General features: G+C 38.1%; 105 protein-coding genes (2 of these 105 running past the window's edge). 17 read left to right on the top strand and 88 right to left on the bottom strand.

Annotation, left to right across the window (positions count from 1 at the left end; translation table 11 throughout):
* The 7 genes from H3T55_RS06855 to zapA all read right to left on the bottom strand — a co-directional run.
* Positions 1-419: the 5' portion of a DUF2812 domain-containing protein gene (locus H3T55_RS06855; RefSeq protein ID WP_225533891.1), read on the bottom strand. The gene continues 268 nt to the left of window position 1, outside the view; only the first 419 of its 687 coding nucleotides appear in the window; its start codon is at positions 417-419; its stop codon lies off the left edge, out of view.
* Positions 420-425: 6 nt separating this feature from the next.
* Positions 426-734: a PadR family transcriptional regulator gene (locus H3T55_RS06850; RefSeq protein WP_225533890.1), complete on the bottom strand. Its 309-nt coding sequence runs from the start codon at positions 732-734 to the stop codon at positions 426-428.
* A 210-nt stretch (positions 735-944) separates the two neighbouring features.
* On the bottom strand, positions 945-2,729 hold the full coding sequence (gene uvrC, locus H3T55_RS06845; protein WP_225533889.1) for an excinuclease ABC subunit UvrC: 1,785 nt from the start codon (positions 2,727-2,729) through the stop codon (positions 945-947).
* Positions 2,730-2,894: 165 nt separating this feature from the next.
* On the bottom strand, positions 2,895-3,209 hold the full coding sequence (trxA, locus tag H3T55_RS06840) for a thioredoxin (protein ID WP_087640185.1): 315 nt from the start codon (positions 3,207-3,209) through the stop codon (positions 2,895-2,897).
* Between the two features lie 88 nt (positions 3,210-3,297).
* Positions 3,298-5,664 (bottom strand): endonuclease MutS2, encoded by a 2,367-nt coding sequence (locus tag H3T55_RS06835; protein WP_225533888.1) that lies wholly within the window; start codon positions 5,662-5,664, stop codon positions 3,298-3,300.
* 123 nt (positions 5,665-5,787) lie between these two features.
* Positions 5,788-6,336, bottom strand: a complete 549-nt coding sequence (locus tag H3T55_RS06830; RefSeq protein WP_225533887.1) for a CvpA family protein — start codon at positions 6,334-6,336, stop codon at positions 5,788-5,790.
* A gap of 17 nt (positions 6,337-6,353) precedes the next feature.
* Entirely contained in the window at positions 6,354-6,794 is a 441-nt protein-coding gene (zapA, locus tag H3T55_RS06825; RefSeq protein WP_162288321.1) for a cell division protein ZapA, read from the bottom strand.
* Positions 6,795-7,060: 266 nt separating this feature from the next.
* On the opposite strand from zapA, the gene H3T55_RS06820 reads away from it, so the two are divergent.
* Positions 7,061-8,056: a D-2-hydroxyacid dehydrogenase gene (locus H3T55_RS06820; RefSeq protein WP_225533886.1), complete on the top strand. Its 996-nt coding sequence runs from the start codon at positions 7,061-7,063 to the stop codon at positions 8,054-8,056.
* Between the two features lie 74 nt (positions 8,057-8,130).
* Here the strand turns inward: H3T55_RS06820 and H3T55_RS06815 are convergent, their stop codons facing one another.
* The 15 genes from H3T55_RS06815 to H3T55_RS06745 form a co-directional block, all read right to left on the bottom strand.
* Positions 8,131-12,483, bottom strand: a complete 4,353-nt coding sequence (locus tag H3T55_RS06815) for a PolC-type DNA polymerase III (protein ID WP_225533885.1) — start codon at positions 12,481-12,483, stop codon at positions 8,131-8,133.
* 265 nt (positions 12,484-12,748) lie between these two features.
* Complete coding sequence (locus H3T55_RS06810; RefSeq protein ID WP_087640191.1) at positions 12,749-14,461, bottom strand: proline--tRNA ligase; 1,713 nt, start codon at positions 14,459-14,461, stop codon at positions 12,749-12,751.
* 73 nt (positions 14,462-14,534) lie between these two features.
* Positions 14,535-15,803: an RIP metalloprotease RseP gene (gene rseP / locus H3T55_RS06805; protein ID WP_225533884.1), complete on the bottom strand. Its 1,269-nt coding sequence runs from the start codon at positions 15,801-15,803 to the stop codon at positions 14,535-14,537.
* Positions 15,800-16,960, bottom strand: a complete 1,161-nt coding sequence (locus H3T55_RS06800) for a 1-deoxy-D-xylulose-5-phosphate reductoisomerase (protein ID WP_225533883.1) — start codon at positions 16,958-16,960, stop codon at positions 15,800-15,802. Before H3T55_RS06800 ends, rseP begins: the two co-directional genes overlap by 4 nt.
* A gap of 58 nt (positions 16,961-17,018) precedes the next feature.
* The gene (locus H3T55_RS06795) at positions 17,019-17,819 is read right to left on the bottom strand and encodes a phosphatidate cytidylyltransferase (RefSeq protein WP_225533882.1); all 801 of its coding nucleotides are present in this window, start codon (positions 17,817-17,819) and stop codon (positions 17,019-17,021) included.
* The gene (locus H3T55_RS06790; RefSeq protein ID WP_087640194.1) at positions 17,816-18,619 is read right to left on the bottom strand and encodes an isoprenyl transferase; all 804 of its coding nucleotides are present in this window, start codon (positions 18,617-18,619) and stop codon (positions 17,816-17,818) included. The genes H3T55_RS06795 and H3T55_RS06790 overlap by 4 nt, the downstream gene beginning before the upstream one ends.
* A gap of 202 nt (positions 18,620-18,821) precedes the next feature.
* Positions 18,822-20,369 (bottom strand): PASTA domain-containing protein, encoded by a 1,548-nt coding sequence (locus H3T55_RS06785; RefSeq protein ID WP_225533881.1) that lies wholly within the window; start codon positions 20,367-20,369, stop codon positions 18,822-18,824.
* A complete protein-coding gene (locus H3T55_RS06780; RefSeq protein ID WP_225533880.1) occupies positions 20,362-21,036 on the bottom strand; it encodes an ABC transporter ATP-binding protein in 675 nt (224 codons plus the stop codon). Before H3T55_RS06780 ends, H3T55_RS06785 begins: the two co-directional genes overlap by 8 nt.
* 12 nt (positions 21,037-21,048) lie before the next feature.
* Positions 21,049-22,512: an ABC transporter permease gene (locus tag H3T55_RS06775; RefSeq protein WP_225533879.1), complete on the bottom strand. Its 1,464-nt coding sequence runs from the start codon at positions 22,510-22,512 to the stop codon at positions 21,049-21,051.
* 240 nt (positions 22,513-22,752) lie between these two features.
* Complete coding sequence (gene frr, locus H3T55_RS06770) at positions 22,753-23,310, bottom strand: ribosome recycling factor (RefSeq protein ID WP_087640198.1); 558 nt, start codon at positions 23,308-23,310, stop codon at positions 22,753-22,755.
* Positions 23,311-23,313: 3 nt separating this feature from the next.
* The gene (gene pyrH / locus H3T55_RS06765; RefSeq protein WP_069665001.1) at positions 23,314-24,036 is read right to left on the bottom strand and encodes a UMP kinase; all 723 of its coding nucleotides are present in this window, start codon (positions 24,034-24,036) and stop codon (positions 23,314-23,316) included.
* A gap of 125 nt (positions 24,037-24,161) precedes the next feature.
* Positions 24,162-25,043, bottom strand: a complete 882-nt coding sequence (gene tsf, locus H3T55_RS06760) for a translation elongation factor Ts (protein WP_087640199.1) — start codon at positions 25,041-25,043, stop codon at positions 24,162-24,164.
* Positions 25,044-25,373: 330 nt separating this feature from the next.
* On the bottom strand, positions 25,374-26,162 hold the full coding sequence (rpsB, locus tag H3T55_RS06755) for a 30S ribosomal protein S2 (RefSeq protein WP_087640200.1): 789 nt from the start codon (positions 26,160-26,162) through the stop codon (positions 25,374-25,376).
* A gap of 346 nt (positions 26,163-26,508) precedes the next feature.
* Positions 26,509-27,270, bottom strand: coding sequence for a carbonic anhydrase (locus H3T55_RS06750; protein WP_225533878.1), 762 nt, complete (start codon positions 27,268-27,270; stop codon positions 26,509-26,511).
* Between the two features lie 178 nt (positions 27,271-27,448).
* Complete coding sequence (locus tag H3T55_RS06745) at positions 27,449-28,213, bottom strand: TrmH family RNA methyltransferase (RefSeq protein WP_225533877.1); 765 nt, start codon at positions 28,211-28,213, stop codon at positions 27,449-27,451.
* 123 nt (positions 28,214-28,336) lie between these two features.
* Here H3T55_RS06745 and H3T55_RS06740 point away from each other — a divergent pair, with 123 nt between their 5' ends.
* Positions 28,337-28,612 carry an acylphosphatase gene (locus H3T55_RS06740; protein WP_087640203.1) on the top strand — a complete coding sequence of 92 codons (276 nt, stop codon included), beginning with the start codon at positions 28,337-28,339 and terminating at the stop codon, positions 28,610-28,612.
* A 124-nt stretch (positions 28,613-28,736) separates the two neighbouring features.
* Positions 28,737-29,666, top strand: a complete 930-nt coding sequence (gene yidC / locus H3T55_RS06735; RefSeq protein WP_087640204.1) for a membrane protein insertase YidC — start codon at positions 28,737-28,739, stop codon at positions 29,664-29,666.
* A gap of 106 nt (positions 29,667-29,772) precedes the next feature.
* Here yidC and H3T55_RS06730 read toward each other — a convergent pair whose 3' ends face one another.
* The 16 genes from H3T55_RS06730 to H3T55_RS06655 all read right to left on the bottom strand — a co-directional run bounded on the left by H3T55_RS06730 (position 29,773) and on the right by H3T55_RS06655 (position 45,642).
* Entirely contained in the window at positions 29,773-30,342 is a 570-nt protein-coding gene (locus H3T55_RS06730) for a TetR/AcrR family transcriptional regulator (RefSeq protein WP_225533876.1), read from the bottom strand.
* A 63-nt stretch (positions 30,343-30,405) separates the two neighbouring features.
* Positions 30,406-31,206, bottom strand: a complete 801-nt coding sequence (locus tag H3T55_RS06725; RefSeq protein ID WP_225533875.1) for a tryptophan-rich sensory protein — start codon at positions 31,204-31,206, stop codon at positions 30,406-30,408.
* 16 nt (positions 31,207-31,222) lie between these two features.
* A complete protein-coding gene (locus H3T55_RS06720; RefSeq protein ID WP_225533874.1) occupies positions 31,223-31,996 on the bottom strand; it encodes a DUF1295 domain-containing protein in 774 nt (257 codons plus the stop codon).
* Between the two features lies 1 nt (position 31,997).
* A complete protein-coding gene (locus H3T55_RS06715) occupies positions 31,998-33,818 on the bottom strand; it encodes a DAK2 domain-containing protein (RefSeq protein ID WP_225533873.1) in 1,821 nt (606 codons plus the stop codon).
* A gap of 7 nt (positions 33,819-33,825) precedes the next feature.
* Entirely contained in the window at positions 33,826-34,230 is a 405-nt protein-coding gene (locus H3T55_RS06710; protein ID WP_225533872.1) for a DUF2177 family protein, read from the bottom strand.
* A gap of 144 nt (positions 34,231-34,374) precedes the next feature.
* Positions 34,375-36,447 carry a glycine--tRNA ligase subunit beta gene (gene glyS / locus H3T55_RS06705; RefSeq protein WP_225533871.1) on the bottom strand — a complete coding sequence of 691 codons (2,073 nt, stop codon included), beginning with the start codon at positions 36,445-36,447 and terminating at the stop codon, positions 34,375-34,377.
* Between the two features lies 1 nt (position 36,448).
* On the bottom strand, positions 36,449-37,357 hold the full coding sequence (gene glyQ, locus H3T55_RS06700; RefSeq protein ID WP_087640210.1) for a glycine--tRNA ligase subunit alpha: 909 nt from the start codon (positions 37,355-37,357) through the stop codon (positions 36,449-36,451).
* 932 nt (positions 37,358-38,289) lie between these two features.
* Complete coding sequence (gene recO, locus H3T55_RS06695; RefSeq protein ID WP_225533870.1) at positions 38,290-39,099, bottom strand: DNA repair protein RecO; 810 nt, start codon at positions 39,097-39,099, stop codon at positions 38,290-38,292.
* Positions 39,100-39,248: 149 nt separating this feature from the next.
* Positions 39,249-40,151, bottom strand: a complete 903-nt coding sequence (gene era / locus H3T55_RS06690) for a GTPase Era (protein WP_087640212.1) — start codon at positions 40,149-40,151, stop codon at positions 39,249-39,251.
* Between the two features lie 12 nt (positions 40,152-40,163).
* Positions 40,164-40,565: a diacylglycerol kinase family protein gene (locus H3T55_RS06685; RefSeq protein WP_176372801.1), complete on the bottom strand. Its 402-nt coding sequence runs from the start codon at positions 40,563-40,565 to the stop codon at positions 40,164-40,166.
* A complete protein-coding gene (gene ybeY / locus H3T55_RS06680; RefSeq protein ID WP_225533869.1) occupies positions 40,549-41,025 on the bottom strand; it encodes an rRNA maturation RNase YbeY in 477 nt (158 codons plus the stop codon). The genes H3T55_RS06685 and ybeY overlap by 17 nt, the downstream gene beginning before the upstream one ends.
* The gene (locus H3T55_RS06675) at positions 41,025-43,223 is read right to left on the bottom strand and encodes an HD family phosphohydrolase (RefSeq protein WP_225533868.1); all 2,199 of its coding nucleotides are present in this window, start codon (positions 43,221-43,223) and stop codon (positions 41,025-41,027) included. Before H3T55_RS06675 ends, ybeY begins: the two co-directional genes overlap by 1 nt.
* Before the next feature lie 31 nt (positions 43,224-43,254).
* The gene (locus tag H3T55_RS06670; protein ID WP_087640216.1) at positions 43,255-44,223 is read right to left on the bottom strand and encodes a PhoH family protein; all 969 of its coding nucleotides are present in this window, start codon (positions 44,221-44,223) and stop codon (positions 43,255-43,257) included.
* A gap of 135 nt (positions 44,224-44,358) precedes the next feature.
* Positions 44,359-44,808 (bottom strand): GatB/YqeY domain-containing protein, encoded by a 450-nt coding sequence (locus H3T55_RS06665; protein ID WP_087640217.1) that lies wholly within the window; start codon positions 44,806-44,808, stop codon positions 44,359-44,361.
* Positions 44,809-44,832: 24 nt separating this feature from the next.
* A complete protein-coding gene (gene rpsU, locus H3T55_RS06660; RefSeq protein ID WP_002356740.1) occupies positions 44,833-45,009 on the bottom strand; it encodes a 30S ribosomal protein S21 in 177 nt (58 codons plus the stop codon).
* Positions 45,010-45,213: 204 nt separating this feature from the next.
* On the bottom strand, positions 45,214-45,642 hold the full coding sequence (locus tag H3T55_RS06655; RefSeq protein ID WP_087640218.1) for a Fur family transcriptional regulator: 429 nt from the start codon (positions 45,640-45,642) through the stop codon (positions 45,214-45,216).
* Positions 45,643-45,740: 98 nt separating this feature from the next.
* On the opposite strand from H3T55_RS06655, the gene H3T55_RS06650 reads away from it, so the two are divergent.
* A complete protein-coding gene (locus H3T55_RS06650) occupies positions 45,741-46,595 on the top strand; it encodes a pyruvate, water dikinase regulatory protein (RefSeq protein ID WP_087640219.1) in 855 nt (284 codons plus the stop codon).
* Positions 46,596-46,641: 46 nt separating this feature from the next.
* Here the strand turns inward: H3T55_RS06650 and thrB are convergent, their stop codons facing one another.
* The 8 genes from thrB to H3T55_RS06610 form a co-directional block, all read right to left on the bottom strand.
* A complete protein-coding gene (thrB, locus tag H3T55_RS06645; RefSeq protein WP_225533867.1) occupies positions 46,642-47,505 on the bottom strand; it encodes a homoserine kinase in 864 nt (287 codons plus the stop codon).
* Positions 47,502-48,560: a threonine synthase gene (gene thrC / locus H3T55_RS06640; RefSeq protein ID WP_087640221.1), complete on the bottom strand. Its 1,059-nt coding sequence runs from the start codon at positions 48,558-48,560 to the stop codon at positions 47,502-47,504. Before thrC ends, thrB begins: the two co-directional genes overlap by 4 nt.
* A gap of 4 nt (positions 48,561-48,564) precedes the next feature.
* On the bottom strand, positions 48,565-49,854 hold the full coding sequence (locus H3T55_RS06635; protein ID WP_225533866.1) for a homoserine dehydrogenase: 1,290 nt from the start codon (positions 49,852-49,854) through the stop codon (positions 48,565-48,567).
* Between the two features lie 133 nt (positions 49,855-49,987).
* Positions 49,988-50,272 (bottom strand): ArsR/SmtB family transcription factor, encoded by a 285-nt coding sequence (locus H3T55_RS06630; protein WP_225533865.1) that lies wholly within the window; start codon positions 50,270-50,272, stop codon positions 49,988-49,990.
* Between the two features lie 126 nt (positions 50,273-50,398).
* On the bottom strand, positions 50,399-51,175 hold the full coding sequence (gene proC, locus H3T55_RS06625; protein WP_225533864.1) for a pyrroline-5-carboxylate reductase: 777 nt from the start codon (positions 51,173-51,175) through the stop codon (positions 50,399-50,401).
* A gap of 74 nt (positions 51,176-51,249) precedes the next feature.
* Positions 51,250-52,974 carry a phospho-sugar mutase gene (locus H3T55_RS06620; protein ID WP_225533863.1) on the bottom strand — a complete coding sequence of 575 codons (1,725 nt, stop codon included), beginning with the start codon at positions 52,972-52,974 and terminating at the stop codon, positions 51,250-51,252.
* A gap of 100 nt (positions 52,975-53,074) precedes the next feature.
* Positions 53,075-53,800 (bottom strand): nitroreductase family protein, encoded by a 726-nt coding sequence (locus H3T55_RS06615; RefSeq protein ID WP_225533862.1) that lies wholly within the window; start codon positions 53,798-53,800, stop codon positions 53,075-53,077.
* A gap of 28 nt (positions 53,801-53,828) precedes the next feature.
* Entirely contained in the window at positions 53,829-55,271 is a 1,443-nt protein-coding gene (locus tag H3T55_RS06610; protein WP_225533861.1) for a PLP-dependent aminotransferase family protein, read from the bottom strand.
* A 556-nt stretch (positions 55,272-55,827) separates the two neighbouring features.
* On the opposite strand from H3T55_RS06610, the gene thiD reads away from it, so the two are divergent.
* The gene (gene thiD / locus H3T55_RS06605; protein ID WP_225533860.1) at positions 55,828-56,652 is read left to right on the top strand and encodes a bifunctional hydroxymethylpyrimidine kinase/phosphomethylpyrimidine kinase; all 825 of its coding nucleotides are present in this window, start codon (positions 55,828-55,830) and stop codon (positions 56,650-56,652) included.
* 16 nt (positions 56,653-56,668) lie between these two features.
* The gene (locus tag H3T55_RS06600) at positions 56,669-57,217 is read left to right on the top strand and encodes an ECF transporter S component (RefSeq protein WP_225533859.1); all 549 of its coding nucleotides are present in this window, start codon (positions 56,669-56,671) and stop codon (positions 57,215-57,217) included.
* 93 nt (positions 57,218-57,310) lie between these two features.
* On the opposite strand, the gene H3T55_RS06595 is transcribed toward H3T55_RS06600, so the two are convergent.
* The 5 genes from H3T55_RS06595 to guaD all read right to left on the bottom strand — a co-directional run bounded on the left by H3T55_RS06595 (position 57,311) and on the right by guaD (position 62,760).
* On the bottom strand, positions 57,311-58,291 hold the full coding sequence (locus H3T55_RS06595; protein ID WP_225533858.1) for a permease prefix domain 1-containing protein: 981 nt from the start codon (positions 58,289-58,291) through the stop codon (positions 57,311-57,313).
* Positions 58,292-58,317: 26 nt separating this feature from the next.
* Positions 58,318-58,638, bottom strand: a complete 321-nt coding sequence (locus H3T55_RS06590; protein ID WP_087640230.1) for a PadR family transcriptional regulator — start codon at positions 58,636-58,638, stop codon at positions 58,318-58,320.
* Between the two features lie 198 nt (positions 58,639-58,836).
* Entirely contained in the window at positions 58,837-59,814 is a 978-nt protein-coding gene (gene guaC, locus H3T55_RS06585; protein ID WP_225533857.1) for a GMP reductase, read from the bottom strand.
* Positions 59,815-59,996: 182 nt separating this feature from the next.
* On the bottom strand, positions 59,997-61,382 hold the full coding sequence (locus H3T55_RS06580; protein WP_225533856.1) for a uracil-xanthine permease family protein: 1,386 nt from the start codon (positions 61,380-61,382) through the stop codon (positions 59,997-59,999).
* A 1-nt stretch (position 61,383) separates the two neighbouring features.
* Positions 61,384-62,760: a guanine deaminase gene (guaD, locus tag H3T55_RS06575; RefSeq protein WP_225533855.1), complete on the bottom strand. Its 1,377-nt coding sequence runs from the start codon at positions 62,758-62,760 to the stop codon at positions 61,384-61,386.
* Between the two features lie 325 nt (positions 62,761-63,085).
* Here guaD and H3T55_RS06570 point away from each other — a divergent pair, with 325 nt between their 5' ends.
* Together H3T55_RS06570 and H3T55_RS06565 are read left to right on the top strand one after the other, a co-directional pair.
* Positions 63,086-63,712, top strand: coding sequence for an MBL fold metallo-hydrolase (locus tag H3T55_RS06570; protein ID WP_225533854.1), 627 nt, complete (start codon positions 63,086-63,088; stop codon positions 63,710-63,712).
* A gap of 24 nt (positions 63,713-63,736) precedes the next feature.
* Positions 63,737-64,438, top strand: a complete 702-nt coding sequence (locus H3T55_RS06565; RefSeq protein ID WP_225533853.1) for a histidine phosphatase family protein — start codon at positions 63,737-63,739, stop codon at positions 64,436-64,438.
* A 44-nt stretch (positions 64,439-64,482) separates the two neighbouring features.
* Here the strand turns inward: H3T55_RS06565 and H3T55_RS06560 are convergent, their stop codons facing one another.
* The 5 genes from H3T55_RS06560 to H3T55_RS06540 form a co-directional block, all read right to left on the bottom strand.
* Complete coding sequence (locus H3T55_RS06560; protein WP_225534141.1) at positions 64,483-65,340, bottom strand: MurR/RpiR family transcriptional regulator; 858 nt, start codon at positions 65,338-65,340, stop codon at positions 64,483-64,485.
* 234 nt (positions 65,341-65,574) lie between these two features.
* Entirely contained in the window at positions 65,575-67,005 is a 1,431-nt protein-coding gene (locus tag H3T55_RS06555; protein ID WP_225533852.1) for a PTS transporter subunit EIIC, read from the bottom strand.
* Between the two features lie 24 nt (positions 67,006-67,029).
* A complete protein-coding gene (gene murQ, locus H3T55_RS06550; RefSeq protein WP_225533851.1) occupies positions 67,030-67,917 on the bottom strand; it encodes an N-acetylmuramic acid 6-phosphate etherase in 888 nt (295 codons plus the stop codon).
* 1 nt (position 67,918) lies between these two features.
* Positions 67,919-68,983: a DUF871 domain-containing protein gene (locus tag H3T55_RS06545; protein WP_225533850.1), complete on the bottom strand. Its 1,065-nt coding sequence runs from the start codon at positions 68,981-68,983 to the stop codon at positions 67,919-67,921.
* 171 nt (positions 68,984-69,154) lie between these two features.
* A complete protein-coding gene (locus H3T55_RS06540; protein ID WP_087640238.1) occupies positions 69,155-69,646 on the bottom strand; it encodes a PTS glucose transporter subunit IIA in 492 nt (163 codons plus the stop codon).
* Between the two features lie 180 nt (positions 69,647-69,826).
* Between H3T55_RS06540 and H3T55_RS06535 the strand changes: the two genes are divergently transcribed.
* Positions 69,827-70,657 (top strand): undecaprenyl-diphosphate phosphatase, encoded by an 831-nt coding sequence (locus H3T55_RS06535; RefSeq protein ID WP_225533849.1) that lies wholly within the window; start codon positions 69,827-69,829, stop codon positions 70,655-70,657.
* Between the two features lie 307 nt (positions 70,658-70,964).
* Positions 70,965-72,899, top strand: a complete 1,935-nt coding sequence (locus H3T55_RS06530) for a heavy metal translocating P-type ATPase (protein WP_225533848.1) — start codon at positions 70,965-70,967, stop codon at positions 72,897-72,899.
* 68 nt (positions 72,900-72,967) lie between these two features.
* Here the strand turns inward: H3T55_RS06530 and H3T55_RS06525 are convergent, their stop codons facing one another.
* The 3 genes from H3T55_RS06525 to H3T55_RS06515 form a co-directional block, all read right to left on the bottom strand.
* Positions 72,968-73,606 carry an HD domain-containing protein gene (locus H3T55_RS06525; RefSeq protein WP_225533847.1) on the bottom strand — a complete coding sequence of 213 codons (639 nt, stop codon included), beginning with the start codon at positions 73,604-73,606 and terminating at the stop codon, positions 72,968-72,970.
* A 73-nt stretch (positions 73,607-73,679) separates the two neighbouring features.
* The gene (locus tag H3T55_RS06520; RefSeq protein ID WP_225533846.1) at positions 73,680-74,303 is read right to left on the bottom strand and encodes a DUF47 domain-containing protein; all 624 of its coding nucleotides are present in this window, start codon (positions 74,301-74,303) and stop codon (positions 73,680-73,682) included.
* Between the two features lie 61 nt (positions 74,304-74,364).
* On the bottom strand, positions 74,365-75,399 hold the full coding sequence (locus tag H3T55_RS06515) for an inorganic phosphate transporter (RefSeq protein WP_225533845.1): 1,035 nt from the start codon (positions 75,397-75,399) through the stop codon (positions 74,365-74,367).
* Between the two features lie 213 nt (positions 75,400-75,612).
* Here H3T55_RS06515 and rpsT point away from each other — a divergent pair, with 213 nt between their 5' ends.
* Entirely contained in the window at positions 75,613-75,867 is a 255-nt protein-coding gene (rpsT, locus tag H3T55_RS06510; RefSeq protein ID WP_069662814.1) for a 30S ribosomal protein S20, read from the top strand.
* A gap of 302 nt (positions 75,868-76,169) precedes the next feature.
* Here the strand turns inward: rpsT and H3T55_RS06505 are convergent, their stop codons facing one another.
* The 5 genes from H3T55_RS06505 to H3T55_RS06485 form a co-directional block, all read right to left on the bottom strand.
* Entirely contained in the window at positions 76,170-76,556 is a 387-nt protein-coding gene (locus H3T55_RS06505) for an ester cyclase (protein ID WP_225533844.1), read from the bottom strand.
* A 24-nt stretch (positions 76,557-76,580) separates the two neighbouring features.
* Positions 76,581-77,612 carry a DNA polymerase III subunit delta gene (holA, locus tag H3T55_RS06500; protein WP_225533843.1) on the bottom strand — a complete coding sequence of 344 codons (1,032 nt, stop codon included), beginning with the start codon at positions 77,610-77,612 and terminating at the stop codon, positions 76,581-76,583.
* A 49-nt stretch (positions 77,613-77,661) separates the two neighbouring features.
* A complete protein-coding gene (locus H3T55_RS06495) occupies positions 77,662-79,887 on the bottom strand; it encodes a DNA internalization-related competence protein ComEC/Rec2 (protein ID WP_225550131.1) in 2,226 nt (741 codons plus the stop codon).
* Between the two features lie 76 nt (positions 79,888-79,963).
* Positions 79,964-80,470, bottom strand: a complete 507-nt coding sequence (locus H3T55_RS06490) for a ComE operon protein 2 (RefSeq protein ID WP_207114543.1) — start codon at positions 80,468-80,470, stop codon at positions 79,964-79,966.
* A gap of 170 nt (positions 80,471-80,640) precedes the next feature.
* A complete protein-coding gene (locus tag H3T55_RS06485) occupies positions 80,641-81,258 on the bottom strand; it encodes a helix-hairpin-helix domain-containing protein (protein ID WP_225533841.1) in 618 nt (205 codons plus the stop codon).
* A gap of 98 nt (positions 81,259-81,356) precedes the next feature.
* On the opposite strand from H3T55_RS06485, the gene H3T55_RS06480 reads away from it, so the two are divergent.
* Positions 81,357-81,875 (top strand): sigma-70 family RNA polymerase sigma factor, encoded by a 519-nt coding sequence (locus tag H3T55_RS06480; protein ID WP_225533840.1) that lies wholly within the window; start codon positions 81,357-81,359, stop codon positions 81,873-81,875.
* Between the two features lie 29 nt (positions 81,876-81,904).
* The gene (locus H3T55_RS06475; RefSeq protein WP_225533839.1) at positions 81,905-82,693 is read left to right on the top strand and encodes a hypothetical protein; all 789 of its coding nucleotides are present in this window, start codon (positions 81,905-81,907) and stop codon (positions 82,691-82,693) included.
* A gap of 48 nt (positions 82,694-82,741) precedes the next feature.
* Here the strand turns inward: H3T55_RS06475 and H3T55_RS06470 are convergent, their stop codons facing one another.
* The 15 genes from H3T55_RS06470 to dnaE all read right to left on the bottom strand — a co-directional run bounded on the left by H3T55_RS06470 (position 82,742) and on the right by dnaE (position 100,621).
* A complete protein-coding gene (locus tag H3T55_RS06470) occupies positions 82,742-83,803 on the bottom strand; it encodes a SepM family pheromone-processing serine protease (RefSeq protein WP_225533838.1) in 1,062 nt (353 codons plus the stop codon).
* On the bottom strand, positions 83,796-84,296 hold the full coding sequence (gene coaD / locus H3T55_RS06465) for a pantetheine-phosphate adenylyltransferase (protein ID WP_225533837.1): 501 nt from the start codon (positions 84,294-84,296) through the stop codon (positions 83,796-83,798). The genes H3T55_RS06470 and coaD overlap by 8 nt, the downstream gene beginning before the upstream one ends.
* A 10-nt stretch (positions 84,297-84,306) precedes the next feature.
* A complete protein-coding gene (gene rsmD, locus H3T55_RS06460) occupies positions 84,307-84,852 on the bottom strand; it encodes a 16S rRNA (guanine(966)-N(2))-methyltransferase RsmD (RefSeq protein ID WP_225533836.1) in 546 nt (181 codons plus the stop codon).
* Between the two features lie 109 nt (positions 84,853-84,961).
* On the bottom strand, positions 84,962-85,312 hold the full coding sequence (locus H3T55_RS06455; protein ID WP_225533835.1) for a YlbG family protein: 351 nt from the start codon (positions 85,310-85,312) through the stop codon (positions 84,962-84,964).
* Complete coding sequence (locus H3T55_RS06450) at positions 85,302-85,733, bottom strand: YlbF family regulator (RefSeq protein ID WP_225533834.1); 432 nt, start codon at positions 85,731-85,733, stop codon at positions 85,302-85,304. Before H3T55_RS06450 ends, H3T55_RS06455 begins: the two co-directional genes overlap by 11 nt.
* Before the next feature lie 2 nt (positions 85,734-85,735).
* Positions 85,736-86,860 (bottom strand): CAP-associated domain-containing protein, encoded by a 1,125-nt coding sequence (locus H3T55_RS06445; protein WP_225533833.1) that lies wholly within the window; start codon positions 86,858-86,860, stop codon positions 85,736-85,738.
* Between the two features lie 19 nt (positions 86,861-86,879).
* Positions 86,880-90,308, bottom strand: coding sequence for a pyruvate carboxylase (locus tag H3T55_RS06440; RefSeq protein ID WP_225533832.1), 3,429 nt, complete (start codon positions 90,306-90,308; stop codon positions 86,880-86,882).
* Positions 90,309-90,381: 73 nt separating this feature from the next.
* Positions 90,382-91,575 (bottom strand): FtsW/RodA/SpoVE family cell cycle protein, encoded by a 1,194-nt coding sequence (locus H3T55_RS06435; RefSeq protein WP_087640256.1) that lies wholly within the window; start codon positions 91,573-91,575, stop codon positions 90,382-90,384.
* Positions 91,576-91,578: 3 nt separating this feature from the next.
* A complete protein-coding gene (locus H3T55_RS06430) occupies positions 91,579-91,881 on the bottom strand; it encodes a YlaN family protein (RefSeq protein ID WP_087640257.1) in 303 nt (100 codons plus the stop codon).
* Between the two features lie 205 nt (positions 91,882-92,086).
* The gene (locus tag H3T55_RS06425) at positions 92,087-92,242 is read right to left on the bottom strand and encodes a hypothetical protein (protein WP_225533831.1); all 156 of its coding nucleotides are present in this window, start codon (positions 92,240-92,242) and stop codon (positions 92,087-92,089) included.
* A gap of 27 nt (positions 92,243-92,269) precedes the next feature.
* Positions 92,270-92,782, bottom strand: a complete 513-nt coding sequence (locus H3T55_RS06420; RefSeq protein WP_225533830.1) for a GNAT family N-acetyltransferase — start codon at positions 92,780-92,782, stop codon at positions 92,270-92,272.
* A gap of 329 nt (positions 92,783-93,111) precedes the next feature.
* Positions 93,112-94,131 carry an alcohol dehydrogenase AdhP gene (gene adhP / locus H3T55_RS06415; protein ID WP_225533829.1) on the bottom strand — a complete coding sequence of 340 codons (1,020 nt, stop codon included), beginning with the start codon at positions 94,129-94,131 and terminating at the stop codon, positions 93,112-93,114.
* 185 nt (positions 94,132-94,316) lie between these two features.
* Complete coding sequence (pyk, locus tag H3T55_RS06410; RefSeq protein WP_225533828.1) at positions 94,317-96,074, bottom strand: pyruvate kinase; 1,758 nt, start codon at positions 96,072-96,074, stop codon at positions 94,317-94,319.
* Between the two features lie 80 nt (positions 96,075-96,154).
* Positions 96,155-97,117 (bottom strand): 6-phosphofructokinase, encoded by a 963-nt coding sequence (gene pfkA, locus H3T55_RS06405; RefSeq protein WP_087640261.1) that lies wholly within the window; start codon positions 97,115-97,117, stop codon positions 96,155-96,157.
* Between the two features lie 171 nt (positions 97,118-97,288).
* Positions 97,289-100,621, bottom strand: coding sequence for a DNA polymerase III subunit alpha (dnaE, locus tag H3T55_RS06400; protein WP_225533827.1), 3,333 nt, complete (start codon positions 100,619-100,621; stop codon positions 97,289-97,291).
* A 108-nt stretch (positions 100,622-100,729) separates the two neighbouring features.
* On the opposite strand from dnaE, the gene H3T55_RS06395 reads away from it, so the two are divergent.
* Positions 100,730-100,921 carry a YjzD family protein gene (locus tag H3T55_RS06395; protein WP_087640263.1) on the top strand — a complete coding sequence of 64 codons (192 nt, stop codon included), beginning with the start codon at positions 100,730-100,732 and terminating at the stop codon, positions 100,919-100,921.
* 282 nt (positions 100,922-101,203) lie between these two features.
* Here H3T55_RS06395 and H3T55_RS06390 read toward each other — a convergent pair whose 3' ends face one another.
* The 4 genes from H3T55_RS06390 to H3T55_RS06375 form a co-directional block, all read right to left on the bottom strand.
* Complete coding sequence (locus H3T55_RS06390; RefSeq protein WP_087640264.1) at positions 101,204-102,400, bottom strand: multidrug efflux MFS transporter; 1,197 nt, start codon at positions 102,398-102,400, stop codon at positions 101,204-101,206.
* Between the two features lie 213 nt (positions 102,401-102,613).
* The gene (locus H3T55_RS06385; RefSeq protein WP_225533826.1) at positions 102,614-104,020 is read right to left on the bottom strand and encodes an NCS2 family permease; all 1,407 of its coding nucleotides are present in this window, start codon (positions 104,018-104,020) and stop codon (positions 102,614-102,616) included.
* A gap of 300 nt (positions 104,021-104,320) precedes the next feature.
* Positions 104,321-106,597 carry a 5'-nucleotidase C-terminal domain-containing protein gene (locus H3T55_RS06380; RefSeq protein WP_225533825.1) on the bottom strand — a complete coding sequence of 759 codons (2,277 nt, stop codon included), beginning with the start codon at positions 106,595-106,597 and terminating at the stop codon, positions 104,321-104,323.
* A gap of 90 nt (positions 106,598-106,687) precedes the next feature.
* Entirely contained in the window at positions 106,688-107,266 is a 579-nt protein-coding gene (locus H3T55_RS06375; RefSeq protein WP_412523571.1) for a DUF1361 domain-containing protein, read from the bottom strand.
* Between the two features lie 184 nt (positions 107,267-107,450).
* Here H3T55_RS06375 and H3T55_RS06370 point away from each other — a divergent pair, with 184 nt between their 5' ends.
* The 3 genes from H3T55_RS06370 to H3T55_RS06360 all read left to right on the top strand — a co-directional run bounded on the left by H3T55_RS06370 (position 107,451) and on the right by H3T55_RS06360 (position 110,475).
* On the top strand, positions 107,451-108,263 hold the full coding sequence (locus tag H3T55_RS06370) for a Cof-type HAD-IIB family hydrolase (protein ID WP_225533823.1): 813 nt from the start codon (positions 107,451-107,453) through the stop codon (positions 108,261-108,263).
* Between the two features lie 156 nt (positions 108,264-108,419).
* Positions 108,420-109,733: a putative DNA modification/repair radical SAM protein gene (locus H3T55_RS06365; protein ID WP_225533822.1), complete on the top strand. Its 1,314-nt coding sequence runs from the start codon at positions 108,420-108,422 to the stop codon at positions 109,731-109,733.
* Positions 109,723-110,475: a TIGR03915 family putative DNA repair protein gene (locus H3T55_RS06360; protein WP_225533821.1), complete on the top strand. Its 753-nt coding sequence runs from the start codon at positions 109,723-109,725 to the stop codon at positions 110,473-110,475. Before H3T55_RS06365 ends, H3T55_RS06360 begins: the two co-directional genes overlap by 11 nt.
* 95 nt (positions 110,476-110,570) lie before the next feature.
* On the opposite strand, the gene H3T55_RS06355 is transcribed toward H3T55_RS06360, so the two are convergent.
* The 5 genes from H3T55_RS06355 to purM form a co-directional block, all read right to left on the bottom strand.
* The gene (locus H3T55_RS06355; RefSeq protein ID WP_225533820.1) at positions 110,571-111,059 is read right to left on the bottom strand and encodes a type II toxin-antitoxin system Phd/YefM family antitoxin; all 489 of its coding nucleotides are present in this window, start codon (positions 111,057-111,059) and stop codon (positions 110,571-110,573) included.
* A 102-nt stretch (positions 111,060-111,161) separates the two neighbouring features.
* On the bottom strand, positions 111,162-112,433 hold the full coding sequence (gene purD, locus H3T55_RS06350; RefSeq protein ID WP_225533819.1) for a phosphoribosylamine--glycine ligase: 1,272 nt from the start codon (positions 112,431-112,433) through the stop codon (positions 111,162-111,164).
* Between the two features lie 12 nt (positions 112,434-112,445).
* A complete protein-coding gene (purH, locus tag H3T55_RS06345) occupies positions 112,446-113,987 on the bottom strand; it encodes a bifunctional phosphoribosylaminoimidazolecarboxamide formyltransferase/IMP cyclohydrolase (protein ID WP_225533818.1) in 1,542 nt (513 codons plus the stop codon).
* Positions 113,987-114,568, bottom strand: a complete 582-nt coding sequence (gene purN / locus H3T55_RS06340) for a phosphoribosylglycinamide formyltransferase (RefSeq protein ID WP_225533817.1) — start codon at positions 114,566-114,568, stop codon at positions 113,987-113,989. The genes purH and purN overlap by 1 nt, the downstream gene beginning before the upstream one ends.
* A 2-nt stretch (positions 114,569-114,570) precedes the next feature.
* Positions 114,571-115,343: the 3' portion of a phosphoribosylformylglycinamidine cyclo-ligase gene (gene purM / locus H3T55_RS06335; protein ID WP_225533816.1), read on the bottom strand. Its footprint extends 268 nt past the window's final position; 773 of the gene's 1,041 nt are visible here — the last part of the coding sequence; its start codon lies off the right edge, out of view — the gene reads right to left on this strand; it ends in the stop codon at positions 114,571-114,573.

Here is a 115,343-nt window from a genome sequence, read left to right as displayed (position 1 = left end):
GTATGTAGAAGTATTCCTAAAAGAATGAGTCCTATAGGAAAATAGATCCAATAACTCCGCAGCATCCAAAGCCATTCTTTCTTCATTCGCTGCCAATAACTCTCTGGATCCGAGTATATAGTCGGTGTATCAAGATCAGCTTTAAAATAGAAATATTTATTTTTGTAATTCGTTATATTCTCCCAGCCTGCCTGCTCATAAATCACCAAATATTCAGACAATTCTTCTTTTGACCCTTCAAAAAAATCAACAGAAAAATTCTTCTGTTCTGGTTCTCCCTTTTCAAAAACCAAAAATCCCAACCGATTCATTTTTCTAAAAAGCCAGCCATCCTCAGCCATCATTTTTAAGATCTGCATTTCTTTCTCAGGATAAAATGCTACGCCTCTAGAAAAAATGTATTTTTTTCCCCTAACCATCTTCACTCAATCTCCTTTTTTTGCTAACAGACGACTTCCAGCTTGATACAGGAGTTTCCGTCGTTCTACATCTTGCTCTAAGATGCTTCGTCCCTTATCAGTGATCAAATAAATCTTTTTCCGATCACTACTTTCCTCTAATGAAATATATTTGCTTGTTTGCAATTTTTTTAAGATAGTGTACATGCTTGCTGGACCAATCGTAACTTGACCATTCGTTAAAAGATTTACTTCTTTCATGATAGCATAGCCATGCTGTGGTTTTAATAATGCTAACAGAATCAAATAGGTAGAGTCTGTCAATGTTTCTTCCATGATGCTCCGCCCCTTTATATCGTCAAGCGATATATCATATACTGATATAGTATCGTTTGTTGTTTCTGCTGTCAATTGTTTTTTTATCCATAATTTCCTCTTTGATCATAAAAAGAGAGAGCGGAACAAAACTAAAAATCAGTTTTGTTCCGCTCTCTGAATCCGAAAATTAGTGTTTAAGAAGTAATCTTGTTCCCTTTCACTAATTAATCACGTCTCTTCTTTTTCATGTAAATGGTCATAGACATTTTTAGCCACATTTTTTGGCAGTCCAGAAGCATTTAATTCTTCGATACTTGCTGCAGTAATATTTTTTAAAGATTTGAATTGCTTTAAAAGTTCTTTTTTTCGTTTGGGACCTAGACCTTCAACTCCGTCTAAACGTGAAGCAAAACTATTCTTACTTCGCAATTGACGATGGAACGTGATCGCAAATCGATGGACCTCATCTTGAATTCGCTGTAGTAAAAAGAATTCTTGAGAATTTCTTTCTAAAGGAACGATCTCTAGTTCAGGACCGAAAAGTAACTCACTTGTCTTATGCTTATCATTTTTAGCCAATCCAGCGATCGGGATATCCAAACCAAGCTGATTATCTAGGACTTCTCTTGCCGCATCTACCTGACCTTTCCCGCCATCGATGACGATCAGGTCAGGGAATGGCAATCCTTCTTTTAGAACACGGGAATATCTGCGATAGATAACTTCTCGCATGGATGCATAGTCATCTGGTCCCTTTACCGTTTTGATCTTGTATTTTCGATATTCTTTTTTATCAGGACGGCCGTCGACAAAAACGACCATCGCAGAAACCGGATCAGTTCCCATAATATTCGAGTTATCAAACGCTTCGATTCGTACAGGAGCTGGAATATTCATTGCATTGCCTAACTTTTCAACTGCTCCGATCGTCCGCTCTTGTTTGCGGACGATCAAATCAAATTTTTCCTGTAATGCGACTGTAGCATTTTTCCCAGCAAGTTTTACCAGTTTTTTCTTCTCTCCTCGTTGGGGCTGCAGCACTTTTGTTGAAAGCATCGCTTCAACACTTTCAATATCGATATTGTCCGGGATCAACACTTCTTTTGGAATAAAATGTTCATTTTCTTGATAAAACTGTCCGATAAACGTCAAAAAGTCTTCCTCTTCTTCGTTATAGAATGGAAAAATCGAAACATCTCGTTCAATCAACTTTCCTTGACGAACAAAAAAGACTTGCACGCACATCCAGCCTTTGTCCACTGAATAGCCAAAAACATCACGATCGACTAGATCTGCATTGGTCATTTTCTGACGGGTCATTACAGTCTCGATCGCTTTGATCTGGTCGCGGTATTCTGCTGCTTTTTCAAATTCCATATTTTCAGCAGCAGTAGCCATTTTCTGTTGAAGCTCCTCTTGAATTGCAGGATGTCCGCCATTCAAGAAGCTCTTGATCTCTCCCACCATTTCTTTATATGTTGATTTAGGGATGTCAAATACACAAGGAGCCAAGCATTGCCCCATATGATAATATAAACAAACTTCCTTTGGAAGTACACGGCATTTTCTTAAAGGAAATAAGCGATCAAGCAATCGTTTCGTTTCATTTGCTGCGCCAACATCCGGATAGGGACCAAAATAAAGAGCTTTATCTTTTACAACTTTACGTGTGATCAATAGACGCGGATAATCTTCATTCGTGATTTTGATAAAAGGGTAACTTTTATCATCTTTCAACATAATATTATACTTAGGATCATTCTTATGAATCAAATTGATTTCCAATAAGAGTGCTTCGATATTTGACTCGGTGACAATATATTCAAAGTCTTCGATTTCACTGACAAGTCGTTCTGTTTTTGTATCATGACTGCCAGTAAAATAAGAGCGAACACGATTTTTTAATACTTTTGCTTTCCCGACATAAATAATGGTACCATTTTTGTCTTTCATCAAATAACAGCCTGGCTGATCAGGAAGCAATGCTAATTTATTCTTGATTCTTTCGTTCATAGTACTTCCTTTCTCTTTCTTTGATAAAGTTTATTATACCATTTTCTCGACTGTTAGACAGAAAAAAGGTGAGTCAGACAAAACTTTCCGTCTTATCTCATTCACCAAAAACGCTCATTCAAAAAAGCTGAGACGAAAAAATCATTCGTCTCAACCTTTTGCTTTTTATAAATATTTTTCGATCAATGTACGTAATTGTTCTTTTGAATGGACACCAACTGCTTTTTCTACAACTTCGCCATCTTTTTTCAAAAGAAGCGTTGGAATACTCATGATACCAAATGAAGCTGGTGTTTCCGGATTTTCATCCACATCCATTTTTGCGATTTTCAGTTCGCTTTCATCATATTCTTCACTTAGTTGTTCTAAAATTGGTGCCTGCATCCGACAAGGTCCACACCATGTTGCCCAAAAGTCGATCAATACAAGACCGCTATCTGTTTCTGCTGCAAATTCTTTATCTGTAATTACTTGTGTCATTTGATTTACCTCCTACTTTTACTTCTATTGTGATTATAGCACTTGTTCCTTTATCCGACTAGTTTTCTGCTTACTAAAGGTAAGTACACTATTTGAATTTAACAATTGTTGCCCCATTACCGCCCTGATTCCCCGGTGCAAATTCGAATCCGCTCACACTGCGGTGATTTTTAAGATATTCGGTGATTCCTGTCCGTAATGCCCCAGTCCCTTTTCCATGAACGATCGTGACTTGCGGATAGCCGGCTAAAATTGCTGCATCCAAATATTGATCTACTTCTGCCAAAGCTTCTTCATAGCGTTTTCCTCGTAGATCCAACTGATTCGGTACATGACTACTTTGGCTTGAGCGCACAGCAGTTACCCGCTGTTTTGGTTCTTTCTCAGGTGCTACCGGTGTCATGTCGTTTTCATTCACAGCCATTTTCAAAATACCAAGCTGTACTTGCCATTCTTGCGAGCCAGTTTTGCGAATCAGGGTTCCTCGTTGGCCATACGTATTAACAATGACCTCATCACCTGTTTTTAGCTGTTTCTGTTCTTTCGCTTTTTTTAATACTTTATTTTTTTCTAAGCGTGTTTCTTCTTGATGGAGTTGAGAAAGCTTCGATTTTGCATCAATCAGCTGATGTTCTTTGATACCGCCTTGGTTGCCGCTGGTCAACTGCATTTTACGAATATCTGAAATAATAGCTTCTGCTTGTTCTTGTGCCTCAGAAACTAGCTCATTGGCTTTCTTACGTGCTTTAGCCATCTCTTTCTCACGTTCATCAAAGAAGTAACCGTAAGCATCTTTCAATTCTTTATATAAACGCTCTGATTCATCCACATAGTGACGAACTTCCAAGTATTCTGTTTCAGCCATCTTGCGACGATTTTCTAAGTCAGCGATCATTTCATTTAAATCCTGACTTTCTCCATCCATGATATGTTTGGCTTCATCGATGATTGCTTGATCTAGACCTAAACGTTTAGAAATTTCGAACGCATTACTTCTTCCTGGAACCCCAATCAGCAAACGATACGTTGGACTCAAAGTATCTACATCAAATTCCATGCTGGCATTGATCGTACCTGCACGATTATAGCCGTAAACTTTCAATTCAGGATAATGAGTTGTCGCCATGACATACGCACTCTTACTGCCTAATGCGTCTAAAATCGAAATAGCCAATGCAGCACCTTCCTGCGGATCGGTACCAGCACCCAGCTCGTCAAAGAGAACTAAACTATGACTGTCCACTTTCTCTAAAACACTGACGATATTCGTCATGTGCGAAGAAAACGTACTTAAACTTTGCTCGATCGATTGTTCATCACCGATATCTGCAAAGACTTCGTCAAAAATTCCCATACGACTTTCTTCGCCTACTGGGATCGGCAAGCCTGATTGTCCCATCAACTGCAGCAGTCCTAAGGTTTTCAGTGTGATCGTCTTTCCTCCGGTATTTGGTCCAGTGATGACAATTGCCTGATAATCCTCACCAATCATAATATCATTCGGTACAGCTTTTTCCTGATTTAATAAAGGATGTCTTGCCTGCTTGAAATAAATATGGTTTTCTTCGCTGATTTCGGGAACAACTGCCTTGAGTTCCTTACCAAAACGAGCCTTTGCATTGGCAAAATCAAATTTGCCGATCACATAAGCATTGTGCAGAATATCATTACGATGAGGAACTAACTCAGCTGATAGTTCTGATAAGATCCGCTCGATTTCATTTCGCTCCGCAATTTGATGCTGACGTAAGCGGTTATTGAGTTCCACGATTTGTTTTGGTTCGATAAATAAGGTTTGTCCAGAAGAACTTTGATCGTGGACAACACCGCCAAATACACTTTTATATTCTTGTTTCACTGGAATAACGTAGCGTTCGTTTCTCATTGTAACGATCGCGTCACTTAAATATTTCGCATTTTTTCCTCTTACAATACCATCTAATTGCTCACGGATCGTTTGCTCACTTTTACGAATATTATTACGGATGCCCTTCAATTCTGGGGAGGCGTCATCCGTCACGCGTCCATCTTCATCGATGGACTCTTTTAAACGGCGACTTAGTTCAGATAATACAACTAATTGCTCTGTCCATGAATAAAGACGTAACAAGTCGATTTCACTATCCTGTAGATCTTTGAAAAAACGAATGATCTCAGATGTCGTAGATAGTACTCGACCGATTTGTGCTAATTCCAAGCCATTCAAATCGGCACCGATCTCGATTCGTTTCATATGCGGACGAATATTTTCCAGCTTGGGAATAGGTATTCCACCGCGTAATCGTTGTATTTTTAGGCTATCTTCGGTTTCTTCCAACCATGATTGGATCGTCAGCTCATCATTGACAGGAACTAAATGCTCAACTTCTTCCATCCCTTGTGCTGTAACAATATATTGAGCAAGCATTTGTTTGACTTTATCAAAACCTAAAGTTGTTAAAATACGGGTATTCATTGATTCTCACCTTCTATTCTTTTTTACTGTGTAACGTGAATTAGGCAAACAGTAACTGATTCAGCATTGAAACAAGTTATGTTTACCTTCATTCTCTAGCTATCCAGATGTTCTCTTTATTTTCTATTTAATCATTTGCTCGACCCATAAATCATAGATCTGCTTGGAAAATATTGGTGTATCTTTAACGATAAATTGTGCAAGTCCACTATTTTTGAATTGATTTTGAACGGCATCGACAGGAAGCATCGAAACGGTGTACAGTACTAAAAAGACCCCGACATACACTACAATAAAATTCAATAGTCCTCCCGCTAATCCATTTGCTTGTTTTAATACAGGTAAAAAAGTCAGCCCATGAGCAAAAATCGCTAAAAAGCGAACCACTAACCAGCCTGCTGCCATAATCAGCAAAAATGCAACAGCACCGTAAAATGCCTGATCTAAATCCAACGTCAGTTTTTGGTTGAAAAAAAGCAATTTCGTTTCTTCCGTTGGCGAAGGATAAGGAACATACAATTCTAAATGAGAAGCTAAGCTTTTATAATTTGATTTTGCGATAAGATACGTACAAAGATAACCGAATGTATACAAAATCTGCAAAACCAATCCACGTCTGGAACCAGTATAATATCCAATCGCTAGTATTACTAAAATGAGTAATGTTAACATCCTGTCATCCTTTCAGACTATTGCTCTGTACTTTTGTTTTGAATTTGTTGTTTTCGGTTTTCATTGAGTATTTGTTGGGCTTCCATGTGATTATGGATCTCAACACCTTCTTGACCGTTCTTTTTCAAAACATCTCGTGCCTCTTCTTCGATTGCTTCGATCCGTTTGATTCGATTTTCCAATTCAGCTAAACGGATTGTTTGTTTTTTGTATTCTGCCACTTCTTTTTCTAAATTGATCGTTTTCTCTTGTTTTTTTAGTTGATCAGAAATTGCATTGATCGCAAGTAACACGGATGCTTGCTCATTATCTGTCTGTGGTGAGATGTGCTTGATTTCAGCTAACTGCTCATTCACTAGTTTTGTGACTAGATCCATATGTTGTTTGCTTTCTTGCCCGATTATTGTATACGTATGATCAGCAATCACTGCTTTATATCTTGTTTTTTCTTTGACCATGATCGTGTTCCCTCCTGTAATGATCCATCAACTGCTATTGTACCATGAAAATCATTCGATTGTATTCTTAAATAAACCCTTTTTTATTATATGCTACTAAACAGAAAAATTAAAGGTCTAGGTGCATTATTACGTTTTTCATTAGATTTTTTTCGTTAAACGACTTCTTACTAGGAAATTTTGTCTAATTTTCATACAATAGCAAGAGAAAAGTTATTTATATTAGTTTAATAACTGATCTGTTTATACGAAAGGAAGAAATAATCATGAAAATTTTTATTTACGGGATTGGAAAAAAGGAACAGCCTGTTGCAGAAAAATGGGCCAAAGAGCATAACGTTGAGATTGCATTTACGGATCAAGAATTGAACACCCAAACAGTTATTTTAGCAAAGGGATACGATGCAATCTCATTTCAACAAATGGCCGCTGTCCATGATGAAAAAATCTATCAAATCATGGCAGAAAATAATATTCGTTTACTTTCTACACGTTCTGCAGGAATTGACGGGTTAAATAAAGATTTTCTAAAAAAATATCAGATCGCTGCCTGCAACGTGCCGGTATATAGTCCGCGAGCAATTGCAGAGCATGCCTTAACTTTGACAATGATGCTGCTGCGTCAAATTCCAAGACTTCTACAAAGAGAGCAACAACAAGATTTTACATTGGAAGGTTTGATTGGGAGAGAAATCCACGATCTGACAGTCGGTGTAGTCGGAACCGGTCATATCGGTTTAGTTACCGCAGAATTATTCACTGCCTTAGGTGCAACTGTCATTGCTTATGATAAATACCCTAAAGATGATGTGGATTCTATTTTGACTTACCGCAGCTCTTTAGAAGCAGTTGCTCAAGAAGCAGACATTCTGACACTCCATACTCCCTATTTTCCAGAGAATCATCATTTTATCAATGCGGCTTTATTGAAGCAAATGAAACCTGATGCTCTTTTGATCAATACAGCTAGAGGACCTCTAGTTGATACTTATGCATTGATCCAAGCACTTAAAAATGGACAAATTGCTGGTGCTGGTTTAGATACTTTAGAAGACGAAATGATGTTCGTCAACAAAACAAAAGCTGAACAAGAAAAGCAAAATCCTTATATTGAAGAACTACTGGCATTAGACAATGTTGTTGTTAGCCCGCACATTGCTTTTTATACATTACAAGCCTCAAAAATTTTGATGGAAAGTTCTTTAAACAGCTTATTTACTCTATATACAACTGGTTCTAGCGATGCTTTGATCCAATTATAAGACGTTTAAAAAGGATCTGGGAAATATCCCAGATCCTTTTTAAGTAGAATTTCCTAGAAACCTAGTCCCATTGTTTAAAGCATATCAAACAAGGATAACTGATTTTCATCAGGCAAATCTTTCAATACGCCATTTTCGTTCATATATTCTATCAATGTTTTAGAAACTTTTCCTCGTGTTGCTAAGTCCTCTTTTGATAAAAACGGTTCAGACCTTGCTTCTACGATAGAGCGAGCCACGTTTAGACCTAAACTTGGAACTGCCCTAAACGGGGCAATCAAAGTATCTCCATCGATGACAAAATTTTCAGCATCTGACTTATACAGATCGATCATTCCAAATTTGAATCCGCGCTCTAACATTTCATTCGCTAATTCTAAAACAGTCAATAAATTCTTTTCTTTCGTAGAGGCTTCCAGTCCTTTATCCTGAATCTCTTTCATTCGAGCTTTGACTGCTTCTTTACCTTGAGACATTGCCACCAAATCAAAGTCATCTGCACGAACAGAAAAATAAGCACAGTAATAAAGAATAGGAAAATACACTTTAAAATACGCTACCCGCAAAGCCATCAATACGTATGCTGCCGCATGGGCTTTCGGAAACATGTACTTGATTTTTGAACAAGAATCAATATACCAGTCGGGTACATTATTTTCCTTCATTGCTTTCAAGTATTCTTCACGCAGCTCATCAGGAATCTTATTCCATAAACCTTTACGTACCGTTTCCATAATTTTGAAGGCCATCCCACTGTCCAGTCCTGCATGGATCAAATAAACCATGATATCGTCACGACAACCAATTACTTCTGCCAGGTTCGCTTCTCCACGTTTGATCAATTCTTCCGCATTCCCCAGCCAAACATCTGTACCATGAGATAGACCAGAAATTTGTAATAGCTCTGCAAAAGTCGACGGGTGTGTTTCTTCCAACATTCCTCGTACAAATCTTGTCCCAAATTCCGGAATCCCTAACGTACCCGTTTTAGAATAGATCTGTTCCGGAGTAACACCTAAAACTTCTGGTCCTGCAAAAATCCGCATCATTTCCGAATCGTCTGTTGGTATCGTTTTCGGATCGATTCCGGATAAATCCTGTAGCATCCGAATAACTGTTGGATCATCGTGTCCTAGTATATCAAGTTTCAAAATATTATCGTGGATCGAGTGAAAGTCGAAGTGAGTCGTTTTCCATTCCGCATTTTGATCATCCGCAGGAAATTGAATCGGTGTAAAGTCATAGACATCCATATAATCCGGAATAACAATGATCCCGCCCGGATGCTGTCCTGTCGTCCGTTTCACCCCAGTTGAACCTTTTGCTAAACGATCCACTTCGGCTCCTCTGAAATGAAGATTGTGATCACGCTCATAGCCCTTAACGAAACCGTAGGCCGTTTTGTCTGCAACGGTACCAATCGTTCCGGCACGATACACATATTCCTCACCAAACAGCACCTTCGTATAGTTATGAGCTTCAGCCTGATAATCACCTGAAAAGTTCAAATCGATATCGGGTACTTTATCTCCGTGGAAACCTAAGAATGTTTCAAAAGGAATATCATGACCATCTTTAAACAAACGCTGCCCACAGTTCGGACAATTTTTCTCCGGCATATCGAACCCAGAACCATAAGAACCATCTTCAAAGAATTCAGAATATTGACAGTTCGTGCAGTGATAATGAGGTGCTAATGGGTTAACTTCTGTGATCCCAGTCATCGTCGCGACAAAACTCGACCCCACTGACCCACGGGAACCAACCAAATAGCCATCTTCCATACTCTTGTGCACTAACTTTTGCGAAATCAGATAAATAACTGAGAAGCCATTTCCGATGATACTATCCAATTCCTTTTTCAATCGTTTTTCAACGATATCCGGTAGTGGATCGCCATATAATTCTTTGGCACGTGTATAGCTCAAGTTTCTGATCTCATCTTCAGAACCTGGAATCTTAGGTGTATACAAATCATCCTTAACGGGAGTGATTTCATCACACATGTCTGCAATCATATTAGGATTTTCTACAACCAGCTTATGAGCTGTTTCTTCTCCTAAAAATTGGAAAGCCGTCAGCATTTCATCCGTTGTTCTAAAATGAACATCCGGCAAACTATGGCGATTCAGAGGATTTGCTCCCCCCATCGAACCGATCAAAATTTTACGATAAATGCTATCTTCTTCATTCAAATAATGGACATTCCCCGTTGCAACAACCGGTTTATCCAATTCGTCGCCGATCTTGACTAAATTCGCAATGATTTCTTCCAAGTCAGCTTCACTTTTGACTAATTCCTGTTCAAGTAAAGGCGCATAGACAGCTTTGGGCATCACTTCGATATAATCATAGAATTTTGCCCGATTTTTAGCCTCTTCTACTCCTTTTTGCATCATCGCTTCGAAAATTTCACCGCTCGAACAAGCCGAACCAATGATCAAGCCTTCACGTAATTTATTCAGCTGAGAACGAGGAATCCGCGGAATTCTGAAAAAGTAATTCACATTAGACATTGAGATCAGCTTAAAGAGATTTTTTAAACCAGCCTGTGTTGTTGCTAAAATCGTTGCATGGAAAGGACGTGCTCGTTTATACGAATCGCCTTCTCCAATATGCATATTCAGTTCATCATGATAATTCATGCCATGATTTTCTTTCGCATCTTTTAAGAAGATCCAGCATAAGTGACCCGTTGATTCAGAATCATAGATCGCCCGATGATGCTGCTCTAGATTGACACCGAATTTTTTAGACAAGGTATTTAAACGGTGACTTTTGAAGGTTGGGTGCAAATAACGAGATAATTCCAATGTATCGATGACTGGATTTTCAGCCTCTGGTATGTCATATTTACCATAACTCGTATTTAAGAAGCCCATATCAAACGAAGCATTGTGGGCAACTAAAATCGTGCCTTCTGAAAATTCTCTAAAAAGACGTAATACTTCTTCTTCTGATTTTGACCCGCGAACCATTTCATCCGTAATACCCGTTAAATTGATGGTCGTCTGAGACAAAGGATGTCCCGGATCGATAAATTGTTCGAATGTATCAATGATATTTCCTTTGTGCATTTTGACCGCAGCCAATTCAATGATCGTGTCATAAACTGCTGATAGTCCAGTCGTTTCCACGTCAAAGACAACGTAAGTAGCTTCACTTAATTCAATGTGCGCTTCATTATAAGCGATCGGCACCCCATCATCCACAACATTTGCTTCGACACCGTACAAAATTTTTACGCCCGCTTTTTTACCAGCACTGTGAGCATCCGGGAAAGCTTGAGCACCACCATGATCGGTGATCGCGATGGCCTTATGTCCCCATTTACCTGCTTGAGCGACTAAATCACCTACATTATTCGTTGCGTCCATCGTACTCATGTTGCTGTGTAAATGAAGTTCTACCCGCTTATCTCCTTCTGGTGCATAGTCTTTACGCGGTGCATGTTTGACTTCCATCAAATCCTGACAGTTCATGACTAGATCCCGCATAAAGGTATCTTCTTGAATACTTCCTCGAACTCGAACCCAACTATTTTTCTGGATCGCATCAAAGATTTGTTCATCCTTTTCACCATTCGAGAACTTTTTAACAATGAAAGAAGAAGTATAGTCTGTGATTTTTAAAATCAAGATTTTTCGTTTTGAACGCAATTCACGTACTTCTTTATCAAAAATAAAGCCCTCGATCGTAATACGGCGTTCTTCTTCTAAAATGTTGCCCATCGGCATAATTGGTTCATCATTGGGAATATTTCTACCCAAACGAATAGGACCTTCCAACGCTGGACCTTGTTGTTGCTGTTGTTTTTTCTTTTGTTCATGCTTGATCAACGACTCTGCTGCCTGCTGTTGAAAAGCTGCGTCTTGTTCTTGTTTTCGTTCCTCAAATAAGGCTAAAACACGCTTCGCCTGTTGTTCATCCATTTTAGGTTCAATATGGAATTTAGGAAAGCCGTAGTCAAGAAATAGATCTTCGATAATCGGTAAATATTGTTGTTTTAGATAGGGAATGACTGCATCATTATCAACAGGTAAAATAATTTTTTTATTTTCAATGATCGGTGTTTGACTCTTGATCACACGCTGTACTAAAGGAGTATCACACTGGCTGTTCAGTAACGCTACTTGCCAGTAGTCTGTTAACTGATCTGCGGTAAACTCGGTCTTTTCAGTCGTGATTTTCACTGAAACACCTGCAATTTGTTGAAATGCTAATTGTAATTGCTGCATAAATGATTGATACAGCATTACTGGTAAAATTTCTGAAAAGCCCAAATGAAATTCCCAATGACGGCTTTGCTGGTGAACAATTACCTTATTGATTTTTCCTTGTTGGATCAACGGATGTTGCCGTTCTTGTTCGCTTAATTGAATCTGATCGATCAACTTTTCAAATAAGTCTTGTGCTTTTTCTGCCACCAAACGAACCTCCTTTAATTTAAAAACGAAACAAACTCGGCTCTTTTCTCTTGTAAGAGTCTTGCCAAGTTAAACATATCTTCTCGAATTTTATTGATCTGAGCAAAAATCCGCCAGAAACATTTGATAAGAAAGAGGCCCTTAGACATTTCTGCCAAGTGCCTCGCCACAGTTTAGTATACTATTTTTCAAAGTGAAATACAATTGCTAGAAAAGACATAACGTCTATGAAACCATATAAAAACTGATTTCATAGACGTTTAAATTATTCTTTTTCTGGATTAAGCAAGATAGTCAAAGTACTTTCAAGTTCTTCCTTACGTACTTCTACCATTTCACCTGTTCGTTTGATCTTCACTTCAACAACACCATCGACCGCTTTTTTCCCAACAGTGATTCGGATCGGACAGCCAATCAAATCAGCATCAGCAAATTTCACTCCTGCACGTTCATTGCGGTCATCCACAAGAACTTCATAGCCAGAAGCAGACATCATTTCTTCCACTTCTTGAGCCAGTTTCGATTGGTATTCATCTTTGACATTCATTTGAACGACATGCAAGTCAAATGGTGAAATTCCGGTTGGCCAATTGATACCATTTTCATCGATATTTTGTTCAACGATCGCTGATAACAGTCGGCTGACGCCAATACCATAACAACCCATGATCACAGGTTTTTCACGACCATTTTCATCTAAGACCGTTGCACCCATCGACTCACTGTAACGTGTACCTAATTTGAATATATGACCTATTTCAATCCCCTTTGTAAATTCTAATAGTCCATTTCCATCAGGTGAAGGGTCCCCTTCTTGAACAAAGCGTAAATCTTCATAACTGATCGGTGTGAAATCACGCCCTGGATTCACATTAGTTAGATGGTAGCCAGTTTCATTTGCTCCAGCAATTGCATTGGCCAAATCCTGAACATGTCGATCAGCGTATAACTTAACTTCTTCAGATAACTCAACTGGTCCAACTGAACCAAAATCAGCACCTAAATATTTACGCGCATCTTCCTCTGTTGCTTCATCTAAGAAATCAACGCCTAAAAAGTTTTTCAATTTGACGTCATTGACTTCATGGTCACCACGAACTAAAACTAACACAGGTTCTTCATCAGCCATGAATAGAACTGACTTGATTATTTTTTGCGCTTCAACATTGAAAAATGCTGCAACTTCTTCGATCGAAGAGACGTTTGGTGTTGCTGTTTTCTCAATTTCTAATTGTGTCTCATGCGATTTTTTTGGTGTATAAAGGCTAGTTGCCATTTCTAAGTTTGCCGCGTAATCACCTTCAGTTGAAAAACAAATCGTATCTTCACCGATGTCAGATATGGCCATAAACTCTTTTGAATCTTTTCCGCCCATTGCACCACCGTCACCGATGATCGCCCGGAAATTCAGACCACAGCGCTCAAAAATAGCTGAGTAAGCTTTCTCATAATCGCGGTAAGATTGATCCAAACTTTCTTCGCTCGAATGGAATGAATAGCCGTCCTTCATAATAAATTCACGGCCTCTCAATAGACCGAAACGTGGACGTTTTTCATCACGATATTTTGTTTGGATTTGATACAGATTTAATGGTAAACGCTTATATGAATTGATTTCGTTACGGATCAGCTCAGTAAATGTTTCTTCATGTGTAGGACCAAGAATCAAGTCACGATCATTACGATCCTTTAATCGATACAAGTTGGGACCGTAAGTTTCATAACGACCAGATTCTTTCCATAATTCAGCTGGTAGTAATGCCGGCATCAACATTTCGACTGCATCGATCTTATCAAATTCTTCACGCATGATTTTCTTCAATTTTTCGAGGACACGATTAGCTAAAGGCAGATAAGAATAAATTCCTGCTGATACTTGGCGGATATAGCCCGCTCTAAGCAGCATTTGATGACTTAACACTTCAGCATCATTTGGTACCTCTCGTAATGTTGGGATTAGCATTTTTGACTGTTTCATCAGAACTCTCCTTTGTTTAAACGAATACCACAAAACTCCTCAAGTAGTCCGTTATAAATTGCAGTTTATTTAATTAAAAGAAAAAACGTTGAATATCATTCCAGGTCACTAACACCATCAATACCATGATAAAACCAAACCCAATAAGTGTTAGTATCCCTTCTTTTTCTTGACTCAAAGGTTTCCCTCTAAGTCCTTCGATAATGTTCAAGACAATTTTACCGCCGTCCAAAGCTGGGATCGGCAATAAATTGATGATTCCTAGATTGACCGACAACATTGCCATCAGCCAGATAACTGTATTCAATCCAGCTTTAGAAGCTTCTGAAGACATTTGGAACATCATGACCGGGCCGCCCAATTTATCCAAACTAAAACCGGTAAACAGTGATTTTAGCGCTTTAAAAATCTGCATAGAACTCTCTAAAGTCGTCTGGAAGCCTCCAGCCAGTTTGTCTGTGAAACTAGTTTTCTTCGGCGGTGTAATGCCGATCATACCAATTTCCTGTTCTCCTGACTTTTGACTTTTAGGTGTGATTGCTACTTCTTTTGTCTTTCCATCAGATTCTACGTCTAGTGTTAATTTTTTTTCAGGACTAGCTTGGATGATTTTTGTAAAATCCTCCCACGTCGAAACTTCTTTGCCATCGATTGCTAAAATTTTGTCATTTGCTTTCAAATCTGCTTTTTGTGCTGGGCTATCTGCCTGAACATCGCCAATCTGATTTGTATTTGTATATGTTACACCGCCCTGCATGAAGACGTATAACGTAAACAAAACAAAAGCTAAAATGAAATTATTCATCGGTCCGGCAAAATTCGTCAACATTCGCTGCCATAATTTAGCTGATTGAAACTGGACATCGACAGGTGCGATCCGTACTTCAGTACCATCTTGCTCAATGATCGTTGCATCATGATTTACTTTATAAGTGATTTCATTTGTTTCGTCACCGTTCACGTAACCTTTGATGAATAATTCTTCCTCTAGATCTGCTTCTAACATTTCCATCGGGATACTGTTTGTCAGCTGAACTTTTTTACTTGTATTGATCTTTACGACTTCTTCCTGTTCATTCAGTTCAACAGAAAGAGTCATCCCGGGGGCTAGCTCAGTTTCATCTTCCCCCATTCCAGCCATTCGAACATACCCGCCGATCGGCAGAATACGAATCGTATAAGCTGTGCCGTCTTTGCCTTGATGAGCAAAAATCTTTGGTCCCATACCTATCGCAAATTCCCGCACTAAAATTCCTGAGCGTTTTGCAAAGAAAAAGTGGCCAAATTCGTGCACAAGGACGAGAATACCAAAGACAATTATAAATGTAATGATCGTTTTCATAAATGACCTTCTTCCTTGATCCATCTTTCTATGATAGTTCTTGTTTTTTTATCGATCGCAATCACTTCTTCTAAAGTGACTTCGGTTGTTTCATTGTACTCGTTCACTGCTCGCTGAACAAAGTGTTCAATCTGCAAGTATGAAATTTTGCCTTCAATGAAAGCCGTCGCAGCGATTTCATTTGCTGCATTATAAACAGTTGGATAAGCGCCGCCTTTTCTCCCTACTTCAAATGCTAATCTCAACATAGGAAAACGCTCAAAATCCATTACTTCAAAATTCAACTGACTGATCTGAGTCAAATCAAATGCTTTTTCATTTTTTATCGGTAAGCGTTTGGGATACGTCAATGCATATTGGATCGGTTCACGCATGTCACTTGGTCCTAATTGAGCTAAGTAAGCACCATCAGTTAGAACGATCATTGAGTGGACAATACTTTCTTTATGTAAAACAACTTTTATTTTATCATAATCTACACCAAATAACCAATGGGCTTCAATAACTTCTAACCCTTTATTCATCATCGTGGAAGAGTCGATCGTGATTTTTTTCCCCATCGACCAGTTTGGGTGCTTTAACGCTTGTTCTAAAGTAACATTTTTTAGACCTTCTCGTGATAGATCCCTAAAACTGCCGCCAGAAGCTGTGATCATCAATTCCTTCAAATTTTCTTTTGGTTGTCCTTCTAAACACTGATAAATGGCTGAATGTTCACTATCTACAGGTAATATTTGCACCTTGTGTTTAGCTGCTGCCTCCATGACCCATTGGCCTGCCATGACCAGAGTTTCTTTATTTGCCAGTGCAATATCTTTTCCTGCTTCTATTGCGGCCATCGTCGGCGCAAGCCCGACGCTTCCTGTGACAGCAGTCAAGACAACATCTACAGAATCTAACGTAGCAGCTTGAACCAAGCCTATTTCTCCTACACCAAATTCAACTGCCGGAAAACGAGAAGCAAGAATTTCTTTGATATCTTCTGAGCCAACCCCGACATATCGAGGATTCAGCTGCTCAATCAAATCTGCGCCCGCCTCCACATTTGAATGAAATGTAAGGGAATCGATTTGAAATAATTCAGGATAAGCTTTGACTACATCAACTGTATTTGAACCGATCGAACCTGTTGCTCCTAGTAATGCTATTTTCTTCATAGTAAAAAGAAAAACTCTGACCAATCAGAGTTTTTCACCTTCCCTTCTTGCTTAGAAATTAAAATAATCCGAATAAATGCATGATTGGAAAAACAAAAAGCAAACTATCAAAACGATCCAAAATCCCGCCATGCCCAGGTAGAATCGTTCCAGAATCTTTTACATCATAATGCCGCTTGATCGATGACTCGACTAAATCACCAAATTGACCAACGATCGAAAAGACCACAGTCATTGCTAACATGATGGGTAAATTATACGTAAATAATTCTTTGTTTGGTGTTAACGTCAAGAATAATAACGCGACAACTGCGGCACTAAGAATGCCGCCCAAAGAACCCTCGATCGTCTTATTAGGTGAAACTTCCGGCCATAATTTTCTTTGACCGAAGCGTTTCCCAATGAAATAAGCGCCGATATCTGTTGCCCAAACCACAAATAATGCATAAAGCAGTACAACAAAGCCCGTAGCTCTTGCATTGACGAAGTTTTGAAAACCAACACCAACATACAAGCTAGTGATCACTGGAAAACCAGCCTGAGAAATAGTATACATATTTTTTGACGCCACAAGGCCGCCTAGTAAAATCATCACTGTAACATAAAACAAAATAAAATTGTCAGCTTTTTCAGATAAAAAGAAAAACCAACGCTCTTTCGGCAACACTAGCAATACTGCACCCAAAGCAGAAAGGATCCCTTCGAAACTAACGATTTCTAACCCCTTCATTCTAAATAACTCGTAAACACCAACCACTGCAAGCACAGCAGCAGCCAATTCGATCACAAAACCTCCGTACCAAATAATTGGAATAAACACAACTAAAGCTACGGCAGCCGTAATAACACGCTGTCTCATTTATTTTCCTCCTCTGTTTCTTTCAGACCGCCAAAACGACGGTTTCTATTCTGGAATGAAGCTAAAGCCATTTCCAATAGTTCTTCATTAAAATCAGGCCATAAAGCATCCGTAAAAAACAATTCACTATAAGCGATCTGCCAAAGTAAAAAGTTACTGATCCTTTCTTCGCCGCTTGTACGAATCAACAATTCAGGATCTCTTAACTCCTCAGTCAAAAAACCTGTCATCAAATGTTGCGCTATAGATTCTTCTGTAATAGCATCTACCTGAAGCTCTCCACTAGCTGCTTGTCCAGCTATTTCTTTTACCGCAGTAACGATCTCAGCTCTTGAGCCGTAATTTAGCGCAAAATTCAAGACCATGCCCGTATTCTCTTTTGTTTGATCGACAGCACGCGTAATAGCGTCTTGTGTGTGTTCTGGTAGAAATTCTTTATAGCCCATCACATGAACTTTTACATTTTCTTTGATCAGCTCCGGTACGAATGTATCAAAAAAGTCAACCGGCAGCTGCATAAGAAAGCTTACTTCATCTGTCGGGCGCTTCCAATTCTCAGTAGAAAAGGCATATAACGTGAGAACCTTGACCCCTAATTTACTCGCATGCTTTGTGATCTTTTTGACGGTGTTCATCCCTTCTTTGTGTCCAGCAATTCTAGGTAAACGACGATTTTGTGCCCAACGGCCATTCCCATCCATAATCACAGCTACATGTTTAGGGATCGCTCCCTCATTATTGAAAGTAAAGTCACTTTCCTGCTGTATATATTTATTCTTTTGTGGAAAAAAACGTAACATATTTTTCCCTCCAATCCAAAAATCTGTCTAGACTATTATAGCAATATCTTTCAGAAAAGCCTATGCAAATGAAAAATTTTTCGAGATTATTTAACAAATTCACTTAATTTACAAAGAAAATCCCCGATTCACCCTCCTATTCCATTACAAAAAGCGTGCAAAGAAAACGGCAAGATCGTTTTCCGTACACGCTTGTTAACTTTTATTCTTCTGACTCTTTCGTTGCTTCCGGTTTAAGATTCCCTTTACTTATACCAATTTGGATAACTGAATCGATAGGAACAAACTCATTATAGTTACTCATTTTTACAACAGTTCCTTTGGTAACAGTTGAATCAACATAATACACTTGATAGGTTATGTTTGCACCCTTTGATTGATACTCATCAAAGAATATCTTTTGAAGATCGCCTTCTACTGTATTATCACGTAGATCCTTGATATAAGGCTTACCAATCGAGTATACAACCTGAATGACAGGCTTATCATCTTTTTCGGTAAACTTACTTCCGATTTCTACTGATTGACTGATAAAATGCCCGTACGGTACCGTGTTGTTATACAATTGTTTCACTTGTACCTGCAGCCCATTCCCTTTATCCGCTGCTTCTTCTGCAGTAAATTGTGAAAAATCGGGTACGATCATCGCTTTTCCTGTAGAGACTGTCACTGTCAGTGTATCTCTCTTGGCAACTTTTGTGTCTTTACCAATGCTTTGAGAGATCACCTTGCCCGCTTCGATTTTATCAGAATCTGCTTCTTCTACTTTTAATGTGATTTCGTTTTTCTTCGTCCATTCCGTGACTTCTTCTTTTGTTTTTCCTGTAAAATCTAGCATGGCAATATTTTTTTCAAAAACCTCTTTGCCTTTTGAGAAATAGACTTTTGCTTTGTCTTTACGTTTATATTCTTCTGCTTTTACATCTTTATTCGTGATCTCAAATTTAATGAAATCTCCTTGTGCTACTTTATCACTGTATTCTTCAATAATCGCTAAATTATCTGCTTTTTGCTCTGTGATCCATTTCTTTGCTTCGCTGATTTTCATTTCTTTAAATTCAGGTAACTGGATCTGCTCTTCCGGATCAGCACCCAAACTAGCATCAACAACTAATTCTTTGCCTTTTTTGATCTTTTTGTTTTTGACCGTTTGATCAATGATCAAATTCGCTGCTTTATCAAAATCATATTTCTGTTCGACTTGAAGTTTCACTCCATTTTCAGCTGTCCATTCACGAACCTCTGATAATTCTTTCCCTTCAAAATCAGGGACTTTTACATGTGTCAACTGATAGTAACCAACATACAATAAAATTACAGCTGCCAAACTTCCCATACCGATTAAAATCAGTTTTGTTCTACGTTTCTTTTTGTACGTTGGATCCGTTTCGATAAACTCATCCGGATTTTGTGACGTAGTCACAGGTTCCGCTTTAGCAACTGGCATTTCTGCTTCTTTTTTTGGTTCATATTTTTTCTTTTTTGTACGCTTCTTGGTGTAGATCACATCATCAGTATTTTCTACTTGTTTAGGTTCTTCTTTTTCATTTGCGGTTTGCTGAATATTTTTTGAAGTAGAATCTACTGTATTTTTAGGCCCAACAAAAGCAGGTGTTGGCTCCTTTTTTGCAGATGATTGTTCTTCGTCATTTTTGATTGCTTTAGTTTTTTTCTGTTCTTTTTGCTTATTTTTATTTTCGCGGGTCTTTTCATAATTCTCACCGCTGAAATTTGATAGAAAATCACTCATATTTTTTTAACACACCTTTTTTCAGGTAGTACGTCTCATCCGACTGGGCAGCAATCTCATTCGAGTGAGTAACTACGATCACACATTTATTATGAACTTTCGCAAGATTTTTGAAAATGTCAACGATCTCTTGCTCCATTCCTTCATCTAAATTTCCGGTTGGCTCATCTGCTAAGATAACATCCACATTCGTCGATAGTGCTCTGGCAATCGCCACACGCTGCTGTTCACCACCTGATAATTGATTGACTAAGCGATCCGCTTTTTCGTGCGTGATCCCAATGTAATCCAGTAGATTATAGGCAACTTCTTTTTGATTTGGCGGTAACTCATTATCTGTGATCGACATGGCAACTAACACATTTTCTAATGCAGTCAAATACGGAACGAGATTATAACTTTGGAAAATAATACTGATATCATCACGGCGGTATTTTTCATAGCCGATTGTTTTGATATCTTTTCCATTCAGCAAAATTTGTCCTTCCTTTGGTGTATCTAATGCACTGATCAATGAAAGAAAGGTCGTTTTTCCAGATCCTGACTGACCTAAAATCGTATAGAATTTTCCCTGTTCAAAAGACACGCTGGTATCTTTCAAAATGAAGCGGCGCTGATCACCATCTTGGTAAAAATAACTAAGCTTTTTTGTTTCTAAAATCGCCATTCTCCTGACCTCCTACATCATTATTTTCTTTGGATTTAATCGTACGATATATAGTAATGGTAAAATTGCTGATAGTAGGACCGTTCCTAAACCAACAACTAAATAGGTCACGATATAGCCAAGCGAGAATTTCACTTCATAGGCATTCATGATGTCATCTGCGGTTAAATCAGCAGTGCCAAGTCCATCCATAACCATAAAAGTATTCATTTGATTATTCGTATTGTTTAAAATATCACTATTCAATAAAGAATCAGAAACCATTTTTCCTAAGAAGTTTCCTGTAATCAATGATAAAACCAATGCGATTCCGCTGATCAACAGCATTTCAATGATTATTTGCCCCATAACATGACTGCGTTTGTCTCCAAGTGACAGGTAAATGCCCAATTCATGCTTACGATCTCTCATAAATAAGAGAACAACCAGTGAAATAATCAATAATGTCGCAATTACAGCAATCCAAACAACATAACCTGAAATTTGTGACATTTTTTTCATGCTCCCGCCGATTTGTTCATACTGATCAGCAGATGCTTTCACTGTATAAAGATTAGGCAACAGCGGTTGAGCTTCTTCTTTAAAAGCATCTACATCTTCCGGACTTTTCAATACATATATTGGTGTATAGTATTCTTCTTCATTTTCACCATCGAACATCTCACTATTTGAGGAAGTTTCTTTCAACTTATCCATGTAGTTTTTATTGATTTCCAACACTGTTTTATTCGGTAAATAAACTGTATTGATCTGTTGTAAAGACATAAATTGCTGATTCATATTTTGTTCAGAATTTTTTTCTTTCTCTTTTTCTTTCATTTCAACAGTCGTTGGTTCAAAAATACCAATGATTTGGATCGGTATGTCCTGCTTGAATAATTCTTTTTCTTCACCATTTTCGGCATAGTCGTAGCCTCTTGAGTCGGCAACCATTTGGTCTCCAACAGAAAGTCCGTTTTCCTCAGCAACTTTTGATGAAATCAAGCCGACATTTTTACCATTTTCGATATCTTCTTGTGTAAATATGTTTCCTTCGATCAGCTTGATTTTCTTTTCTTCTATATCTAAAACTTTATTATAGTTCACACCTTTTAAGGTAAAGCCTTCCATCATACCAAATTCTTCTGACTCTGAAGATACACTTTTCAGATCTTTTGTTTGAACCATAGTCATTGCGCTATAATCATAATATTTTACATAGGGAGATTCTCCAATTTTCTTAATCAAGTCTACCTTGAGTGGTTCAATCTCAACATCTTCTTTCATAAATTCTTCTTGATTGTTTTCATAATCAAGTTGAATCGTTGCCATACCACCAAGTTCTTTTTTTACACTTTTTTCAACATTTTGCGTAGACTGCTGAATTGCAATAGCACCAGCGATAACATTCCCTAATACAAAAATTACAGCAAATAAAATAAGTGATTTTCCCTTTTTTCTTGTCACACTGCATAATGCACGCTTAATAAAATTCATTTTTTCATCTCCTTCAAAAAAATATAGCTGATTACATTATTTCATAACACCGATTGATTAACAAGTTAATTTTTACGTACCACTATTAATCTTTGATTTTTAATAAATTATAAAGTTATATTTTTGAGTTTTTTTTAATTAAATAACAAATGTTCAAAATAAAAATAAATAAACAGCAAAGATATCCTTTTAACATCAGGCATCTTTGCTGTTTTCTATTTTTTCGATTTAGGAAAAAATTTAAACTTCTAACAATTCTTTTTCTTTTTCAGCTGTGATCGTATCGATATTTTTCACACTATCATCTGTCAGCTTTTGCGCTTCTTTTTCTAAATTACGTAATTCGTCTTCAGTGATTTCGTTATTTTTTTGTTGTTTTTTCAAGTCATCGATCGCATCACGACGGATGTTACGAACAGCGATTTTCGCGTTTTCAGCAGCTTTTTTTACATCTTTTGCTAATTCTTTACGTCTTTCTTCAGTCAATTGTGGAATAACTAATCGGATAACCGTTCCATCATTTGTCGGACTGATACCGATATCGCTCGCTTGAATCGCTTTTTCAATATCTTCCAGTGAATTTTTATCAAATGGTGTGATCATCAAAACACGTGCTTCTGGAATATTGATTCCTGCAAGCTGATTGACAGGTGTTGGTGCACCGTAGTAATCAACTTGGATACGATCTAAAAGACTGGCATTCGCACGACCGGCACGAATTTGTCCTAGTTCACGTTGTAAGCTTTGTTCTGCTTTACCCATTTTTTCTTTTGCTGTCGCTAAAATTGTTCCGCTCATTCCTTATTTCCCCCTTACCGTTGTTCCGATATTTTCGCCTAAACATGCACGACGAATATTTCCTGTTTCATTTAGATTGAAAACAACTAATGGAATATCATTGTCCATGCTCAATGAACTTGCTGTTGAGTCCATCACTTGTAGTCCTTTTGAAATAACATCCAAGTGTGTTAATTCTTCAAATTTAACTGCATTTGCATCTACTTTAGGATCTGCTGAGTAGACACCATCAACATTATTTTTTGCCATCAAAATCACATCAGCATCAACTTCTGCTGCACGTAAAGCCGCTGTTGTATCTGTTGAGAAATACGGATTTCCTGTACCACCGGCAAAAATCACGATACGACCTTTTTCTAGATGACGCTCTGCCCGACGGCGGATATACGGTTCTGCAATTTGACGCATTTCGATCGATGTTTGAACACGTGTAGGAACGCCTAGATTCTCCAATGTATCTTGCAGCGCCAACGCATTCATGACTGTTGCAAGCATCCCCATGTAATCGGCTTGCGCGCGTTCCATACCCATTTGCGCACCAATTTGTCCACGCCAGATATTTCCACCGCCGACAACGATCGCCATTTCGATCCCTAATTCATGTACTTCCTTGATCTCTTCTACAATTTCTTTGATTACAGGAGGCTTAATTCCAAACCCATCTTCTCCGGCTAACGCTTCGCCGCTTAACTTCAATACAACTCGTTGATACTTAGGTTTTACCATTTTGATTTCCCTCCACCATTTATCTATCAATAGTTTAACATATTTCGACTATTATTTCTTTTAATTCCTAAAAAAAGGGAGCGCATCTTCATGCGTTCCCGACTGTCTCAAAAGCAGAAACAGAATTATTTTTTGATTTGGCTCATAACTTCGTCCGCAAAGTTATCTTCACGTTTTTCGATTCCTTCACCTACTTCAAAACGAGTGAAAGATTTAACAGTAGCGCCTTTAGATGCTACATATTTTTCAACTGTCATATCAGGATCTTTAACGAATGGTTGATCTACTAATGAAATTTCAGCTTTAAATTTGTTCAAACGGCCGATAACCATTTTTTCAACGATGTTCGCTGGTTTGCCTTCATTTAATGCTTGCTCAGAAAGAATTGCTTTTTCATGATCTAATTCTTCTTGAGGAATTTGTGATTCGTTCACATAACGAGGGTTGATAGCTGCAACATGCATCGCAACGTCTTTCGCAACTTCTTCGTCAGTTGTGCCATCTAAGACTGTCAATACAGCGATACGTCCACCCATGTGTAAGTAAGCGCCGAAAGCAGCATTATCAGCTTTTTCAACTAGCTCAAAACGACGGAAGCTGATTTTTTCACCGATAACAGTTGTTGCTTCTACTAATTCAGACTCGATTGTGCCTTTATCTGTTTTAAGTGCTAAAGCTTCTTCCATAGAAGCTGGTTTGTTTTTCGCGATTTCAGTAGCGATTTTTTTAACTAGGTCTTGGAACATTTCATTTTTAGAAACGAAATCTGTTTCAGAGTTTACTTCAACGATTGCTGCGAAGTTTCCATCTGTTGCAACGTTAGCTAAACCTTCTGCTGCTACACGGTCATTCTTCTTAGCAGCTTTTGCCATACCTTTTTCACGTAGATAATCTACAGCTGCATCCATGTTTCCTTCTACTTCTACTAACGCTCTTTTTGCGTCCATCATACCGACACCAGTCATGTCGCGTAGTTCTTTAACTAATTTTGCTGAAATATCTGCCATTTTCTTGTTCCTCCTAAGTTTTGAAAGCTGAATGAGCTCGATAAGACTCGACTGAAAAATAGAGAAATATGAATGTGATGCTTTTAATCACAGGCAGATTTCATCTTTTTTCTGAGAGTCTAGCTCATGAAGCTAGATAGTTTTAAAAGCGTAACAGGCTCGTTTATCCTTGACTGAAAAATAGGAAAAATTGATTGAGACGCTTTTTGTCTCACTCCATTTTTATCCATTTTCCAAAGCGCTAGCCCATCTTTGTTTAAAAAAAGCTATCTCAAAGGTAAAATCAGGCTTTTGTTCGCCTAGCCTTCAAGACAGCTCTGTAATTTTATATTATTCTGCTGATTCGTTGCTGCCTTCAACAACATCAACGATTTCTTCGATAGAAGTTGCAGCTTCTGGTGCTTCTTCAACGAATGTTTCTTCAACGACTTGATCTTCACCTTGGTTTCCTTCGATGAAAGCATCAGCCATTTTAGCAGTGATCAATTTAACCGCACGAATCGCATCATCATTTGATGGGATTACTACATCGATCTCATCAGGATCACAGTTTGTATCAACCATAGCAACGATCGGGATGTTCAATTTTTGTGCTTCTTGAACAGCAATACGTTCTTTACGAGGATCAACGATGTACATTACATCTGGAATTCTAGGCATATCAGCGATACCGCCTAAGAATTTTTCTAAACGTTCGCGTTGTTTGTTTAAGCCAACAACTTCTTTTTTAGGAAGTACATCAAATGTTCCATCTTCTTCCATTTTGTTGATGTCTTTCAAACGTTTGATACGTTTTTGGATTGTATCCCAGTTAGTTAGAGTTCCACCTAACCAACGGTGGTTAACATAGAACTGACCTGAACGAATCGCTTCGTCTTTGATTGCTTCTTGTGCTTGTTTTTTTGTTCCTACGAATAATGCAACACCGCCGTCTTCAGCAACGTTTTTCATGTAATCGTAAGCAGCATCTACTAATTTAACTGTTTTTTGTAAGTCAATGATGTAGATTCCGTTTCTTTCTGTGAAGATATATTTCTTCATTTTTGGGTTCCAGCGACGAGTTTGGTGACCAAAGTGTACGCCGGCTTCTAGTAATTGTTTCATAGAAATTACTGCCATGATTTGTTTCCTCCAATTGGTTTTTATTTGTTCCCTCTCCTGTTCTCAGCTTTATAAGGAACTACTAAACGCAGCACCGCCTTATAAATCAAACAAGGATGTGGATTTAGTGTTTTCACACCGTTAACTAGTATAACTTACTCTTATAGATATTTCAACAATAAAAAAAGGTTTTTCTGAATTTATGTAAAGACTGCCTCTCACTTGCGTTGACTACAACTCCATTAAAAAGAAGTGACTGAGATATAACATATCTGCTATATTTCAATCACTTCATATTTGAACTTTAGTGCAGTCTCTTTGTTCATCCTATTTTTTAAAGTCAGACGAGCATTACTATAGTAGACTATTCATTATGAGACAATACTACACGATCATTCAACGGTTGGATCTCGCGATTATTATGATCATAGAATTCTTGGAAATCTTTGATTTGTTCAGCAGAAACTTCGACAGGATTTTTAAGCACATACCACTCCACGTTTTCAGAAAGTGGCGGTGTCGTAAGTGAACCTAGGTAATGATAGTAACTTTTATTCTCAGGGAACATTGTTTCGATATCTGTGATCTCACTATCTTTTTGGTTCTTCACGTCATCTAATACTTCTTGGAATCCTTTGTTTTCCTGACCTTTTTCAAAGAAAACACCGATCACCGCAAGTCTTCCATCTTGTGCTTGATTGACAAAGTGAGCTTCCATTGGATAATGCTTGCCATCTACAGTATGCTCACTTTCAGCATGGAAATGGAATTGAGTCAATTCAAAATTTCGTCCATTGATCACAGCTGTACCTGAATCAGTCAATTGAATGCTGTGACCATTATTTTCAGCTTTTGTGATTTTAGCACTATAGTCAAGTGTGATTCCGCCTTTATCAGTCATTTCTACTGATGAAGAAGCCGGAATATCGATCGGCGACTGCATTTTCCCAGCAACCTGCTCCCACTCCTCCTGTGCATCATAGTCAAAATGACCAGCTTCTTTTTTTGTTGTATTTTCTTGTGTGTGTGAAGAGCTTTCGCTTGTTTTTGTTGCAGTTTGTTGACTGCAAGCTGTTACCAATAACAACGACGGTAATACCATCGACATAAGCAACGTTCTTTTCATATTTGTTTCCTTCTTTCAAATTTAGCAAACTTACTTCTATTTATCATCATTATAAAACATAGCTATGCTCTTTTCATCGCTTGCCGGCTAAAGTATTATACTGCTTCTGCGCCAATATTTCAAACAAAAATAACAAGAATTTCTCCTTGTTATTTTATCTTTTTGTTTAAAATTTTTTTCACAAGAAATGATACATCAAAATCCCAGCAGCAATCGCAACATTCAATGATTCTGCTTTTCCGACAATCGGAATATAAACAGACTGATCGACCATTTCCAATAATTCTCTTGAGACCCCTTGTCCTTCATTTCCCATGATCAAAGCATAATTTTCTTGTTTAGGTAATGTCTGATAAGCAACTGCTTCTTTATTTAATTCAGTGCCATAGACAGAAATTCCGTTTTTTTGAAATCCTTCGATTACTTCTGCAAGCGGCAAACGAAAGAGCGGCAAATGATAATTACTGCCCTGCATCGCCCGAAGAACTTTTGTATTATAAATATCTGCACAACCAGAGCCTAGGACAACGCCAGTCAGCCCAGCAGCATCTGCTGTGCGGATCATCGTACCCACATTTCCAGGATCTTGAACATTATCTAACAATAGCCAACGCCCATGATGAGACATCCCTTGTTCCTGATCCGGCATCTTAACAACTGCTACCATCCCTTGAGGTGTCGGTACTTCAGAAAGAGAACTTAAAATTTCTTCTGTCACGAAAATAAAGCGTTCATCTTCATGTAAAGCAATCCACTCAGCCCATTCCTCCAAACCACGCTGATTGATCAAAATCCACTCGACTTCAGCATGTACCTTGATTGCTTCTTCGACCAGATGAAAACCTTCGATCAAATAGCGTTGTTGCGCTTCACGATGTTTTTTTATTCTTAATTTTTTTAATTCTTTTATCATTGTATTTTTGCTGGACAAAATTTCTTTCATTTTTACACCTCACCAGCATTTATTATACCATGACTATTTCACCTCAAACAATCACTACTTTACTTGTCAGATAATCAAAAAAACGCTATCATTGATAGTAAGTTAAAAGCGAGGTGCACACTTATGAGAAAAGTACGCATGAATGTTCAAGGCAGAGTCCAGGGTGTAGGTTTTCGCTATATGACTAAGCTTGCTGCAGATGAGCTTGGTATAGCAGGAACCGTCCGAAATGAAGACGATGGTTCTGTTTCAATAGAAGCATTCGGCACAGATGAAAAAATGGCTGAATTCATACAAAGAGTCAAAGACTCACCTAGTCCTGCTGGGCGAGTAACTTATGTTGATCTACAAGACGACCCATTACTCGAAGAATATTCTTCTTTTAAAGTCACTAACTAGTCGAAAGCAATTATGAAGGATCCTACTCAGACTTGAGGCGGATTCTTCTATTTTTTATTGAAAAAAAACGCTTTTTCAAGTATAGTTAGACATGTGCAAATTTTTTAGAAAAGGACAGAGTGAAATGCAAAAATTAAATAAGTGGCTACTGGGTTCCGGCCTATTCACCTTGGTATTGTTTTTATCAGGCTGTGTAAAAACTGGATCTGATGGTCAACCAACAGGCGAAGGAATCATTTATAACTTCCTAGTAAAACCAATGAGCAGCGCCATTACATATCTTGTTGATAATTTCAACTGGAACTACGGCTGGGCCATTATCTTCATCACGATCATAGTACGACTGGTCATCATGCCTTTAGGCTTGAGCCAATCGAAAAAAAGTATGATCCAAACAGAAAAAATGCAAGCGATCAAGCCTCAACTTGATGCTGCACAAGCAAAATTAAAAGAAGCGACCACTCGAGAAGAACAAATGCAGGCCCAAGCAGAATTACAATCTGTCTATAAAGAAAACAACATGAGTATGATGGGCGGTATCGGCTGTCTACCATTATTGATCCAAATGCCGATTTTCTCTGCCTTATTCTTTGCAGCTCGTTATACGAAAGGTATCAGTGAAGCTAGCTTCCTTGGTGTCAATCTTGGTCAACCAAGTATGATCTTCGTTATTTTAGCCGGAGTTGCTTACTTACTACAAGGTTATCTTTCAACGATCGGTATTCCGGAAGAACAAAAGAAAACGATGAAATCTATGTTGATCGTTTCACCTTTGATGATCGTCTTTATGTCTATCAGCTCGCCAGCAGGCGTTACGCTATATTGGGTAGTCGGCGGTATTTTCACTTGTATCCAAACATTTATTACAAACATATTATTAAAACCAAGAATCAAAGCGCAGGTTGCGGAGGAATTGAAAAAGAATCCGCCTAAACAAGTGGTAACACCTAGAAAAGATGTTACTCCAGCTGATTTGAAACCAGCAGAAAAAACACCTACGAAAACAACTAGCTCACCTAAAGGTCGAAACGCTGGTAAACAAAATAGAAAATAAGAAAAGGACTGAGACCTAACTTTTAGAGTTAGGTCTCAGTCCTTTTTAAAACAAATAGACAGCAAAAGCAGAAATACTCTTTTGAGGATCCGCTTCAACTTCCACTTTATTCGTTACTTGTGATACCATTTAAAAATAAATCCACAACTTGATCAATCGTCAATGTTGTTGTTCGCTGCTCTGCTTTGATGTATGGTGATAATGTATTCAAGAAATGAGTTGTTGCTATTTCAGGAGATACTCCGGAACGTATCGGAAAATCACTTGTTTTAAACAGACGGAGCAACGGCTCTTTATAGGATTGATTCCAAAGCATAAATAATTTATATTGGGTTTCTTCCATCAATTTTGTATTAAAATCATGCATCATCAAATCAAAATCAAATGGATGTTTTGTTTTTAAGCACTCAGCAAATCTTTTTAATTTGCTAACCGTATCCAGTTTCTGGTCCTCCACTATCACAACTAATTCTTCATTTACATCACTTAATAAGGTCTCAATGACACCGATATAGACTTCTTCTTTATTTTTAAAATGATGATACAAATTAGGTTGCGTCACTTCGGCCAACTGCGCAATTTGTCTTGTAGATGTCCCTAAATAACCATTATCCATGAACAATCTAGTTGCTACTTGAATGATTCGATCTCTCGTGTTTACTATTTCTTTTTCCATTTACATTGCCACCTATAATTGATATGACTCTTATTTTAACAGAAATAATTGAAGAAAAACATATCAGCTAGCTTTCTTTTTAGATAAAAGAAATAAATCATACAAACAAAAGAGTGAAATCAGCAATAAACAAATCATAACGGTCGTAATGATCATTGGGTAGGCACCATTCCAGCCATCTGCTGAACGATGCTTCACTAATATACCGTAATACGCCCAAAGTGTAGCTATTCCATAAGCGATATCTCTATTCTTGATAACTGTTGCGCCAATGATCACCACACCAACAAGTAAAATGACTATTGTCCACACTTGCTGATAGTCTTGTAAAAAAGCAATATTTTTATCAACTAAAAAGGCAGTGATATTCGCAATCGTTGCAATCGTGATCCAGCCAAAGTACACGCTAAATGGCAAACGTATAAAAAAGTAATCGCCCTTAGTCAAAGACATCATCGCTAGCATTCTGTTGCAATAAATCAAGGTGATCAATAATCCCAACATAATAAAAATAGTGATATTGATATATAAATATTGCCAAGCAACTAACCAAAGACTATTCAAAACTGAAGAAATAATAAAGACTATACGTATTTTTTGCGCTATCTGTCTATCGGCTAAAATCGACCCATTTTTTGGTTTTATCCATTGATATACAACAAAGGCACCCAGTAGTAAGTAAATAACTGACCAAATCGAAAACGTAAGTCCTGCTGGAGCAAACAAATTTGAATAACTATCTGAGACTTCCTGTGTCGTCATTCCATTCATCGGCAATAAGACCGCAGCAGCATTCACGCCGATCATTACAACATAGATGATCGGTACTAGCCACTGATACAACTCTTTTTTCATCTGGTTCATGTTAACTCCTCCTTCTTTATAATCCTTTCTTTCCAATAAAAGGGACAAACTTTGGTGTTTTTGCTGCATATGCTAAAAAGTCAGGACGTTCTTTATATTTTTTTTCAAGCAAAGGTACACCCGAAACAAATAATAATAATAAGGTGATCGTCAAAGGCCCAATGATCCCCCAAACATTTCGCACTTCATTCAAACTGATCAAAAAGATGCCCCACCAGCTAAGTGCTTCACCAAAATAATTTGGGTGTCGAGTCAACGACCATAAACCAGTTGTCAATAACTTTCCATGATTCGTTTTATCCTGTTTAAATTTTGCTAATTCATAATCACCGATCACCTCAAAACCAAAGCCAAGTAACCAAATAACGATTCCAGCTCCGTTCCACCAGTAAAATGAATTGGAAGATCCTGTAACGACCAATAAAATCGGTAATGATACGACCATCAGCAACACACCTTGTAATACAAAAACATTCAAGTAAGCTTTCAATTTGGCAAAATGTGTGCCCCAACGTTTACGCATATTTACATAGCGATAATCTTCCGGCTTACCAATATTTCTTTTCGCTAGGTGAAGAAACAAGCGAATCCCCCAAACTGCAACTAAACTTACGATGATCGTACTTACTTTTGTTTTATTCGGCATGATCAAATAACCTGTTAGTGCAACGATGACAAAACCGATTCCCCATGCTAAATCCACAATCGAATTATTTTTCAAATATTGTGCCCAAAAGAACAATGCCGTGAAGTAAACAAATAGTACCCCACTTATGATCCAAATCGTCATTCTAATTTCCTCCTTTATCTGCTAATTCAACTGCTACTGCAACACAACCTTGTCCTGCACTTAACGCAACAACTGAAGAAATATCCATGATATAACTTGCTGGCAAACTAAATTCTGTCTCTAATTTTTTGCCCCAAACCTCAGCTTTTTCAAAAGAATCGGCATGAAGGACGGAATAGCTTTTTATCCCTTGAGACTTATGCATCATTTTTAGCTTTTTGAAAATTTTTCGTTCATTTCCTTCTAAACTAAACGAAAAGTCACTGAGCTTCCCTTCGCCTTCTTTACTTAAACTAACGATTGGCTTTACATTTATTTTTTTCGCTGCTCTCCCTGCGATTTGCGGAATTCTTCCCGAATCAATCATCGGATTCAAGTCATCAACACTCACTAAAATGTTTATATGCGCCCGCTTCGCCTTGATTCGTTCAACGATCGTTTCAAAAGCCAATCCCTCTTTGATCCACTCATTTGCTTTCATCACCAAAAGTCCTTCGGCACCTGAATTGAGTCTAGAATCGATCACTTCGATACGAGCTTGTGATGTCGTTCTTTTTACCGCCTGTTTCACCGCTTGATAAGTTCCACTCAATTTGTCCGCTACAGTAATGACAATGATCGAATCGTACTTATTTTCTAAAAACGAAAAGAGGTTTTCAACAGTTCTTACCGCGGGCTGTGCACTTGTTGCACGTTGGTGCTGCTTTTTCATCAAAGTGAAAAGATGTTGATTTTGAATCGTCACTTTATCGATATAGCTCGTTTCACCTAATAAAATATTCATGGGTAAAACATGGATTTGTTCTTCCAACAAATAATCCGCAGGCAAATCTGCAATCGAATCAGTGACTAGAGCAATAGAAGCTTTTTTATCCTGACTGATTTGATACTGTAATAGCATATCATCTGCCTTTTGTTGTCGCACATCTCCAATTTCACCGACTATTTCCAAAACCTTAGCAGGTTGATTCGAATGAATATGAATTCTTGCCTTGCTACGATTGACCGCCACGATCAATGAATCTCCCAGATGTTTGATTTTATCTTGGATTTCTTGCTTTGTTAAAGCAACTTGATCTAAAAGGATTTCGGTACAATAACGATAGGCTGGTTCTTCCGTGTCAGGGTGTGTCATAGTTTGAAATGCTGGATTAGATGGCGTTTCAACACTTACTACATGCTGACTTCCATTTTTTTTATCGATAAAGGCTTGCGTGAATCCTTTGATAAAGACGTAAAATCCTTGTGCACCAGCATCTACGACTTGGTTCTTTTTTAGCACCTTTAGCTGCTCTGTCGTATTCTCCAACGCTTCTTTTGCAGCAGTAAGTGCTTTAGATAATTTCATTTCAAGCGTCGATCTTTGCTCACCTTCGTTTAATGCTTCTGCCCATGAACGCATTACTGTAATGATCGTTCCCTCTACAGGATTTTCAATTGCTTGGTACGCCTCACTAATAGCAGATTTCATACTACTCACAAGACTTTTCACCGAATTTTTTTCCTCTGAATCCAATAAATGGGTGTAGATCCCATTAAAATATTGTGCAAAAATAATACCGGAATTTCCTCTAGCTCCAACCAAAGCAGCATCAGCAACTTTTTCAAAAACATCAAGAACTGATTGTGATTCTTCATGAGTTACTTCTAGTATCGATTGCATCAATGATGCTAAATTACTGCCGGTATCTCCATCTGATACTGGAAAAACATTGATTTGATTTAACTCCTTTTTCTCGTTAATCAATTGAATTGCCCCTTGTTGAAAGGCAAATAATAATTCTTGATGATCGATCATTTGATTAACCGTTTCCTTTTCCATGGGTATATTACCTCCAGTTGAAATGTTCGGCAAGATAAACAGTGATACCACAAGTTGTCGCTGTTACAAACATTCCCCAAATTAGATCAATGATGGTTATAATGCCTGGCCAGTTCTTCAACGTTGCTAGATTTGTTAAATCATACGTTCCGTAACAAACTAAGCCAAATAAGGCACCAGCTCCAATCGCAAAAAGCAAACTTTCCTTTTCGATCGCTGGTTGGATGACAAAAAATAGTACAGCAATAACATAAATGAGATAAAATAGTACAGCTGGTAAAATTTTAGTCTGTCCCATTAGATCGCCTAAATAATTTTGATACATTTTCTTAGAAATCAAAAATAGCCAGATAAAATCAAGAATCAAAAAAACTAAAGCGGTGGTACCAAAAAGTTTAAATGAAAAATTCATGTATGTTCCCTCCTAAAATAAAAAATGATACGATTACCTTATCAATTGATAAGGTAATCGTATCATGCTTAAAAAAATTAGAAAACTATTTTGCTCATGAAAGAAGAACAGGCACTAATAGGGAAGTCTTTTTCACTTTTTATATTATTTTACGATCAATAAATCTAAACTTGCTAAAGATAAAGCCATTTTAGCAATACGATTCAGTTCATTCAAACGATTTGTTTTTACACGCTCATCTTCGACCATTACCATGGTTTCATCAAAATAACGCTCGATCAATGGACGTAGATCAACTAACGCTTGATAATTTTCGGCCATCGTCTTGTCTTTAAAGCCAGCTTCAACAGCATTGACCGCCTTGTTCAGCTCTTTTTCAGCATCATTTTCAAACAAGGTCACATCTACTTCTGCTGATTGATCTTGTCCTTTTTTGGCTAAATTGATGACACGAGTCAACGCTTCGATCGATGGTCTAAATTCTTTATCCAACAAATGATTTTTGATGATCGCTGCTGATGAAAAAAGTTTCGTTAAGTCTTTTTGTTCTGCTGAAATCACAGCATCGATCACATCATGACGTACATCTTTCGTCAATAATAATTGACGCAAACGAGCTTTGACGAAGTCGATAACTTCTGCTTGTCCACTGTTCAATTGAATACCATATTTTCTGTCATCTGCATTGATCGCAGCATCGATCTCTCTTTGTAATTGATCAAGCGGAAATCTCCAGTTCTTGTTTTCAATAATGCGGATCACACCATACGTTTGACGACGTAGCGCATACGGATCATTCGAACCGCTAGGGATCATTCCCACAGCAAAGAATGAAAAGACGCTATCTAACTTGTCTGCAATCGCTAAGACTGCACCAATATCAGAAACAGGCAAGTCACCTTCACTTGAAGTCGGCATATAATGCTCTTTGATCGCTTGGGCCACTGCAGGAGTTTCTCCTTGAAGTAAGGCATATTTTTCTCCCATGATTCCTTGTAGTTCAGGGAATTCACCCACCATGTTAGTGACTAAATCAAATTTATAGATCTCAGAAGCACGTTTCAACTCTGTCAATTCATTTTCAGAAAGACCAACTTCTTTACCGATCACTTGTCCGATAAGACCCACACGCTGCATTTTTTCATAAATCGTTCCAATTTTCTCGTGGAAGGTCACGTGTTTCAATTTATCGACACACTCTTCGATCGTTAATTTCTTGTCTTCGCTATAGAAAAATTCAGCATCCTCCAAGCGAGCAATCAACACTTTTTCATTCCCTTTGATGACGTTTTCAAGGTGTACATCATTTCCATTTCGAACTGAAATAAAATGCGGCAATAACATCCCTTGATCGTTACGTACCTCAAAATATCGTTGATGCTCTTTCATTGATGTCACTAAAACTTCATCTGGTACAGACAAATACTTTTCATCAAAACCACCAACAAAAGCTGTTGGATACTCAACTAGATTGGTTACCTCTTCTAGTAATTTTCCATCTAAATCTAAGGTCCAATGATTTTTTTCTGCTAATTGTTCAGCTTGGGCAACAATCATCGCTTTTCTTTCTGCTGGATCGACGATCACATACTGCTCTTTCAGTTTCGCTTCATATTCTTTAGAGTGCATTATTGTCACATCATCACCTAAAAAGCGATGGCCACGCGATTGATTACTTGTCTCCACATCCAAAACAGAAAAAGGAATGATCTCGTCTCCTAAGAGTGCAACCAACCAATGGATCGGACGAATATATTCAAAATCATAGTTTGCCCAATGCATCGTTACAGGAAATGTCAGACTTGTGATCACATCTTTTAATCCACTTAATACATCAATCGTTTTTTGGCCATGATTATGCTTTGTGACATATACGTATTCTACTCCATTCAATTCCTTGAACGTAATCGCGTCTGTTGTTAGTCCTTGCCCTCTAACGAAACCTTCGGCAGCCTTACTCCAATTTCCCTGATCATCTTGAGCAATTTTTCTTGCTGGTCCTTTGACTTCTTCCTGTGTGTCTTCTTGTTGTTCAGGTAATTGAGTGACACGAACAGCTAAACGACGAGGCGTTGAGAAACTTTGAACTGTTTCATACGCTAAATTATTTTCTTCTAAAAATTTCACTACTTTTTGTTCTAATTGTAAACGGCTTGGAGTGACAATATGTGCTGGGATTTCTTCCAATCCAATTTCGAGTAATAGATCTTTCGCCATATTAGTTTGCCTCCTTCGTAACTTGTTCTTCTTTATTCAATAATGGGAATCCTAATTTCTCACGCTCTGCAACAAAAATCTTCGCTACTGCACGTGCCATATTTCTAATACGTGCAAGATATCCTGCACGTTCAGTCACGGACACCGCCCCGCGAGCATCCAGTAAATTAAAGGTATGACTGCATTTTAAAATATAATCATATGCTGGATGTACTAAATTTTCATCGATACAGCGTTTAGCTTCTTTTTCAAATTTATCAAAGTTTTCTAACAGCATCTCTTGGTCACTGATTTCAAATGAGTATTTTGAATGCTCGTATTCAGGCTGATTGAAAATTTCACCATATTTTACGCCATTGGTCCACTCTAGATCATACACACTTTCAACTTCCTGAATATAAGAAGCTAGTCGTTCGATCCCATAAGTGATCTCAGATGTCACCGGATGACAAGCTAACCCGCCCACTTGTTGGAAATAGGTAAACTGAGTGATCTCCATACCGTCAAGCCAAACTTCCCAGCCCAGACCAGCACAGCCCATTGAAGGGTTTTCCCAGTTGTCTTCCACAAAACGAATATCGTGAGCTAACGGATCGATTCCGAGCAATTCTAAACTTTCTAGATACAGTTCCTGGATATTTTCTGGTGAAGGTTTCATCACCACTTGAAACTGATGATGTTGATAAAGTCTATTAGGATTCTCTCCATAACGACCGTCAGCAGGACGACGTGACGGTTCAACATAAGCCGCATTCCAAGGTTCAGGTCCGATCGCTCGTAAAAAAGTATACGGACTCATCGTTCCCGCTCCTTTTTCCGTATCATAGGACTGCATGAGCATACAGCCATTTGACGACCAAAATTTTTGTAACGTTAAAATCATATCTTGCACAGTAAGTTTCTTCTCCATTGAGATCCTCCTTAATATAAAAGCGGAACAGGCTTGCCCAGCTCTGACAGAAAAATAGGAACTATTGATTGAGATGCTCTTTATCTCACTCAATAGTTATCTTTTTCCCGAAGAGCTAGCCTGTGCAGCTGGATAACTATAAAAGCGGAACAAATCGTTTAATCCTGTAGAAAATTAGGAAATTGACTTTGAGGTGCTTTTTACCTCACTGACAATTTATCTATTTTCCTAAGGATTGATTTGTGCAGCTGGATAACTATAATGATCAACACTTTCTTCGAAAGTCTTGTACTGTTCTACATCAGTTCATTTCATTCACTGTGTTTCTCAGCAAAAGCGGAACAAGCCGTTCAGTTTTGACAAAAAAATAGGAAAAATAAAATGTAGTGCTTTTTGCCACAATTTATTTTTATCTTTTTTCCGAAAAACTGGCTTGTGCAGCTAGATAACATTTAAAAGCGGAATGAGCCTGTTTAGTCTCGACAAGAAAATAGGAAAACATGACTGAGGCGTTTTTTGCCTCATTCAGGTTTTATCTTTTTCTCGAGAGACTGGCTCATGTAGCTAGATAACAATAATGATCAACACTTTCTTCGAGAGTCTTGTAATCTTCAACATCAGTTCATTTCATTCACTGTGTTTCTCAGTAAATCAAAAAAGTCCCTATGTCTCTAAGAGACATAGGGACGAATAATCGCGGTTCCACCCTACTTCCGGCATTTGCCGACAGCTTTATTTATCATACTCAAAAGCGCCCTTCAAAAGCTGCTAGTATCTGGCTCACACTCTCCCAGACTCGCTAAACAAGCAAATCTTTTTACTCCTCTTTATCAATGTACGTATTTAATTCTTCTTTATCATAATCTTTACGGCGTAAGTTGTCAAATGATTTTGTTATAGTATCAAAGAATAAACCGAAAAATTCTCAACGATCAATCGTTTAACTGTTCATCTAATTTATCGTTGTCTTTTCTTTTTGGGATACGTAAAGTATCTTCCCAGTTTTTCATTTGATCAATAAATTTCTTGCTCTTTAAATGAATTCCTACATATTCATCGTACAATTCATCGATCATTTGTCGAATCGCTGTTTTTGTTTCAGCTTTTACATTGATATCTTGGACTTTATCATAGGAAATTGCGGAAAACAAACGAACAAAGTGAACCGCTCTAGGATCTGCATGATAACGATGCTCGTCTAACTGCCAATGACGTTCACAAAGAACACCACTATACTTTGATGAATAATCAAATTTCCCTCTTGTTTCCTGGCAAACTGCACAATGTGACCACTCAGGAGTGATACCAAAACGATGGAGCAACTGGATCTCAAAAATGTTGGTGATGATTTCTGCATCTTTCCCATCATTTAGCAAAGTTAGCGCCTGAACAGTGAAATGATACAAGTTAGGATCATATACGCGATCTTCGATAGCCGCATCTACTAAATTTAAGATGTACGTTGCATAGGCATTGATAAAAATATCTTCCTGAATTTTCCGAAATGGTGCAACTTCTTTACTGCCATTTAGAAAAGATAGTCCTTCTTCTCTAAAATCCCCAATATAAACAGCTTCTGTAAATGGTAAAATAGCAGGAGTGATCGGATTGTTCTTCCGATGTGCTCCTTTTACAAAGAACATCAATTTGCCAAATGACTCTGTGAAAATCTTGACTAATTTATCTTTTTCTTTGTAATCCTTCGTAAAAAGAATAATTCCTTTTGTTTCACCTAATGTCATCTTCAAACCTCCGTTCTCGCATATCTTAAGAAAAGAGACCGGGACAAAACCAAAAAACAGTTTTGTTTCGATCTCTAAACCTGAATAAAAGTTGAGAAAAAAGCATCTCTTTCAGAAATAAATCCTTTTCTCTCCTCCTCTTTCCTTCATTAATAATCGTCTTTACGGTACCCAAAATCCTGCAAATGAACTTTTTTATCGCGCCAATCTTTTTGCACTTTTACCCAAAGCTCTAAATAGACCTTATCATCCAGTAAGTGTTCGATATCTTGCCGCGCTTTTGTACCGATTTGCTTCAGCATTTTACCACCTTTACCTATGATGATGCCTTTTTGACTATCTCGTTCAACAATGATCGTCGCTTGGATATGGACTTTATCGTTCTCATCGCGTTTCATCGAATCAACAACTACTGCAACTGAATGAGGAATTTCATCTCGAGTCAAAAGCAAAACTTTTTCACGAACTAATTCAGAAACAATAAAATATTCCGGGTGATCTGTCACTTGATCGTCTGGGAAATATTGCGGACCTTCGGGCATTTGAGAAACTAAAACATCCATCAAACGATCGACATTATTTCCTTCTGTGGCAGAAATTGGCACAACTTCAGTAAATGTCATTTGACTTGTATAATCTTCGATGATTCCCAGCAATTGATCTGGATGAACCGTATCGATTTTATTGATGACCAAATAAACAGGACTGTTCATCGTTTTCAGACGCTCGATGATAAAATCATCACCTTTACCTCTTTTTTGATCTGCACTGATCATAAACAAAGTTGCATCTACTTCACGTAATGCACTGTAGGCAGTCTCTACCATAAAATCCCCCAAACGATGTTTGGGTTTATGAATTCCTGGTGTATCAATAAAAACGATTTGCGCTTCAGGAACCGTATAGATTCCTTGAATTTTATTTCTCGTTGTTTGTGCCTTATCACTCATGATCGCAATTTTTTGTCCGACGATACGATTCAATAAAGTAGATTTCCCGACATTTGGTCTTCCTACAATAGCCACAAATCCAGATTTATGTGCTTCTGTCATTATTTCTCTCCTCTATAAAAAGTCTTTAATTATTTGCCATATTTTTGGAACAAACAAAAGTAATCCTACGATAACAGCAAAGCCGCTAGTTAACAAGACCGCTCCAGCAGCCATATCTTTGATCTTTTTCCCGATTGGATGAAAATGAAAATCCGTAAACATATCGACAACATTTTCAAAGACCGTATTGATGATTTCAACCACTAGTACAAGAAAAATTACCAGAAGTAGCCATAACCATTCTGCTATCGACAGTCCAAAAACAAATCCGATAACAACAGCTATGATTCCCATCAATACATGAGTGCGCATATTTCTTTCTTCTTTAAAAACCGTTTTGATCCCTTGAAGAGCAAACTCCAGCGAAGCAATAAAATGTTTATTTTTCTCTGTTTGTTTATCTTTTGAGTCCATAGGCATCTAAAATCTCTTTCTGTAAACCAAACATTTCCTTCTCGTCTTCTGGCTCCATGTGATCATACCCATTCAAATGAAGAAAACCATGCACCGCTAAAAAACCTAGCTCCCGTTCAAAAGTATGTCCATATTCTGCTGCTTGTTCTGCTGCTCTTTCAGTAGAAATCATCAGATCGCCTAGATTCCTAGGGAAAATATCGTCTTCGTCTTCAAAGATGATCTGCAGTTCATCTTCTCCCGCTTCTTCCAAAGCAAAACTGATCACATCCGTTGGTACATCTTTTCCTCTATAATCTCTGTTGATCACTTGAATGCCCGCATTATCCATAAAAGTTACGGAAATCTCAGTATCATCCGAAATTTCAAGAAAATCAGCTGCAAACTGTAGCAAATCCTCAACTTCTTTTAAATGTAGTTCTGACACGCTTTTTGTTTCATCAATGAACGTTATATCCATTAGTCATCTCTCTTTTCTTGTTCATCTTTCATTTTTTCCGCCTCTGATTTCATTTTCGGATATTTGATCCTTGAATGGAATGTGCTGCATAAGCCACTGACTAATGACTTCTCGACGATTCTGATTTCTTTCATCGTCAATCCGCAATCATCCAACTGGCCATCTGAGATCCTGTCTTGAATCACATTGTGCACAAACGCTTGGATTTTCTCATTTGTCGGATGATCCATTGCACGTACTGCAGCTTCACAAGTATCTGCGATGCTGACGATCCCAGCTTCTCTTGTTTGCGGCTTAGGACCTGGATAACGGAAATCTTCTTCAGCAATTTCCGGATTTCGTTCTTTAGCTTTTACATAGAAAAATTTCATCAATGTAGTCCCATGATGCTGACGGCAAATATCGATCACCATTTCAGGCATATGATATTCTTCTAAAATTTTTGCACCATCAATGACATGACCAAAAATAATCTGCTTGCTGTCTTCCGGTAGTAGAAAATTATGCGGGTTTTCAGCTCCGGCAGGTAAATTTTCAACAAAGAAATTAGCATGTTTGATCTTTCCAATATCATGATAATAGCAAGCAACACGCGTCAATAATGATCGCCCGCCGATTTCAGCGACCGCATTAGCACTCAAACTAGCAACCATCATACTATGATGATACGTTCCTGGCGCCTCTTCAAGCAATCGTTTCAACAACGGATGATTTGGATTACTCAACTCATTCAAGATGATCATACTATCATCAGTCACAAGCAACTCGATATATGGATGAAGACCCATAGTAGCAAGGAAAGATAATACCGTTCCAGCTAATGCACAAATCATCATTGTCCAAGATTTTCCATCAAACAAACTCATTCCTTGATAAACGATCAAGACAAAGTCTAAGCAAATAGGAAAAATAATCACCCAAAATACAGCTACCATACCTTGTTCACTGATCCGTGTGCGTTTAACGACCGTTGCAAGCAGACCAGAAAATAGATAGCTGACAATGATGATCGTCAGAGAATTGGTCCCAATAGAATTATAGAAAACAAACAATGCAAAGATTACTTGAAAAATAGCAGCAAGAATCCCTGCTCTACGGTTAACAAAGTAATTCAACACCAATGGCGTGAAGGCCGCTGGGAAAAATAATGATACGTAAGCCATTTGTTCTGTCTGAAAAATTTGGAAGAACTTCATAAGCAATACACTTAGCGACATAGCTGCTACATAAAACAAAATAAAGTGACGGCGTTTGCCTTCTTCTGTTACTTGCTTTGTAAAGAAAATCAAAACAAGTACTTGCAAAACGATCGCTAAGCCCAGAGCGACCATTGGAAATACTGAAGTACTTTGATTTGTCATCCCCAAAAGTTCAAGTTTCTCCATCGCCTTACTGTCGATCTGCGTTCCTTCACGAACAATGATCTCTCCTTGATAGATCATTGCAGGCGGAACGGCATCCATTGCATTTTGACGCATTTCTTTTGTTTTTTTATCATTTGCAAAATCATTTGCAACAATTCCTTCATTGACAAGATAACGAATTTCCTGCTGCATCACACTGGTCACATCAAGAAACTGGATTTTTTCGATCGCACTTTGGCGAATACTCTCCAAATCAGCTTCACGAACATGATCTTTCATTTTATCATCAATGATTTTCAAGCTTTCTGTTTTTACTTGTTGAATTTGAGTCGCATCTAAAGAAAAGATATTTTGATAAAAGACATTTGGAAATTTTTGATAGAAAGCCACTTCATCTTGATCTAGCTGTTCAAATTGAGATTTTAAGTTGGCTACCCTTTCCTCAATGGTTGGTTTCGGAATGGTTTCATCTTTTTTAGCTTTTGCCTTTTTCTCTTCATAATCCTTATCTGTTTTTTCATTTGCAGTAGTGATCAGCTTAAAGAGCTTTTCAATTCGTTTATGCTGAATACCAGCAGTCTCTTCCTGATAAATATATTCTGGAGTGACTGCTTCTGCTGCTAATTTTTTCTTTTGCTCTGTCTCATAGGTATTTTCAACGTTTTTATTGGCGCGAATTGTGTTTTCAGCTAGTTGTCCTTCTTTGATTTCAACTTTTTTCTGATGAACACTGCCAAGCATAATCACAAATAAGAAACAGGAAAAAACCAATAATAAAATTGGAATAAACGCTTTTCCTAACTTATCACGTAATTTTATTAATGAATACTTCAACGGAATTCTCACTCCTTTCCGTGGACGATCTTTACTGTTGATTTTCCTTTTCGTACGCTCGAATGATCTGAGCTACTACTGGGTGTCTAACAACATCCCCTGCATCAAAATGAACAAACGAGATTTTTTCGATCGAACGCAATGTTTTCTCAGCATTGATCAGTCCGCTTGTTACACCTTTTGGTAAATCTATCTGGCTTGCATCTCCATTGACGATCATTCTTGAATTAAAGCCCAATCTCGTCAAAAACATCTTCATTTGGGCAACTGTTGTGTTTTGCGCCTCATCTAATATAACAAACGCATCATCCAACGTACGTCCACGCATATAAGCTAAAGGCGCAATTTCGATCACGCCGCGCTCCATCAAACGATTTGTATGGTCCATCCCAAAAATCTGGTATAACGCGTCATAAACTGGGCGTAAATATGGATCGACCTTCTCTTTCAAGTCGCCAGGTAAAAAACCTAAACTTTCACCCGCTTCAACAGCTGGTCTAGTTAAAATGATTTTTTGTACCTCACCTTTTTTTAAGGCTGACACTGCCATAACAACTGCTAGAAACGTTTTACCTGTCCCAGCAGGACCAATTCCAAAAATAACATCATGCTTTCTTATTGCATCCACATACTTTTTCTGGCCAATATTTTTAATACGGATCGCACGCCCGTGATGATCTTTAATGATCTCTTCTTCATACATTGCAACAAATGAATCAAGATCTCCCGCTCTAGCCATTTTTAGGGCTGATACGACATCTGGCGTACTGATTTTGATTCCACGCTGAATCAACACTTTTAATGTACGGATTACTGATGCAATCAATTGGACTTCGGTTTCTTCCCCGATCAATTGTATCGTTTCTCCTCTAGTATTGATCGTTATCGCTGAATTTTCTTCTAAAAATTTTATATGTTTATCGTGGGTTCCTAAAAGCATACTCACATCATCAGAATCTGTTAATTTTAATTCCAACGATATTGACTGATTTTCTGTCAAAAAACGCCCAGCTCCTTTATTTTTTCGTTCTCTACAATCATACCACACAATTTATTTATTAAAAAGAAGTCATCACTTTCTTATGTACATTAGGACAAAAAAACCAACGGATATCCGCTGGTTTTTTTATCTCGGTTATTTCTCTTGTAGTAATTCTTTTACAATTGCATTGACTTGATTGCCGTCTGCTTTCCCTTTAACTGCGGGCATCACAGCTGACATGACTTTACCAAATTCTTTTGGTGAAGAAGCTCCAGTCTGATCAATTGCCGTCTGAACGATCTGACGAATTTCTTCTTCAGAAAGTTGCTTCGGCATATATTTTTCAACAATTGTGATTTCGATTTTTACTTTGTCAGCAAGATCATCACGTCCCGCTTTTTCAAACTCTGATAGAGAGTCTCTACGTTGTTTCATCTCACGAGATAAAACTGTCAACTCTTCTTCTCCGTCCAAATCACGGTTGGCTTTAATCTGCTCGTTTTGAATGGCTGCTTTTAACATGCGAAGTACAGATAACGTTTCTTTATCTTTAGACTTCATCGCTGTTTTGATATCGTCATTCAATGTTGTTAGTAATGACATACAACCAACTCCAATTCATCGAAACTAGAATTTTTTACGTTTTCTAGCTGCTTCAGATTTTTTCTTACGCTTTACACTTGGTTTTTCGTAGAATTCACGTTTACGAGATTCTTGTAAAGTACCCGCTTTTGAAACGGAACGTTTGAAGCGACGAAGAGCATCGTCAAGAGATTCGTTTTTACGAACGACAGTTTTTGACATGTTAATTCCCTCCCTCCGAGCTTAAAAAGTAACCGTTTTTTATATTTATGAATATTTAGTCATAAACAAAATACCGTTCTTTCTATATTATATCGAAAGGTTATTTTAACGTCAACCTTTACTCGTAAAAAATATAGGAAAAAGTAGCAAAATGATTATTTTTTTAAACACTTGCAGAATCGAACGCCTAATTCTTGAAACATCTCATCGACATTCTTCACAACGACCGAAAATTTCAAAGCGATGTCCTTCAATTTCACAGCCGCTCAATTGCTCTTTGAAGAAGTCCATTGGACACATATGGATCTCTTTCGTTTTTCCGCAAACTGTACAAATAAAATGATGATGATGACCAACTTCTTGACAACAATGGAAACGGAATTTTTTTTCTCCATTCAAATCAGTTGCTTCTAATAGATTCATCATTTCAAAGTCATGTAAGTTACGATAGATCGTATCATAACTTACCCCCTTATATTCTTTGTTCATGAATTCATAGACTTCTTTTGCTGTTATATATCGGTTGCGTCGGATCAGGTAGGTGATGATCGCTTCTCTCTTTTTTGTATATTTTAAACCATTTTCCTTCATGACCATTAACGATTGCTCGACTTTTGAATTTGACTGTGACATAACTTTTCCTCCAATCAATAAATCAGAATCATTACGAATAAGATTTATGAAGGTATGGTATAATAAAATTATCAAAAAAGCAAGAGAGGAATGCTACTATGACAAATGACGAACAAAAAAAATGCGTAACGATCTTTGTAATTTCTGATTCTGCAGGTGAGACTGCTTCCAAATTGGCAGCTGCATCAATGGCGCAATATCCTACTGTAGACTTTTCATTATTTAGACGAACTTTTGCAAAAGAAGAGGAAAAATTGAAAAAAGCCTTAGAAGATGCCAAGCGTGAAAACGCAATGGTTCTTCATACTATTGTTAATGATCGTCTTGTAAAAATTGCAAATGATTTTTTTGAAGAACACAATATGTACCACTTTGATATATTGACTCCTCCTGTCGCTGAGATCGAGCGCTTGACTGGAATTGCTCCAACACGTGAGCCAGGTGCTTTACACCATTTAAATGAGAATTATTTCAAGCGGATCGAAGCAATGGAATTTGCGGTAAAATACGATGATGGCAAAGACCCTCGCGGATTTTTGGAGGCTGATGTTCTTTTGTTAGGCGTCTCAAGAACCTCGAAAACACCACTTAGCCTTTTCTTAGCGAATAAGAATCTGAAAGTGGCAAATTTACCATTGATCCCTGAAGCACATTTACCGAAACAGCTTTGGGAAACGAACCCTAAAAAAATTGTCGGTCTAACGAATGATCCAGATATTTTAAATGGAATTCGGAAAGAACGGATGAGAACCTATGGCTTGCCGGCAGATACTTCTTATTCAGATATCGAAAAAATCAAAAAAGAGTTGACATTCGCCAACGATCTTTACAAAAAAATTGGTTGCGAAGTAATCAATGTAGCTTCTTTATCGATTGAGGAAACAGCTTCCATGATTTTAAATGCATTGAACTTAGAAGACCATAGCTATTACGCAACGGAATCACCAGAATAACAAAAAAAGACGCACGGATCGTAATGCTCCGTCGTCTTTTTTATTCTTAAAATACTTGAATGCCTTCTTGATCGATCGATAAGACATTGATCGATGCTGATATTGGTAGTTTTTCCAGTTCTCTGACCATTTGACTGGTCTTTTCTTCTGGAGATAAAATTAATACGGTTGGCCCAGCTCCACTTAAAAAAGCCCCATAAACACCGACCTCTTGGCCCAATGCACGTATTTTATCCAAATGAGGAACTAATTTACGACGATAAGCTTCATGCCACCGGTCTTCCTCCATCATCACTCCTGCCAATGGTAAATTACCATTTAAAATTGCTGCGATCATAACGTTGGCGATTGAGCTCGCCTTGACTGCTTCTTTATAAGGCATACTATCAGGAAGCACACTACGGCTTTCAGATGTCAATAAATGAACATCGGGGACATATGCAATAACGTCGCACAACGGAAAATGATGCTTAACATAATGAACATCTCCGTCCACATAGCTTGCAACCACAAAATCCCCGCAAATCGCAGGAGCAACGTTATCGGGATGTCCTTCGATCTCTGTTGCAATCTGTAGTTTGTCTTTTTGAGATAAGTTCAAATTACCTAAGCGATTTGCAAGTTCAATACCGGCAACGATCACACTTGAACTACTGCCTAATCCTCGAGCCAAAGGAATGTCCGAGGTCATTTTTAAAACTTTCGGCGCGAGTTTCGGTGCTAATTTCAGTGCCGTTTGAAGTAGTAAATTTGTTTTATCTGATGGAATATCAGCTCCTAAAGAATGAATAATCTGCCACTCATCCGCATTTTCCAAGACTTCAATACTCAGATATTGTGACAATGCAATACCACATGAGTCAAAACCTGGACCCAAATTTGCACTCGTAGCAGGAACTCTTATTTTCATAGTTCAGACACTCCATTACGTAGATGCATCCGCATCTCTTCTAAATCACTCATTTTAGAAATTTTCACATCTGTCGCATTGATTGCAGTATCAGGATCTTTAAGTCCATTCCCTGTGAAAACAGCAACCACTGTTTCACCTGCTTTGATTTTTCCATTTTTTACATGTTGAATAACGCCAGCAAGGGATGCTGCAGAACCTGGTTCAACAAAAACACCGTCTTGTGCAGCAACCTTACGATATGCATTCAAAATCTCTTCATCTGTGACTGCATCAATATGTCCATTCGACTCATCTCTGGCAGCTTCTGCCAACTTCCAGCTAGCAGGATTACCGATTCGAATCGCTGTAGCAATTGTTTCCGGCTGATCGATCGGCTCACCTTTTACGATCGCCGCTGCCCCTTCTGCTTCAAAGCCATGCATACGCGGTAAAAGTGTTCCTTTTACATCATGCCATTCTTTAAAACCTTTCCAGTAAGCAGAAATATTTCCGGCGTTTCCAACAGGAATCGCTAAAACATCCGGTGCTTTACCAAGCTGTTCACAGACTTCAAAGGCAGCAGTCTTTTGTCCTTCCAAACGGTATGGATTGACTGAATTCACTAATGCGACTGCTTCAGTTTTAGCAATATCACGAACTGCTTTAAGTGCTTCATCAAAATTTCCAGGAATAGAAATGATGTCTGCACCGTAAATAATCGCTTGTGCTAATTTCCCCATCGCGATTTTTCCATCTGGGATCACAACATAGGCTTTCACTCCTGCTCTTGTAGCATAAGCTGCTGCTGCCGCACTAGTATTTCCTGTTGAGGCGCAAACAATTGCTTTTGCGCCTTCTTCAACTGCCTTAGCAACTGCCATGACCATTCCGCGATCCTTAAATGAACCAGTCGGATTCAATCCTTCATACTTGCCATATAAATTGATTCCTAATTCCTTTGATAAATTGTGTAAAGGAATCAACGGAGTATTCCCTTCTGCTAATGAAATCATAGGTGTTTTATCTGTAATAGGTAAATATTCCTTATATTGTTTTAATAATCCTTCATACATGTTTCTAGTCCTCCAATACTTTAAATGTGTTTAAAAGTTCAAAATCATTCGTTGATTCGATTTCTTTGATGACTGCTTTCATTTGCGCCTTAGTGATCGTATGGGTAATTGCAACGATTCTAGCTCTTGTACCGTCTGATTTTTGCTGTACCAACTGATCAAAACTAACATTGGCATTGGTCATGATTTGAGTCAACTTCAAAATTTGACCATGTCTGTCCGGCACTCCTATAGAAAAATAGTATTTTCCTGAAGTATCCTGATCATCTGCTAATTTTGTGTCATGTTGATAGGCATTGAACATATGGCCTGTTGTCCCTAAACGAATGTTTTTAGCAATGGTGATGATATCACTGACAACACTAGTTGCAGTCGGTTTGGCACCTGCTCCTGGTCCATAATACATCGACTCGCCTACGCCTGAACTTTCAATAAAAACAGCATTAAACTCATTTCTCACAGAAGCAATTGGATGAGCTTTAGCCACTAACATCGGTCCAACTTCGACCGCAATACGACCAGACTGATTTTCTGAAGAACCAATTAGTTTTACTTCATACCCTAATTGAGCAGCCATTTCAACATCATCTAAAGATAATCCCCTAATGCCACGTGTATCTACTTGATCTAAACGTACATTCATGCCAAATGCAAATTGACTTAAAATAACCATCTTATACGCTGCATCGATCCCATCTACATCATTTGTTGGGTCCGATTCAGCAAAACCTAATTCTTGCGCCTCTTTTAAAGCCTGTTCATATGATTTTTTCTCTGAAACCATCTGGGTCAGCATATAATTCGTTGTCCCATTGACGATCCCTAAAACCTTTTGAATATTATCCGCTGCTAAGCTATTAGCGATCGTACGTAAAATAGGAATGCCGCCTGCAACACTTGCTTCATAATACAAGTCACAATGATTCTTTTGGGCTAAAGCCACCAATTCACTGCCGTGCTGTGCAAGTAGATCCTTATTAGCTGTAACAATATGTTTCCCTTTTTCAAGAGCTTGAGTAATGAAGGTTTTAGCCGGTTCTACTTTTCCGATCAATTCAATAACGATCTGGATGTCATCATCATTAAGAATATCGTCGATGTTTGTGGTCAGTTGAATATCAAACTTCTCTGCTTGACGTCTTTTTTCTTCCTCGTCACGCACAAGTGCTTTAGAAATGGCGATCTCCATCCCAGTCACTTGAGAAATCTTTTCTTGATGTTCTTTTAAAATCGTTGGTACACCAGAGCCAACTGTCCCTAACCCGAGTAAACCGATGTTCAATTTTTCCTTCATTTTTCTTCCTCCAACTGTAAAATTAGAAATATTTCATTTTCTTCTAATAAATCATGTTTCTAGTATAACGAACTGCCACAAAAAAAACTACCCTTTTCTTTGAATTTCCCTTAAGGATCCAAGAAAAGGTAAGTTATTGGTGTTTGATATGTTCAAATGTTTGATTCAAAATATCGATGACATGATGATCATCCAAGGTATAATAAATTGTTTTCCCTTGTCTTCTCGATCTCACAACATGTGTATCGCGTAAAAGTCTTAATTGATGAGACACGGCAGATTGTTCCATTGAGAGTTCTTCTCCAATTGAAGTCACATTTAATTCTCCCTGCTTCAACAGTAATAAAATACGTAATCTTGTCGGGTCACTCAATACTTTATAGAGCTGGCTAACTTTTTTTATTTCTTCTTCAGTCACTGTTGTGTCTCCTTTCGTGATTCAGTCTCGTTTATTATAACAAATATCTTTTCAAAAGAGGAACGTTTTTCTTTAATAATATGAAAAAACAACTGAAATCCTTTGAGAATTCCAGTTGCCGTTTTCTTACTGATTTGCTTGCTTGATCGCATCAATAACTGCGTATCTGAACCCATTTTTCTCTAAAGCGGCTACTCCCTTGATCGTGCTGCCGCCTGGTGAGGTCACACCATCTTTCAGCTCTCCAGGATGCTTTTTCGTTTCGATCGCTAGCTTGGCTGATCCTAGCATCATTTGAGCGACGACTTCATAGGCCAAATTGCGAGACATTCCTTCCATGACAGCTCCATCAGCCAAAGCTTCCATAAAGATATCTACAAAAGCTGGACTGCAACCAGCCACTGTACCAAAGGTTCCAAGAATCGATTCATTGACTTCTTCTACTTTTCCTAAAGAACTTAAGACACGAAGCGCCTCATCTTTGACTGCATTCGGCATTTCAGGATCAAAAGCGGCACCGATCATTCCTTCATTCACACTGACTGGTGTATTAGGAATCGCATGAACCACATAGATTTCATTTCCTAGTATTTCCTTTGCGTCTGCAACTGTATGACCTGTTGCAACAGAAATCAAAATGGTATTTTCTGACATGAATGAAGCAGCTTCCTTCAATATATCCAAAACGATCTTCGCTCCTGTAGCAATAAAAATCACTTGGCATTCTTTGAATGCTGAATAATCTTTGATTAGGTTAAAACCTAATTTTTGCTGAAGAACTTCAGCTGTACCGCTTGAACCGCCTTTAACATATAAATGTTCTGGTGCTACTATCTGAGCTTTCAATAATCCTTCGATCATCGCACTTCCCATATGTCCAGCTCCGATAAATCCAATATTCATCTCTTTCACTCCTATTCTTTTCGAAAAAAGGACTGAATCAACCTTTATCTCTAGTTTTTTCAGTCCTGATCATTTTATTCAGTTAATGCATTAACTGCCGCTTCAAAATCCAAAATCTTTTGATCTGCTTCTGCTTTAGACAAGGCTTTTGTCGCCAAGTAGAATTTGATTTTCGGTTCTGTTCCAGACGGTCGAATAGCGATCCAACTGCCATCCTCCAAGAAATACTTGAGCACATCTGACGGTGGTGTTGAAAGTTTTTCTTGTCTTCCATCTACAAATGTCCGGGTCAACGCTTTGAAGTCTTCTGTTTGAACAACATTGATCCCAGCAAAAGATGATGGCGCTTCATCACGGAATTTTTTCATCAAGGCCTGGATTTTAGCACTACCTTCAATCCCGCTCAAGGTCACAGAAATAGTTTTTTCTTCAAAATAGCCGTATTCTGCAAAAATATCCTGCAAGCCGTCATAAAGTGTTTTTCCTTGCTTCTTATAAAAAGCTGCAACTTCTGCCAGTAAAACGAGTGCTTGAATCGCATCTTTGTCGCGTACGAATGACTTGATCAAATAGCCATAACTTTCTTCAAAACCAAACATGAAGGTTTGGGAATGATCTTCCTCATATTGCTCGATTTTTTCCGCAATAAACTTGAATCCAGTCAGAACATCGACCATTTTTGTATTGTATTTTTCTGCGACTGCTGTTGCTAATTCACTGGATACGATCGATTTCAAGACGACCGCATTTTCAGGAAGCGTCCCTGCTTTTTGATGTGCATCCAAAATATACTGGATCATGATCGCGCCTAATTGGTTTCCAGTCAAGACTTGATAAGAACCATCCGGTAAGCGAACAGCTGCTCCTAAACGATCAGCATCAGGATCTGTTGCAATCAGCAGATCAGCATCTTCTTTTTCTCCCAAGCGAATAGCATACTCAAATGCTGAATGCTCCTCTGGATTAGGAGATTTAACTGTTGTAAAATCTGGATCAGCAATAGCTTGTTCAGGAACTAATATAAATTTTTCGAACCCTGCTTGTCTCAATGCCTTCTCACCTAGCATCGTACCTGTTCCATGAAGCGGTGTATAAACAAGCTTCAGTTCTTTGCCCATCTCGTCGATCAATGCTTGATCGATCGTTACGGCTTTGATTTCTTTCAAATAGGCATTGTCTACTTCATCACCAATGATCGTGATCAAGTCACTTGCCTTCGCTTCGTTCTCAGACAAGACTTCCACTTTTAAGGGATTTTCAACTTCACGAACATATCTTGTCAGAGCGTCTGCATCTGCCGGAGGCATTTGTCCACCGTCTGCTCCGTAAACTTTGTATCCATTATACGCAGCTGGATTATGAGACGCTGTGATCATGATTCCTGTAAAAGCATTCAAGTGTCGAACAGCAAAAGACAATTCTGGTGTTGGACGCAAACTTTCAAAGACAAATGCTGGAATATCATGCTTCGCCAATGTTTTAGCAGCTTCCATCGCAAATTCTGGTGACATGTGACGTGAATCATACGCAATTGCAACACCACGTCGCTTCGTCTCTGCATCTTGAGCATCCATAAAACGAGCCAAACCTTCTGTCGCTTGACGAATCGTAAAAATGTTCATACGGTTGATTCCCGCACCTAAAATTCCACGCATACCTGCCGTTCCAAACTCTAACGGCGCGTAAAAAGCATCTTCACACTTTTCAGGGTCTTCTTTTAAATCTTTTAGCTCTTTTTTTAAATTTTCTGGTATATTTTCTTCATTTATCCACTTTTCATAGACTTGTTCCCAAGACATGTTTAGCACCTCTTTTATCATTTGTGATCTTACCCATTAGTAAGTATACCATTCCATTGCGCTATAAGAAAGTAATGGCTCGCAAAAAGAACAACTGCTCTTATTTCAGTAAACCTTGCATCTTTAACAGTTGATCCGTAACCATCGTTGCATCAGCTGCAAAGTAATCCGCAAATTTTTGACTCCAGCGTTTCGTTTCTCTCGCTTCACCAAACAGTTCCATGGTTTGATCATATTGCTCGATCAGTTCATAAGTGTATGGTTGGTAATGTTCAAAATGTATAACTGCTGCTTGCGGTAGTCGAGGCTTTACCTTCATTTCGACGATCGGCTTTCCAATACTAAGACCAAACAACGGTACAGTCATTTCAGGAAGGTTTAATAATCGACTGATTTCTTTTCCATGCTTACGAATACTACCAACAACGACAGAACCTAAGTCCAAGCTTTCGGCCGCAATGACGGCATTTTCCAATGCCAAAGCCGCATCCGTTGTTGCGACTAACAAAGATTCAACACTCTCTTCTATTTGATACGCAGATTCATACGCAGCGCTAACCATTTTCGTCCGATAAAGATCTGCAACAAAAATCAAAAATACAGAACTTTTTAGTATCTGAGGATTCCCCGGATTCCATTCAACCAGCTGCTTTCTTATTTTTTTATCTTGAAGGACGATAATGCTGTAAAATTGACCATTCATCCAACTCGGCGCTTGACGTGCCGCATCCAAAATTTCCTGCAGCTCTTTTTTAGGCAGTACATACTCTTCATCAAAGTCCCGAAAACTACGACGATTTTTCAATAATTCTAACGTTTCATTCATAGTAAATCCCTCCGTTTTCTTCATTTTATCATAGTCTTGGGAAATCTAATCTAATTTTTTCGGTAATACGAGCAAGCTTTTCTTGAAACGCTGTAACATTTTGTTGACTGACTCTAGAAAAGTTGATACGAATACTATCACGCTTCTCACTGTAAAAAAAGCTAGGCGCAATCAGCAATCCTTCTTGCAAAAATATAGCCCAGTCTTTTTGACGTAATTCTCCATGCCGCCATTTAGCCCAGAGATAATAACCACCTTTTGGCTTTTCAGCTTCCCAATCAGACATTTGAGTGACAATGTCATAAACAGCTTGACCTCTTGCTTCAACCTCGTGTGTCAACGTAGCGATTTTTCTTGAATAGTCTTCATCTGTCAATGCTAAATTTGCTAAGACCTGTGGGAAGATACTCAACGAAAAATCCATCATCTTCCTTGCTTCTGCTATTTGTTGATTAACAGAGGCTGGAGCACTTAGCCACCCAATTTTGGTCGTTGACCCTAAAATTTTGGACAAGGAACCAATATAGAGCACATTTTCAGGATCTAGTTTTTTTAGCGGTGGAATTTCCTCACTTGGAATAAAATTTAATTTTGCGAAAACATCATCTTCTAAAATCGGGATCTGATATTCTTGACAAAGCTTGACTAAGCCCTCACGTCGTTTCATTGACATTGTTTTGCCTGTAGGATTTTGGAATGATGGATTGACCATGACCATTTTGATTCGATGCTGACGAATCGCTCTTTCCAATTCATCTAAACAGATCCCTTCCTGATTCATTTTCACTCCATATAAACGAATTCCAGCGGCCTGGAAAATAGGCAGTGCATAAAAAAAAGAGGGATCTTCAATGGCTACGCTGTCTCCTGGCGATAATAAAACCTGCAAAATCAAAAATAGTGCTTGCTGTGCACCAGAGGTAATCAAAATACTTTCAGCCGGCAAGCTAAAACGATATTCCTTCTCCATCTCTCGACTTAATGATGTTCTTAATGGCAAATAGCCTAAATCATCCTGCTGCTCCTCTTCTAAAAAATGCTTCCATGTAAGCGGAGGAAAAGCAAAGCTGGGAATCAAATCCAACGGCAACTCACCTGTATAAAGATCCAGTATATTTTCTTTTGAAGATCGAATAAGCTCTTCGATCTGCTCGACAAAGGGATCAACTTTTGCAAAAGCATTTTGTTCCAGATAATTACGCCAATTCGTTCTTGGAGCAGTAGTGATTCCCCATTTCCCTTCATTGACGATCGTCCCGCTTCCTTGTTTTCTTATGATCCAGCCTAAAGCTACTAGCTCATCTAATGCATGAACGACTGTTGAACGATTCACGTTGAATAAATCAGCCAATTTTCTTTCCGAAGGTAAACGTTCCCCTGGAAGGAGGTCACCATTTTTTATGTATGATAGAATCAGATCGATAATGCTGATATAAATAGGAACATTCTTTTCTTTTCTTAACGTCCACATGCTTATTCTCTCCTTTTTTGACGATCACTATTTGAATTTTTTTGTCTTTTACCGCTGAAGACCAGATAACATTTCTTTTATCTGTAAATATTTAGTTATCATACTTCTCGTCTTTCTCATTTATATTACCCGGTATTTGATCATTCCATGATTTTTGGTGTTTGAAAAGGTCGTGGCTCTCTTTAGTTGGAGTGTACTTCTCAAAAATCAATTCATTTCGTTTTTTGTGTTTTTTACCAAAGTTACAACTCTTCCTTTGGTCACCTTGTACTGCTCAACATCAATTCTCTTCGTTCTTTGTGTTTCTTACGAAGGTCACAACTCTCCCTTCGGTCGCCTTGTACTGTTCAACATCAATTCTCTTCGTTCTTTGTGTTTCTTACGAAGGTCACAACTCTCCCTTCGGTCGCCTTGTACTGTTCAACATCAATTCTCTTCGTTCTTTGTGTTTCACAGTAATTGGATGACCTGAAAATAACCCAATTGGCTGTTTTTGTCAACTTTGATTTGTTTTACAATACAGATGTTAAATCAAAAAGTGAATAGAGGTTAGAAGATGATAAAAAAAGTATTGACTGTTGCCGGTTCTGATTCTAGCGGTGGTGCTGGGATTCAGGCGGATTTAAAAACATTTGAAGAGTATGGCACATTTGGTTTTTCTGCTTTGACAAGTATTGTGACAATGGATCCTGATGAGGGTTGGAGTCATTTAGTTACACCTATAGAACCTGATTTAGTTGAAAGACAGCTTAAAACGATTTTTGCAGGGGCACCACTTGATGCAATGAAAACCGGAATGCTGGGAACGATCGAAGCAATCGAAATTACTCGAAAGTATATTGATAATTTTTCAATGGAAAATATCGTTATCGATCCAGTAATGGCTTGTAAAGGAACAAGCGAGTTGCTACAGCCGGAAAATGTAGCTGCTATGGCTCGTTTACTTTTGCCTAAAGCAACTATCACTACACCTAATTTAGTAGAAGCTGGGATTCTTTCCGAAATGGGAGATCTGACTTCTGTTGAACAAATGAAAGAAGCAGCAAAAAAGATTCTAAACTTAGGACCTAAAAATGTTGTTATCAAAGGCGGACACCGTTTGAATATAGATAAAGCGATCGATTTGTTTTACGATGGCTCTGAGTTCACAATATTTGAAGAAGAACTTTTTGCCACTGATTTTAACCACGGCGCAGGCTGTACATTTGCTGCGGCTGTTACAGCTGGTCTTGCAAAAGGTTATTCTGTAGAAAAATCAGTTGCTTTAGCGAAAAAATTTGTAGCGGCTGCTATTAAAAATGGACAAAAAATCAATCCTTTCCTTGGTCATGTTTGGCACGGTGCTTATAACCATGCAGAAGACCGGATGAATGAAAAGTAGCAAAGGGAGACTTGTGATGACAAAACAACATTCAACGACCTCTATCGTTTTGATAGGTTTATTTACCGCTCTAACTGTCTTAGGTACGATGCTGAAAATTCCCTTGCCTACAGGGGCATTCGTTCATTTAGGCAACACTGTCTTACTATTGGCCGTTCTGTTGATCGGCTATAAAAAAGGTGCTTTAGCTGGCGGCTTAGGCTTTGCTATTTTTGATTTACTGAATGGCTTTGCTGCCGAAGCTCCCTATTTTATCTTAGAAAGCTTCATCGTTGGAGGAGCAGCTGCATTGATGATTCTTTTTTTCAAGCAAAACGTAGATACGATCAGTAAAATCATCGTAATTGCTAGCGTGACTGGTCTTGCTAAAATCATTATGACCCAACTAAAAAATACAGTGATGGGTCTGATGGCAGGAGCAAACTTTAATGTAGCTTTTGCCAGTGCTCTGTCCAAACTGCCAGCTACTTTAGTAAATGTCGCAACAACAATCATTATCGTAACGCTTGTTTACTTTCCATTAAAAAAAGCCATGTCGGCTATTTTTTCAAAGCAATCATTTTAGCTATTTAAAAGAAGTTGAACAGTAGTATTCAATTTCGAGAAAAAAGGGACGGTGTCATAACTCATAAAGTTATGACACCGTCCCTTTAACTTTTTATTCCTCACCGAAAATACTCTCCAAAATCCAAAAGAGTATCCCCGCTACTGGGAAAATTGTCCAAGCAGTTCCCCAATTTCCTAAGAAAAATCCTTGGAAAAAGAAAATTCCTGTTACGATAGGCCAATAAATTTTCTCTATGGTTTGCAGCCAACTTGGCATTTTTTTGTTTCGTTCCGCAGTGGCTTTAGGTCCTGGTTTATCCTCATCAGAAACAAAATAGGTCTGATCGATCATCTTAGTAAAACTGCCCATGATCACACCGCCAAAAATAAGAAAGAAAACACCAAAGGAAGCAATCGCGAACATACCGCCGACACCGATAAATTCATTTGCCTCTGAAAAATCAGTCAAAGACAGAAAGACAATCGGAATGATCGATAAAATACACAAGGAAACACCAATCACAATACAAAAAACAAATGAACGCTGAAACTGCTCTTTTCGTTTCTTCACTGCATTTTTAACTTGTAAAGAAATAAATCGATCATCCAGCTTCTTATTTGAATTCGTCATACTTGTTCCTGCGATAATAAATAACGGTACACCAATGGCTGCCCCAACGAATAGAAACAACAGACCAAATCCCATACTTTCTGTACTTTCTGTTATTCCAGCCGAAGCAAAACAAAGTGCCGCTCCCAGCATGATCAACATAACACCTATGCCGATCAACGTCGCTCCTCTGTGTCTGACGCTCAAGAAATCATTCGCTTCTTCAAGAGTGATTTCATCGATTTCATAGCCTTTTTCATCAATGTATTCTTGCTTGATATTCATTTCATCCAGCAACTCATCAATTGAACCAAATCCGGCAATCACACTGCCAATGGCTTCGTTTTCAGATTTCCCCTGACTTTTTAAATCTTCATAGCGATCCTCAGCATTCGCCAACAAATCCTCTTTCAATTGTTTCGTTTGGCTTGTTTCAACTACTCCAAGAAATAAGCTGTCGATATAGTCTTTGATTGTTTTCATTATTTTTCCTCCTTAGGTCATCTCGCTTAGTCGATAAAACGTTCGACAACTTTCTTAGTCAGCTGCCATTCCGCTATTTTTTCTGCTAAATATTCTTTTCCAGCTTGGGTGATTTTATAGTAAGTTCTCTTTTTCCCGTGAGTTACCTGTCCAGGAAATGATGTGATGAATCCATTTTTTTCCAGCCGATTGAATGCTGAATACAATGTTGTTTCTTTAATCGAATAGTTGTTATCGGAAATTTCAGTGATTCGCTTAGAGATAGCGTATCCGTAAGAATCGCCTTCTTGTAAAACAGATAAAATGAACGTATCGTTGTATCCTCTAATTGCGTCGCTGCCGATCATTCAATCACCTCCAAATTACTTCATCTAACGTACTACGTCTGTCGTTGTAATTATCATATCACTATTACTACGACAGGTAAAGTAAAATATGTAAAAAAATACTGAGAAAGAGCATATTCGCTTTTTCTCAGTATTTTTATCTAGCATCTGCTCTTTAAAAACGCAAAGTTCTTACGAGTAGATAGCTCTATTCTGTTTCTAAATAGTATCTCCATTAAAAATCGAATTCTTCACAATAACATAATCGACTTTACGAATCGCTTCAAGATCTCGACCGCCTGCATATGAAATCGAAGATTGTAAATCTTGCTGCATTTCAACTAACGTATCAACTAAGCTTCCTTTATGTTGAATCCAGATTTTTTTCCCTTCGACATTCTTTTTCTCGCCTTTTTGGAACTCTGATGCACTGCCAAAATATTCCTTATAAACGACACCATTCTCCACTTTTGTTTCTCCCGGAGATTCTTCATGTCCAGCAAATAATGAACCGATCATGACCATTGTCGCACCAAAACGAACTGATTTTGCAATATCTCCCGGCGTTCTGATCCCGCCATCCGCAATGATCGGTTTTCTAGCTGCTTTGGCACACCAACGTAATGCTGCTAATTGCCAGCCGCCAGTCCCAAAGCCTGTTTTGATTTTAGTAATACAGACTTTTCCTGGTCCGATTCCGACTTTTGTCGCATCTGCTCCAGCATTTTCCAACTCACGGACTGCTTCAGGTGTCCCTACGTTACCTGCAATTACAAAGGTCTTTGGTAAGTGCTTTTTTAAATGTTGAATCATATTGATCACCGTATTTGAATGACCATGAGCAATATCAATCGTTACATAATCCGGAACTAAGTTACGTTGAGCTAATTCTTCAACAAACTGGTATTCTCCTTCTTTCACGCCAACACTGATCGAAGTGATCAACCCTTTAGCTTGCATTCTCTCAATAAAAGGAATTCGTGCACTTTCATCAAAACGGTGCATGATATAAAAATAGTTATTTTCAGCTAAAAATTCTGCGATTTTGTCATCCACGATCGTTTGCATATTCGCCGGTACAACGGGCATTTTAAAGCTATGGTCTCCTAGCTTCACTGTTGTATCACATTCTGAGCGACTATCCACGATACATTTATTCGGGATCAACTGGACATCTTCGTAATCAAAAACTTTCATACTTTACTGCCTCCTAGCAAGTTCAATTAAAAATACGCAAAAACACGAACATTAGAATCCTTATCGTTCGTATTTCACAAGCGCCTATGCTAATTTACACTATAACCATTTGAAAGTCAAAGGTAAAAGACGAAAAATACAAAACAACTCATCGAATGTTCGTGTTTTATTCAATTATCTAATCAATTAAGCTGTGCTGCCTCACCAGAACCCATTTGTGTTATCTCTTCCGACTTTGCTGATTTTTCAGAAGGCAGTAACCGATTCAGGAGAATCGCTGCGATCGAAGCCGTTGCAACAGATGAACCGAATAAATATTGTAAAAATTGCGGTAATGATTGAATAAACTCTTCAGGAATCAAGGTCAATGCTAACGTTAAAATCATCGGAATCGCGATCACATACATTTCTTTTTCATTGATCTCCACTTCCTTGATCACTTTGATACCACTGATTGAAATAATCCCGCACACAATAACAAATACTCCACCAATGACAGGAGACGGAATAGACGAAATCAATGTAGATAGCTTTCCAGATAAACCAAAAACAACAAACCAAGCACCAGCAGCTACAAACACTTTTTTACTAGCTACGCCAGTAATTGAAATAATTCCAGCATTTGTTGAATATCCAGTAACGGGGGTCGTTCCCAGTAACGAAGCAATCAAACAACCGATCCCCTCACCAACAACTCCTCGATTGATATTTTCATCTGTCAATGGTTCTTCACAGACATTACTGACCGCAAACCACGTACCTGTCGTTTCAGCCATCAACACAACATAAATAATGACCATTGTTAAAATCGAAGATAAATCAAATGAAAAACTGAAATCAACAAAAGGCAAACTGGGAACGCTGATCAATGATGCTTTTGAAACTGCTGATAAATCTAATACACCCATCATTTCAGCTGCGAAAGAGCCAATGATCAATGCTAATATCACAGATGAGATTCGAAAAATCCTGCCTTTACCAGGAAAACGTGACCCAATCATAGCAAACAAAATAAGAGAAGCTGCTGCAATGATAGCCAATAATATATTTTGCCCTAAATCACCAGACGCGTTGAAAACATTGTCATTTAAAGCCACAGGCATCAAAGATAAGCCTACGATAAAAATGATCGTTCCTCCCACGATCGGCGGCACGAAAGCTTTGATCAAACGATTGAAAATGCCTGTAAGTCCTAAAATGATCACAAGTATTGCACCGATCAGACCAGCTCCCAAAACAGTTCCCCAGCCTTGACCATTTTGACTATTTGCAAAGTAAATGCCGGCTACCGCACCGATTGGGATAAAAGACGGCCCTTGCGCTACAGGTAATTTCATACAAAAATAAGATTGAATGATCGTTGCCAGTCCTGCTGCAATAAAGGTAGACTGAATCAATGCTGATGATTCTTTTGTAGTTAAACCAATAATTGAAGCAATAATAAATGGAACGACATAAACATCCATCGCTAACACATGCTGAATGCCCAAAAGCAAAGACTGCCCTATAGAAAGTTCATCATTCGGACCAACTGTCAATGCTGATTTTTTAGAGTGTGATTCTGACATCTTATTTTTCTTCCTTTCGTTGTTCAACTGTTTTGTCGTAAACTTTTCTAGCTTGGACCCACACTTCTTGAATACATTCAGGACGAGACAAATATATAATCTTTTGGAATACATCCAATAAAGGTTCTGTTTCAGAAAAAATCGGCAGCCCTTTCGTTGTAACAAATTGAACATCCCAAGCATAATCAACGGCCAACTTGCCAATCGGAAGACTCAATGATTCACCGCCACCTGCAGTAGCTAAATAGAACGCCTCATTTAACGTTAAACTAGAGCCTTTCACGCCACGTTTATCACTGCAGCAATCTTTATCTACTCCATCTTCTAACATTCGAGAAGAAATAACTGCCTGTTTGATATTGTCAAATAAGCTTGGAGAGAAACCGCCAGATATGTCACTCCCTAACCCTACCTCTACCTGATATTCATTGAGCAATTTGGCAACTGGTGTCACCGCGTTACCAAAGTAAGCATTAGAGATAGGACAATGAGCAACTGCTGTCCCTTTTTCAGCAAACAACTGCATGTCTTCATCAGAAAGAAAGCCGCAATGAGCCATAACCGCTTTTTCACTAAGTAAACCAAATTCGTTTAGTGCAACTGCATCATTTTTACCAAAGCGTTCCTTAACATACTCATGAGCCCAATCACTTTCACTGCAGTGGGATTGAATATGGACATCATATTTTGCAGCTAAAGCGCCTAATCCTTCTAACGACTTATCTGTACAACTAGGAATGAACCTTGGCGTAACAACTGGATAGACTCCTTGCGGTGTATGCTTGTTAAGTTCCAACACTTCCTGAATAAACGCTTCTGTCTCGGCAATCGCCACTTTAGCATCATCGTCGCGATAATAGTCCGGATTTTGTTCAGGATCATCCATGACAACCTTTCCAACTAGACCTCTTTGCCCTTTTTCACTGCAGATTTCTGCTAAACGAAGACTTGCTTTTTGATGAACCGTAGCAAAATATAAAGCTGTCGTCGTACCATTTTTCAATAATTGTGAGACTAAATCTGAATACACTCGGTCCGCAAATGCCTGATCAGAAAACTTCGCCTCTAGCGGAAACGTATAAGTATTCAGCCATTCATACAAAGGAAGATCTAATGCTGTTCCTGCTTGTGTCCATTGAGGCGCATGAATATGGAGATCGACGAAGCCTGGTAAAATATATTGATCCGATGCCAACTCCTGCAATTGTCCTTTTGCTGAATATTCCTGGATCGTCTCTTTGTAGCCTGCATCATCCGGCTGAATGATCTTTGCAATCAGCCCATCTTCTGAAATACAAAATAACGAATCTTGTAAAACCTCTACATTTTTTTGGTCACGACTAGTGAACGCCGTTCCTTTTACAACAAATTTAAACAAATCAGCTACTCCTTCCATAACAATACCAACACATTATATATTATTATTCGTCTTTATTCCATATTTTTTTATAAAAAAATACGAATTAAGTTGATAACTAACAAAACACGAACTTTATTCCAGTGAACAAAAAGTAAAAGTAGTATTTATCGAATATTTTCGCTTTATACCATTCTTTATATCTAAATAAATATTTTCTTCAATCCTATACTATGCCTCATGTCAAAATATAAAGTCCTTCAAAAAAATACTTCCGACTTTTGATTCTTTATGAAATTGCGTTATACTTAAATGAGAGAAATTGTGAATTAGGAGGCTACAAACTATGTTAACTATCGAACGTATCCTGACAGGTGTCATTCAGGAAAATTGCTATTTGATCTATAACGAAGAAAATCTTTTGATCATCGATCCAGGTGCAGAAGCAGAACGAATCATTTCCTTGATCAAAAAAACAGAGAAAAAACCGATCGCTATTTTACTTACACATACACATTATGATCATATCGGAGCTGTTGAGGAGTTGCGCCATCATTATCATATCCCCGTATATGTAAGCCCGCTTGAACAAGAATGGTTATCGAACCCTGTTTTGAATCTATCTGGATTAGGTAGACATGATGATATTGCAGATATCGTGGTTCAACCTGCGGAAATGGAATTTGAAATGACTGACTATGAACTTGGCGGAATCAAATTTTCTGTTGTGCCAACCCCTGGTCATTCCATTGGAAGTGTTAGTTTGATTTTTGATGATTTTGTCGTAACCGGAGATGCTTTATTCAAAGGAAGTATCGGCCGAACTGATTTGCATACAGGCGATATGGAACAGCTGCTTCACAGCATTAGAACCTATCTTTTTACTTTGCCTGATGAATTCCCAGCTTACCCAGGACATGGCGATGCGACAACGATCGAGCATGAGAAGAAAACCAATCCCTTTTTCAATTAAAATAATCTACTAGGAGGACGTACCATGAACAAACCAACGGTGCTATACATTATCCGCCACGGGAAAACTATGTTCAATACAATCGGTCGAACACAAGGATGGTCGGACACACCTTTGACAAAAGAAGGTGAAAAAGTCATCCACGCTTTAGGTATCGGATTAAAAGACATCCCTTTTAAAGAAGCCTATTCTAGTGACAGCGGCCGTGCAATGCAGACTGCCCGTATTATTTTACAAGAGCATTCAAAAGGAGCCGCAATTCCTTATGCTACAGACAGCCGTATTCGGGAATGGTGTTTTGGTTCTCTAGATGGCGGCTATGATGGTGAATTATGGGGGGTCGTTCCACGAATATTAGCTTTTAAAAATTATGAAGACATGATGACCAATCGGATCAGCTACAAAGACTTAGCGAAGGCAATCATCGCAGCAGATACAGCCGATTGGGCAGAACCCTATGATAAAATCAAAGAACGTGTTTGGAGTGGATTTGAAGATATTGCCCATAGAAGAGAAAAAGATGGCGGTGGAAATGTTATGATCGTTTCTCACGGCTTGACGATTTCATTCTTGCTGTCTTTAATCGATTCAAGCTTGCCAATGCAGATCGGTCTGGAAAATGGCAGTGTAACTAAATTGATTTATGAAAATGGTCGATTTACGATCGATACAGTCAATGACATCCATTATATCGAAGATGGCCAAAAACAATCATCGAACAACTAAAAAGGTTTGGCGGAACATAACTCTTCCGCCAAACCTTTTACTAATCAAACTTTGTACCTTTTTAAAATCTCAACGGCTCCCCTAGAGTGCTGGATTTTTTCTAGTGTTTTATCATAATTTTTTGCTCCATAAGCAAAGAACAGCACATCTACGACATAAAGCTGTGCAGTCAAAGAAACTGTAGCAGCACTTCTTAAAGGCGCTTCCTCCCCTTTGGGCGTCAATAATAAAATTTTACTTTTTTGAGCTAAATCAGATTCTCTATCTGCTGTCAAAGCAACGACAGGCAGTCCTTTTTCAATCGCTAATTCTGCCAATGCATTGGTTTCAGGATTTTTTCCAGAATTTGAAATACCAATAAATAAGCCTTTCAATTGATTCGTTCCTAAAGCAGAAGCGAACAAATGAAGATCCATCGTAAAGAAAACACTTAAACCTAGTCGGGTAAATTTTTGATAAATATCTTGTGCTACAAGCGATGAAGCACCTAATCCATAGACAAAGACGATCTCTGATTCTTCTACTTCACTAACTGCCCGATCGATTGCTTCAACTTCTAAATGTTCATTCGTTCGTTCTAGAACATGAACCAATCGATGCTGCAACTTCTCTTTTATCGCAGCTGTCGTTTCTCCATTTTCGACCTCTGTATACATCTGTGTATCGACCGCGCCAAGGTTAGCTGATAACTGCAGCTTTAAATCGGTAAAGCCGTTGACTTCGATCGAACGGCAAAAACGAATGATCGCTGCCGGACTTGACCCGGATTTTTTCGCCAACTCTTGTGCACTTAAAGTAATTACTTCATTTGTGTTAGTTAAAATATATTCAGCAACTTTTTGTTCAGATCCTGGGAGTGTTTTCAAATGATCCTGAATCGTTAAAATAATGTTTTGCTGCATGATATTCATACCCTTCTTCCTACTCAAACTTTTTTCAAGATGCACTTGATAATACATTTCTACAAGGAATAGTATAACAGAAAAGACTTGCCTATGTTGAATAAGAATCTAAAAAAGCAAGCCTGATGAACAAATTTTTCAAACAAAAAATCAACTGTTTTATTATAGTTAGCAACAAATGCTATCCAAAAAAACAGCTGATTTCTATACAATCGAACGATCTAATCGACTGTTTTATTTATTTTCTTGAAGATCTTTGGGAATACCAAAGAAGAATGTTGCAACAAAGCCGCCAGCATATGCAGCCAATAATCCTAACACATAAGCAAGCCATTGGTTATTAGCGATCAGCGGGATCAAAGCTGCACCACTTGGACCGATCGCAATTGCCCCAACATTGCCGAAAGCTCCGATTACCGCACCACCGATTCCTCCGCCAACACAGGCAGTGATAAACGGACGACCTAAAGGTAAAGTAACCCCATAAATCAACGGCTCACCGATTCCTAAAATCCCAACTGGTAACGCTCCTTTGATCATCTCAACTAACTGTGCATCTTTTTTGCAACGAATCCATAAGGCTAAAGCTGCTCCTACTTGACCTGCTCCTGCCATAGCTAATATCGGTAATAGTAATGTCATTCCTGTTTGATTGATCATTTCAATATGGATCGGGGTCAAGATTTGATGTAATCCAAACATAACCATCGGCAAGAATGTCGCTCCTAGGGTAAACCCTGCTAAAATTCCGCCTTTTTCCAAGACTACATTGATCACACCTACTAAGCTATTGGAAATCAAGCCTGCGATCGGCATAATCAAGAAAATCGTTATCAATCCAATGACCAATAAAGAAATCGTTGGTGTGACAATAATGTCGATAGAATCAGGAATGATTTTATGCAATTGCTTTTCTACTAATGAAAGTAACCAAACTGCAAAAATAACCCCAATAATACCACCTTGTCCAGCAGATAACGTACCACCGTTTAAAATATTCGGCAGCGGCGCCTCTGGATTCATCCCAGTTAACATCGTTACAGCACCAATTACTCCACCAAGCGCTGGTGTTGCTCCAAATTCGCTCGCACTGTTGATGCCTGTATATAAAGCTAAATAAGCAAAAATCCCGTTTTTGATGATATTCAATACATCGATATACTGCTGCCAAGAGTCACCGATCGTTCCTGCAACCAGTAAATTAGACATAACAGCGGCTATTCCTCCAATGATTCCGGCACCAACAAATGCAGGAATCAGCGGAACAAAAATATTAGAGATCGATTTCAATACTTTTTTAAAGCCTGAAGTGCTTTTATTTTTCTCTTTTTGGGCAGCCTTTACTTCAGCCGCTTTTTCTTCCACTAATTGTTTGCCTGACAGCTTATTTGGAAATGGCTCACCAAGCTTAACACCAGCCATGTCCACCATTTCTTGAGCAACTTTATTTACCGTCCCTGGTCCGATCACGACTTGTAAGGTATCGTCTTCTACAACGCCCATTACACCATCGATCTTCTTCAACTCGTCAAGCTTCACTTTATCATAATCCCGTATATCCATTCGAACTCTTGTCATACAATGACGCAATTTCAACACATTTTCCTGTCCGCCAACTTCTTCATAAATTTCCCTTGCCAAACGTTTTACTTTCTCTTCTGACACAGTCATTTCCCCCTTAGTTTTCCCTTAAATTGTATTTTTGATAAAATGATTGCCCTGAATCAATTTTGTTTCAGCCTCTTCTTTTGAGGAGTTTGTCAATAACATCACGATAGCCAGTTTGACATTTTCATCCGCTTTGATGAAATAGTCAGCGGCTGTTTGATAGTCGCAAGTTGTCGCTTCCATAATGATACGCTTAGCACGTTCCACTAATTTTTCATTTGTTGGTTTCACATCCACCATTAAGTTGTTATACACTTTACCAATTCCAATCATTGAAACCGTCGATAACATATTTAAAATCAATTTTTGTGCTGTTCCAGATTTTAGACGTGTGGAACCTGTTAAAAATTCAGGCCCTGCATCAACTTCAATAGGAAAGTCAGCATAACGGCTGATTTCAGCATGTTTGTTGCAAGAAACCGAAACTGTTTTTGCACCAATAGAAGCCGCATACTCCAATCCTCCAATTACATAAGGAGTACGGCCGCTAGCTGCAATTCCAACAACGACATCTTTATCAGTTAATTGAATATCGATTAAATCTTCCTGTCCAAATTCCTTAGAATCTTCCGCACCTTCCACGGCAATCGTCATCGCCTTTTGCCCACCAGCGATCAAACCTTGCACCATTTCAGGATCTACACCAAATGTCGGCACACACTCTGCCGCATCCAATACACCCAAGCGGCCGCTTGTGCCCGCCCCCATATATATCAAACGTCCATCTTTTTTGAAAGCATCAATAATCACGTGAACAGCTGGTTCGATTTGCGACAGTGCTTCACCAACTGCAATAGCTACCTTTTGATCCTCTTGATTCATTTTTATCAACGCTTCTTCTACAGTCATTTCATCTAAATTCATTGTTTCTTGATTTCTGCGTTCTGTTGTCAGTTTTTCTAAATTCATCTTATAATGTCCCCTTATCTATCAGTTTAAATTTACGACCTGCGGCGATCCTTTTTATTAGCGCTTGATCTTCAGTAACTACTTGTGCCACCACATTGACTTTTTTATCTACAGGCAATGTTTTTTTTGTCAATTGAATTTCACCCATATAGCGGCCGTATTCTGAATTATCGATGGTCACACTGCCCAATGACCGTACAATCGATTCTTCTGGTACGATCGTGTCTATTTTCTTAAAGCGAGCATCTGCACTGCGAATCACATCTCTCGCGTCATCTTGACGATTCACATGCTCTCCTAAAATCAATGAATAGTAGCGGCTGCCCATATCAATAACTTCCAAAACCAGTTCGCCTTGGCTCAAATATAGCTCCAATTGCCGCATCGTACGTTTAGAAATCATTGGATCGCCAATATAGACACCGTCAACTGCGAATCGCTCTTTCAATTCGATCATAGTCGCTAAAGGATGTTCATGACGATGTTTTTCTAAAGTTGGCAACCCCATGAACAAAGGCCCACGTAATTGAGCATCCCCTGGTGCAAAAGCAAAGACTTTAAAGCCTGATGCCTTCAACCATTCATTTTTTTCAGAGAAAAAAGAATTACCTAAGCCAGTTTCTGGTCTCGGATAATAATTATGCCACGCTTCAAAATTTGAAAAATCGGCTTCATATCGTTTGAGCTCAGCAACATCTTTTGATGTAATCGTGCTGGCATTTAAGCCGACATCCATAACATGTGATACTTGAGCGATTTTTTGATTAGAAATCGCATAATCCATACGTAATCCAGTCACACCGATGGCAATAATTTCCTCCAAACGTTCAAAAGAAAAACCAGCGCGGCTTAAGGCTTCACCAGAGATATCGACCATCAGCTTCATTCCATTTTTAGAAGCAATCTCACCTAATACTCTTAGTCGTTGTGCGTACAATTCACTATTGTCTTCAGGAATATGCAAAGAAGTAAATATTCCTTTTACTCCAATGCAGCTCATTTCTTGTATATAAGTTTGCGTCTCTTTTGTTAGGTCTTCCCCAAGAAAAACTGATATCCCATACATATCCATCTGCTCCTCTCTAACACGCTTTCATTATAATTCTTTTGAAATAAAATTTCAAGTTAAATATTCATTTTGTTTCAAAAACGGAATTTTTTTTCAAAAAACGCATAAAAAAATAGAACAAACAACAGTGGATTGTCTGTTCTACTTGATGAAATAATATTTCACTCTTTATGCCTTTGCACTACCTACTATCTCTCCAGCAGTGACCTGTCCTGTCTTTGTTAGATCAAATTCTTTCACAGCATCCATATTGGTAATAACGACCACCATATCGGTTGCTTTACCAGCTGAAATGATTTTTTCTAGATCGACCGTCGCAATCAATGTTCCTGGTACAACCTTTGTTCCTTCCGTCACCTTGATAGAAAATGGTGCACCATTTAATTCTACTGTATCGATCCCCATATGCAGTAAAACTTCCAGTCCATTAGCCATTTTCATCCCAACTGCATGTTTTGTCTGAAATACGCTCAAAATTTTCCCTTCGATCGGTGCATAAATTTCCCCAGTTTCCGGAAGAACTGCAAAGCCATCACCCATCATTTTTTGTGAAAATACAGGATCATTTACTTCAGTGATAGGAATTACTTTCCCTGTTGCTACTGCATATAGTGTTTCATTTACTTGTGATGGTTCTTTCTTTTTTAAAAATCCAAACATTATTTATTTTCCTCCAATTTTATGAATAGTAATAGTATAGAAAATTCTTAAAGTAAATACAACCATCAATCGCTGGATTCTAATTTTTTCTAACGTCACATAATTGTTAGTTGGTTTTTTTCATTCAAAAAGGTATACTATTAGTGATTTTATTATTTTTACATTGAAAGGATTGAACCTATGCTTTTATCAAATTTATGGAAAGCAATTATTTTAGGGATTATTGAAGGAGTTACCGAGTGGCTGCCGATCAGTAGTACCGGTCACCTGATCCTAGTTGATGAATTTATTAAGATGAATCTTAGCGCTGATTTTATGGAAATGTTCAATGTCGTGATCCAACTAGGAGCGATCATGGCCGTTGTCGTTCTTTATTTTCATAAGTTAAACCCCTTCTCTCCTCAAAAAGATGAGAATGAAAAGCGAGATACTTGGCTCTTATGGACAAAAGTCCTTGTGGCTACTGTACCAGCTGGAATCATTGGTATTTTGCTAGATGATTGGCTGGAAGCGAAATTTCACAATTTCTTTACTGTTTCTCTTATGTTGATCATTTATGGTGTTGCTTTCATCATTATAGAGAAAAGAAACAAAACACGCGAACCAAAATGCAGCGATCTGAACAGTTTCACTTACAAAGCTGCCGCAATCGTTGGTTTTTTCCAAGTTTTATCATTAATTCCTGGAACTTCACGCTCAGGTGCAACTATCTTAGGTGCGATTCTAATTGGCGCTTCGCGATTCGTTGCAACCGAGTTTTCATTTTTCATGGGAATCCCTGTCATGTTTGGTGCTAGTTTCTTGAAAATCATCAAATTTATTGCAAAAGGCAACTCATTCAGTTTTAATGAGACTGTTGTTTTATTAACAGGTTCTATCGTTGCTTTTGTCGTTTCGATCATCGTGATCAAGTTCTTATTGAACTACTTGAAACGTAATGACTTTACCGTTTTTGGTTGGTACCGAATTATTTTAGGTGTTCTACTAATTAGCTATTGGCTATTTTCTTGATTATTCATACTGTACAGCTAGCTAACGTAATTGAAGTACAGCATAATAGCTACTTTTGCTTCCAATATCTATTTGCTTTTAAAGGGACTAAGTTGTAACTCTTAGAGTTATTTCTTAGTCCTATTTTTTGTTACTTAAAATGATAATGATTATCACTCTTAATTAGAATTACTATATTTAAAAAATAAGATAAAACCCTAATAAAAATAGGTTTTTATTAAATGATAATCACTATCATTCTCATTTAGAATATTTTATTATCAATTAGAGTCAGTTTATGTTATGCTCTTATTGAGGAGTGATGAAAATGAAACTTTCAAAAGAAAAAAAAGCAATTCTATCTACTATTTTATGTCTTATTTTTATGATTGCAGGTTTTATGTTAGAAAAATCAGGTGCTACTTTTTATCCGATCATTTTTATTTTAGCTATTGTTTTCGGTGGTTTTAAACAAACAAAAGAGGGCTTGATCAGCACTTTTGAAGACAAACATTTGAATGTAGATTTATTGATGGCCTTGGCTGCTATTGGCGCTTGTATCATTGGAAATTGGTTTGAAGGAGCAATGTTGACGTTTATCTTTTGTCTGAGCGGTGCCCTTGAAGAATACACGACAAACAAAAGTAAAAAAGAGATTGCCAGCCTGATGAATTTACAGCCAGAGACTGCTTTACTATTTGAGAATGGAAAAACAACAGAAGTACCTGTCGATACATTAGAAATCGGAGATACTTTACTCGTTCCAAAAGGTTCAAGTATTCCGATCGATGGTCAATTAGCTGCCGGAACATCGACCATTGACGAAGCGGCGATCACAGGAGAATCTGTACCTGTTGAAAAAAGTGCCTCAGATTTATTATTTGGAGGAACGATCAACCTTGGTGAAGCTTTCACAATGACGGTTACAAAAAATAGTGAAGATACTCTATTTGCCAAAATCATTCGATTGGTCGATGAAGCACAAAATACCCCTTCACAAACAGCAAGCTTTATTGAAAAATTAGAAAACACTTATGTAAAAATTGTGTTGATCACTATTCCTCTAATGATTTTGATTCCTTATTTCTTTTTGGGCTGGTCTTGGAACGAAAGCTTTTATCGTGGAATGGTATTACTCGTTGTCGCTTCGCCTTGTGCATTGGTCGCTTCGGCAACCCCTGCCACTTTGGCTGCCATCTCAAATGGTGCTAGAAATGGCGTCCTATTCAAGGGCGGTGTCTATTTAGAGAACTTAGCAGCATTAAAAGCAGTTGCTTTTGATAAAACTGGAACTCTGACAAAAGGAAAACCTATTGTAACAGATGCTATATTTCTGAGTGACAAACAAAAAGCAGTCGATATTTTAGTCGCAATGGAGCGTCACTCTACTCATCCGCTTGCACAAGCAGTGATCGACCGTTTCGATGAAGAAAGCACCACTCATTATGAACAACTTGATGTCAAAAACGTTGTAGGTTTCGGAATGGAAACTACAATCAATTCTACAGTCTGGCGATTAGGGAAAATTTCTTTTGCGGATACTTCTTCAATCACATCAGGTATTTTAGAGCAAATTGAACAACTACAAGCAGATGGCAAAACAGTCATCTATCTCTTTGAAGGAGAAACGATCGTTGCCTACCTTGGATTATTAGATGTTCCAAAACCAGAAGCAAAATCGATCATTACTTATTTTAAACAAGTCGGTGTTCATACGACGATGATCACTGGAGATCAAGAAAGAACTGCTGCTGCAGTTGCAAATGAACTAAAAATCGATGAAATTCATGCAAACTGTTTGCCAGAAGATAAAACGATTCTTATCAAACAACAAAAAGAACGTTACGGTGTTAATGCAATGGTTGGAGATGGCATCAACGATGCTCCCGCTTTAGCTAATGCAGCGATCGGTGTTGCAATGGGCGGCGGAACGGATATTGCAATGGATGTCGCAGATGTCGTTTTGATGCAAAACGATTTAGAAAAACTACAGATGAGTCATTTGCTTTCAAAAAAATTAAAACGAATCGTCATGCAAAATATATTATTTTCAGCCTTTGTCATTTGTCTTTTAGTTCTTTCAAATTTTTTCCAAATCATCAGCCTTCCTTTAGGAGTGATCGGCCATGAAGGAAGCACGATTTTGGTAATTTTAAATGGTTTGAGATTACTTAAGACGATTCCGATCGAGCACGTAAAGACCAAAACACAAACACCACTAAAACCACTAAATTCATATAATCGTAGTGAATCAAGTATTTAAAATAGACAAAAAAGGAGACGCTCATTGCTGGATGAGTATCTCCTTTTTTATCTACCTCTAATAACTCCTTACTCCCATTCTTCAAGAAATTCTTTAAGAAAGTTTTCCAAAAATTCTTGTCGCTGCTTTCCTATTTTTTTAGCATAGGGCGTATTTAAACGATCGTTCAATAGTAGAATTTTCTCATAAAAATGATTGATTACTGTACTTTCTTCCCTGTACTCTGATTTATTTTGCAATAATCTTGGTTTAATAGCAGGGTCATAAATTTTATTTCCTTTGTGCCCACCATAATAAATGGTTCGGATGATCCCGATCGCTCCCATTGCATCCAGCCGATCAGCATCTTGAACGATTTGTCCTTCTATACTTAATTCCTTTTTCTTTCCTTCAAGTTCCTGGCTGAATGAAAGGTTTTTAATGATATAAAGGATATGCTCGATCTTCTCAACAGGAACACTATTCACTTGTAAAACTTCTTTAATCTCTTGATATGCTTTTTCCTGATCCTCAACAAGCTTTTCATCAGCAACATCATGAAGATATGCTGCAGCTACTACGACAAATTCATCACACGCTTGTGTTTGTATGATTTTTTGTGCATTTCGGACGACACGCTCTATATGGTCCATGCCATGACCACTTTGATCCTCTTTCAATTTTGATCGAACAAACGCTTTGATCACATCTATTGTCTGCATATCCATCTAAAATCCTCCTAATCGCTCGAAAAAAGGCTGAAACAAATTCGATTTATCCCAACCTAACACTGTATTTCATTTAACTATTCTTTATGACTAACCCGCCAATAACATCTACGACTGATTCACTTGCATTCAGTAATTCTTCCAATTGATCATAAACGTTTTTCCAGCGAATCACTTCAATCGGATTTTCTTCATTTGTAAATAAGTCTTTCAGAGATTCACTGTAAAGCTTATCAGCTTTGCCTTCGATCTCACTGACTTCATCCATCATCGTCCGTAATATTTTAGAATTTTTGAACTTTGCAAACTCTTTTGTCGCCGTTAAAACTCCTGCTGTAGCTTCTAAAGCATAGGTAATAAATACCATTGCATTTTCTTTCAGTTCCTTAACGACTAAACTGCTCAATAAATAAGCAATACTATTGATTGTATCCAACACATCATCTAGTCGTTCTGTGATTTCAACAATGTCTTCCCGATCGATAGGTGTGATGAAAGAAACATATAATTCACTTAAAATTTGTTTAACGATTTGATCGCCTTCACGCTCCAGATCATGGATTTTTATTGCTTCTTTTTCTAAATAATCCAAAGAATAATTAATCGCGATCATTTCTAAGATCTCTGCTGCCTGATGGGCATTTCTCGCCAGATGCTCCAACTCTCCAAAATAGTCAAATTGTTTCTTTCTTGCCATTTTACTCTCTCCCTTAGCTTAACTCTCTATCGTTATTGTTTTTTTCTATTTTTATGCTCGATCAAAATAGGGCTACAAACAACTTAGCCATGATAAAAGCGATCAGACCACAACCCGGAAATGTTAAAACCCAGGCAATCAGCATTTCTTTTACAATTCGCCAATCTACACTTGACACGCGTTTTGAAGCACCTACCCCCATGATCGCAGTCGTTTTTGTATGTGTCGTAGAAACTGGAATACCAGCAATTGAAGCAGCAAATAAGCAGACTGCCGTACTTAAATCAGCTGCAAAGCCTTGGTAACGTTCTAATTTTACCATATCCATCCCAACGGACTTGATGATCCGCATACCACCAACTGAAGTTCCGATCCCCATCGTTACAGAACATAAGACCATGACCCAAATAGGAATAATGAAACCCGCTCCAGATTTTTCAGCAAGATTATTGTAATATAATCCAAGCATAAAAACCCCCATAAATTTTTGACCATCTTGAGCACCATGCAAAAAAGCATTAGCTCCAGCTCCAAATGCCTGACCATAGGTGAAAACTTTATCCGCTGTTCTTCTGGCAACACCTCTGAAAAGGATTACAATCAACTTCGTTACGATAAAACCGCCACCAAAGCCCATAACAGTTGAAACGACTAATCCAATCAATACTTTTGTCCATTCAGACCCATTAACCGCTCCAATACCGCCTAAAGCCATTGCAGAACCAGTCAAGCCCGCGATCAAAGCATGGCTTTCACTTGTTGGTATACCAAAATACCAAGCCGCAACCGACCAAACAACGATTGAAAACAAAGAGGCTGCTAGTGCTACCTGAGAAGCATTTCCCTGTGCATCAAAACTGACGATATTACTAATTGTCTCCGCTACCTGAGCGTTGAAATACGTCATAACTAATGCACCTAAAAAATTCATTACTACTGCCATCCAAATTGCTACATTTGGCTTCAACACACGGGTCGAGACAGCGGTTGCAATTGCATTCGGTGCATCTGTCCAACCATTAACAAAGATAACTCCCATCACTAACGTAACCGTTATCACTAAAGCAATATTCACTATGACACCCCACCATTTCATTTTTCATCTGTAATAATATCATATAATTTGTTAAAAGTATCCATTTTTTCATATATGCCCTATTTTATTCCTACAAATACATTAAATTTACTGTTAAGGAAAAAAACTTGTCATCTTTTATTGCAATGACAGTTTGGATTAGGTATAATGATTAGTGTTGAATTACATATGGATATTCCTGTGTAAGACCTTATTTTATCGGAGGTGAAAGAAATGCCAAATATTGAATCTGCAATTAAACGTGTACGTACTAACGCAAACGCGAATGCTCAAAATTCATCTCAAAAGAATTCTATGCGTACAGCAATCAAGAAATTTGAAGATGCTGTAGCTACAGGTGCTGATAACGCGGATGAGCTATATAAAGAAGCTGCTAGAGCTGTGGACATGGCTGAATCAAAAGGATTGATCCATAAAAACAAAGCGAGCCGCGACAAATCTCGTCTAAGCAAAAAATTAGCAAAATAATGAATTTGCAGAAGCTGCCATATGGTCAGCTTCTTTTTTTGCACCAAAAGAGTGCGAAACAAAACGAAGAAATCCATTTTGTCTCGCACTCTAAAACGTAATAAATGATGGATAGGGTAAAAATCAGATTCTTCTACAATTCTCTAAAAATAAAAGTATATTGTACTATTTTCATACCAATTGAAGCCTAATCGACTTTTGTCTTTGCTTAGATAGATATCAATTTGGATCAAAGAAAAACATTTCAACATCGAAGATCGGATTCAAAATTCTATATCTCATTTATACTTCATGCATTGATTCTAGTTGTTTTGAAGCTCCAGCCCTTTACGATCGATTTGAATCCAATATTCAGAAATTTTCTCATCTTCAACCAAATAAACTGCACTGGCAATTTGAATAATTTCTTTACTGTCTGACATCGTTCCAGTCTGTTTCCAACGAACATATACCTTATTCCCATCTTCTAACAACTCTTGGATTTCTAAGTGAAACTGACCATAGATATCCTGCATTTCCTTTACGTGTTCGATATAATCTTGTGGAGATCGTTCGATTGCATATTCATTCTCAGATTGGATTTGATGGGCAATCACGCACTCGTGCATATAAATAGATGCAGCATCAACATCTTTCCCTGAGCGGACATTTCTAAAAAAATCTGCAACGATCTCTTTTGGCTTCTTCATGCAATCTGGCTCCTTTCCTATCTATTACCTTACGCCTTGAGCGGACAATTTCAGAATAAATAATTCAAAAAGCAGCTCTTTATCCATCTTGCCAGTTTTCATTTTAACATCATTTTCTACTAGCTCATCATAGATCTCTTCCAGTCGTTCCAATTCAAAATGTCTCACTTGCTGCAATGCCAATTTTACACGATAAGGATGGATTTTTAGTGTATCTGCAATATTGGCTTGTTGATATCCAAGTTTAGCTAGGATTTTTGTTTGCAAAAATAAACGAATTTGATTTAGTAAAATCGCATTCAGCTTGATCGTTTCCTCGCCTTGAAGCAAAAGATCTTCATAGAGCTGTATTGCTTTTTCTCCATTTCCTGACAAGACCTCATTCGTTAAATCAAAGACATTATGCTCCAACGATTTTGGTACTAGTTCTTTTACAGCGTGAAGAGAAATAACTTTATCTTCTGAAGAAAAAAGAAATAGTTTCTGCAGCTCCCCCATTACTTTGGACAAATTCAAATCTGTCAGCTGCAATAATAAATCAAAAGCTTCTGGGCGAATGTCATAACCTTCACTTTGAATGGTTTGTTCGATATATTGGCGGACCTCACGTTCGCCCATTGGGTTGACATCGATGAATGTCGCTTGTTTCTTCAATGATTTTGTAATTTTTTTTCGTTCATCTAATTTTTCAACGCTTGCATTGAATACTAAAATAGTCGTAGGAGACGGTTCTTCCAGATATTTCAATAAACTATCGATGTCATGATCAAGACCCGTTGTTTTTCTTTCAGCTGTTAAAAAATAAGGGTTTTCGATAAACACTAAACGGTAATCACCAAAGAATGGAATCGTTTCAGCTTCTTCGATCGCTACTGATAAAGGAACCTCTTCCATATCAAAAGAAGAAAAGTTAAATTGATCATCTTCTGTTTTGATCAATTGATTCATTAGTTCTGTTTTAAATAGTTCACTCAAATAGCCTTCTGTCCCCTGAACTAGATACACAGAGGCAAACTGTTGTTGGCGAACCTGCTGCAACGCTTCTTGTAAGTTCATAATTCCCCTCATTTCTCTTTTCCATCCTATCATGACAATTCAAGAAATGCTAGTCTTGTTTGATCATTGTTTGCACTGGTGACATTTTTGACCAGGGCGTCCATTCATAGTATGCCATACCTTCCTGATCTGTTCGAAAAATCCTTATATTTTCTTGTTTTAATGTTTCTTCAGTTTCACCATGAGGATGCTTAAAACGGTTGTTCCGCCCACATGAAATGATTGCTTCACTAGGCGAAATTTGTTTGATAAATGAATCATCCGTTGATGTTTTACTTCCATGATGTCCGACTTTTAAGCTGTCTATTTTTAGATTAGGATAGTTTGCAAGCAACTGCCTCTCACCTTCCTTTTCCAAATCTCCAGTAAACAGAAAACGTCGATCAGCTATTTTTGAATAGATGACTAAAGAATCTTGATTTTCTCCATTGCCTTTAGTCGTTGGTGCTAGAACTTTTAGCGCTATTGAGCGACCGATCGTCTGACCTGCTAAAACAGGATAACACTTAACACCCGACTGTTTTAAAGTATTCAACATCCTTTGAAACAATTGCTTATTTTCCGTACCTGCTGGATAATAAAGAGCTCGAATCGGGATTTTTTTGTGGATTTCTAAAAGATCCCCGCAGTGATCCAAATCACCATGACTGATCAACACTTTATCTAAATACTTTACCCCTTTACTTTTTAGAAAAGGGACAACTGAATAGTCAGCATTAGATTTTTCTTTATTTCTTATTACCCATTCCTCTTTTTCAAACATCAGTTTACCACCAGTATCGAGCAAAATATTTTCTTGATGAAAAGGGGTTTGGATAAAAATACTATCTCCCTGACCAACATCAATAAAAGCGACTGTTCCCTTGGGGAAAATGTATTTACTTTGAAGTAATAACAACAACAAAACACCAGACCAACAAGCTTTTTTTGGATCTATAGGTAAACGGTCCAGCAAAATCCCTAATGAAAGAAAGACTGCTATCAATAACCAAAATGAAAAGTGACCTATAATGATCGTAAATGTACTTGTATGGCTCAACCACTCAAAAACTTTTTGTTGTAAAAGAAAATAGGATTCTAATCCAACAATCAAAAAATCGATCTTGATAAAATAAGAACTAATAAAACTAATGGTCAGGATAGGTAAAATCATGTGTTCAAAAACTGGCAACATCACAAATGTAAACACACTCCCTGTCAACTGCCACTCAAAAAACGAAAGCCCCAATAATGGAACAATCGCAATATTCAAAAGTAATGAAAAACAATAACTTTTCAAAAGACTATGCTTGATAAATTCAACAATCGGCTGTACAAAGAGAATCAAAAAAGACAAACCATAACTCAGTTGCCCACCGATCGTAAACAATAAATATGGACGAACAATCAAGCCTATCATCAGCGTTAAACTCCAGCAATCTAATCTGGATAATTGCCAGCGAAAGTGCTGGTTAGCCAAGACAATCGAACTTTGGACCAATGCACGTACTACACTGACAGAAAAACCAGTAAATCCTGCATAGATCAATGCAAAAAACAGTTGTAACCAAAATAATTTTTCTATAGTAAGTCCAGACCTTAAAAATAAATACCTAAAACTACCGATAAAAAATGCGACATGCATTCCTGACAAACTAAACAAATGAAGAATTCCTAAATTTGCCAAAACAGCTTCTTTTTGGGAAAAATCACTAGATCGATACCCAAATAATAGTATTTTTACGTGTAAAGCAGTTTCTTTCATGAAAATCTTCGAGCAATGATCAATCGCTTTTTTTCTATTGCTGCTGATCCACGACCTGAAGTCATACCATCGAACAGGTTGCTCTGAAATACTCTGGATACTTTTGATTGTCACTGTTTGGTAAATGCCCTTTGTCCTCAAATAGTTCTGATAATCAAAGCCATGCAAATTGGTTTGCGCTATAGGCGTTTGAACTGTTCCTGTCATATGCAACTGTAATGGTTGTGTATGCTCCATCCAACTTTCTTTTTCCAGTTTTGAGGAGAATTGATAAAAAGCAACGATTTTTCTGCTAAGCGTTTTAGAATAAAATTTTCCTTCTAATTGAAGACGGTCTCCATCAATGTTCATTTTATCAGACAAAACACTAAGTGTACCAGAAAGTTCGGTTTCTTCTGCAAATTTTTGCTGTTTTTCATTGTTCAATACCCAAAAACAGGAGATGATCGCAATAACCGTACATAAAAAACTAACAGCGATGATCACCCGATTTCGAGTTGCAGCAATACGCCAACATAAATATAGACACATCAAACCTGACGGCCAGTTAAATTCTATAATGAGAAATACAGATCCTATTACTAAAAGTACTGGAAATATCCAGTGATTATTGATCTGCTTGAGGTGCTTCGTCCATTGAAGCAAGCTCTTCTCCTAACTGTAATTCGGCAAAATATTTCTTTGAGAGAGTGACTTGATCCACACTTGCACCAACCTGTTTGATCAAATCCAGTGCATAAGGATCATTGCGATAATCCTTTAAATAATGAATTTTTTTGATTCCAGCTTGTAAAATCATTTTCGTACATTGCAGGCAAGGAAAATGGGTCACGTAAATTTCTGCGCCTTCTGTAGGAATACCAAATTTTGCACATTGCAAAATAGCATTCATCTCTGCATGGATCGTTCGGACACAATGCCCATCTACAACGTAACAACCGTCATCTATACAATGAACATCTCCACTAACAGAACCGTTGTACCCTCCAGCAATAATTCGTTTGTCTCTGACGATCGTCGCCCCGACTTCTAGTCGAGTACATGTACTTCTTAAAGATAATAATACGCTTTGCGCCATAAAATATTGATCCCATGGAATCCGTTCTAATGTCATTTTTGTGCTCCTTCTTTATATACTAATGTCTATCTCATTTTCAAAATAATTTGCTGTTGTTTAAAAATAATAGTCTAATACAAATAGTAAATTATAGAAAAACTCCCGTCAAGAATCTAAGCGATATATTCTAAAAATACTTCGCATAATCGTGTACTTTTAATTAAGCGCTATATTGTAATGGCCTCTTTTAATCGTTCAAATGTTTTTTCACCAAATCCAGAAATATTCTTTATTTCCTCTATTGATTTGAAACCGCCATTTTCTTCCCGATAGCGAATGATTTCCTGTGCCTTTTTTAGTCCAATGCCTGATAAGGTTTGAAGCTGTGACTCATCCGCTAAATTGAGGTTGACCTTGGATGCTGCAGCCACATCTTCTTCACCGGTCATATTTTTTTTGATCGGAGGGTCTTCTCCTTCGAGCGGTACATAGATCACCATTTGATCCGTAAGCTGTTCAGCAAAGTTGACCTGCTTGGTATCTGCCCCTTCCTTGAAACCGCCGGCCAGCATGACTGCATCCCAGACTCTCATGTTCATTTTCACTTCATACATTCCTGGTTGCTTAACTGCGCCTTTTATATCGACATATAACTGCCTTTGATCATGAGCTGATTCAGATGACATTATTTGTTGAGTTGAGGAAACATCCGTCTGAAAATCTTCGTCTATTGCTTCAATCGGCTTTTTTATCAAAAATAAAAGAACACTACAACATAAAAGCAGCCCAACTCCTCCTGCAATCAAGTAATACTTGTATTTACTGATGATCTCCTGGTAATTCATTTTTTCCCTCCTTCATCTATAAAATACGCATTATTTTTCATTTTCATGATAGAAAAACAAAAAGTCCATCGTATAATAAAGTAAGAAGGTGATAAAACGTGGAAAAGGACATTATTACACTATTGATCGAGAGGGATTTTTTAGGGTTGGAAAAATTCATCGATGCATTTGGAACCGATATCATAAAATGTATTCGCTCCATTTTGAATCATCCGAAAGAAAAAATATATCATAAGGAAACGGAAAATGAAGTTTTTTATCGTATTTGGCAGAAGATCGCTACTTACGATGCGAAAAAGAGCAGCTTGAAAACTTGGGCAATGACGATCACCCGAAATATTTGCCTTGATAAAAAGCGCCAGATCATTCGCGAACAACAAATAATTCCAACTGAACAGCTGCCAGAGACTTTGTTAGAAGAAGACTATTTTGAGAAAGAACAGTTTTTAGATCTACTGAACTGTTTAAATGGAGAAGATCAATTGATCTTCTTAAGATATTACTATTATCAAGATTCACCTAAAGAAATTGCGAAGGATTTGGCAATGGATACTTCTCAAATATACAATCGTTTATCTCGCGGGAGACAAAAACTTAAACAATCTATCCAACAATGATCATACTAAATACATTAGGAGGAGTCATCATGGTAAATCTATTTAAATCTGCCGTGAACCAAGTCAACACTGAACTGAACAAGCAACAAAAAAGAGACTTATATAATCAAACTAAAATGTATATTTTTCTGCAAAGCTTTATTGATCAGCTAAAAGAACAATTGAATGAAGGTGAAGAAATCAGTGCTTACTTACCACTAACTTCTGACGGAGAGAATGTTTCTGCTGTCGGTAGTGGCTTACTAGGGATGTATCATCCTAGAACTGAGGCAGCCAAAGCATATTTAAAAGAGTTCAACGATCTTCGCGGGAATCGTGTTCTGATTTTCACCAATCAGCGGATGATTTACACCACTATCATTGAATTTCTCGATCATCAACCTTTATTCAGCTATCCTTATGATACGATTAAAGCAATCACTCTAAAGCAAAATAGAGTCTCATACTTCAATTGGAATGGTCTCAAACCTACACGTTCTTTTCTTTCAACTTATACATTTGACTTTGAGTCAGAAAACCATATTTTCTCAGAGTTATTAAGTGAACGGGATGCAGATATTTTGAAACGACAGTTAACAGAAATTCCATTACTGAAAACGATTCTCGTGACAGAAAATGTTTATCGTAAAAAACGTTTTGACCAAGTCGTTAATAACCCTGTACTTGCCTATCGTTTTATTCTCTATTTTTCTATCGGAGCCGCTGTTTTATTTCTATTCTTTTTAGCTTTAGGAGGTATTTTTCATCTTGGACCAGCAAAATACCTATTTGATTTCGGTTCCTCTTCAATGCTTCATCCTTCAGTTGTTGTTCATTAAAAAAATAGAGACTAAATCAAATTCGAGGTTGATTTAGTCTCTATTTTTTTATTTTTCTTTCAATGTTTCAAGGTAGTCTAAAGCGTCTTGCACATTTTTTACAGGAACGATCTTCATTGATGTTCCTATTTTTTTAGCAGTAGCTTTCGCTTCTTCGTAATTTGTTTTGATTTTCGGCTCTGCTTCTTTCATTTCTTTTGTGATTTCATCATCAGGAGCAAAGAAAATATCTGCCTTATTTTTACTTGCGGTCACTACTTTTTTATCAATTCCGCCAATTCTTCCAACGATGCCGTCTGTATTGATCGTCCCTGTTCCAGCGATTTTATAGCCCTTACGTATACCTTTTTGTGTTAACTGTTCATACGTTTCCAGTGTAAACATTAAACCGGCAGAAGGACCACCGATATCACCAGAATCGATTTCAACGGGAATCGACGAATCGATTTCTGTATGATCGGTCAAGCCGATACCAATCCCTGCTTTTTTATCGGTCGATAGTTCAATCAGCTTACCTGTTGCTTCTTTAGCTTTTCCATCTTGTAAATAACTAACAGTAACTTCTTGACCAACCTTTTGTTTTTTGACATATGTAACAAATTCTTCGCTACTTTTAAATGTTTTCCCATCGATTCCTGTTACAGTATCACCAACAGAAATTTTTCCTTTGAAACTTGAATTATCTTCAATAGCTAGTACATAAACACCTTTGAATTGCATATCATATGGTATATTTGCTAACTTTAATGCTTGTTCGATTGCTGCATTTTTCGACGAGTCCATATAATATTGCTGAATTCGCTCATATTCACTGTTGGTACTTGATCCCATCAGGTCTTTCTTACTCACTATTTCTTGAAAATCAGAAAATGAAGCAGTTATCAAAGAAGCTAGAGTAGCTTTACGGACACCTACAGTGGTTAAATAAAATGCTCCTGGTTCTGTATCTTGTTTATTATCAACAGACACAAAGTCTTTCAAATTTTCTGTCGTTCCAGGTCCTTCAATATAATAAGGGATCGGAAAAATCATGGCAATGATCAATACTATGACAAGCACAAATGGCAGCATAGATTTTATAGATATTCTTTCTTCCTGTTCATTATTCATTCATCTTCAACTCACGATTCTTTTGATTTAGCGCTTCATTAACTGGCTTTGGCAAATAAGCAGAAACATCGCCTCCAAATGTCAGCACTTCTTTTAACAAACTGGAGCTAATGTGTCCATATGTTTCATCTGCCAGTAAAAATACTGTTTCTATGCCGGCAGCCAAATGATGATTCATCATAGCAATATCTTTTTCATACTCGTAATCTTTCACATTTCTAATTCCACGGATCAAAAAGTTTGCTCCCAGCTCAGCAGCACTTTCTACAGTCAACTTGCTTTCTTGTGTAACAACTTCTACATTTTCTAAATGCGCTGTCGATTGCTTGATCAATAAGAGCTTTTCTTCTAAAGTAAATAATGCCTTTTTATTTGTATTCACAAAAACACCGACAATGACTTTATCAAAAATCTTCGTACTGCGCTCGATCAAATCTAAATGACCATTTGTCAGCGGATCAAAACTTCCTGGAAAAAGTGCAACTCTACCCATCATTTCCCTCCTATTTATAAATCGTGATTTGAGTAATACCATAGATCACTTCTCGTGTCTTGGCTAAAGGACCAATATTTTCGGGAAGTGTTACTGATTTATCTGTTTCACAGACGATGACTGACTGTTCACTCAATAATCGATAGGATATCATCTTCTCGATTTGCTTTTCTATTTCTTGTTTTGCATAAGGCGGATCTAGTAAAACTAAATCAAATACACGTTGCTCTTCTTTGAGAAAATCGATTGCTTTATTTGCGTCCATTTTTTTTATGATAAATTTTTCTGGTTCTTTAGTGATCGCAATATTTTCTTGAATAATTTTGATTGCCGCAAAATTTTTTTCAATACAGATTCCCAGATCCATTCCCCTAGAGACTGCTTCTATTGCCAGTCCACCACTTCCAGCATATAGATCTAACACCACACCTCCATCAAAATAAGGGCCAATCATATTGAATATTGATTCTTTGACTTTATCTGTTGTTGGACGTGTGTGGTCGCCATCCAATGCTTTCAAACGGCGTCCACCGTACTCTCCAGAAATCACGCGCATGTCATTTAACGCTCCTTTACTTATTTCACTATTTCCTTAATAGTATACCAAATATACAGAAAAAAGATGAAAAATGTTTGACGTTCGTGCACATTTTTCATCTTGATTTTTAGACATTTTCAGCTAAACGAATTTGGGTATTTAGTTCCTCAACTTCAAATCCCTCTTCTTCTTTATATTGATAGGCTGCTTTTGTCCCGATTTTTTCTGCGAAGTTCATTTCCACGTCTGGTCTGTATGACCGTTCAACTTTACGTACAAAATGAAGTCCGTTGATTTTTGCTTCTGATGCTTCGATATCTTCTTCATTCATATAGATAACTACATACTTCATACGTCGTGAAACATAGTGTATCAAACCAAAACGTTTTAATGTCCTTAGTTGCTTTAAGCTATATACCCATACAACTAAACAACGACGTTTTTGAATATTCAGTTCTTTTTCCTCGTTAACTTGCATGACAACTACCTCCACAACCTGAGTGTTTTCCTTTTTCGAAGAATGGATTCCCAGCGTCCACTTTGATGTCTTCAGAAATCGTTTTAGCAACTGAAAGTCCGATTACATCCAAAATCGTTTGCACTTCTGTCTCGGAAAAACGGAACTCCGCTACTTCTTCACTCATATCCAGTGCTCTCTTTGCTTGTCGCACAGCACGCTGCTTTGTTCTAAAATCCGGTGCATGATTTCCATAAGGTTCAATTCGTTCAAATGACTCCTTAGCACTCAAAAAAGCCTTTTGTTTCTCCATGATATCCTGTGAAGTATACATTGCTTCTCGATTTTTCTTATATAAAGTAATACTGTCACTTGCCAAAATTGCACTAACAAGATTCTCTACCTGATCCTCTATTTCAAAAAGTTTTTCTGTAATGATCATACTTATTCACTATCCTCTGTCTGAGATATTTCTTTTTCAGTCTCTTGTATTAAGACTAACATACTTGCTTTAGAGAATGCAACGCCAATGTTTTCATTTCCTTCATGGGCAAAACGAGAATGATAGAGCGAATCAGAAAACCATGAAAGAACAGTAAAGGATGGATCGTAAATCGGTTCTGTGTACATACCAGTCGTATTTTTTTTGTCCATCTGTCCTAATTTCAGCAATTTTTGGTATTCATCATTAGACAAGACAAATGTCTCAGTTGCGCTCAATTGTTCTTTACTGAACTGCCAGTTTTCCAATCGTTCAGCGGAAAAGATATTCTTTTGCTGCTTAGGCAAAAGCTCAAAAAGTTTTTGAGCATTCTTTTGACTTTCAGTTGAAATAGCGTATGTTTCAAGGTTTTCTTTCATTCTCAATAAATTGATCGTACGAATGACCTGATTACTTTTGATTGGATCAAATCCGGTCAATTGATTTTCAGGTATTAAAGGAAGTGCTTCCCCTTCAATCAATTGATAGGGCATCAACGTCAATAACGATTCCTTATCAAGATAAACCACTGCAGCAAGTTCGCTATCTCCTTGATCGAAAAACAAAATAGCGAACGATTGATTATCGAAAGCAATCAGCGGACGATAATTCATATCTTCTTCCATCAACTCTATGTTATAGTTTGTTTCTTTATATGTAAAAGCAAAATCTGAATAGATCGTCATCCGTTCTGAAACATCTGATAAATTCATTCCAATCGAAAATGGCACTAATTCTTTTGAATCGTTGAACGCTTTGATCATCGAAATTTTTTCATTTTGGACATTCACTTCTAGATAGTCTGCATCTTTTTCTCCGTAAGTCCATAGTTCATAAGGCATACCTGATGGTTGTTTTTCAAGAGGTTCGCCGAATTTAGCAACAAATTCCGATATCGGCTTACCAACATACTCCGCATATCCAGAAGCAGGAAGCTCTTCATATGGCAAAGCAGTATGGGAGACGTTCTGTCTCCCAAAATCATCTGCTACTTGCTTCGGTTTTTCAGCAGGAAAAAAGACAGGCTCTAAATAGCCAATCGTTAGGACTACTAAAAATACGCCCAAGAAAGCTAAAAATCGTCTCATCTTTTTCCCCACTTTTCACTTATTTTTCGCTGACTTCTATTAAAAGATCTCCAGAACTGATTGCTTCACCTTCGACAACATAGATATGTTCTACCTCGCCATCGAAACGTGCTTCAATCGTTGTTTCCATTTTCATTGCTTCAGTGACCAGTAAAGCATCACCTTTTTTGACCTTATCACCTTTTTTGACTAGCACTTGAAGTACAGAGCCAGACATCGTTGCACCAATCTGTTCTTTGTTCGTCGGCTCAGCTTTTCTTTTTGCCTGAATCGCTGATTTAACGGATGTATCTTTTATGACAACTTCTCTACGTTGCCCGTTCAAGTTGAAGAAGAGCACTCGATTTCCTTCAATATCAGGCTCACCAACTTCGTCTAGACGAATGATCAATGTTTTTCCTTTTTCAATTTGGACTTCTACTGATTCACCTTGACGAATACCTTGGAAGAAGGTTGGCGTATCCAACAACGTCACATCTCCAAAGTTTTGATAAGATGTACGATAATCTAAAAATACTTGCGGATACATCAAATAGCTTAAAATCTCTTCCAATTTAGGTTCATAGCCAATCAGTTCAGCCAACTCGTCCTTAACTTTATCAAATTTTACAGGTGCCGCTAAGCTTCCGGGTCTTTCTGTAAACGCTGGACGGCCTTTTAAAATGATACTCTGAAGCTCTTTTGGAAAACCACCAACGGGTTGACCTAAGTCTCCTTGGAAAAAAGTGACTACTGATTCAGGGAAGCTCAAGCTTTCTCCATTAGAGAAAATATCCTCTTCTGTTAAATCATTTTGTACCATGAATAGCGCCATGTCTCCAACAACTTTTGAAGAAGGTGTTACTTTGACGATATCGCCAAACATTTGATTCACTGTATGATACATTTTTTTGATGTCATCCCATTCATGACCTAACCCAACTGCTTTTGCCTGTTGTTGTAAGTTAGAGTATTGTCCACCAGGCATTTCATGCATGTATACTTCTGTTTGCGGTGCATTCAATCCATTTTCAAACGGTTTGTAATACATACGAACATCTTCCCAGTAATGATTGATTTTTTGAGCATTATCAACATTGATATCAGGTGTTCTTTCACCATTGACTAAGGCATAATACAGACTGCTCATACTTGGTTGACTTGTTGCGCCACTCATTGCACTAGTCGCAACATCCACAATATCAACACCAGCTTTTGTTGCTGCAGAATACGTGATAATGCCATTCCCGCTAGTATCATGGGTATGCAAATGTATAGGAAGATCCGTTGTTGCTTTCAATTCACTGATCAAACGGTAAGCAGCTTGTGGTTTTAGTAATCCAGCCATATCTTTGATTGCGATGATATGAGCGCCCATTTGTTCAAGCTCTTTCGTCATGTTTTTATAGTATTCAACATTATATTTTGCTCTTGAAGGATCATTGATATCGCCGGTATAGCAAATAGCGGCTTCAGCGATTTTTCCAGTATCTCTAACTGCTTGAATACTTTTTTCCATTTGCGGAAGCCAGTTCAAGCTGTCAAAAATTCTAAAAACATCGATTCCTTGTCTTGCTGATTCTTTGATAAACTCTTCGATCACATTATCTGGATAGTTTTGATATCCTACTGCATTCGAACCTCTAAAGAGCATTTGCAGTAATGTGTTTGGCATCAATTTACGAATCTTGCGAAGTCTCTGCCACGGATCTTCATTTAAGAAACGATAAGCAACATCAAAGGTAGCGCCCCCCCACATCTCACTTGAGAATAATTCAGGTAGACCTTCTCCTGTCAGACGAGCAATTTCTTTAAAGTCCTGTGTTCTCACACGAGTCGCCAGTAAGCTTTGATGGGCATCACGGAAGGTCGTATCTGTTAATAGTACATTTTCCTGTGCCTTGATCCAATCGATCACACCAGAAGCGCCTTTTGCATCTAAAATATTTTTAGCTGTGACGTAGTTTTCACGTAATTCTAAGTCAGTTGGAATCCGCGGTGCATCAAAGTATTTCTTTGTCGATTTTTCTACACCTGGGAAACCATTGACTGTTACTTCTCCAATATATTTCATCGTTTTATTTCCACGGTCTCTCAACTTAGGAAATTCGAATAATTGCGGTGTGTTATCAATAAAAGTCGTCTTTGCTTCCCCCGATTGAAATTCAGGATGACCAATAACTTTATGAAGGAACGGGATATTTGTTTTGACTCCGCGAATTCTGAATTCACGTAAGCAACGCTCCATTTTTTGAATCGCTTTATCAAAGGTAAAACCATGCGTACAAACTTTTACTAAAAGTGAATCAAAGTAAGGTGTTACCACCGCACCAGAGTATGCATTCCCTACATCTAGACGCACACCAAATCCGCCTGGCGAACGATACGTATCGATTTTACCTGTATCAGGCATAAATTGATTCAACGGATCTTCTGTAGTGATTCGACATTGAATCGCTGCGCCGTTCAATGAAATATCTTTTTGTTGTGGAATTTTCATATCCTTATGCAAATCAAGCCCTTGTGCAATTTGCAGTTGAGAAACTACGATATCAATATCCGTGATCATTTCTGTAATCGTATGTTCCACCTGAACACGAGGATTGACTTCGATAAAGTAAAATTGATCCCCTTCAACTAGGAATTCAACCGTACCTGCATTGATATAGCCAACATGCTGCATCAATTGGACAGCAGCATCACAGATTTTCAATCGTTGTTCTTCGTTCATCGAGATACACGGTGCAACTTCGACTACTTTTTGATGACGGCGCTGAACAGAACAATCGCGCTCAAATAAGTGAATAACGTTACCATGGCTGTCGCCTAGAATTTGGACTTCTATATGTTTAGGATTAGAGATATATTTTTCAACGTAAACCTCATCTGAACCGAAAGCTGCTTTAGCTTCACTTTTAGCCCGATCATAACCTTCTCTCGCTTCTTTTTCATCATGAGCAACACGCATTCCACGACCGCCGCCGCCTAATGCTGCTTTGATCATGATCGGAAAGCCATGTGTCCGACCAAACTCTAACACTGCATCAACAGTTTGAACAGGACCATCCGAACCCGGAATCGAAGCAATACCTGCTGCAACTGCGGCTTCTTTCGCTTTGATCTTGTCACCAAATATGTCTAAGTGATGTAAAGAAGGACCTACGAAAATCAATCCTTCCTCTTCACAACGACGAGCAAATTCTAGATTTTCTGAAAGAAAACCATAGCCTGGATGGATCGCATCTGCTCCAGATTTCTTGGCAATGCGAATGATATCTTCCATATCAAGGTAGGCTTCAATTGGTTTTTTCCCTTTACCAACCAAATAAGCTTCGTCAGCTTTAAAACGATGTACTGAATATTCATCTTCCGCTGCATAGATTGCCACTGTCCCGATGTGCATCTCCGTACAGGCTCTAAAAATTCTGATTGCAATTTCTCCACGATTTGCTACTAAAACTTTTTTCATTCCTTCACTCCTACCTTTTTATTCAGCTAAACATCATTTATAAAAATTAGATTCTATTTAACTGCCTTCATTTTTATTGATTCCCAAATAATTGGTATTCTTGGGTCATTTTTTGTTTTTTCTCATCCGCACTGATGTTCAGCACAAAAGCAACCGCAATGGAGATGATCAATAGACTATTTCCTCCATGACTGAGAAATGGAAAAGTAATCCCAGTTAGTGGAATCACACCTGTAATTCCGCCTAGGTTGATGAAAACTTGTAATAATAACATCGAACCAATACCAATACACATTAAAGAATTGAATGGTTTTTTCGAACGAACACCAACTAAAATAATTCGCGCTATCATGAACATCAAAAGCGCTAAAATGATCAGCGATACAAGCAAGCCTAACTCTTCGATTGTGATCGCAAATATAAAGTCTGAATGTGCTTCTGGCAAAAAGCCTTTTTTCTGTATACTATTTCCTAGTCCTTTACCGAACCAGCCGCCATTGTTGATGGCATAGTATGAATTCGCTAATTGATGTCCCGCATTACGTTCATCCGTAAATGGATTTAAAAAAATCGCAAAACGTTTGTAAACATACTGGTATTTCGCAGGAATAAACGCACCTTTACTTAAAATCAACGCTTCAATAATAAAAATACTTCCTAATATCCCTGCTCCTCCAACCACATAGGTATACATGTAATTCACACCGCAAGCTAAAATCATAATGATCGCAATCAACGTCAAAATCGCTGCATTACCAAGATCGGGCTGGATCGCTACAAGGGCAATCAAAAAACCAACTAAAAGCATTGGTCTGAACACAGCTTTTTTAAACTCTTTGTCGATATACTTCTGTCTTCTACCTAAAATGTAAGCTAAATACCAAATGATCATGATTTTCAAGTATTCAGCAGGCTGCATAGAAAATCCGCCTAAATATAGCCAACCGGATGCACCATTGATCGTTTTCCCTAATGGCGTAAACTTAACTGCCAATAGCAAAACAGAAATCACAGTAATGGCTAGCATAATGAAGCCTTTATTTTGAAAAACAGCGGTTTTCATTTTGTAAATAAAAAACATTGCCACTAAGCTTAAAACCCAAAACTGCAGTTGAGAAACGACCATACTAGTCGGCGGTTCCCCTTTTGTAACTAACAGTGAAGAAGTCGAACTATAGACCATGATCAGGCCTACTGCACTAAGAACCAAATATGGAATCAAAATGCTATAATCTAACAGGTGCCGCTTTTTTATCTTGTTTGGCAAAGTTTAGACCTCCTTGCCAATCTCTTTTTTTTCTTGTGTTTCCTCATAAACATCACTATATAATTGATTAAGTTCTTTCTCTAAATCACTTAATAATTGGTGTCCTTGGGTCGAACTCAAAATGCCAAGACGAATCGCATAAGTCACCTGACGAGAAAAACCATACATTTGCGTATCAACGACTTCTTCAAAAGCCTTACATTGGGAAATACATAAACTATTTTTTTGATTACGGATCAGCATCATGATCCTTTGTGCGTCATCATTTAACAGCTGAATCGCGAACTCTTTTGAAATGGATTCCATGTGCACTAAACCTCCCATCTTAATTATGTAATTATAGCATAATTTAGCTGATTATTAACAGAAATTTTCTGAAAATCACTTGTTTAACTCTTTTTTTAATTTTTAGCAAATTCGAATGAAAAAAATCTCATTTTTCTCTTTGTTTTTCTAAGATCAGCAAACATATCAAGCTTGCTCAAATAATCAATGAGTTTCTTCTAGAATTTTAGTTCAATCCATAAACGATTACATAATATATTACATAAACCCAGCTTAAAAGCCCATGAAACACCGCCCAAATGATACTATGCCAATTCACATAAGAAATGACCATCGCCAAAGCACAGCCAAAAGATATCCCAGCTTTTGCACCATCTTTCATATTGATTCCTCCTAGTCCATTCATTTATTACGATGGAATAAGAATCTTTCCATCTGATTTTAACCAATCACTTACATCGATTTTTTTGATCAGAAGATATTCTCTTGGAATCTTTGGTTCCGATAACAAACCAAATTCACTCGCTTGCTGATAACCATAGCGGTTATAATAAGCAGGATCACCTACCAAAATGATCGCTTTCTCTTTCGCATCTTTAGCCGCTGCCTCGGCGGTTTCCATAAGTCTGGCTCCCACTCCTTTATTCCTTTGGTCTAATCTCACTGCCAAAGTAGCTAATAGCAGCAATTTGCTTTCCTCTTGTTCATTTTCGAAATGAAGTCTTGTAAGCATGATATGTCCTACGATTTCGTCATTACACTCAGCAACGTATTCAAATTGAGGTAAATAATCCAAACTTTGTCGCAGACGTTGTACAAAATGATGCTCATCACCATCTTTAACTTTTGCCGTTTCGAAGGCCGCTTTGATGAATCGATCGATCTTATCAACATCTCGTTCTTCCTTCAAACGAATAAACATCTCATCGCCTCCTTCAAATCGTTATGTATTTAAATTCTTTCTACTTATAGTAACAGAATCTATTTTAAGAATCCATCAAAGACACTGTCCCATTTTATTCATTTAAAAGCTTATACAAAGAGATTCTCATAAGTTAGAAGCATTCGCTCTAACTTTTTGAGAATCTCTAATATAACATGTGGATGGAACAGAAGCGTCAAGCTTCGGAAACCAAGTCCTTCAATTCTTAGTATCTTTGATACTTAGAAATTGATATGATCGAGGCATAGCGTAGTGCTGCTTCTGATTCCACCGTTTATCGATATTTAAAGAGCTTAGTATATCACTCTCTATTTTTTCATGTCAACAACCATTCTACCTTTGATCTTACCTTGCTCCATTTCTTCAAAGATATCATTCACTTCATGTAAACAGCGTGTTTCTACAACAGGAACAACTTTTCCTTCCGCACCAAATTGGAAAGCTTCTTCTAAGTCTTTACGAGTTCCAACTAGTGATCCTACGATTTGAATGCCATCTAAGACTGTTTTCACGATTTCTAAATCCATTGTTTCCGGTGGAAGCCCAACTGCAACTACTTTCCCTGCCGCCCGAACGGAGTTCACAGCTTGATTGAATGCAACTTTGGAAACAGCTGTCACAACTGCTGCATGTGCGCCACCGATTTTAGCTTGGATCCACTCACCAGCGTCTCCGTCTTTTAGCGGATTACACACTAGATCTGCACCCAGTTCTTTTGCAAATTCTAATTTGTCATCGTTGATATCGATTGCAATTACTTTAGCGTTAAAGACATTCTTTGCATACTGAATAGCCAGATTTCCTAAACCGCCGATACCATAAATAGCGACCCATTGTCCAGGTTTTACTTCCGACACCTTGATTGCTTTATAACAAGTAACGCCCGCACAAGAAATACTACTTGCTTGAGCAGGATCCAATCCCTCAGGCACTTTTACTGCATAATTTGCTTTAACGATACACTGTTCTGCCATCGCTCCGTCAACTGAAAAACCTGCATTTTTTACTTGACGGCAAAATGTTTCACGACCGGTTATACAATACTCACACGTGCCGCATCCTTCAAAGAACCATGCGATACTGACACGATCGCCGACTTTTAGATTATCTACATCAGAAGCAACTTCTTTAACGATCCCGATCCCTTCATGTCCTATGACACGTCCTGGCACTTCGCCAAAATCACCATGAGCAACATGTAAGTCTGTATGGCAGACACCACAATATTCAACATCCACCAAAGCTTCTCCTGCTTCAAGCGGTCTTAATTCTACTTCTTTGATTTCTACTTTTCCATTACTTTCTTTTGTTACAACAGCTGCTTTCACACGATCACTCCTACATTTATTATTAATAGTAATATTTACATTTTACCATGTACGAAATCGATTTAAAAGTCAAATGATAAAATTGTTCATCATTTTTGAAATTTTGTTCAAACCACATAATAAAAAAGGAAAATGAATCATTTTGCACGATTCATTTTCCTTTTTGTAATTGTATACTTTAATTTTTAGATTGCTGTTGTTGCACCGCGATATACGATTCCACGACGAGGGTCAACTGTGATCAATTCACCATTTTCAATAAGGTTTGTTGCATCAGCTGCACCAACGATAACAGGAATATCTTTGGCAATAGCAACTACTGCTGCATGAGAAGTCAATCCACCTTCTTCAACCACTAAAGCAATAGCTTTATCGATTGCAGGCATGTAGTCCTTATCTGTTGTTTTCACAACTAATATAGAACCTTCAACAGCGTTCGCCACTGCTTCTTCAGCAGTATTTGCAACTACTGCTTTAGCAATAACTGAATCTTCGCCGATTCCTTGACCTTGAACTAATTTTGATCCGATCATTTGGATCTTCATTAGGTTTGTTGTACCTTTTTCACCGACTGGAACACCTGCAGTGATGATGATTAGATCGCCTTCACTTGCAAAGCCTTCGTCTTGAGAAACGTGTGTTGCTAAGCTGAACATTTCATCAGTACTTGCTGGTTTTTCTGCAACTGTTGCATAAACACCCCAAGATAATGATAAACTGCGTGCTTTTTGTTCAGTAAATGTGATTGCAACGATGTGTGCTTTCGGACGGTATTTAGAAATCATACGTGCTGTATGTCCTGATTCTGTCGCTGCAACGATCGTTTGGATACCTAAGTTACGCGCAGTATGTCCAACAGATTGGCCGATTGCTTCTGTCATATCTGTTTTGCTGTATAGTTTTAATGCAAATGAATCTTGGTTGATCAATGCTTCTTCCGTACGAACTGCGATGCGAGCCATTGTTTGAACTGCTTCTAAAGGATAATCCCCAGCTGCTGTTTCACCAGAAAGCATTACTGCATCTGTTCCGTCATAAATAGCGTTAGCAACGTCGTTTGCTTCTGCACGAGTCGGACGAGGGTTACGTTGCATAGAATCCAACATTTGTGTTGCAGTAATAACTGGTTTACCTAAAGCATTGCATTTTTTGATCAATTCTTTTTGAACAACAGGAACATCTTCTGTTGGGATTTCAACACCCATATCTCCACGGGCAACCATTAAACCATCAGAAACTTTTAGGATCTCATCGATGTTGTCGATCCCTTCTTGGTTTTCGATTTTAGGAATGATTTGGATATGCGTTGCATTTTCTTCTTCTAAAATTTTTGTGATTTCTAGAACGTCTGTTGCACGGCGAACGAAACTTGCAGCGATAAAGTCAACGCCTTGTTCGATACCAAAACGGATATCAGCGGCATCTTTATCAGTGATTCCTGGAAGATTTACAGAAACACCAGGTACGTTAACACCTTTTTTATTTTTTAGTACGCCTTCGTTTTTAACTAATGTAACGATTTCGTTTGCTGAGCGGTCGATATCTGTTACTTCCAAATCGATCAAGCCGTCATCTAAAAGAATATGTGAGCCGACGTTTACATCATCGATTAATTCTGGATAAGTAATTGAAAATTTTTCGTTTGTTCCTAAAACTTCTGTCATAGAAAGACGGACAGTATCACCTGTTTTTAGAGTGATTGCGCCATTTTCCATTTCGTTCGTACGAATCTCAGGACCTTTTGTGTCAAGTAAGATCGCAACACGTTTGCCAGTGATCTTAGCAGCCTCACGAATGTTTTTGATGCGGTTGCCATGTTCTTCAAAGTCACCATGTGAGAAGTTCAAACGGCAAACATTCATCCCTGCATTCATTAAGTTTACTAGCATATCAACGGATTCACTAGCTGGTCCGATCGTACATACGATTTTCGTTTTTTTCATTACCAAACGCTCCTATTCCAATTTTGTTTATACATTATGAAGATTTATCTATTTTCCTCAAGGTTTCTTTAAAATATTGATTAGAAAGAAATCTCTTGATTTAAATCATAAAGTGATAAGTCAGGTTTATGTTTGTGGTTTTCAAGTGTATCAACGATATCAGCTGAAACGACTTGGTTATCCAGCATACCGATACATTGACCGCCCTTGCCGGCTTTCAATAATTCCACTGCATATGAACCAAACTTACTTGCCAATACACGATCACGCGCACTTGGAGAACCACCGCGGACCACATGTCCTAAAATAGACACACGAGTATGGAAATCACCATGTTCAGAAAGTTTTTCGGCAAATTCATTACCGCCCATTACGCCTTCTGCTAAAATGATCAAGCAATGTTTCTTCCCGCGATCACGACCTTCTCTGATTCGTTTAGCTACATTCACCATGTCAAAGTCATGCTCTGGAATGATGATTTCGTCTGCACCACCGGCAACTCCAGACCATAGCGCGATATCTCCTGCTCCACGACCCATTACTTCGATCACGAATGTACGTACGTGAGAGGTAGCAGTATCACGAATGCGGTCGATTGATTCCAATACAGTATTGATCGCTGTATCAAATCCAATCGTAAAATCAGTCCCAGGAATATCATTATCGATCGTACCTGGAATTCCAACAGCAGGGAATCCGCGTTTTGTCAGCGCCATTGCACCATGATAAGAACCGTCACCACCGATAACGACCAAACCTTCAATGCCGAATTTTTTCAATTGTTCGATCCCTTTTAGCTGGCCTTCTTCTGTTGCAAATTCTGGATAGCGGGCAGAGTAAAGAAATGTTCCCCCACGTTGAATTTTATCGCCAACATCTGCAATATCCAAACGGCGGATATCACCAGCCACCAAGCCTGCAAAACCGTAGTTGATCCCATAAACTTCGATTCCGTCATAAATCCCTTTACGTACCACTGCACGAATTGCAGCGTTCATTCCTGGGGCGTCTCCCCCACTGGTTAAAATACCGATACGTTTCATTCGTTCTTTCACCTCATAATAATATACTTTTAAGCTGCAACAGGTTTTGTCACAGTTATTAATACTCAAAAATATTACGTCACTCATTTTACCATTAATAGTGCAAAATGTCTTGATTTAAGAAGAAAAAATTGAAAAAAGATGAAAACAATTAGTATTATTTACCGTAAATCATTTGAAAACGACATTTTCAGCTCCTAAAATCTCTATCAGCTGTTCTTTTACCTCAATCGTCTCAGTCAACCAATTTTCTTCTCCTAGAACTAATTTTTTCCCATCTTTTTCAAAATAAATAATTACAGGTACGTTTCCTTTATTTTGTTTGAGCAGCTGGTTCACATTGAACAAGATGTCTTTTTGATCTTTTTCTTTTGTTATTTTCAGATAACAGGTTGTTGCACTGATACTTTGTTCGATCTCACTGGCTTTTTCGATCCTATTGACTAGCAACTGCAGTTCTTGATTATAGTTACTCTTTTCTACTTTTCCTTCAACAAAATAAACCTGATTCTGCTCCACATTTTGCCTTAACGATCTAAAAACAGTTGGAAACAAGGTCAGAGACAATGACCCCGTCAGATCATCTCCTTCAACAAAAGCCATCTGCTCACCCTTTTTCGTGCGAATCACACGAACATCCTTGACATAAATCAGCAAACGGGCAGCTTGATTTTCCACGACATCACTGATTTGCATTGTTTGTTTAGCAATTCGAGTCTTTTTGAATTCTTCTGTTGGATGTCCTGACAAATAAACACCTAAATATTGTTCTTCCTGCTCTAATTTTTCTTCAAGTGTATAGTCGGCTACTTCTACTTCTTTCAATTTTAGTGTTTCTTCTAAAAGATTCATGCTCCCGCCGCTATAAATAATATTTTGAATTTCACTATCTAAGCTGACCGCTAGCTGCCTTCTATTTGGCTGCAGTTCGTCAAAGGCGCCAATTGCGATCAAAGGTTGAATATTTTCTGCCTTCAGCCACTTACGGTCGATACGTAATAAGAACTGATCGAATGATTGAAAGACACCTCGTTCTTTGCGTTCCTGTAAAATATTTTGAATGAAATCTCTTCGTATGCCTTTTAGAGAGCTGAAACCAAACATGATCTGATCGTCTTTGGTCAAATAAAAACTATATTGGCTCGTATTGATCGACGGCTGTAGTATCGTTACTTTATTCTTTCTTGCTTCTCCAATATATTCTTTGATTTTATTGGGATTGTGCCGAACAGAATGCAAGATCGCAGTATAGAAAGCTCCAGGATAATGAACTTTTAAATAAGCCATTTGAAACCCAATAAAAGAATAAGCAAAGGCATGAGACCGGTTGAACCCATAATTTGCAAAGCGTTCAATATAGTCATAGATCATATTTGCCGTTTTTTCATCGTGTCCTTGATCGATAGCGCCATCTACAAAATGTTTTCTTTCTTCATCCAACACATCTTTCTTCTTTTTACTAACAGCTCGACGTAAAATATCCGCTTGCCCTAAACTAAAACCAGCCATTTGGGAAGCTACTTGAATGATTTGTTCTTGATAAACAATGATTCCATAGGTATTCTTTAAAATCGGTTCTAAGCTTGCATCAGGATAAGTTAATGGTTCCAACCCTTTCTTTCTGCGAATAAACAGATCAATATTCTGCATGGGGCCAGGTCGATACAATGCATTGACGGCAGCAATATCTTCAATACTTGTCGGTCCTAATTTTCTTAATACATTTCTAATTCCTGCTGATTCAAATTGAAAAACACCACTCGTTTCTCCACGTCTGAAAAGTGCTAATGTCTGTTCATCATCCAAAGGAATTTGATTCAGTATGATCTCTTTTTGATAGACTCGCTTAACTGTTTTGATCGTATCATCCAGAATGGACAAATTTCTCAATCCAAGAAAATCCATCTTCAACAAACCAATTTTTTCAACATCATTCATCGTAAATTGGGTAAGCAAAATATCGTTTGTTCCAGGTTGTAACGGAACTAATTCAAGTAAATTCAAATCGCTGATGACTACTCCGGCCGCATGAGTCGATACGTGACGCGGAAGTCCTTCCAATCGTTTAGCTGTATCGAATAATAGGCGGTTCGTTTCAGATGAATTGACCAGCTCGACTAATTTTTTCGATTCTTCATAGGCAGTATTCAACGTCATTTTCAATGCATTTGGCACTGCACTTGACCAACGGTTCGATTCACTTTGCGAAAGCCCAAAGACTCTGGCAACATCTCTTAAGACCATTTTTGCTGCCATTGTACCGAAGGTCGCGATTTGTGCCATGTGATAATGTCCATATTTTTCCCGAACATAAAGCAGTACTTCTTCCCGGCGATTATCTGGAATATCTAAATCGATATCGGGCATCGAATGTCTTTCAGGATTTAAAAAACGCTCAAAAAGCAAATCATATTTGATTGGATCAACGTCTGTGATCGACAATACATATGAAACAAGCGAGCCAGCAGCCGATCCACGGCCAGCTCCCGTAACGATTTTTCTTTCGTGGGCAAATGCCATAACATCCCAAACGATCAGGAAATAGTCATCAAAGCCCATTGTATGAATAATGTCCAGCTCTTTTTCTAAACGTGCTTCATAAACAGAAGAAAATCCTGGTACTCTCTCCGGAAGCTTTTTTAAACACAATTCTTTTAAAAACACCCCAGCATCTTGTCCATCAGGAATTGGATAGTGTGGTAACAATCGTTGATGTAAAGGGATTTCTAAAGAACATGAGGCAGCTATATATTCTGCATTTTCAAGAGCAGTTCTACCAATTTTCACCTCAAGCTGTTTTGCCGCGTCTTCTTGGTTTCTTAAGAAATATGGACCATCGATCTTTGTTTCTTCCACATTCAACGACATCTGTTGACCTTCATCGATATGTGTTAAAACATTTAGAGCAAAGCCGTCTTCACGATGTAAATAGCGCGTTTCTTGTAAAGCGATCAGCGGTTGTTTTTGATTTGTATAGAAGTCGAACAGTTCAGGATCTGATTCTGGATTGCTGGTAAATGATGCTCCTATATAAAAAGAATCATCATCAAATAATTGCACTAATTGAGCCAGCGTTTCCGCCCCTTCTTGTTCACCTCTTTTAAAAGCTGCAGTGACTTCACCAGTATCTGAAGGCATCACCACATACAAATGAGATAAATAGTCGCTGACTGATTCTATATAAAAAATTTTTTCGCCTGTCATTTTGGCCGTTGAAATTTGCATTAGATTTTGATATCCTTGAATATCTTTTGCATACAAAAGAAGTCTAGCTGCTTGTTCTGCTTTTTGGGGAGTATATTCTAAAGTTAAACCGATGATCGGTTTGATGGATTCTTTTTTACACGCTTCATAAAACTCAATGGCTCCGTGCAGCACATTGATGTCTGCGATCCCTAAGGTCTTGTACCCTAGCTTTTTAGCTTGTCGAACAAGTTCCGGGATACGTATGGTACTAGAAAGCAAGGAATAAGAAGTAATCGTATTTAACTGTGGAAAGCGCATAAGACATCTCCTTTTCATATTGTCATTTTAAATCAACATTGTCACTTTCAAATTCTTTACATTTAGAAAAATTGTGCTAAACTAAAAGCTAGAAAAGAGGTGTGAGCCATGCGTTACATTCTTGTATTGTTGTGGTCCTTTATACTAGGTCAAGTCGTGGGTTATATCGGCGGTGCCTTAACAAACGGAACCTATGATTTCATGTTAACAACTATTATATCATTGATTTGCGGTTTTGTTATTCTGTTGATCGGCCAATTTGCACTACCGAAAAAAGAGACGACAAAACAAGTGCAATAAATTATTTTTTATTCTTTTGATATCAATCGATAATAGACGATCGATCCAACCAAATAGTAAAGTATACTCTCGATTATACACTGTTTGATTGGCTCTGTCGTCTATTTTTTGTATCCTCATTCTCAATGATCTAGTGGCTAACGGAATGGTTTTTTACTTAATTTTTCGTTGTGATAAAAATAAGCAGCCTAACCAATCAGACTACTTAATCAACTATCTACACTGTTTTGATTCATCTTTTTTTCATCTATGCATTTTTCTTCAAAAACCACTTCTTGATAGTTATAATTTCTTCGTTAAAATTTTTCGAAAATTAAACAAAGATAGACAAATATTTCCAAAGACAAAGCAGGCGGTCACAATGAAAACAGAACTATAGCCCATCCCGTGCGCCACAGTCGATCCAATCATCGGACCTAATACTTGACCAAAATTACTAAACATTTGATTGTAGCTATAAATCCGGCTCACACCCTCAGACGGTGTAAGCTTACTGATCAGTGTATTGATCGACGGCATTAAAGCACCTGTTGAAAATCCTAAAATGAAACGTAGCAGTCCTAATTGAAAAGGTGTTTTAACAAAGGCCATTGGGATGTAGCAAAGCAGTGACAAAACCAGACCTGCTAATAAAACTTTATGATTACCGATCTTATCTCCTAGCTTCCCTAAGATCGGTGATGAAATCACAGCAGACACTCCTGCTACTGAAACGATCAAACCACTGACAAACAAAATGTTCCCTGTATTGCTGCTCAACGAACGAATGTACAGCGTTAAAATAGGGCTGATACTAGTTACGCCAATTTGCAAAATCAGTGTTGTAATAAATAAGCCAATCAACACAGATACATGATCCATTTGAGCAAAAATCTCCTTTGTGCTCAATAGATCTTTCTTCTCTACTGGCTTGAAATCTTCTTTTACCATAAAAACAGTCAACAACGTAGTGATCAGCAAGACAACTCCTGTAATGATAAAGACATTTTCCATACCGAACCATTGAGCTAATGCGCCGCCAAACGAAGGACCGATCAATGTTCCAGCTACGGCACCAGTCGACAACGTTCCTAAAGCCCAGCCACTTTTTTCTCTAGGCGCCTGTGAGGCGATCATTGCTGTCGCGTTTGGGATATACCCTGATAAAATCCCATTAAAAAAACGCAAAATCAATAGCCAATAAACATTTGGTACAAAAGCTAACGCCCCCATTGTGATCGTCATACCAGCCGCAGCCCGGATCATCATCAACTTCCGTCCTTTACGATCTGCTAAATTCCCCCAAATCGGCGCCACGATCGCAGCAGCAAAAGCTGTAACCGAAATCGCAAGTCCCGAAAATAATTCTATCTGACTTTTTGGAGTGCCAAGTTGTTCCACATAAACAGGAATAAAAGGCATGACCAAACTAATACTGGAACCCGTAAAGAAACACCCCAACCAAGCAACCATCAAGTTCTTTTTCCAATCAATTTTCATATCCGTTTACACCTCACAAGTTCTTCACTATTAACTATACTCCAAAAAGTGTAATCTCTCAAAAAAATTTCAGCAAATAAAAAATAAAAGAGCGAAACAAAACTAAAAAATCAGTTTTGTTTCGCTCTCTAAATCCATACAAACGGTAAGAAAAAAGCAGCTCCTTCTTATTTCTTGGAACTAAAGACTTTTGTCTTAGCCTCTAAATCAAGTCTACAAAATCGCTAAAATAATAAAGTTCAAAATAAATAATGCATTTACGATCCAAAGAATCGGTGAGATTTCTGCTATCTTTCCTTTTGCTACTTTTACGACCACATAAAAGATAAAACCAGCTGCAATACCATATGAAATGCTATAGCATAAACCCATGAAGATCGAAGCGAAAAATGCAGGAATTGCTTCTTCTAAGTTAGTCCATTCAATATCTTTGAAGGAAGCTAACATCATTACCCCAACAAGTATCAATGCTGGCGCTGTTGCTTGGGCAGGAACGATCGCAATCAGTGGTGAAAACAAACTGCTCAAAGCAAACATTGCAGCAACTACTACTGATGTCAAGCCAGTCCGTCCGCCAGCACCGATCCCAGCTGCACTTTCCACGTAAGTCGTCGTATTTGATGTCCCGAAAACTGCACCGATCGATGTGGCAACAGCATCCGCAAACAATGCTTTATCCATTTTCGTTGAGAATCCTTTGCTGTCTTCTAAAGCCAGTTCGTCTTCTTTTGAGAAAATTCCCGTGCGGCGTCCAGTACCAATAAAAGTTCCGATCGTGTCAAAAGTATCAGATAGGCTAAACGCGATCACCGTCATCAATACTTGAGGAATTTTTGAGGCATCACTAAACAAAGACTGCATTCCTTCTGCGCCAAATGCGGCACCAAATGTTGTCTTCAATTCTCCTATTGAGTTGCCTAAAGAATTTTGCTGCCAGTTGATAGCAGATAAATCAACCACACCTAACGGAATTGCAATGATCGTTGTTGCAACAATTCCGATCAAAATAGAACCGCGAACATTCAACACAACTAAAACAGTTGTTAAAACCAAACCAATAACGGCTAAGATAATTTCAGGATTGTTGAAGTTTCCTAACGCAGGAACAATACTATCGCCATTCACTGCACCATTTTTCGGCTCAGCTTGTACAGTAAAATCCAATAATTTCGCATTTTTGATTCCCACATAAGCCACAAAAATACCGATCCCGCCACCGATTGCATGCTGCATACTTTCTGGAATTGCTTTGATGATCAATTTGCGGATCTTGGTCACTGTGATCAAAATATTGATCAGCCCGCAAATAAAGACCATTGCTAATGCTTGCTGCCATGTATAGCCTAATCCAAAAACAACTGTAAATGTAAAAAACGCATTTAAACCCATTCCCGGTGCTTGTGCATATGGAACATTTGCAAAAAGCCCCATGATCAAAGTACCAATGATCGATGCAATGATCGTGGCTAAAAAGACTGCCTGAAACGGCATTCCTGTTTGTGATAAAATGGATGGATTTACAAATAAGATATAGCTCATTGCAAAAAATGTCGTTACCCCAGCCATCATTTCAGTTGAAACGTTTGTCTTGTTTTCCTTCAATTTGAAAAACTTTTCCATTTACTTATGTCTCTCCCTTTTCTCGATCCAAGTTCTTCACTTTTCAGTCAAGGCTTTTCTCTTTACTCAATATATCTCAGGAAAATGATTAAATCAGACGATAAAGCTGATCAATATAATAAGTGCTCGTTCTTGTTTCCTGATGAATACTTATAAAGTATAAGCTAGAAAATTTCGTTTTTCAACAAATTATTAACTTTAAACCCTGTTTTTATTTTTAATGTTCGTGTTTTTAGGAAATCACAAAAAAGGCACATGGTATCTTTTACTACCACGTACCTTTTTTCTATTTATAATAAGTTACATTCTCTTTTTTAAGAAAACAACAAAGCCTGAGCTGACTGATAACCAACCTACAACAGCAATAAATGAAGTTGATCGTTCACCTGTTTTTGGCAACTCACCTTTTCCACTGGCCTCAGAAGATTTAGTAGAAATTTCTGTAGACGAGTCGGAAATAGTCTTTTTCGGTAAGATAGGGATCGTAAAAACTGCTTGGTTATTTTCATTGTCAATCACTAAAGCTGTTAGCTTTTCTTTACCAGCAAGCTTCAATGACGCCACATTCAGTTTGATGATCCCTTCACCATCTGCTTGGCCTTGAAGATCACCTGTCGGAATCTCCGATGTCCTTGTTACAGTTTGAGGTAGATCGCCAGTAAAAATGACAATCGTAGCATTCGGTAATGTTACTCCTCTTAAAAGCTCATCGTCTTCGTACAAAGGATCAAAAATCGTTGCCTTTGTCAATCGATCTTTGTCTGTCGGCTCAGGTGTTGGTTCGACTGGTTCAACTGGATCAGCCAATGTTTTACGTCCTTCGATCGACGCCTCGATCAATTCTCCTGCCGCTTCTTTACTTTCGATATAACTAATAAACGTTTCTGTATCTGGCTGAATCGCGTTGACTAGCCGGCTCTCAGTAAAACTTGAAAAGCCATCTCCTCCGCCAAATAAAAAATCATTGATCACAACCAAATAAGGCTGCTCTGCTTGAATCGGTGTTCCATCACTTTTAAACATCTCTTTCACTGCATAGGGCTGATTCGCATCCCCCGTTTCAGCAAAAGTATATTTTAACCCTGAAATTTGTAAAAAGTAGCGTTCTTCTTCGTCATATTGCTCGTTGAGCACTTGTCGGATCTGCGCACCAGTCATTTCTACGACTTGCAGGATATTTCCGAATGGCTGAACTGCCTGTGCAGCTCCCCACGTGATTTCACCATCGGCACCTACGATCAAATCTGCACGAATACCGCCATTGTTTGTCATCGCAAAGTCAGCATCGATCCCTTGTGCTTTAGCCATTGCCACTTGTCCGTCTGTGATCAAATTACCTAACGGTGATTCTTTACATTCATTGACTTCCCGAGTAATCGACTGACTTCCCTTAGCTGTTCCGATTTTCTTGTTTGTCACAGTAGAAACTCGATCTTGCGCGTCTTTTACTGTTTTATCGACAGCTTCATCCACTTTCGGGGTTGTTTTCCCTGCAGGGTCAACCGCTGAGACAGTTGCATCCGGCGTTTTTACAAAATCGTTGGTCTTTGGATCTAATGTTCCTTGAAGATCGATATAGCCCTTCCCTTGCGACGTTGATTGAACGACTCTCGTATTATTGACTACACCATTAGTATATTGATGATTATGTGCAGCAAAAAAAGCATCGACACTATTTTCCGGATAGATCTTATTGACTTCATTTAGAATTTCTGCTGCTTCGCCTTCCACTTTTCCTGCTTTACTTGTTGCTGGAATATGAGCTAAAACAACGATCGCGTTTACTCCTTGATTTTTCAGTTGGCTAGAATAGTAAGCTATCGTTTGTGCCTCATCTAAAAAATCATAGGCTTCGTAATGCTCTCGCAACACCAAATTAGGAATTTCTGTTGTGACCACGCCGATAAAACCAACCTTGACTTTATTAGCCCCAGTACCGACTTCCCTGATCGTATATGGCTGCCAGCCAAATGGAATTTCTTCGGTACCTTTTTTGACCACATTCCCAATGACTATTTGCGTTTTAGAGGCTTCTCTTGGGTATGCCGTCAAAATACCATACGGATCATCAACTGGTTTTGTACCCGTCATGATTCGGTTGAATTCTGCCAGACCTTCATCAAATTCATGATTGCCAAGCGTCCCTATTGAAAAGTCCATTTGATTCAAGACTTTGATCGTTGGTTCGTCTTGAAGTAAACCTGAACTCGCCGGACTTGCTCCTACCATGTCACCAGCTTGGACACGTAAGGTTTGTCCACCTTTATTATTTTTTGAAAACTGTTCCTGAGCTTGATTGAGATACCCTGCTAATAACGGTGCAGTTCCAGCTTTTTCAACTTTATTTCCTAAATCGTCATAAAATGATCCAGTCGTATTCAATGCACCATGAAAATCATTGATTCCTAACAATTGAAAAGGAATCAGTTCTTCTTGATTAGATGCTTCTATCTGTTCAGCTTTTGCCCGTTCGTTTGTTGTTTCTGCTTGCGCTGTTCCATTGCCCCACACAATTGCGCTGCTGATCCCTCCAATAACAAAGAAAATTGTTACTAAAGAATTATGCCACTTTTTCATTCCGTATACTCCTTCGCTTTTATTCCCTAATTAATTACTTAATTAAAGAGTAACAAGTTCCAAACACGCTGTCAATGACTTCTATCAATTCTATTTTTGCTGTTTTATGGTAAAAATCATTCCCAATAAAATCAGTTGGAATACTGTAAGCAGGAAAATAAACAACCATTTTTCTTGTGACCATTGAAAAAAAATTATCTGTAACGTGTTAACTGGCTTGGTAAATAGATATGCACTATGTAAACGATCAAAACGTCCGACGAAAATCGCTAGACTTGATAAACCAGAGATAAGGACTGTGACTAGTCCAAATTGCCAGTTTTTAGTCATGAGCCCCTTTTTTCTTGCTTCATAATTTAGCGTAAATAATGTACTCATCCCCAAAATACCATATACCAAAATGCCCGTAGCTAAAAGAACAAATCTACTCCAATCATGGATCGACTGAAGAAAAATCCGGTTCTGTCCTTGATAGATCGTCAGCTCTGCTAGATGAAAGAAATCAGTAAATAAATATGGCGCGTTCGGATAAAAAATCAGCCAGAAAGCTGCAATAAAATAAAACGACTTTCGATTGACCCGCTCAAAATAAAAACTAATTTCAATCGGGATATATGCAAGAAATACATTGAGTGCCATAAACTGATAGCTATTTGCAACTAACAGCATATATACGCAATAAAAGACCGTCCCAATTCGAATCGTCCAACGAAGTTTTTGACTCAACTACTTCACCCACCTTTTCTCATCAAGTGTATCATACTCGTAAATTTATAGAAAATTTTCTTGAAAACTTGTTATTCTCCTATTTTATGCTAGACTATCTTTAAGAAAATATCATGGAGGAATCAACTTGAAAAAATTAATTGCAATCGATTTGGATGGCACTACTTTAAATAATCAATCCCTTATCAGTCCGACAACAGAAAAAGCATTGAAAAAAGCGATCGATCATGGGCACTATGTGAGTATCGTAACAGGACGCCCATACCGTATGAGTAGTCAATTTTACCGCCAATTAGGCTTAACGACTCCAATGGTCAATTTTAATGGCGCACTCGTTCATTTACCTGAAAAGAAATGGGCGAATGAAAAAGAAACAGGCATCAAAAGAGATTTAGTATTTGATATTTTAGCGCAGAAACAAGCGCTGAACCTTGACTTTGTTGCAGCTGAAAATAAAGAAACATTCTACATCGACACATTAGATTATTTCGACCCAGCTTTCTTCGCATCCGAGGCAACACCAAGCAATTTGCTTACGACGAAAAATTTAGTAACTGATCCGACATCTATGATGGTTCGTACAACACACGATCAAGCAAAAAATGTTTCGGATTCTTTAATGAAACAATACGGTGAATACGTCGATGTCAGAACCTGGGGAGGCCCAACGCCGATCTTGGAAATCGTTTCAAAAGGCATCCAAAAAGCGAAAGGCGTTGAACAGGTTGCTAGTTTCCTTAATGTTAAACGCGCTGATATTTTAGCATTCGGTGACGAACATAACGATGAAGAAATGCTTGATTACGTTGGCTGGGGCGTTGCAATGAAAAACGCGACAGATAAAATCAAATCGGTCGCAAATGATATCACAGAAAAGACGAATGATGAAGATGGTTTAGCTGATTATTTAACTCAGTATTTGGACCTGAACGATCATTAAAATGACTTTTTCTGTATCGATCGGCTAACTACAAATTTTATAAGATGACTGCAGAATCCAAATGTGTGCAGTCATCTTTTTTATCTTTACAATTCTTATTCTTCTTGATAAAATAAGAACATACGTTCTCGTTAATTTTAGAAAAGAGGAATAACTATGGATTTATCTAGAAAAATTGAGATTCTTGCTGAATCAGCCAAGTATGACGTCTCTTGCTCCAGCAGTGGTGTTGCTGATAATCAGCGGACAGGCAGCGTTGGCAGCACAGCCAAAGCTGGGATTTGTCACTCATTCACAAGCGACGGACGCTGTGTTTCCTTACTAAAACTATTATTTACAAATGCTTGTATTTTTGATTGTCACTATTGCATCAACAGAAAATCCAACGCGATCCCGCGGGCGACTTTTACACCTCAAGAAGTCGCCGATCTAACAATGGATTTTTATATGAGAAATTATATCGAAGGCCTATTTTTAAGCTCTGCTATTATAAAAAATGTTGATTACACAAGTGAGCTTTTGATCAAAACGTTAAAGATCTTACGTCATGAAAAAGGATTTAAAGGGTATATCCATGTGAAAGCAATTCCAGGAGCCGATGAACGATTGATCGAAGAACTTGGTTTTCTTGCCGATCGAATGAGTGTGAACGTTGAATTGCCTTCACGCGAAAGTCTCAAGCTTTTAGCACCGGATAAAGACCCATTCGCTTTATACAAACCTATGAAGCAAATTACCCATAAGAAAAAAGAGCTATCCTTGGTTCCAGCTTTAAAGAGAGCAAGTTCTTTTGTGCCCGCTGGACAGTCTACCCAAATGATCATTGGTGCTTCTCCGGAAAGCGATCATTCCATCGTTAAAATTGCAGAAAATCTTTATCAAAAGTATGACTTGAAGCGCGTTTATTACTCTGCTTATATACCAGTAAATCAAGATTCGTTATTACCCGCCGTCACAACTGATCCGCCTTTGTTACGAGAACACCGTTTATATCAAGCAGACTGGCTTTTACGCTTTTATCGCTTTTCTGCAGATGAAATTTTATCGCCAGAAAAACCTAATTTTAATTTATATTTAGACCCTAAAGCAAACTGGGCTGTTCAAAATTACGAGCAATTTCCCGTTGATGTTCAAACAGCCTCATATGAGCGTTTATTACGAATACCAGGGATCGGACCAAAGAGTGCCCAAAATATCTTAAAAGCAAGAAAATACTACAAATTACACTTGTCTGATCTAAAAAAATTAGGAGTCGCTGTCAAACGAGCACAGTATTTTATCAGCTGTAACGGAGCCGTTCAAGCAGGTTTGATTCAAGAACCTGAATGGATAATCACTTCTTTGATCTCCTCTAAACAGTATGACACATTGAAAAAAGTAAATACGCAATCCAGGCATGAACAGTTGTCTTTATTTGATGTGGAACGCTTTGAAGCGACCAAACACAAGGAGATGCGTTATGTCAATTGAAGAAACAAATGAAGTTTGGGAATATGACGGCAGTTACTATGGCTTTTTGACCATTGTTTATCATGCATTCAAAAAAAAATGTTTTCCAGAAATGATTTTGACCCCTGAAAATTCAGTGGAAACACTCTTTATCAGTGAATGGTTCGAAACAGATGAAGAACTGGCAAAAAAAATCTATCAACGACTAGAACAGCGTCTAAAAAAAGAAAATCTTCAGTTTATTATTGATGGCTTTTATTGTTCGTTAAAAGAAAAGGAACGCTACTTATTGGATGCGATCCAAATCGCATTATCAACAAAAGATTCGCTGACCAACCATTTGGGGCATCCATCGATCCTCGCTTTACAAAAATCCTTAAAAGCTTTGTTTAGTGAAGTCCACTTATTTACAGGATTTGTTCGTTTTGAATATGTGGGAGCATTCTTGTACAGTCAAATCGCACCTAAACATTTTTCTTTACCCTACTTATGTCCGCACTTTGCTCAAAGATACCCAAATGAAACGCTCATGATCTACGATGAAACACACCGTTTACTGGGAATCATCGAACAAGCTCAGATTCGATTTATCGAAAATACAGATCCTCCAGTATTTCACGCTCAGTCTTGCGAACAAGAAGTTCAAGACAATTGGCGAACGTTTCTTCGAGCCGTGACGATCGAAGAACGTAAAAATGAACAAGTCCAATTATCTCACCTCCCTAAACGTTTTCGCGGAAATATGGTTGATTTTAGAGAATAAAAGGAGTTACTTCTGCTTCCACCGTTTATTCGTTTTAAAAAGGGACTGGATCATAACTTCAAGAGTTACGCTCCAGTCCCTTTTTCTATTCTATTTCAATCGATTCTAAGATGGATCTTTTTCACGATCAACTTATCTGGTAACTGTGATTGATTGCTTTGTTCCCCAATAACTTCAGCAAAGATATTAGTGCGATCTTCTTTTTTCTGAAGCTGATAATCAATTTTTCCTGTCTCGTTCAGCTCATTCATCATTTCATTGTAGTTATCAGATTCTGTTTTTTTCGTAATGAAGCCTAGACCAACCAGCTGTTCATCTAAATTTTTGGCTGATATCAATGACCCAAAAGCAATTTTTTTGCGAATCGTCTGGTTCAATTGAGCGATTTTCACCTTTGGATCTTGTTGAGCAGACTGTTTTTCTAATAAATCTTCATACTGCTCCACTGTCAGCATGACCCCTGCAACTCTATTTCTATTATAGATATAGACGCCTGTTTGTTCTTTCTTGGCAGTAGCAAAAACGGTCATCGGCGATTGCTTCACATCTGTAATCGAGACAGAAATTTCTTTTTCACTTTTCATTCGTCAACTTCCCTTCCTAGACGATTATATCATACAGAAAAACTGTGTGAAGAGCTTTTTATGAATTGCTTGTACGAATGAAAAATGTCGATCGTGTCTTTTTTAGATTGAATCAATTGCTTTAAAGCCGATATCTTTACGGTAAAACAAGCCAGTCGTATCCATTTTTTCCAGACGTTCATAAACTGCTTCCTGCGCTTCTTTTAACGTATCTCTACTTGCTTCAACTAGATACACACGCCCGCCATTCGAAAGAAGCTGACCTGATGTCTCTTTTACTCCTGCATAATAGATATGTTCATCCGAAGCATCAAAAGCAGCTGGAACTGTGTGATCTTTTTGATACTCTCCCGGATATCCCTTGGCTGCAACGACCACACCCAAGCTATATCCTGTTTGCTTCCATTCAATTTCTGGTGTTTTTCCATGTAATAGATCATCAATGATTTGAGCTAGATCGCTATTCAAGCGTTGTAAAACCACCTGAGTTTCCGGATCGCCAAAACGCGCATTAAATTCAATCACTTTAGGCCCTGCGGAAGTAGCAATCAAACCAGTATATAAAATACCCGTAAAAGGTTTTCCCTCTTCAATCATTCCAAGTGCTGCTGGTTGTACAATCGTTGACACTGCTTTTTCTATGAGCGATCGAGGAATTTGCGGTACGGGAGCATACGCACCCATTCCGCCAGTATTTGGGCCTAAATCGCCATCATATGCACGCTTGTGATCCTGAGCGATCACCATTGGATAAACCTCTTGATCACGAACAAAAGCCAATAGCGAAAATTCTTCTCCTTCAAGAAATTCCTCTACAACAACTTTGGCGCCACTTTGTCCAAACTTATTTTCCTTAAGCATATCTTCAAGTGCCTCAATTGCTTCAGCAGTTGTTTCTGCAACAACGACTCCTTTTCCAGCAGCTAATCCATCTGCTTTTATTACGATCGGCGCCCCTTTTTCAAGAACATACGCTTTTGCTCGTTCGAAGTCAGAAAATGTCTGATGCTCTGCTGTCGGAATGTTATATCGATTCATTAGCTCTTTTGCGAAATCCTTAGACCCTTCAATCAATGCTGCTGCTTTTGTCGGGCCAAAAATCAATAGACCCTCCTCGGTAAAATCATCAACGATCCCATTTAAAAGAGGGATCTCAGGACCAACAAACGTCCAATCGATTTTTTGTTCTTTCGCAAATTCGATTAAGCTGACATGATCATCTTCAGCAATATCAACAAGTTGAATCCCATCTTTTTTCATCCCTGCATTCCCTTTAGCACAGAAAACAGAATCAACCTTTGGACTTTGATACAATTTTTGAGCAATCGTATGCTCTCTACCGCCGCTTCCGATCACTAAAATATTTAATCCCATGTTACTCTCCTTTTAATGTCTAAAGTGTCTAACATCTGTAAAGACCATTGCAATTCCATATTTATCAGCCATGTCGATCGACTCTTGATCTTTGATGCTTCCACCAGGTTGAATGATTGCTTTGATGCCATGATCTCCAGCATAAGCAACGCTATCTCCCATCGGGAAAAACGCATCACTGGCTAAAACTGCTTCCTCGATTGCTGTGCCTGCCTGCTCGATCGCAATCTGAACAGAACCAACGCGATTCATCTGACCTGCGCCAATCCCAAGTGTTTGATGATTATTTGCCACAACGATAGCATTGCTTTTTACATGTTTTACAGCTTTCCAAGCAAATTCAAGAGCAGCTAATTCTTTTTCACTAGGTGCTCTTTTTGTTACAACTTGCCAATCGTCCTTTGTTTCACTAATAACGTCTTGATTTTGAATCAGCAGACCACCTAAAACAGAGATTTTTTCATCTTTTAGCGCTTGATCTTTTTTAGAAAAGTCTAATGTCATCAAGCGTAGATTTTTTTTCTTTGATAACAGTTCCAGCGCTTCCTCAGAGAAACTAGGTGCAATGATGATCTCAAGAAACAGCTGATGCATCTTTTCAGCTACTGGTGTATCTACCTCACGATTCAACACGATGATCCCACCAAAAATCGACACAGGATCAGCTTCATATGCATATTGGTATGCTTCATCGATCGTTTGACCGATCCCTATACCGCAAGGGTTCATATGTTTCACCGCTACAACTGCTGGCTCAGAATATTCTCTAGAAATTCGAATCGCTGCATCCGCATCCCGAATATTATTATAGGATAATTCTTTTCCATGCAGCTGTTTTGCGCTGGCGATCGAAAAAGCCGTTGGCAAAGCATCTTGATAAAAGATTGCTTGTTGATGACTGTTTTCACCATAGCGTAATGACTGCTTTAATTCATAAGTCAACGTAAGTGATTCGGGTTCTACCTCACCGACTAATTCTGTCAGATATTCCGCAATCAATGCATCATATGCAGCCGTATGACGAAAAACCTTGGCCGCCAATTTTTTTCTGGTAGAAAGAGCTGTCTGTCCATTTTCTTTCAGCTCAGACAAAATCAATGGGTAATCTGCGGGATCAACAACAACAGTGACTGCCTGATGATTTTTAGCAGCGCTTCGTAACATACTAGGACCACCAATATCAATATTTTCGATTGCTTCTTCTTCTGTAACATTTTCCTTTAGAATCGTTTCTTTAAACGGATATAAATTCACACAAACAAAATCGATCGGTCGAATATCATGCTGCTCCATCGCTTCCATATGAGAAGGCATGTCGCGACGTCCTAATAATCCGCCGTGAATGTTAGGGTGCAGTGTTTTGACACGTCCGTCCATCATTTCTGGAAAACCAGTTACTTCATCGATCGAGAGAGTTGGAAGACCAGCTTGATCAAGAGTTGCTTTCGTCCCTCCAGTAGAAATAATTTCGATCCCCTGTGCAATCAATCCCTCTACAAAAGAAACGATCCCTGTTTTATCTGAAACACTGACCAATGCTCTTCTTTTCATCATTAAAAACTCTCTCCTTGCTGTGATTTAATTACTTGCGCTAAAACAGTTGGATACAAACGATGCTCAATAGCATGGATTTTTTTCTCCAGATCGCTCAATGTATCATCAGCTTCAATAGCCACAGATTCTTGAGCAATGATCGGACCTGTATCCACGCCAGCATCAACAAAATGAATCGTCACTCCCGTTTTTTTCACGCCACTTTCAAAAGCATCTTTGATGCCTGTTAAACCGGGAAAATCAGGCAGCAGCGACGGATGAATATTGATAATTCTATTTGCAAAAACTTCCAATAATGTCGCTCCAATAATTCTCATATAACCTGCCAAAATAATCAAATCGATTTGTTCTTCTTCAAGTAGATGAAGCAACTCCGCCTCATAAATCTCTTTTGATTCAAAATCCTTAGGTGAAAAAGAAATAACAGGAATCGATAAATTTCGTGCCCGCTGAATCACATAGGCATCCTTTTTATCACAAAATAGCAAACTGATTTCTCCTGGGATCGTTCCTGCTTCAACTGCTTCTGCAATCACTTGAAAATTACTGCCATTTCCTGAAGCAAATACAGCTAATTTCATTTTCACACCTCTTTAAATAGAATCGGCTGGTTTTCTCTTCGCAACACTTTTCCAATGACATAGCCCGTTTCGCCTACCTCACTTAAAATGGTTTGAACATCGTCAACCTTTTGCGGCGAAACAGCTAAAACCATCCCAATCCCCATATTGAAGATCTCGAACATTTCCAATTCAGGAATTTGTCCATACTTTTCAAGCACTGTAAATATTGGTAGCTTGGGCCATGAACCTAAATGAATCTCTGCACACAGTTCTTTTGGCAGCATACGTGGGATATTCTCCACAAAGCCGCCTCCTGTAATATGTGCTGCACCATTTAGCAAGCCTTGTTTAATTAAAGGCAGCATGGCTTTGACATAGATTTTAGTTGGTTTCAATAACTCATCTGACAATTGCGTTTCATTCAACTCCGGAATGATCGACGTGCCTGTAAGCGCGTGTTTTTCAAAAAAGATTTTACGAACAAGGGAATAGCCATTCGAATGGATACCGCTTGCCGGTAAACCAATCAAAATATCTCCTGTCTTTACTGAATCGCCGGTTATTACTTGACTTTTTTCTGCAACACCGACTGCAAAACCTGCTAAATCATATTCTGACTCGTCGTACATCCCCGGCATCTCAGCAGTTTCACCGCCAATCAACGCAGCTCCTGCTTGAAGACACCCGTCGGCAACTCCAGCAACAACTTTTTCTAAACGTTCCGGAACATTTTTTCCAGTCGCTATATAGTCAAGAAAATATAGCGGCTCCGCTCCCTGTGCGACAATATCAT

Source organism: Enterococcus sp. S22(2020) (assembly GCF_020295385.1).
In the GTDB taxonomy this organism is placed as follows: Bacteria; Bacillota; Bacilli; order Lactobacillales; family Enterococcaceae; genus Enterococcus_L; species Enterococcus_L dunnyi.
This window is presented reverse-complemented; position numbering and strand designations above follow the sequence as displayed.

Bases quoted from the DNA above. Each gene is read 5' to 3' on its own strand.
- H3T55_RS06850 (WP_225533890.1), bottom strand. From the start codon at position 734: ATGGAAGAAACATTGACAGACTCTACCTATTTGATTCTGTTAGCATTA.
- uvrC (WP_225533889.1), bottom strand. From the start codon at position 2,729: ATGAACGAAAGAATCAAGAATAAATTAGCATTGCTTCCTGATCAGCCA.
- trxA (WP_087640185.1), bottom strand. From the start codon at position 3,209: ATGACACAAGTAATTACAGATAAAGAATTTGCAGCAGAAACAGATAGC.
- H3T55_RS06835 (WP_225533888.1), bottom strand. From the start codon at position 5,664: ATGAATACCCGTATTTTAACAACTTTAGGTTTTGATAAAGTCAAACAA.
- H3T55_RS06830 (WP_225533887.1), bottom strand. From the start codon at position 6,336: ATGTTAACATTACTCATTTTAGTAATACTAGCGATTGGATATTATACT.
- zapA (WP_162288321.1), bottom strand. From the start codon at position 6,794: ATGGTCAAAGAAAAAACAAGATATAAAGCAGTGATTGCTGATCATACG.
- H3T55_RS06820 (WP_225533886.1), top strand. From the start codon at position 7,061: ATGAAAATTTTTATTTACGGGATTGGAAAAAAGGAACAGCCTGTTGCA.
- H3T55_RS06810 (WP_087640191.1), bottom strand. From the start codon at position 14,461: ATGAAACAGTCAAAAATGCTAATCCCAACATTACGAGAGGTACCAAAT.
- rseP (WP_225533884.1), bottom strand. From the start codon at position 15,803: ATGAAAACGATCATTACATTTATAATTGTCTTTGGTATTCTCGTCCTT.
- H3T55_RS06800 (WP_225533883.1), bottom strand. From the start codon at position 16,960: ATGAAGAAAATAGCATTACTAGGAGCAACAGGTTCGATCGGTTCAAAT.
- H3T55_RS06795 (WP_225533882.1), bottom strand. From the start codon at position 17,819: ATGAGACAGCGTGTTATTACGGCTGCCGTAGCTTTAGTTGTGTTTATT.
- H3T55_RS06790 (WP_087640194.1), bottom strand. From the start codon at position 18,619: ATGTTACGTTTTTTTCCACAAAAGAATAAATATATACAGCAGGAAAGT.
- H3T55_RS06785 (WP_225533881.1), bottom strand. From the start codon at position 20,369: ATGAGTGATTTTCTATCAAATTTCAGCGGTGAGAATTATGAAAAGACC.
- H3T55_RS06780 (WP_225533880.1), bottom strand. From the start codon at position 21,036: ATGGCGATTTTAGAAACAAAAAAGCTTAGTTATTTTTACCAAGATGGT.
- H3T55_RS06775 (WP_225533879.1), bottom strand. From the start codon at position 22,512: ATGAATTTTATTAAGCGTGCATTATGCAGTGTGACAAGAAAAAAGGGA.
- frr (WP_087640198.1), bottom strand. From the start codon at position 23,310: ATGAGCGGAACAATTTTAGCGACAGCAAAAGAAAAAATGGGTAAAGCA.
- pyrH (WP_069665001.1), bottom strand. From the start codon at position 24,036: ATGGTAAAACCTAAGTATCAACGAGTTGTATTGAAGTTAAGCGGCGAA.
- tsf (WP_087640199.1), bottom strand. From the start codon at position 25,043: ATGGCAGATATTTCAGCAAAATTAGTTAAAGAACTACGCGACATGACT.
- rpsB (WP_087640200.1), bottom strand. From the start codon at position 26,162: ATGGCAGTAATTTCTATGAAACAATTACTAGAAGCCGGCGTACACTTT.
- H3T55_RS06750 (WP_225533878.1), bottom strand. From the start codon at position 27,270: ATGAAAAGAACGTTGCTTATGTCGATGGTATTACCGTCGTTGTTATTG.
- H3T55_RS06745 (WP_225533877.1), bottom strand. From the start codon at position 28,213: ATGAAAGAAATTTTGTCCAGCAAAAATACAATGATAAAAGAATTAAAA.
- H3T55_RS06740 (WP_087640203.1), top strand. From the start codon at position 28,337: ATGAGAAAAGTACGCATGAATGTTCAAGGCAGAGTCCAGGGTGTAGGT.
- yidC (WP_087640204.1), top strand. From the start codon at position 28,737: ATGCAAAAATTAAATAAGTGGCTACTGGGTTCCGGCCTATTCACCTTG.
- H3T55_RS06730 (WP_225533876.1), bottom strand. From the start codon at position 30,342: ATGGAAAAAGAAATAGTAAACACGAGAGATCGAATCATTCAAGTAGCA.
- H3T55_RS06725 (WP_225533875.1), bottom strand. From the start codon at position 31,206: ATGAACCAGATGAAAAAAGAGTTGTATCAGTGGCTAGTACCGATCATC.
- H3T55_RS06720 (WP_225533874.1), bottom strand. From the start codon at position 31,996: ATGACGATTTGGATCATAAGTGGGGTACTATTTGTTTACTTCACGGCA.
- H3T55_RS06715 (WP_225533873.1), bottom strand. From the start codon at position 33,818: ATGGAAAAGGAAACGGTTAATCAAATGATCGATCATCAAGAATTATTA.
- H3T55_RS06710 (WP_225533872.1), bottom strand. From the start codon at position 34,230: ATGAATTTTTCATTTAAACTTTTTGGTACCACCGCTTTAGTTTTTTTG.
- glyS (WP_225533871.1), bottom strand. From the start codon at position 36,447: ATGGCGAAAGATCTATTACTCGAAATTGGATTGGAAGAAATCCCAGCA.
- glyQ (WP_087640210.1), bottom strand. From the start codon at position 37,357: ATGGAGAAGAAACTTACTGTGCAAGATATGATTTTAACGTTACAAAAA.
- recO (WP_225533870.1), bottom strand. From the start codon at position 39,099: ATGACATTAGGTGAAACAAAAGGAATTATTCTTTTTACGAAGGATTAC.
- era (WP_087640212.1), bottom strand. From the start codon at position 40,151: ATGACAGAAGCACATAAATCTGGATTTGTGGCTATTGTAGGAAGACCA.
- H3T55_RS06685 (WP_176372801.1), bottom strand. From the start codon at position 40,565: ATGGACTCAAAAGATAAACAAACAGAGAAAAATAAACATTTTATTGCT.
- ybeY (WP_225533869.1), bottom strand. From the start codon at position 41,025: ATGGATATAACGTTCATTGATGAAACAAAAAGCGTGTCAGAACTACAT.
- H3T55_RS06665 (WP_087640217.1), bottom strand. From the start codon at position 44,808: ATGTCATTACTAACAACATTGAATGACGATATCAAAACAGCGATGAAG.
- rpsU (WP_002356740.1), bottom strand. From the start codon at position 45,009: ATGTCAAAAACTGTCGTTCGTAAAAACGAATCTCTTGACGATGCTCTT.
- H3T55_RS06655 (WP_087640218.1), bottom strand. From the start codon at position 45,642: ATGTCACAGTCAAATTCAAAAGTCGAGCAATCGTTAATGGTCATGAAG.
- H3T55_RS06650 (WP_087640219.1), top strand. From the start codon at position 45,741: ATGACAAATGACGAACAAAAAAAATGCGTAACGATCTTTGTAATTTCT.
- thrB (WP_225533867.1), bottom strand. From the start codon at position 47,505: ATGAAAATAAGAGTTCCTGCTACGAGTGCAAATTTGGGTCCAGGTTTT.
- thrC (WP_087640221.1), bottom strand. From the start codon at position 48,560: ATGTATGAAGGATTATTAAAACAATATAAGGAATATTTACCTATTACA.
- H3T55_RS06635 (WP_225533866.1), bottom strand. From the start codon at position 49,854: ATGAAGGAAAAATTGAACATCGGTTTACTCGGGTTAGGGACAGTTGGC.
- proC (WP_225533864.1), bottom strand. From the start codon at position 51,175: ATGAATATTGGATTTATCGGAGCTGGACATATGGGAAGTGCGATGATC.
- H3T55_RS06620 (WP_225533863.1), bottom strand. From the start codon at position 52,974: ATGTCTTGGGAACAAGTCTATGAAAAGTGGATAAATGAAGAAAATATA.
- H3T55_RS06615 (WP_225533862.1), bottom strand. From the start codon at position 53,800: ATGAATGAAACGTTAGAATTATTGAAAAATCGTCGTAGTTTTCGGGAC.
- H3T55_RS06610 (WP_225533861.1), bottom strand. From the start codon at position 55,271: ATGTGGACGTTAAGAAAAGAAAAGAATGTTCCTATTTATATCAGCATT.
- thiD (WP_225533860.1), top strand. From the start codon at position 55,828: ATGATAAAAAAAGTATTGACTGTTGCCGGTTCTGATTCTAGCGGTGGT.
- H3T55_RS06600 (WP_225533859.1), top strand. From the start codon at position 56,669: ATGACAAAACAACATTCAACGACCTCTATCGTTTTGATAGGTTTATTT.
- H3T55_RS06595 (WP_225533858.1), bottom strand. From the start codon at position 58,291: ATGAAAACAATCAAAGACTATATCGACAGCTTATTTCTTGGAGTAGTT.
- H3T55_RS06590 (WP_087640230.1), bottom strand. From the start codon at position 58,638: ATGATCGGCAGCGACGCAATTAGAGGATACAACGATACGTTCATTTTA.
- guaC (WP_225533857.1), bottom strand. From the start codon at position 59,814: ATGAAAGTTTTTGATTACGAAGATGTCCAGTTGATCCCGAATAAATGT.
- H3T55_RS06580 (WP_225533856.1), bottom strand. From the start codon at position 61,382: ATGTCAGAATCACACTCTAAAAAATCAGCATTGACAGTTGGTCCGAAT.
- H3T55_RS06570 (WP_225533854.1), top strand. From the start codon at position 63,086: ATGTTAACTATCGAACGTATCCTGACAGGTGTCATTCAGGAAAATTGC.
- H3T55_RS06565 (WP_225533853.1), top strand. From the start codon at position 63,737: ATGAACAAACCAACGGTGCTATACATTATCCGCCACGGGAAAACTATG.
- H3T55_RS06560 (WP_225534141.1), bottom strand. From the start codon at position 65,340: ATGCAGCAAAACATTATTTTAACGATTCAGGATCATTTGAAAACACTC.
- murQ (WP_225533851.1), bottom strand. From the start codon at position 67,917: ATGAATTTAGAAAAACTGACAACAGAACGCAGAAATCAAGAAACAATG.
- H3T55_RS06545 (WP_225533850.1), bottom strand. From the start codon at position 68,983: ATGTATGGGATATCAGTTTTTCTTGGGGAAGACCTAACAAAAGAGACG.
- H3T55_RS06540 (WP_087640238.1), bottom strand. From the start codon at position 69,646: ATGTTTGGATTTTTAAAAAAGAAAGAACCATCACAAGTAAATGAAACA.
- H3T55_RS06535 (WP_225533849.1), top strand. From the start codon at position 69,827: ATGCTTTTATCAAATTTATGGAAAGCAATTATTTTAGGGATTATTGAA.
- H3T55_RS06530 (WP_225533848.1), top strand. From the start codon at position 70,965: ATGAAACTTTCAAAAGAAAAAAAAGCAATTCTATCTACTATTTTATGT.
- H3T55_RS06525 (WP_225533847.1), bottom strand. From the start codon at position 73,606: ATGGATATGCAGACAATAGATGTGATCAAAGCGTTTGTTCGATCAAAA.
- H3T55_RS06520 (WP_225533846.1), bottom strand. From the start codon at position 74,303: ATGGCAAGAAAGAAACAATTTGACTATTTTGGAGAGTTGGAGCATCTG.
- H3T55_RS06515 (WP_225533845.1), bottom strand. From the start codon at position 75,399: ATGAAATGGTGGGGTGTCATAGTGAATATTGCTTTAGTGATAACGGTT.
- rpsT (WP_069662814.1), top strand. From the start codon at position 75,613: ATGCCAAATATTGAATCTGCAATTAAACGTGTACGTACTAACGCAAAC.
- H3T55_RS06505 (WP_225533844.1), bottom strand. From the start codon at position 76,556: ATGAAGAAGCCAAAAGAGATCGTTGCAGATTTTTTTAGAAATGTCCGC.
- holA (WP_225533843.1), bottom strand. From the start codon at position 77,612: ATGAACTTACAAGAAGCGTTGCAGCAGGTTCGCCAACAACAGTTTGCC.
- H3T55_RS06495 (WP_225550131.1), bottom strand. From the start codon at position 79,887: ATGTGTCTATATTTATGTTGGCGTATTGCTGCAACTCGAAATCGGGTG.
- H3T55_RS06490 (WP_207114543.1), bottom strand. From the start codon at position 80,470: ATGACATTAGAACGGATTCCATGGGATCAATATTTTATGGCGCAAAGC.
- H3T55_RS06485 (WP_225533841.1), bottom strand. From the start codon at position 81,258: ATGAATTACCAGGAGATCATCAGTAAATACAAGTATTACTTGATTGCA.
- H3T55_RS06475 (WP_225533839.1), top strand. From the start codon at position 81,905: ATGGTAAATCTATTTAAATCTGCCGTGAACCAAGTCAACACTGAACTG.
- H3T55_RS06470 (WP_225533838.1), bottom strand. From the start codon at position 83,803: ATGAATAATGAACAGGAAGAAAGAATATCTATAAAATCTATGCTGCCA.
- coaD (WP_225533837.1), bottom strand. From the start codon at position 84,296: ATGGGTAGAGTTGCACTTTTTCCAGGAAGTTTTGATCCGCTGACAAAT.
- rsmD (WP_225533836.1), bottom strand. From the start codon at position 84,852: ATGCGCGTGATTTCTGGAGAGTACGGTGGACGCCGTTTGAAAGCATTG.
- H3T55_RS06455 (WP_225533835.1), bottom strand. From the start codon at position 85,312: ATGCAAGTTAACGAGGAAAAAGAACTGAATATTCAAAAACGTCGTTGT.
- H3T55_RS06450 (WP_225533834.1), bottom strand. From the start codon at position 85,733: ATGATCATTACAGAAAAACTTTTTGAAATAGAGGATCAGGTAGAGAAT.
- H3T55_RS06445 (WP_225533833.1), bottom strand. From the start codon at position 86,860: ATGAGACGATTTTTAGCTTTCTTGGGCGTATTTTTAGTAGTCCTAACG.
- H3T55_RS06440 (WP_225533832.1), bottom strand. From the start codon at position 90,308: ATGAAAAAAGTTTTAGTAGCAAATCGTGGAGAAATTGCAATCAGAATT.
- H3T55_RS06430 (WP_087640257.1), bottom strand. From the start codon at position 91,881: ATGGAATCCATTTCAAAAGAGTTCGCGATTCAGCTGTTAAATGATGAC.
- H3T55_RS06425 (WP_225533831.1), bottom strand. From the start codon at position 92,242: ATGAAAGATGGTGCAAAAGCTGGGATATCTTTTGGCTGTGCTTTGGCG.
- H3T55_RS06420 (WP_225533830.1), bottom strand. From the start codon at position 92,782: ATGTTTATTCGTTTGAAGGAAGAACGAGATGTTGATAAGATCGATCGA.
- pyk (WP_225533828.1), bottom strand. From the start codon at position 96,074: ATGAAAAAAACGAAAATCGTATGTACGATCGGACCAGCTAGTGAATCC.
- pfkA (WP_087640261.1), bottom strand. From the start codon at position 97,117: ATGAAACGTATCGGTATTTTAACCAGTGGGGGAGACGCCCCAGGAATG.
- dnaE (WP_225533827.1), bottom strand. From the start codon at position 100,621: ATGCGCTTTCCACAGTTAAATACGATTACTTCTTATTCCTTGCTTTCT.
- H3T55_RS06395 (WP_087640263.1), top strand. From the start codon at position 100,730: ATGCGTTACATTCTTGTATTGTTGTGGTCCTTTATACTAGGTCAAGTC.
- H3T55_RS06390 (WP_087640264.1), bottom strand. From the start codon at position 102,400: ATGAAAATTGATTGGAAAAAGAACTTGATGGTTGCTTGGTTGGGGTGT.
- H3T55_RS06385 (WP_225533826.1), bottom strand. From the start codon at position 104,020: ATGGAAAAGTTTTTCAAATTGAAGGAAAACAAGACAAACGTTTCAACT.
- H3T55_RS06380 (WP_225533825.1), bottom strand. From the start codon at position 106,597: ATGAAAAAGTGGCATAATTCTTTAGTAACAATTTTCTTTGTTATTGGA.
- H3T55_RS06375 (WP_412523571.1), bottom strand. From the start codon at position 107,266: ATGCTGTTAGTTGCAAATAGCTATCAGTTTATGGCACTCAATGTATTT.
- H3T55_RS06365 (WP_225533822.1), top strand. From the start codon at position 108,420: ATGGATTTATCTAGAAAAATTGAGATTCTTGCTGAATCAGCCAAGTAT.
- H3T55_RS06360 (WP_225533821.1), top strand. From the start codon at position 109,723: ATGTCAATTGAAGAAACAAATGAAGTTTGGGAATATGACGGCAGTTAC.
- H3T55_RS06355 (WP_225533820.1), bottom strand. From the start codon at position 111,059: ATGAAAAGTGAAAAAGAAATTTCTGTCTCGATTACAGATGTGAAGCAA.
- purD (WP_225533819.1), bottom strand. From the start codon at position 112,433: ATGGGATTAAATATTTTAGTGATCGGAAGCGGCGGTAGAGAGCATACG.
- purH (WP_225533818.1), bottom strand. From the start codon at position 113,987: ATGATGAAAAGAAGAGCATTGGTCAGTGTTTCAGATAAAACAGGGATC.
- purN (WP_225533817.1), bottom strand. From the start codon at position 114,568: ATGAAATTAGCTGTATTTGCTTCAGGAAATGGCAGTAATTTTCAAGTG.